Source organism: Rhodopirellula islandica (assembly GCF_001027925.1).
Classification (GTDB): Bacteria; Planctomycetota; Planctomycetia; order Pirellulales; family Pirellulaceae; genus Rhodopirellula; species Rhodopirellula islandica.
On the sequence record NZ_LECT01000042.1, the window covers coordinates 1 to 115,343 of the forward strand.

The 115,343-nt window shown below is 57.0% G+C and carries 67 protein-coding genes and 1 tRNA gene (1 of these 68 running past the window's edge); 37 read left to right on the top strand and 31 right to left on the bottom strand.

The annotated features are described in order from the left end of the window. Positions 1 to 317: 317 nt before the first annotated feature. From RISK_RS28375 to RISK_RS19830, 3 genes are all read left to right on the top strand, one after another. Positions 318 to 1,226, top strand: a complete 909-nt coding sequence (locus RISK_RS28375; protein WP_053061242.1) for a hypothetical protein — start codon at positions 318 to 320, stop codon at positions 1,224 to 1,226. A 745-nt stretch (positions 1,227 to 1,971) separates the two neighbouring features. Then, positions 1,972 to 4,212, top strand: coding sequence for a serine/threonine protein kinase (locus tag RISK_RS19825; RefSeq protein ID WP_047816072.1), 2,241 nt, complete (start codon positions 1,972 to 1,974; stop codon positions 4,210 to 4,212). A gap of 727 nt (positions 4,213 to 4,939) precedes the next feature. Continuing rightward, on the top strand, positions 4,940 to 6,712 hold the full coding sequence (locus tag RISK_RS19830) for a S41 family peptidase (RefSeq protein ID WP_047816073.1): 1,773 nt from the start codon (positions 4,940 to 4,942) through the stop codon (positions 6,710 to 6,712). A 195-nt stretch (positions 6,713 to 6,907) separates the two neighbouring features. Here the strand turns inward: RISK_RS19830 and RISK_RS19835 are convergent, their stop codons facing one another. Continuing rightward, positions 6,908 to 7,981: a transaldolase family protein gene (locus RISK_RS19835; RefSeq protein WP_047816074.1), complete on the bottom strand. Its 1,074-nt coding sequence runs from the start codon at positions 7,979 to 7,981 to the stop codon at positions 6,908 to 6,910. Positions 7,982 to 8,588: 607 nt separating this feature from the next. On the opposite strand from RISK_RS19835, the gene RISK_RS19840 reads away from it, so the two are divergent. From RISK_RS19840 to RISK_RS19855, 4 genes are all read left to right on the top strand, one after another. Further along, on the top strand, positions 8,589 to 12,497 hold the full coding sequence (locus tag RISK_RS19840) for an efflux RND transporter permease subunit (protein WP_047816126.1): 3,909 nt from the start codon (positions 8,589 to 8,591) through the stop codon (positions 12,495 to 12,497). 242 nt (positions 12,498 to 12,739) lie between these two features. Next, a complete protein-coding gene (locus tag RISK_RS19845; protein WP_047816075.1) occupies positions 12,740 to 15,112 on the top strand; it encodes an efflux RND transporter permease subunit in 2,373 nt (790 codons plus the stop codon). 73 nt (positions 15,113 to 15,185) lie between these two features. Then, positions 15,186 to 17,108, top strand: coding sequence for a sulfatase family protein (locus RISK_RS19850; RefSeq protein WP_047816076.1), 1,923 nt, complete (start codon positions 15,186 to 15,188; stop codon positions 17,106 to 17,108). A 27-nt stretch (positions 17,109 to 17,135) separates the two neighbouring features. Continuing rightward, positions 17,136 to 18,329 carry an aminotransferase class I/II-fold pyridoxal phosphate-dependent enzyme gene (locus RISK_RS19855; protein ID WP_047816077.1) on the top strand — a complete coding sequence of 398 codons (1,194 nt, stop codon included), beginning with the start codon at positions 17,136 to 17,138 and terminating at the stop codon, positions 18,327 to 18,329. Between the two features lie 385 nt (positions 18,330 to 18,714). Here the strand turns inward: RISK_RS19855 and RISK_RS19860 are convergent, their stop codons facing one another. The 13 genes from RISK_RS19860 to RISK_RS19920 form a co-directional block, all read right to left on the bottom strand. Next, positions 18,715 to 19,098 carry a MerR family transcriptional regulator gene (locus RISK_RS19860; protein ID WP_047816078.1) on the bottom strand — a complete coding sequence of 128 codons (384 nt, stop codon included), beginning with the start codon at positions 19,096 to 19,098 and terminating at the stop codon, positions 18,715 to 18,717. 545 nt (positions 19,099 to 19,643) lie between these two features. Next, complete coding sequence (locus RISK_RS32285; protein WP_160311466.1) at positions 19,644 to 19,805, bottom strand: hypothetical protein; 162 nt, start codon at positions 19,803 to 19,805, stop codon at positions 19,644 to 19,646. 121 nt (positions 19,806 to 19,926) lie between these two features. After that, positions 19,927 to 22,554 (bottom strand): phage tail tape measure protein, encoded by a 2,628-nt coding sequence (locus RISK_RS19875; RefSeq protein WP_047816081.1) that lies wholly within the window; start codon positions 22,552 to 22,554, stop codon positions 19,927 to 19,929. Further along, complete coding sequence (locus RISK_RS19880; RefSeq protein ID WP_047816082.1) at positions 22,551 to 22,823, bottom strand: hypothetical protein; 273 nt, start codon at positions 22,821 to 22,823, stop codon at positions 22,551 to 22,553. The genes RISK_RS19875 and RISK_RS19880 overlap by 4 nt, the downstream gene beginning before the upstream one ends. After that, positions 22,820 to 23,077 carry a hypothetical protein gene (locus tag RISK_RS19885; RefSeq protein WP_047816083.1) on the bottom strand — a complete coding sequence of 86 codons (258 nt, stop codon included), beginning with the start codon at positions 23,075 to 23,077 and terminating at the stop codon, positions 22,820 to 22,822. The genes RISK_RS19880 and RISK_RS19885 overlap by 4 nt, the downstream gene beginning before the upstream one ends. A 182-nt stretch (positions 23,078 to 23,259) precedes the next feature. Then, positions 23,260 to 23,964 (bottom strand): hypothetical protein, encoded by a 705-nt coding sequence (locus RISK_RS19890; protein ID WP_047816084.1) that lies wholly within the window; start codon positions 23,962 to 23,964, stop codon positions 23,260 to 23,262. Then, positions 23,961 to 24,500, bottom strand: coding sequence for a hypothetical protein (locus RISK_RS19895; RefSeq protein WP_150122638.1), 540 nt, complete (start codon positions 24,498 to 24,500; stop codon positions 23,961 to 23,963). The genes RISK_RS19890 and RISK_RS19895 overlap by 4 nt, the downstream gene beginning before the upstream one ends. Beyond that, a complete protein-coding gene (locus tag RISK_RS32290; RefSeq protein ID WP_160311467.1) occupies positions 24,490 to 24,654 on the bottom strand; it encodes a hypothetical protein in 165 nt (54 codons plus the stop codon). Before RISK_RS32290 ends, RISK_RS19895 begins: the two co-directional genes overlap by 11 nt. A 663-nt stretch (positions 24,655 to 25,317) precedes the next feature. Then, positions 25,318 to 26,106 (bottom strand): hypothetical protein, encoded by a 789-nt coding sequence (locus RISK_RS19905; RefSeq protein WP_047816087.1) that lies wholly within the window; start codon positions 26,104 to 26,106, stop codon positions 25,318 to 25,320. Then, positions 26,103 to 26,414 (bottom strand): hypothetical protein, encoded by a 312-nt coding sequence (locus tag RISK_RS19910; RefSeq protein WP_150122639.1) that lies wholly within the window; start codon positions 26,412 to 26,414, stop codon positions 26,103 to 26,105. The genes RISK_RS19905 and RISK_RS19910 overlap by 4 nt, the downstream gene beginning before the upstream one ends. A gap of 145 nt (positions 26,415 to 26,559) precedes the next feature. Next, a complete protein-coding gene (locus RISK_RS33670) occupies positions 26,560 to 26,799 on the bottom strand; it encodes a helix-turn-helix domain-containing protein (RefSeq protein ID WP_083435068.1) in 240 nt (79 codons plus the stop codon). A gap of 134 nt (positions 26,800 to 26,933) precedes the next feature. Continuing rightward, the gene (locus RISK_RS19915; RefSeq protein WP_150122640.1) at positions 26,934 to 27,467 is read right to left on the bottom strand and encodes a hypothetical protein; all 534 of its coding nucleotides are present in this window, start codon (positions 27,465 to 27,467) and stop codon (positions 26,934 to 26,936) included. 71 nt (positions 27,468 to 27,538) lie between these two features. Then, positions 27,539 to 28,720: a tyrosine-type recombinase/integrase gene (locus RISK_RS19920; RefSeq protein WP_047816090.1), complete on the bottom strand. Its 1,182-nt coding sequence runs from the start codon at positions 28,718 to 28,720 to the stop codon at positions 27,539 to 27,541. Positions 28,721 to 28,873: 153 nt separating this feature from the next. On the opposite strand from RISK_RS19920, the gene RISK_RS19925 reads away from it, so the two are divergent. Then, positions 28,874 to 28,947 (top strand) — tRNA-Ile (locus tag RISK_RS19925). A 23-nt stretch (positions 28,948 to 28,970) separates the two neighbouring features. Then, positions 28,971 to 30,161 (top strand): pseudouridine synthase, encoded by a 1,191-nt coding sequence (locus RISK_RS19930; protein WP_047816091.1) that lies wholly within the window; start codon positions 28,971 to 28,973, stop codon positions 30,159 to 30,161. Between the two features lie 497 nt (positions 30,162 to 30,658). Here the strand turns inward: RISK_RS19930 and RISK_RS19940 are convergent, their stop codons facing one another. Next, positions 30,659 to 30,991: a tetratricopeptide repeat protein gene (locus RISK_RS19940; protein ID WP_047816093.1), complete on the bottom strand. Its 333-nt coding sequence runs from the start codon at positions 30,989 to 30,991 to the stop codon at positions 30,659 to 30,661. A gap of 211 nt (positions 30,992 to 31,202) precedes the next feature. On the opposite strand from RISK_RS19940, the gene RISK_RS19945 reads away from it, so the two are divergent. Next, a complete protein-coding gene (locus RISK_RS19945) occupies positions 31,203 to 34,280 on the top strand; it encodes a COG1361 family protein (RefSeq protein ID WP_047816094.1) in 3,078 nt (1,025 codons plus the stop codon). A 254-nt stretch (positions 34,281 to 34,534) separates the two neighbouring features. After that, entirely contained in the window at positions 34,535 to 35,530 is a 996-nt protein-coding gene (locus RISK_RS19950; RefSeq protein WP_236696491.1) for a DUF1559 family PulG-like putative transporter, read from the top strand. Positions 35,531 to 35,709: 179 nt separating this feature from the next. Here the strand turns inward: RISK_RS19950 and RISK_RS19955 are convergent, their stop codons facing one another. Both RISK_RS19955 and RISK_RS19960 read right to left on the bottom strand, forming a co-directional pair. After that, positions 35,710 to 36,675 (bottom strand): hypothetical protein, encoded by a 966-nt coding sequence (locus RISK_RS19955; RefSeq protein ID WP_236696492.1) that lies wholly within the window; start codon positions 36,673 to 36,675, stop codon positions 35,710 to 35,712. A 411-nt stretch (positions 36,676 to 37,086) separates the two neighbouring features. Then, a complete protein-coding gene (locus RISK_RS19960; RefSeq protein ID WP_236696493.1) occupies positions 37,087 to 38,268 on the bottom strand; it encodes a cytochrome-c peroxidase in 1,182 nt (393 codons plus the stop codon). Positions 38,269 to 38,686: 418 nt separating this feature from the next. On the opposite strand from RISK_RS19960, the gene dnaE reads away from it, so the two are divergent. Next, positions 38,687 to 42,286 (top strand): DNA polymerase III subunit alpha, encoded by a 3,600-nt coding sequence (gene dnaE, locus RISK_RS19970; protein WP_047816096.1) that lies wholly within the window; start codon positions 38,687 to 38,689, stop codon positions 42,284 to 42,286. Positions 42,287 to 42,373: 87 nt separating this feature from the next. On the opposite strand, the gene RISK_RS19975 is transcribed toward dnaE, so the two are convergent. Continuing rightward, entirely contained in the window at positions 42,374 to 42,907 is a 534-nt protein-coding gene (locus RISK_RS19975; RefSeq protein WP_047816097.1) for a Spy/CpxP family protein refolding chaperone, read from the bottom strand. Positions 42,908 to 43,363: 456 nt separating this feature from the next. Between RISK_RS19975 and RISK_RS19980 the strand changes: the two genes are divergently transcribed. Continuing rightward, positions 43,364 to 61,102, top strand: a complete 17,739-nt coding sequence (locus tag RISK_RS19980; protein WP_047816098.1) for a GEVED domain-containing protein — start codon at positions 43,364 to 43,366, stop codon at positions 61,100 to 61,102. On the opposite strand, the gene RISK_RS32685 is transcribed toward RISK_RS19980, so the two are convergent. After that, entirely contained in the window at positions 61,099 to 61,398 is a 300-nt protein-coding gene (locus RISK_RS32685) for a hypothetical protein (protein ID WP_173442710.1), read from the bottom strand. The genes RISK_RS19980 and RISK_RS32685 overlap by 4 nt on opposite strands. A 475-nt stretch (positions 61,399 to 61,873) precedes the next feature. Here RISK_RS32685 and RISK_RS19990 point away from each other — a divergent pair, with 475 nt between their 5' ends. Next, on the top strand, positions 61,874 to 63,916 hold the full coding sequence (locus RISK_RS19990; RefSeq protein WP_449314170.1) for a dockerin type I domain-containing protein: 2,043 nt from the start codon (positions 61,874 to 61,876) through the stop codon (positions 63,914 to 63,916). 434 nt (positions 63,917 to 64,350) lie between these two features. Here the strand turns inward: RISK_RS19990 and RISK_RS19995 are convergent, their stop codons facing one another. Beyond that, positions 64,351 to 65,094: a response regulator transcription factor gene (locus tag RISK_RS19995; RefSeq protein ID WP_053061243.1), complete on the bottom strand. Its 744-nt coding sequence runs from the start codon at positions 65,092 to 65,094 to the stop codon at positions 64,351 to 64,353. A gap of 301 nt (positions 65,095 to 65,395) precedes the next feature. On the opposite strand from RISK_RS19995, the gene RISK_RS20000 reads away from it, so the two are divergent. Together RISK_RS20000 and RISK_RS28380 are read left to right on the top strand one after the other, a co-directional pair. Beyond that, positions 65,396 to 66,445: a glycoside hydrolase family 5 protein gene (locus RISK_RS20000; RefSeq protein ID WP_160311469.1), complete on the top strand. Its 1,050-nt coding sequence runs from the start codon at positions 65,396 to 65,398 to the stop codon at positions 66,443 to 66,445. A 66-nt stretch (positions 66,446 to 66,511) separates the two neighbouring features. Continuing rightward, positions 66,512 to 70,033 carry a glycosyltransferase gene (locus RISK_RS28380; RefSeq protein WP_053061244.1) on the top strand — a complete coding sequence of 1,174 codons (3,522 nt, stop codon included), beginning with the start codon at positions 66,512 to 66,514 and terminating at the stop codon, positions 70,031 to 70,033. A gap of 177 nt (positions 70,034 to 70,210) precedes the next feature. Here the strand turns inward: RISK_RS28380 and RISK_RS20010 are convergent, their stop codons facing one another. Further along, positions 70,211 to 73,567: a tetratricopeptide repeat protein gene (locus RISK_RS20010; protein WP_047816101.1), complete on the bottom strand. Its 3,357-nt coding sequence runs from the start codon at positions 73,565 to 73,567 to the stop codon at positions 70,211 to 70,213. 434 nt (positions 73,568 to 74,001) lie between these two features. Here RISK_RS20010 and RISK_RS20020 point away from each other — a divergent pair, with 434 nt between their 5' ends. The 5 genes from RISK_RS20020 to RISK_RS20040 all read left to right on the top strand — a co-directional run bounded on the left by RISK_RS20020 (position 74,002) and on the right by RISK_RS20040 (position 80,020). Beyond that, on the top strand, positions 74,002 to 75,471 hold the full coding sequence (locus RISK_RS20020; protein ID WP_047816103.1) for a Gfo/Idh/MocA family protein: 1,470 nt from the start codon (positions 74,002 to 74,004) through the stop codon (positions 75,469 to 75,471). Between the two features lie 727 nt (positions 75,472 to 76,198). Continuing rightward, entirely contained in the window at positions 76,199 to 76,828 is a 630-nt protein-coding gene (locus tag RISK_RS20025; protein WP_047816104.1) for a hypothetical protein, read from the top strand. A gap of 195 nt (positions 76,829 to 77,023) precedes the next feature. Further along, entirely contained in the window at positions 77,024 to 77,821 is a 798-nt protein-coding gene (locus tag RISK_RS20030) for a class I SAM-dependent methyltransferase (RefSeq protein WP_047816105.1), read from the top strand. Between the two features lie 449 nt (positions 77,822 to 78,270). Beyond that, entirely contained in the window at positions 78,271 to 79,056 is a 786-nt protein-coding gene (locus RISK_RS20035) for a hypothetical protein (RefSeq protein WP_236696495.1), read from the top strand. Between the two features lie 493 nt (positions 79,057 to 79,549). After that, the gene (locus tag RISK_RS20040) at positions 79,550 to 80,020 is read left to right on the top strand and encodes a hypothetical protein (RefSeq protein WP_047816106.1); all 471 of its coding nucleotides are present in this window, start codon (positions 79,550 to 79,552) and stop codon (positions 80,018 to 80,020) included. Between the two features lie 474 nt (positions 80,021 to 80,494). Here the strand turns inward: RISK_RS20040 and RISK_RS32295 are convergent, their stop codons facing one another. Beyond that, positions 80,495 to 80,815 (bottom strand): hypothetical protein, encoded by a 321-nt coding sequence (locus RISK_RS32295; protein ID WP_160311470.1) that lies wholly within the window; start codon positions 80,813 to 80,815, stop codon positions 80,495 to 80,497. Positions 80,816 to 80,876: 61 nt separating this feature from the next. Here RISK_RS32295 and RISK_RS20050 point away from each other — a divergent pair, with 61 nt between their 5' ends. Together RISK_RS20050 and RISK_RS20055 are read left to right on the top strand one after the other, a co-directional pair. Further along, on the top strand, positions 80,877 to 81,500 hold the full coding sequence (locus tag RISK_RS20050; protein WP_160311471.1) for a GNAT family N-acetyltransferase: 624 nt from the start codon (positions 80,877 to 80,879) through the stop codon (positions 81,498 to 81,500). A gap of 99 nt (positions 81,501 to 81,599) precedes the next feature. Beyond that, complete coding sequence (locus RISK_RS20055; protein WP_047816107.1) at positions 81,600 to 81,950, top strand: hypothetical protein; 351 nt, start codon at positions 81,600 to 81,602, stop codon at positions 81,948 to 81,950. 287 nt (positions 81,951 to 82,237) lie between these two features. Here the strand turns inward: RISK_RS20055 and RISK_RS20060 are convergent, their stop codons facing one another. Then, complete coding sequence (locus RISK_RS20060) at positions 82,238 to 83,545, bottom strand: di-heme oxidoredictase family protein (protein ID WP_236696496.1); 1,308 nt, start codon at positions 83,543 to 83,545, stop codon at positions 82,238 to 82,240. Positions 83,546 to 84,140: 595 nt separating this feature from the next. On the opposite strand from RISK_RS20060, the gene RISK_RS33155 reads away from it, so the two are divergent. From RISK_RS33155 to RISK_RS20075, 3 genes are all read left to right on the top strand, one after another. Then, positions 84,141 to 85,016: a hypothetical protein gene (locus RISK_RS33155; protein WP_236696497.1), complete on the top strand. Its 876-nt coding sequence runs from the start codon at positions 84,141 to 84,143 to the stop codon at positions 85,014 to 85,016. Positions 85,017 to 85,448: 432 nt separating this feature from the next. Next, complete coding sequence (locus RISK_RS20070; protein WP_047816136.1) at positions 85,449 to 86,768, top strand: DUF1552 domain-containing protein; 1,320 nt, start codon at positions 85,449 to 85,451, stop codon at positions 86,766 to 86,768. Between the two features lie 2 nt (positions 86,769 to 86,770). Next, complete coding sequence (locus RISK_RS20075; RefSeq protein WP_083435076.1) at positions 86,771 to 89,299, top strand: DUF1588 domain-containing protein; 2,529 nt, start codon at positions 86,771 to 86,773, stop codon at positions 89,297 to 89,299. 438 nt (positions 89,300 to 89,737) lie between these two features. On the opposite strand, the gene RISK_RS20085 is transcribed toward RISK_RS20075, so the two are convergent. Continuing rightward, positions 89,738 to 91,081 (bottom strand): MFS transporter, encoded by a 1,344-nt coding sequence (locus tag RISK_RS20085; RefSeq protein WP_053061247.1) that lies wholly within the window; start codon positions 91,079 to 91,081, stop codon positions 89,738 to 89,740. 56 nt (positions 91,082 to 91,137) lie between these two features. Here RISK_RS20085 and RISK_RS33675 point away from each other — a divergent pair, with 56 nt between their 5' ends. Together RISK_RS33675 and RISK_RS20100 are read left to right on the top strand one after the other, a co-directional pair. Continuing rightward, the gene (locus RISK_RS33675; protein WP_390173956.1) at positions 91,138 to 91,368 is read left to right on the top strand and encodes a DUF1589 domain-containing protein; all 231 of its coding nucleotides are present in this window, start codon (positions 91,138 to 91,140) and stop codon (positions 91,366 to 91,368) included. Positions 91,369 to 91,934: 566 nt separating this feature from the next. After that, a complete protein-coding gene (locus RISK_RS20100) occupies positions 91,935 to 92,183 on the top strand; it encodes a hypothetical protein (protein ID WP_047816140.1) in 249 nt (82 codons plus the stop codon). A gap of 315 nt (positions 92,184 to 92,498) precedes the next feature. Here the strand turns inward: RISK_RS20100 and katG are convergent, their stop codons facing one another. Continuing rightward, positions 92,499 to 94,937 carry a catalase/peroxidase HPI gene (gene katG, locus RISK_RS20105; protein WP_047816141.1) on the bottom strand — a complete coding sequence of 813 codons (2,439 nt, stop codon included), beginning with the start codon at positions 94,935 to 94,937 and terminating at the stop codon, positions 92,499 to 92,501. Between the two features lie 382 nt (positions 94,938 to 95,319). On the opposite strand from katG, the gene RISK_RS20110 reads away from it, so the two are divergent. The 4 genes from RISK_RS20110 (at position 95,320) to RISK_RS20130 (ending at position 102,545) form a co-directional block, all read left to right on the top strand. Then, entirely contained in the window at positions 95,320 to 98,805 is a 3,486-nt protein-coding gene (locus tag RISK_RS20110) for an exo-alpha-sialidase (RefSeq protein WP_236696498.1), read from the top strand. Positions 98,806 to 98,926: 121 nt separating this feature from the next. Next, complete coding sequence (locus tag RISK_RS20115) at positions 98,927 to 99,967, top strand: extracellular catalytic domain type 1 short-chain-length polyhydroxyalkanoate depolymerase (protein ID WP_150122642.1); 1,041 nt, start codon at positions 98,927 to 98,929, stop codon at positions 99,965 to 99,967. Positions 99,968 to 100,219: 252 nt separating this feature from the next. Next, positions 100,220 to 100,723, top strand: a complete 504-nt coding sequence (locus RISK_RS20120) for a zf-TFIIB domain-containing protein (RefSeq protein ID WP_236696499.1) — start codon at positions 100,220 to 100,222, stop codon at positions 100,721 to 100,723. Positions 100,724 to 101,474: 751 nt separating this feature from the next. Beyond that, positions 101,475 to 102,545 (top strand): aldo/keto reductase, encoded by a 1,071-nt coding sequence (locus RISK_RS20130; RefSeq protein WP_201778958.1) that lies wholly within the window; start codon positions 101,475 to 101,477, stop codon positions 102,543 to 102,545. Between the two features lie 9 nt (positions 102,546 to 102,554). Here the strand turns inward: RISK_RS20130 and RISK_RS20135 are convergent, their stop codons facing one another. Continuing rightward, a complete protein-coding gene (locus tag RISK_RS20135) occupies positions 102,555 to 103,847 on the bottom strand; it encodes a PQQ-like beta-propeller repeat protein (protein ID WP_047816113.1) in 1,293 nt (430 codons plus the stop codon). A 132-nt stretch (positions 103,848 to 103,979) separates the two neighbouring features. On the opposite strand from RISK_RS20135, the gene RISK_RS20140 reads away from it, so the two are divergent. Both RISK_RS20140 and RISK_RS20145 read left to right on the top strand, forming a co-directional pair. Next, a complete protein-coding gene (locus tag RISK_RS20140; RefSeq protein ID WP_047816145.1) occupies positions 103,980 to 105,275 on the top strand; it encodes a beta propeller repeat protein in 1,296 nt (431 codons plus the stop codon). Positions 105,276 to 105,356: 81 nt separating this feature from the next. Next, the gene (locus RISK_RS20145; RefSeq protein ID WP_390173955.1) at positions 105,357 to 106,457 is read left to right on the top strand and encodes a prenyltransferase/squalene oxidase repeat-containing protein; all 1,101 of its coding nucleotides are present in this window, start codon (positions 105,357 to 105,359) and stop codon (positions 106,455 to 106,457) included. A 63-nt stretch (positions 106,458 to 106,520) separates the two neighbouring features. On the opposite strand, the gene RISK_RS20150 is transcribed toward RISK_RS20145, so the two are convergent. Beyond that, complete coding sequence (locus RISK_RS20150; protein WP_150122643.1) at positions 106,521 to 109,187, bottom strand: M56 family metallopeptidase; 2,667 nt, start codon at positions 109,185 to 109,187, stop codon at positions 106,521 to 106,523. Positions 109,188 to 109,207: 20 nt separating this feature from the next. Next, positions 109,208 to 109,627: a BlaI/MecI/CopY family transcriptional regulator gene (locus RISK_RS20155; RefSeq protein ID WP_150122644.1), complete on the bottom strand. Its 420-nt coding sequence runs from the start codon at positions 109,625 to 109,627 to the stop codon at positions 109,208 to 109,210. Between the two features lie 262 nt (positions 109,628 to 109,889). Between RISK_RS20155 and RISK_RS20160 the strand changes: the two genes are divergently transcribed. After that, positions 109,890 to 110,771: a LysR family transcriptional regulator gene (locus RISK_RS20160; protein WP_047816117.1), complete on the top strand. Its 882-nt coding sequence runs from the start codon at positions 109,890 to 109,892 to the stop codon at positions 110,769 to 110,771. Positions 110,772 to 110,868: 97 nt separating this feature from the next. On the opposite strand, the gene RISK_RS20165 is transcribed toward RISK_RS20160, so the two are convergent. From RISK_RS20165 to RISK_RS20175, 3 genes are all read right to left on the bottom strand, one after another. Further along, the gene (locus tag RISK_RS20165) at positions 110,869 to 112,713 is read right to left on the bottom strand and encodes a chloride channel protein (protein WP_047816146.1); all 1,845 of its coding nucleotides are present in this window, start codon (positions 112,711 to 112,713) and stop codon (positions 110,869 to 110,871) included. A 239-nt stretch (positions 112,714 to 112,952) separates the two neighbouring features. After that, positions 112,953 to 113,909, bottom strand: a complete 957-nt coding sequence (locus tag RISK_RS20170) for a cytochrome c (protein ID WP_047816118.1) — start codon at positions 113,907 to 113,909, stop codon at positions 112,953 to 112,955. Between the two features lie 67 nt (positions 113,910 to 113,976). After that, the gene (locus RISK_RS20175; protein WP_047816119.1) at positions 113,977 to 114,435 is read right to left on the bottom strand and encodes a bis(5'-nucleosyl)-tetraphosphatase; all 459 of its coding nucleotides are present in this window, start codon (positions 114,433 to 114,435) and stop codon (positions 113,977 to 113,979) included. A gap of 125 nt (positions 114,436 to 114,560) precedes the next feature. On the opposite strand from RISK_RS20175, the gene RISK_RS20180 reads away from it, so the two are divergent. Both RISK_RS20180 and RISK_RS20185 read left to right on the top strand, forming a co-directional pair. Beyond that, complete coding sequence (locus RISK_RS20180; protein ID WP_047816120.1) at positions 114,561 to 115,151, top strand: cob(I)yrinic acid a,c-diamide adenosyltransferase; 591 nt, start codon at positions 114,561 to 114,563, stop codon at positions 115,149 to 115,151. A gap of 75 nt (positions 115,152 to 115,226) precedes the next feature. Beyond that, a protein-coding gene (locus RISK_RS20185) for a P-II family nitrogen regulator (RefSeq protein WP_007325418.1) crosses the window boundary here: on the top strand, positions 115,227 to 115,343 show its 5' portion. 243 nt of this gene lie beyond the right edge of the window; only the first 117 of its 360 coding nucleotides appear in the window; it begins with the start codon at positions 115,227 to 115,229; the stop codon falls past the right edge of the window.

A 115,343-nucleotide genomic window follows, 5' to 3' on the forward strand; every position in this document is an offset into this window, starting at 1 on the left:
CCGCCTCCCGCCGTGGCCATCGGCCACGGCGGGAGGCGGAGTGCTTGGGGGGTGCGCTCGTTTTCCGGTGGTACGCTGCGTTGCAGCGACCACCGGCTACCGTCTGAAATCCCTCCCGGGATGAAGACAGATCGAAGCCGGAGAGGAGACCTCGGGTTGAAACCCGAGGCTGACAACTGTCACCGCTCCGCGGTTGTTCGATCACCCCGACACATAAGAGACCCTAGTCGCGACGCGACGACAACTGCTTGCCGGCCGGTCGCCGAACGATCCCCCCGACTCGCGTCCCCGTACGATGGGCTTCCAAGCCCGCCGAAATGAAAACCCGACGCGTCAGCGAGGAGGGCGGGCCGATTGGTGGTTGGTACCATCCGGATTCAATTTGGAAGTTTTGGAGACGATCGGTTTTCCGCTTGCTGACCTCTGACGTGCATCCGCGTTTCGGTTCCCAAACGCACGCAATCGATGACGTCCGTCGAGTGCTGCTTGCGTTCACACGAATGTGTTGTTTGCTGGTTATAGTGACGTCTCCCAAGCTGCATTCGCACGACGATGAAGAATTCATGAATACTCCGAGAGCCAACCGTCAAATGATGCCCTCATACTTGGTCGCCACTCTCCCACTGAGATTCTTCCAGGCTTCCGCTGTTGTTGCCTGCGTGCTCTTTGCGCGAAACATCCAAGCTGACCAACCTGGTGCGGCCAGCCCCCCAGTGCCCCATGAACAAGTTTCCAAAGGAGAATTGGAAAGGAAGCAGAATTCAGATCAACTGATTCCTGGGAAAGAGCCCGTCGCTCCGAGTTTTTCCGGAAAGGTCGAGAAACAAGCGAAACGAAGTGACGGAGGAGGGGAGACCAAGGGCGATGCAACGATCGACCTTGGCATCATTCGTCTGAAATTCCAGGGTTCCTTCGAGGTGAGCAGGGATGGTGTTGGCGTGGCACGCGGCGAAGGCACCACGACACTCGAATTCGACGGAGAACTTTTGGATCGGTTTGCTCATGAATCGGGAGAATCGAGCCTTGGAAGGCAAGACTTCCTTGATGGCATCCTTTCACTGCCGTCGACAATCCGCTCGACGAACGAAACCCTTCGAATGCTGTCGGCCCCCAAAACACAAGAAGCACTTCGGCAAGTTGAAACTTTGCTTCGCCTGTTGCCCCAAGCCTCGACCATGCCGCCGGTGCAAATCGATGCTGAGTCAAACCAGGAACAGAGTGACTGAATCAATGGCAAACGATGCCATCCACCGTTCAGTTACTCTCAGGTTTTGAAGCGTTTTTGCATCCGGTTTTGTTGGCCAACGGCCAACATCAACCCACTCGTTTTGAATTGAACGAGGCCGTTGGCCATTCGAGCAAAAAGCGCAACTTCGAAAAGCGTCAGCGAGGCACTCCCCAACCTCCCCGCGCAAGCAAGGCCACCACAACTTGATCCAGCGAGAGAATCCTGCACCATTCTCTCCGAGCCCGCCCCCATTTCGCATTTTGCACTTCGCCACCTGTCGCCGCTCCGCGGCTTGTCGATCAAGAGGGGTGAGCTCGAGACCTCGGGTTGAAACCCGAGGCTGACAACTGTCACCGCTCCGCGGTTGTTCGATCGCCTGCACACAACCAGTCGCGGAGCGACGGCAGCCGACAGCCTTGGGTTTCAACCCAAGGTCATCCACCGGCGATACCCAAGACTCAAAGTCGCGGAGCGACGACAGTTGCTTGCTTGCTCGTCGCCGAACGATCCCCCGGTTCAAATTCCGTACGATGGGCTTCCAAGCTCGTCGAAATGAAATCACGCCGGGCAGCAAACCACTGCTCGACCGTCGTCCTTTGAGTGGGGCCACGTGACGGATTCCCTGCTCCTCACCAGCGGGCGAACGAGGGATTTCCTGGGTGAAACCAGAATTCTACGATTCGTTGCGATTTCAACTAGGCTACGGTTCGCGAATTGCGAAGTTCCCTCCCTAGCTTTCCAGCATGAATCCACTGAAACGGTTGAACCGGTCCCGAAATTCCCGGGTGCATCCCGATGCCCACATGACGTGGGCCTCACGGAGCATTTCCACGACGGTCACCCGAACCGGCCTGTACCTCCAAAAGCAGCTTTGGATCTGGCCGATCGTGGCTGTTGTGGTGTTGTCGACGATCGGCTATTTCATGGGCGGTGCGATTGAAACGACGATCAAAGGCAACGTCAGCTCAGGGATGCAAACGCTGGTCGATCTGGAAGCCGAAATGCTGACCAAGTGGTTCAGCGTTCAAGAGTCCGCAGCCGAGGCGTTGGCCAACGACGCCACCGTGCGACGAACGGTGTACCAATTGTTTCAGCCGGATCCGCCTGCTTCGCCCCCCGCATCGCCCGGCGACCCACACAAAGAACTGGCGGCCGAGTTGGGCCCCGCGATGTCGGCACACGACTTCGACAGCTATCTCTTGGTGGACAAATCCAAACGAATCGTCTCGGCAACCCACGCCGCTTTGGTGGGAGAGCAAGGGATTTCCGAGTACGAATCCTTCCTTGACCGGGCACTGGCGGGGGAAGCATTCGTCTCCCCACCGTTCCCCAGCGTGGTGATGATGAAGGACACCGATGGGCAATCTCGAATGGGCGTCCCGACCATGTATGTCTGCGCTCCCGTTCGCGACCCTTCCTTTCAAGTCGTGGGAGTGCTTGCGCTTCAGATTCGGCCTGAGCGTGAGTTCATTCCGATCCTTCAGCTTGGTCGGACAGGTGCATCGGGCGAAACGTATGCCTTCAACGAAGACGGCATCATGATCAGCAACAGTCGCTTCGACGAAGAGCTCATCCTGCTGGGGCTGTTGCCGGACCAACCTCATTCGCGTTCCATCCTGCAGATGTCTTTGCGAGACCCCGGCGCTGATATGACGGAAGGTTTTCGCCCCAACCGCCGCCGGTCTCAGTTGCCACTGACAACCATGGCAGCCGATGCGATCGCGGGCAATTCGGGGCTGAACGTGGACGGCTATCGGGACTACCGCGGGGTGAACGTGATCGGCGCTTGGCGGTGGTTGCCAAAGTACAAAGTTGGCGTTGCGATTGAAGTCGATGCTGATCAAGCGTTTCGCCCGATTGTGATTTTACAGCGCACGTTCTTGACGATCTTCGTTCTGTTGCTGTTGTGCGCGATCGTGATTTTTGTGTTCACCCTGATCGTCGCTCGGCTGCAGCGTCAATCGCGCGAAGCGGTGATCGAAGCCCAGCAACTCGGCCAATACACACTGGATCACAAGTTGGGCGAGGGCGCGATGGGGGTTGTGTACAAAGGCCACCATTCGATGCTGCGGCGTCCCACTGCGATCAAGCTGTTGCATGCCGACAAAGTGAATGACACTTCGATCGCTCGTTTTGAACGGGAGGTGCAGATCACCTGCCAATTGAACCACGCCAATACGATCGCGATCTACGACTACGGCCGCACGCCCGAGGGAGTGTTCTACTATGCCATGGAATACCTCGACGGCATTGACCTTCAGGACCTCGTGGACAAGTACGGAACTCAATCCGAGGCCCGAGTGATTCACATTCTGTTGCAAATCTGTGGGTCCCTGTTCGAAGCACATTCGCAGGGCTTGGTGCATCGCGACATCAAACCCGCCAATGTGATGTTGAATCGGCGGGGTTGTGAACCCGATGTGGTGAAGGTCTTGGACTTTGGTTTGGTCAAGGCGGTCGACCGCACCGAAGGATCGCCTGTGACCGACGGAAGTTCGATGTCAGGAACGCCGTTGTACATGTCGCCTGAATCCATCCAGGCACCAATGACCGTTGACGCTTGCAGCGACATCTACGCTGTCGGCGCCGTCGGCTACTTCCTGCTGACGGGCAAACCTGTTTTCGAAGCGGCCAATTTGGTCGACCTGTGTCAAAAGCACATTGAAGAATCCCCGGTCCCGCCGACCAAACGCAGCAACGTCAAAGTATCCAGCCAACTCGAAGACGCAATCATGGGATGCTTGGAAAAGTCACGTGCGAAGCGTCCGCAAACCGCGCGTGATCTCGGAATCCTGATCTCGAAATGTGCTGCAGCGAGCCAATGGACGATCGAGGAGGCCGATCGATGGTGGGGGCGGCACGAACGCGGATCAGAGAGCAATGTCACCGCCTCTCCGACACCTGAATCATCCCCCACGGAGTCGTCCGCGATGGATGCCACGATGGACCAATCGTTCCAAGAGCCGCCGAACGACGCCGTTTAGCAACCAGGATCGCACGGGCGCAACGTTGCACGGCCCCCGAATCATCCTCCAATGCCCGAGCAGATCCACCTTCATGCCTGAACCTGATCGCATCCGTTGAGGACCATGGGCTGACGCCCAATGGCGACAACTTGTCGCCACTTTGTGGCTGAGCCGGGTGCCCTGTCGTCCCCTTGGGATTGACCGATCGCATCCGTTGGGGACCATGGGCTGACGCCCAATGGCCACAACCTGTCGCCACTTCGTGGCTGAGCCAACGGCGGAGCCCTTTGCTTGCCTGCGTGTGGGACACTGCGTATTCTTACCGCGACGCCAAGAGACAGCGAGCGACGGAAACGTCGCGCACGTTTCACACGTTTGCTTTTCACGAGCGTGCTTGTGAATCCATGAGATCACCCACCTGTGATCACATTGAGTGAAGTTGTCTTTTTCTGCGCACTGGAGGCGCACTGAGCGATGAAAGTCGTGCCTGATCGGCACGATTCACCTCAGCGACAAAGTTGCCTTGACCGGCAAACCTTTTGTCGCCGCGACAACCGACGGCTTGTTCAACGGGTCGTACGGTTTGGAGCAAACAGGGTGATATTTCATCGGCATGGTTTTTTGACCGGGCACGTTTTGTGACCTAAGTTTGCTCAGCCCCACGGTTCGGAGTGTCTTCCGCGGGGCTTGGACTCACCCCGGTCCAGCATTCCCCCTCCAACGACACTCGCGATGGAATCGGCGCATGGACCTGTTAACGACGATCAACCGATGCTTTGCTTTCAACCAGCAAACGCTCCAACTGAACGACGGCAAAGCGATTGCCAAGCATGCTCGCCAGCGGCGAGTTGCTGGACGCTTGCGGACGTTCGCGTTGGTCTTCGGTGCCTTCGCCGTCGGTGGTTCCTCGATGCCGGCCTTCGCCCAAGGCTATGTGCCTTCACGCGGCCCGGCTGTTTCCGCTCCAACCAACGACGCGGAACGCAAGCTCGAAGAACAGGAACGTGCCCGTGCGTTGGCCGATGGGATTGAACTGGAAGATGCGGGCCAGTGGAGCGATGCGATCGACCACTACGAAGCCGCCACTCGCCGCTTCCCACAAGACCGCATCTTGTATCAGCGGTTGCTGATCAGCCGCTTGCGGTTTGACGTCAATCGTCGCTACCAAGATCAAACCTATCAACGGTCGCTGAGGGACATGACGACCTCTCAGTCGCTGGATCTGTACAGCGAGATCTTGGCCAACCTGCAAACGCACTACGTGGACACGATCGAGTGGTCCCGAGTGTTGCTGCACGGGACCGCCGCCTTGGAAACGGCACTCGACGACGAAACCTTCGTCCAAACGATGTTGCCCAACACATCGCCGGAGCAGATTGAAAAGTTCCGGATGGAGATCCATCATCGAATCAGTCAGCGATCAACACAAAGTCGCTTTGACTTGCGGGCCACCGTTTCGCAGGTCGCCTCCATGGCGCAACAAGAACTCGGATTGAGTGGCACCGCGACGGTGTTGGAATTCGTTTCCGGTGCCGTGTCGACCCTGGACACCTACACACGATTGCTGTCACCCGGACAACTGGACGACATGTTCAGCACCATCGATGGCAACTTTGTGGGCTTGGGCGTGGAACTGAAGCCTGGCGAAGATTGTTTGAAGATCCTGTCAGTGATCCCAGGTGGTCCCGCGGATGAAGCGGGCATTGTGGCGGGCGATCGAATCATGGGCGTCGACGCGACTTCCGCGGCTGATCGCGATCCAGACTACGTGGCGGATTTGCTGCGTGGTCCCGAGGGATCCACGGTTGCGTTGCAGATCGTTTCTGTCGACCAATCACCACGTTCCATTCATGTGGCTCGTCGCCGAGTCGATGTGCCCTGTGTCGAAAACGTGCACATGGTCGACGCCGAGGCGAAAACAGGCTACTTCCGCCTGACCAACTTTCAGAAGTCGACCCCCGCAGAAGTGGAACAAGCCCTGTGGACACTCAGTCGGCAAGGGATGCGTTCGCTGATCATTGACCTGCGAGACAACCCAGGCGGATTGCTGCCCGCTTCGGTGGAGGTTGCGGACCGATTCATCGAGTCAGGTCGAATCTTGACGACCCGCGGACGCAACGCTCGCGAAAACTTCGACTACTCGGCTCACCGGGCCAACACCTGGAATGTGCCGTTGGCGGTATTGATTGACCGGAACAGTGCCAGTGCCAGCGAAATCTTTTCAGGAGCGATCCGCGATTCCAATCGCGGCACGATCGTCGGCGAAAAAAGCTATGGCAAAGGCAGCGTGCAAGGAATCTTTCGGATGCAAGCGGCTCAGTTTGGATTGTGCCTGACGACCGCCAAGTTTTACTCGCCCAGCGGTCGAGCGATCAGCGAGAACGGTGTCGAACCACACTTGTCGGTGCCACCGACCTACATCGCCGCTCGTCCCGATGAGAATGGCCGCTTGGTCACGGAACTCGAAGACGACGTGCTTCAACACGCGATCGAACACTTGGCACAATCAGCCAACTGATTGGGAAGGCAGTCAAGACGTCCCCCGTCCAAGCCGCGGAGCGGCGACAGGGGGGTTCACGCTCGCTGCCAACTGTCGTCGCTCCGCGACTTGGACGCGTGCTTGGTCGCGGATCAACCTTGGGTTGAAACCCAAGGCTGGTCAAATGTCGTCGCGCAGCGACTTGCTGGCATGGGATGCGAACACGGCCAGACGCTAGGCTTGCTTGGTCAACTCGTCGCGTTTGGCAGAGATGATCGCTAGCAGTTCGCGTTGTGGCTTGACGAATTTGTCGACGCCTTCGTCCATCAAGAACTTGTGCATCGCCTTGATGTCCAGAGCAGCGTCGATTTCGTCTTGGACCGCTTGCGGTGGCATGTCATCGACTTCTCGAGTGAACAATTTGCCGCTGGCGTCGACTGCTTCATTGGTCGATGGCGGGTTGGTTTGGATGTCACTGCCCGCCAAAGCTGCGACGTACTTCCATGGAGGATCGTCTTTGCTCTTGGTTCCCGTGCTGGCGAAGATCAGCTCTTGTTCCAGCTTCAGGTTTTTGTCCGCCCAGAACAGTTGGTTTTCTTTCCAAATGCGTTTTGCGTTCAGGATGCCAACATTGCCTTGCGCTTCTGGCGACAGGTTCGGCAATTCCTTTTGGGTGTACACATCAATTCGCGAGATGAAGATGCTGTAGACCGATTTGAATTGGTCGAGTGAACGGGTGCCGGATTCAGCCGCCCGTTGAGCACCTTTCCAAACCGCTTCGCGTGCGGCGTGGTACTGATCGCCAGTGAACATCAACGTCACGTTCAGGGTGATCCCGGCAGCAGCCAATTCTTCCAGAGCCAACAGTCCCGCTTCGGTGGCGGGAACCTTGATCATGCGGTTGGTGTGGCCCGCCGCCCATTGCTTGCCCAGCTCGATGTAGCGGGTGGCGATGTCGGAAGGCGAGAGATTTTGGTCGGGATCTTCCAAGATCGGATCGAGCTCGAAGCTGACCCAGCCGGCATTTCCAGCGGTCGATTGATGGATCGCTGCGAATTTCTTTTCTGCGTCGGTGACCAACTCGTCGGTCAGCGCCCAGGCGATGGCTTCGTCGTCGAGACCTTCACTGAGCAGCGCGTCGATTCGATCATCGAATCCGCCGGCCTTCACGATGCCAGAGATGATGGCAGGGTTGCTGGTCGCACCAACCGCCCCCCACTTGAGGTTCTGGTCAATTTCGGAGGGCTCGACCGAATCCAAATACAGCTTGGTTCCGGAATCAATCAGGGACTGGAGGGATGCAGACATCAGTTCACTTCGTGGGTTTCGGTTAGACAAGTGTGAATCGCGAAGACGCAAACAAACGGCTTTCACGAGCGAAACAGGAGCCAAACGCGATCGAATCGCTGGTGTCGCTGGCAAGCTCCGCCAGGTTGCGTTCCCCGCAGCTCCCCATTCGACGACAACTTCGCGGGTGGGGAGAGAATGAAAACGCAATTCCGACGGTCTGGTTCGCTGTGTTCCGCCGATTAGGCTGTTTCAACAATTAGAATGCATCCGGCCCGTTTTGTGGGGGTGGGGCAAAGCGTCGCTGACGCATTTCGAGTGGATCTGCAGGAGACCGCCAAGCGTTTTGGGTTAGAAACTCCCCAGTTTTTCTAACCCTCTCAATTGTCTTGCAACAATTGAAACGTTTGCGTGGGACAATCGCATTGACGTGGACCTTCTGCCGATCGCTCGATAGCTTATTCAGATGACCGACCTTGGCGGCAGATGCGTCGTTGACAGCGACGGATGCTGGCGGCAAAACGAGATTGAGACGAGTTTCAATCTCACGAAAAACTCGCTCCTTCAACTTGTCCAATCGAAGCTGTCCCGACGGGACCACTCTTCTTTCTCACTTTCGGAATCCTCGATGACCGCAGACTCAACCAAGCCGTCGTTCCTGGAGCGGCCTGGCCCGTGGGGACTGAGTGTGGCTTTGTTGATCCTCATGGGTTTCTTCTTTTTCATGCCATCGGCGTTCCGCGCTGCTCGCATGGGGCTGAAGAACAAAGAGAACGATGTCAAAGACTGGTTGCCCAGTGACTTTCCCGAGACCGCCGAACTGGATTGGTTCGCGGATCACTTTGCTGGCGAAAGTTTTGTTCTCTTGACCTGGGAAGGATGCAACGTCGGCGACCAACGGTTGCGACTGTTCGAAGACAAACTGCTGCACGAGTCAGCGAACTATCGCGAGCAACTGGCGGCGGAAGAGGCCTGGGGCGAAAACGCGTTGTCACTCGCTGAAGTCCAAGCCCGTGTCCGGGCCCGGGAACTGGGCGAGGAATTGGAATTGTTGCCGCCTGGCCAAGACCTGACCGACTGGGGCGGTGAAGGCGAGAAGTGGTTGGCTTCCGCCGATGGCACGTGGTACTACATCACGCCGGAAGGCAAGCTGTTCCGCTGGGAAGAGTCACTGAACGGCCCAGCGGCGTTGATCCGGAAAGTCAAAAAGTCACTCGGCAGTTACGAACTGCAGGGACAATTCGTGACCGCGTTTGGCGATCCGTCCACCGCCGAACGAATCAATCCGTTTTACAACGACCCGATGTTGTTGTGCGCTCCGTTGTTTCAAACGGTTCAAACGGGAGCCACCATCGCGGAAGAGCTCGCTGCCGAAGGCGGCCCCCTTTGGCCGATCGATCTGACAGATGTGACCAAGAAACCCATCGTGGCCAAACGCCTTGCGATGGAACGTTTGACCGGAACGTTGTTCGCTCCCGCAGTCCCGCATGAGTTTGGTTGGACGGCGGAATCGTTCGTCGAAGCCTTGCCCGAAGCACAGCGTGGCAAATTGCCGGCGAACGCCCTCGAGGTCGCTGAACAAACACTGCAAACCTTTGTGGCCGAACGCTTGGATGGCGAGCGAGAGAAGCTTCCCACTTCACTCACTCAGACCCAAACCGACGCATGGTACGCCGTGTACGATTCGTTGGGCGTCGAACCTCCACCACGCTTGACGTGTTTGCTGGTCACGTTGACGGACTTGGCCAAGGACAATCTCGCGTTTGCGGTTGGTCGCGGCACGCTAGGAATGCCTCAGGGTCGATTGCTGCAACTGGCGCATCAATCCGGAATCCAGCCACCGCTTCCGCCCAGCAGTGCACCGCCACCGTTCAATCGCGAGCCACCTGAGTCCATTGGCGGAATGCCTCCGTTGCGAATGGGCGGTCCTCCGATCGACAACATTGCGATTGACGAAGAGGGCACGATCACGCTGGTTCGCTTGGTCGGTTACTGCATCCTGGTGGGCGTGTTGCTTTCGTACTTCTGCTTTCGCAGTGTCAAAGTCACGATCATGCTGTTTGTCGTCGGCGGTTCTGCCGCGATGCTCAGCATGTCGATGGTGGGTTGGACTGGCGGTCGCGTCGACGCGATTCTGATGTCGATGCCATCTCTGGTCTACGTGCTGGGGTTGTCGGGGTCGATTCACGTCATCAACTACTACCGCGACGAAGTCCGTTTCCGCGGGCGACGTGGAGCGGCCACACGCGCCTTGATGCATGCGGCATTGCCGTGCTCGTTGGCGGCACTGACCACTGCGATCGGTTTGGCGTCGCTCTTCACCAGCAACCTGAAACCAATCAGCAACTTCGGGTTGTATTCCGCGATCGGTGTGATTTCGACGCTGGGCATTCTGTTCAGTTACCTTCCCGCGGCACTGGAAACGTTTTCGCCGCAATTTGGCCAAGACAAATCCGAAGAACGCAAACGCTTGGCCGCTGCAAAACGCAAGGATGGGTCAACCGGCAATGCCTCGGCAGGCGATTCCCAACCATCTCAAGGTGCGGTTTCCGGTGAGTTGGAATTGGCGGCATGGTGGGCAGGCGTTGGCCGCTGGATCACCAGCCATCATGCGGTCGTCAGTGTCGGTTGCATCGCCGGTCTGGCGATTGCATCGTTGGGATTGTTCAAGATCACAACCTCGGTGCAGTTGCTGAAGCTGTTCGATCCTCAGGCTCGTATCCTTCGCGATTACGCTTGGTTGGAGGATCACTTTGGCAACTTGGTGCCGATGGAAATCGTGGTTCGCATGCCTCCCGAAATCCAACGCCCGGAGCGTTTGGCGGCGACGAGCGAAGAGGAAATCGAGGATCAGGATCGGTTGTCCGACCCGATTTCGCTGAGTTTGTTGGAACGCATTGAGGCGGTCGCACGAATCCGCAAAGTGGTCACCCGCTCGCTCGGGGAAGAAGGCATCGCCAAGGTTGGCCAAGCGTCCAGCATGGACACCTTCATCGCGCCGCTTCCGGATGTCAGCAATGGATGGAGCAACACGCGATCACAATTCAACAGTCGCCTGAACGATTCTCGTGACGAGCTTCTTCGTAGCGATTACGTCAAAGTGGAAAAGAACGGTCCGCTCAAGGACAGCGAACTGTGGCGTTTGAGTTTACGCGTCAGTGCCCTGTCGGATGTTGATTACGGGTTATTCATCAACGAACTGAAAGACGCGGTTGATCCGGTGGTGCAAGCCTACCGTGTGCGAGCAAAATTGCTGCGTGAGCTGCAACAACCCGACGGCACGCAGATTCCAAAGGCGAAGGTTCTGGTGCTCGGTGCCCAAAACATCTTGGATTTGGACAGTGCGACCCTGGTGACCACCGATGAAGCCAGTGGCGAACGCGTGGTGGATCAGCAAGCTGTGTTCCTGGCCACATTGCGTGAACTGTTGGGCAACGAACGCATCCGACAAAGCTGGATTGATCCTGAAGCCGCTGACGCGATTGCAAAACCCTCGGACGAGAACTGGGATCGGAGAATCGCGGCCGCAGACGTGGTCATCGATCTGGCGGGACTGAGGTTCCAATCCTCGACGGCCACCCCAGCCGCGGCCGAGAAACCCACTCCGTCGATCGCCGCCGGAGCGCCCCGATTGATCTCCGCCATGGAAGTGATTTCGCGGCCGATTCCGAAGCACATTTTGACACTCGAGAAAGTCGCGGACGGGCTACCAGATCGCTTGCCGGTTTTTGAGCTCGACGAACCTGCCACGCCTCAGGTGATCTACACGGGGGTCGTTCCGGTGGTCTACAAAGCCCAGCGGACTCTGTTGGGCAGCTTGGTTGAATCGATCTTGCTCGCGTTTGTGCTGATCGGCTTCGTGATGATCGTGTTGCTGAACCCAGGTTCCTTCCCCGCCAATTGGCTGGCTCCTGCCAATCTGCGTGCGGGCTTCGCGGCCGGTGCCGTGTCGATGATTCCCAACGTGTTCCCTGTGCTACTGGTCTTTGGCATCATGGGACACTTGCGAACGGCAGTCGACATCGGAACGATGATGACCGCCAGCGTCGCGATGGGTGTCGCGGTGGACGACACGATCCACTTCCTGACTTGGTTCCGACAGTTCCTCGAAGAAGGCAAGTCGCGAAAAGAGGCGGTCATTGAAACCTACCGCCGGGTTGGCCCTGCCATGACTCAAACGACCATCGTGGGTGGACTGGGATTGTTCATCTTTGCGATGTCGACCTTCACCCCCACGCAGCGTTTTGGAACGTTGATGTTGGTGATGTTGGCAGCCGCGTTGATCGGCGACTTGATCTTGTTGCCCGCTTTGTTGGCTGGGCCACTTGGAAAGGTCTTCAAACCAAGGCACGACCACCTGGGAAAGCCCGCGTTTGACCCTGGTCAATCCGCGCCAGGTGAACCAGTGATGGGAGACGACCAGGTCACAACGCAGAGCCCACCCGAGGGGATTGTGGTGACCGAGGACACTCCCGTGTTGAAGGTCCACAAACCGCCGACACGGGCGGAGTCCAAGCATCCCTCCCCCAAGGGCTGATGCTTCGGTCAGGTTCGTCAGCTCACTGTGTCGGTTGACCTCTCGATTGGCAACGTTCCCCCATGGTGGATGTTGCCAATGGGTGAGGTGGCGAAAGTTTGACGAACGATCCGATTGAAATGCTCTTTCGCCTTCGTTCTGTCTCGGGATGCGGCGCTCGCGACCGATTACGAGTCGCCAGCGGAGGTCGATTTCGATAGGCTCGGTTCTCATTCTGTTTCGAACTGATCGACCATCTCAACATGCCTTTGAAATCCCTGGGTGACCAAGCGACAACCTATCGCGTGCGATTCTGCATCGGCCTCTTGGCAGTTTGCATTCTCGGACCGCTAGCGGCGCGCGATTCGACGCGAGCGTTGTCGACGATGTACAACGCACCGGCGCTGTGGTTGCCCGAGGACATGCCGGTCCGCAAACAGTACGACGACTTCTCGAAGCTGTTTCAGGGCCAAGACGTCCTGATGATTGGTTGGGACGACGCAAAAATTGGCTCCGAAGAAGTCGACGCCGCCGCAGAAGCGTTGCTGCCACTGACCCAAGCGACCCCGGATCGCCCCGCCCATCTGGCTGGCGTCAGTTCTGGGCAACGAGTCTACGATGTCCTGACCAGTCCGCCGACCAGCTTTTCGGATCGCGCCACGCGAGCGAGACTGAAAGGGTCGCTGATTGGCGAAGACGGTGAACAAACCATCGTTTTGGCCACCTTCACCGAACACGGGAATCTCAATCGCCAAGACGTCTTGGCCGAAGTTCGGCAAATTGTTTCGGACAGCATCGGTGTCCCCGAAGACGAGATCTACACCGCGGGTCCACCGACCGATGGTGCGTTGGTGGATGCGGAAGCCCAGGGCTCGATCGATCGTTTCACGTTGCCCTCGGTCATCGTGGGGGCTCTGATTTGTGTGTTCTGCCTAAGGTCGATCGTGTTGACGGCGATCATCATCGTCGTCGCGGTGATCGGGCAAGGCATGTCGCTGGCGATGGTGCTGTATTCCGGCATCGAAATGAATGCGATTCTGATCGTGTTGCCGCCACTGGTGTTTGTATTGACCGCCAGTGCAGGGATTCACCTGTGCAATTACTACCGCGACGCGATGTGCAGCGATCCAAACATCGATCCGACCGCGGCGACCCGCCAAGCCATGCAGGCGGGAATCTTGCCGTGTTGGTTGGCCGCGACCACCACCATCATTGGCCTGGGTTCATTGGGGTTGGTTCGTTTGGTTCCCGTCAGCGCTTTCGGATTCATCGCAGCGGGATCAGTGTTTGGAACCTTGTTGCTGTTGTTGCTGCTGCTGCCCGGTGCCATGCAGTGGCACGGCAAGCGACACCGCGCCAAACACCGCGCGGCCTTGGCCAAAGCCAGGAAATCGGAAACCAGCGAAACCGAAGACGATCCGTTGCCGGTCGAAAAGTGGCGTTCTCAAATTGGGCACGCATGGGAAGCCTTCGCGGCTCAGTTCATGCGATACCCGATCATCGTTGTCACTTTCTTCACCATCATCACTGCCATTGCTGCGTCAGGTTTGCCTCAGCTGACCACGTCAGTCAACATCCCGCGAATGTTCCCCGAGAACAGTCGCATCCGGACCGACTACGCTTGGTTTGAAGAGCACATCGGGCCAACCATCAATGCGGAAGTGGTCGTTCAGTTCCCTCCCGATTCGATGCCGGACTCCATTGACCGGTTTCGTTTGGTCCGAGACGTCGATGACCATCTTCGATCCACCGATTTGGTCGGTGGTGTGTTTTCGGCGCGATCGTTTTTGCCCAGCCCACCGTCCAAGAAGAGCCGCTCGATTCGTTCCACGGTTTTGGAAGCGAACATCCGCAAGCAGTTGGAAGATCCCGATTCCCCGTTGCAGGACGCCGGTTACATCGCGATTGACAACCAGGGCAATCAGCTTTGGCGAATCAGTTTTCGGTTCCCGTTTGACGAAGCGATTGATTACCGCACCGAGTTCCAACGTGTGCAGGCAGAAGTGATTCCGATTTTGGAGGAAGCTGGCGAAGGCATCTCGCCACAGTTCACCGGTGGCGTGCCGATGACCACCGAATCGCAAGACGTGTTGTTGCAGGATTTGTTCCGCAGTTTCCTGGCGGCGTTTGGAATCGTTGCGATCATCATGATGCTGTTGCTACGAAGCTTCTTGGGTGGATTGGTCGCCATGTTCCCCAACCTGTTCCCAACGATCACTTTGTTCGGAACGATGGGGTTGCTCGAAACACCACTCGACATCGGATCGGTGATGACCGCCAGCGTTGCGTTGGGGATCGCGGTGGATGGGACCATCCACTTTTTGACCAAGTTCCAAAATCAATCTCGCAAGGGAAAGGGACGAACCGAAGCGTCCCTCGCGGCCCTTCACAAGTGCGGGCCGGCGATGTGGCAAACGACGGCGGTGTGCGCCATTTCGCCTCTCGTTTATGGGTTGTCGGATTTTCAGCCGACCCAGCGTTTCGCCTTCATGATGTTCGGCTTGCTGCTGGCCGCTTTGATCGGCGATGTGTTGCTGTTGCCCGCCCTGTTGGCATCACCCCTGGGACGTTTTTTGACTCCGAAAACGGCCCAGTCAAAAGCCAATGCGGACAACATTTCAAGCGTAACACGCTGATTCGCGTTCGGTTAGGATGTGAGGCCACGGGTTGTTCCCCCACAATCTCCCGCCTCCTTCAAAGATCCCCCTCATGCTGAAATCTTGGATTGCCGCCGCTTGGGTTGGCTGTTGGTTCCTCTCTCCTGCGTTGCTCGCAGGCGTTTCCGCCGCCGATTCGGACTCCTTGCCACCGCCGAACATTCTGTGGCTGACCAGTGAAGACAATGGGCCGCAACTGGGGTGCTACGGCGACGAATATGCCGACACACCGAACCTGGACAAGCTCGCAACTCACTCACTTCGCTACACCAAATGTTGGTCCAACGCCCCTGTGTGTGCTCCAGCACGCACCACTTTGATCTCGGGCATGTACGCGACCAGCCTGGGCGGCGAACACATGCGCAGCGGCGTCCAAATGCCCAGCGACTTCCAGTACTACCCCACCGCTCTGCGGAAAGCCGGGTACTACTGCACCAACAACTCCAAGACCGATTACAACTTCGCCGGTCAGGCGGCAGTCAAAAGCTGGAATGAATCCAGTGGCAAAGCCCACTTCCGCAACCGCGAGAAAAAGGACCAACCCTTTTTCGCGGTCTTCAATTTCACAATCAGCCACGAAAGCAAGATCCGCAACGCGCACAAATTGGTTCATGATCCCGACCAAGCCCCTGTGCCCACGTATCAACCGAACGTTCCCAAAGTCCGTCGCGACTGGGCTCAGTACTACGATCGTTTGACCGAGATGGACGCACAGTGCGGCAAAATTCTCACGCAACTCGAGGAAGATGGATTGTCCGATTCGACGATCGTCTTCTATTACGGCGACCACGGCAGCGGCATGCCACGCAGCAAACGCTGGCCATACAACTCCGGTTTGCATGTGCCGTTCCTGTTGCATGTCCCCGAGAAATACAAACAGCTCGCGCCCGCCGACTACCAGTCCGGTGGAATCACCGACCGGTTGGTGAGTTTCGTTGACATGGGTCCCACCGCAATCAGTTTGGCCGGTGCGGATCTGCCGACCACGATGCAAGGCGTTCCCTTCGCTGGTCCGCTCAATGGTGACTCAAAGGAATACCTGTTTGGCTATCGCGGACGCATGGACGAACGAGTCGACATGGTGCGAAGTTGCACCGATGGCCGGTACGTCTACATCCGCCACTTTCATCCGGAACGAATTTACTTTGCCTACATCGATTACATGTTCCAAACGCCGACCACGATGGTTTGGAAGAAGATGTTTGACGCCGGGGAACTGAACGCAATCCAATCCAAGGTTTGGCAGGTCAAACCACTGGAAGAGCTGTTCGATCTGCAAGCGGATCCCGACGAGGTCAACAACTTGGTCTCCGATCCAGCACACGCCGACAAACTCAACACGATGCGATCCGAACTTCGCAACTGGATGGAGTCGACAACCGATCTGGGTGTCATTCCGGAAGCAGAAATGCATCGACTGGCTGGGAAGCAACCTCCTTTTCAATGGGCTCAATCCAGCGGTTTGGATTGGAACCACCTGGTCGACATGGCCTGGGACGCCACCACATCCTGGAATGAACTGGACCGTGACAAGCTGCAGGACCTGCAAACGCTTTGCGCCAGCGAATCCAGCTTGGATCGCTACTGGGGTGCCCGCGGATTGACGCTTGCGATCCTCTCGCCGAACCAGAAACTCGACGCAGACAAGCTGGCCGTCGCGTTGAAGCTGCTCGAGCCGCTCGCATTGAAAGACGAATCCCCCATCGTTCGAGCAGCGGCCAGCGAAGGGTTGTTGGTTGCCGGGAGCAATTCGCAACGAACGCAGGCGAAGCAGATCTTGGTTGAGCTTGCCAACGTCAACCAGGAAGGGCACTTTGTGGCGATGACGGCACTCAACCTGATCGACAACCACCGCCAAGTCCTCGACTGGAACGTTCAGCCGCTGCTAAAAAATCTGCCAACAAATGGCAACGATCCGCCAGTGCGAGCTGAAAAGTACGTCAGCAATCTGCTCCAATATCTGTTGGCGCAATAGGACGTATCTTCCGACAGGAATCCACCGATGTCACTCCAACCGCTTCACGATCGTTTGAAATCGTTCGCCCAAGAGGGTCGCACGCGAAAGCTGCACAGCCGAAAGGTCGAAGGCGTTCATGTGGTCGAAGCGGATGGGCGTCGGCTGATGAACTTCGGCGGCAACGATTACCTCGGTGTGATTGCCGACGAAACACGCGGCTGCGATTTGCAAGCCGCCTATGCAACCCATGGTGCTTCCGCCAGTGCGCTCGTTTGTGGCTGGACGCCGCGGCACGAAGCGCTCGCTCGCAGCCTCGCTGAACTGGAACAAACCGAAGCCGCGGTGGTCTTCCCCTCTGGCTACGCGGCCTGCTCGGGAACGTTGGCAACCTTGCCAAGTGAAGGCGACTTGATTCTCAGCGATGAGCTCAATCACGCCTCCTTGATCGATGGCTGTCGCCTGTCCAAGGCCGAACGGGTGATCTATCCCCACCGTGATCTCGACTTCGTCGAACACGTGTTGAGCGACCGCGCCGGCAAAGGCGGTTTGATTTGGATCGTCACCGACGGTGTCTTCAGCATGGATGGCGACGTGGCACCGTTGCCTCAATTGGTGGATTTGGCTGAGCGTTTTGGTGCTCACATGATCGTGGACGAGGCCCATGGCACCGGCGTGCTGGGATCACGTGGCGGCGGTCTCTGCGACGCGTTTGGTGTTTCCGACCGTGTGACCGTTCGAATTGGAACGCTCAGCAAAGCGGTCGGCCACCAAGGTGGCTTCGTCGCGGGCCCTCAAGTCGTGATTGACACGTTGGTCAACGCCTGTCGATCGTTGATCTTCAGCACCTCGCTGTCGCCGGTCGTTGCTGAGGGCGCTCATCGCGTGATTCAGCGGTTGTCGCTGTGGCAAGATCGTCGTGACCGGCTCGCCCACATGTCGCGACTGTTTCGCCGCCGCATGAATCGAGAAACCAGTGGCGTGGAAGCAGGGATCCCAATTGTCCCCTTGGTCATCGGCGACGAAGCCGAAACCATCCGGTGCAGCGAAGCGATGCGTGAGAACGGGTTCTTTGTCCCCGCGATCCGGCCCCCCACGGTCCCGGCGGGAAAATCACGGTTGCGAGTTTCGATCACTTCCGCCCACCGAGACCACGACATCGAATTGCTCGCCGACGTGCTGCATCGGGTCTGTCCCCAACTGCAATCTGCCGAACTGGCTTCGGTGAGTGAGCAAGCCTGAACGGACGGTTTCGGATCTGAAAGCCCAATCGGGACAGGAAATGGGGCTCGCTGGCCGCGGGAAACACCGCGACTTCGTGCCCCGACTCGGAACTTCATCACTGTCACAAACCCGGGTGGGCAGCTATCATTTGCCCCTGCGAATCTCGCATTTCGGGGCTGTAGCTCAGTTGGTTAGAGCTGGGAACTCATAATTGCTCCTCGCTATCCCTTCCCGCTAGTGTTTTCCCGTGTTTTGCGGTCTCAAACGAGTTTCACGAAGTCGATAGAAACGCAAAAAACGACCCAACGGGTGTACCGGGGTGTACCGCAAGAAATCGTGTCAGCGCACGAAAAAAGGCTGGTGGACAACGCCACCAGCCCCAAGTTTTCATAGTAGGCAACTGCTACCGATCGCCTTCTATCAAGTGCCGGACCACCGATAACGTCCGGTAGCGACGATGCCCCGCATCCGTGTGTCGCACCTCGAGCTTTCCAGTGTCAGCCATGCGTTTGAGAGTTGACTCCGAGATTTCCGAATAGCGGGCCACCTCTTTGGCTCCGCGGTGTCTCTCCGACAGGAACTCAATGTCATCGGGCTCCAGCTTGTCGCGATGGTCATCGATAAACTGCTCGGTGCTCGACTTGGACGGCGTGTCGGATGCCAGCATGCCCAACTCGCTCTCTTTATCGATGATCGCCAAACGAGCGCGGCAATCAATCAACGCCTTTTCGGCCTCGGCTATTTGCTCGATGGCTTCCCGGTAGAGGTCAAGAGTTCCACGGGTCATCGCGACCCCTCGCTTCCCGTCGTGGCGTTGTCCCTGAAATGCTGAACCAAGTCTTTCTCGTGGTACCAACGCCCAGACGGCTTCGTCGTTCCTGGGACCTTCAATCGGTGATCACGCTCCCAGGTGCTCCAAGCGTATCCCCATGTTTTGCAGACAACGTTCTCGTGGACGAAACCCATTGCCACCATCTGGGGATCGGTTTTCGGGGTCGGGTGTTGCTTTGCCATTGGAAAGCCTTTCGCAAACTCAGCGTTTGCTAAATGACCAAGGGCAGCATCCCGGTTAGAAAGCACGGGTATCACGCCGCGCCGAACTTCTCGTCACTCCCTGCCTGCGCAGATCAACGCTTCGATGGTTCCCGAAATACTGCCCTTGGTCATTCTCTTGGATTAAGACGTGATACTTGCTTTTCGTCGCCACGGATCTGAGAAACACCGCGGCCAAAGTCGATCTTGCTTCTACCCTCAATCGACAAGCACAATTTCCTGGTTCTGGATCGTCGTGTCAAGCTCGCTTTTTGTTCTGGCAAATTTACCGGAACAGATTCACTCCAGCGACGACGGTTCGAACTCGAACGGAACCGGGGCTCCGCGGCGGGATAGATCATCAACCACTACCGGCCCCTCGTGCTTCGTCAGGCGGGTTTCCAGCTTGGCCAACGCACCGCGGCGGACTTGTTCAAAGTCGCAAGCATCGAGCAACTTCACATTGCAATCCATCCGACGAATGCGTTCATCGTCAGACCACCCCGCCCGAATCATCGCGGTCTGTTCCGCGATGATTCGGGCGTCGGAAGGTAGATGGGAACGCTTACAGTCTCGACCTCGATCATTTCGCCAGGACCCTCCGCCTGTTGGCAATCTTGGCGAGGTGCCCGGTCATCTCTTGCTGTAACTCGACTTGTTTTTCATTGAACTTAACGAGCTCTTGATCAGCGTTGAACGCTGGACCGAACGCACCAATCTGCGACGCGAACGACGCACTGGTCGATGCCACTGATCGCGACAAGTCGATGTCGGGACGATCGCCGACAGCTTCCTCGATCAGATTGCCGCGAAACTTGGCCAGCTCGCCTTTGCTGAGCAAACCCTTTGATACCAGCTTGCTTGCTTCTAACATCTTTTCCGCGATCTGAGCCCCGTCTGTCTTCAATGAGTCTTTGATTCGCGTTGCGTTTTGGATGTCGGGATCATTGCGGCGGAAATCGCTGAACGCTTGGGACCTTGCCCGCTTGCCAACCGAGTCACGAAGCTCCGGTGCGATGTCTTGCAAGACGTTGTTGATTTCACTCAACCGATCTTGCAGTTGCTCGGCAGGGCTTCGGATTTGCATCCGAAGTTGTTCGGCGGGGCTGCTTGCCCGGAAACGATCGGCCGCGGCGTCCATCGCTCGGCTGAGCAGTTCCGGCGAATTGGCGAACACTTCCTTGGCTTCTGCAATCGCCGCTTGGTACTGCTCGAGCGGTGTTTGCAGCTGGGCTGCCAGTTGCGTTGCCCGGTCGTTTGCTTTGAATTGAGCAATCGCGGATTCACGCGCCCGGCGGAACATCTCGGGACTGCCTTTGAACAATCGTGCAGCGTCAGAAAGCGCTTTCTGCAAAAGCTCGGTGGGGTTCATCAACGATTTCGCAAGTGCCTTTTGAGCTTGCACGAACGGGCTCGAGTCACGCACGGCTTGCGTCTCTTTGGCTGCAAACTTGCCAAATTGATCTTGGGTGATGTCACCCTTTGCCAACAACTCACGAGCAAGATCGATGCGTTCACGATAGCGTTCCAGTGAAGATTGGATCCCCTCAATCTCGGCCTTGAGCTTCAACCCTCGGGACGCTTCCTCTGCGGCGCGGGCTTGCTTCTCAAACGCTTCCGCATCACGTCGCATTGCTGCCTTCTTCTTGGCAACTGCATCGGCCGCATCGATGTCCAGGGTCTTGCCAAGGTCGGACGGAACATCTTGCCCGGCGGCTCGGAAGGATTCACCGACGATTTCTTGCCGCTGCCTTTCGAGCTTGTCCGCTTTGTCCTGCCCCTTCCTCAGATCGGAGTCGGCTTTGAACTTGGCCAGCAGAAGCGGAATCCCAACAACCGCGGCGGTGATCAATGCAATCGGTGAAAGCAGCAATGCGGCCAAACGTGTGATCCCTGAGACCATCACTCCCATCAGTGATTTGAACGCAGTCGCTGAGACCGCTACGAACGTCTTGAAACCATTGGTCAGCGACGCGAACGCGGTCTTGATTGCAGCACCCCGGAAGACGCCTGCGAGAGATGCCCCAAGCTCGACAACCGACTTGGCAATTCCTTTGAGCATTCCACGGAATCCGCCACCGGCTGTCACTGCCCTCTTGCTGTTCGCGGCAAACAATCCAGCGGCTCCGGCTGCCTCCGTAACTGCAACCCGCGCCGTCACTGCATTGCCAGCAAGAACGGCGAAGCCTCGCCCACCTGCGAGCGGTGTGAGTGAAAGCAGACTCAACGTCGCCAGTGATCCCGCAAGGGTCGCGACGCCTGAGCCCACGACGGTTGCCGCGGCTCCCACTCCCGTCAACGCAATTGCCAATCCGGCGGCAAACTGCGAGAGCTTCGGGAAACGTTCAATCAACTTGTTCACCCCTCCAACGATGTCGGCAAACTTGCTGACCAAAGCGGCGGCGGCTTCGCGAAGTGGCTCACCGATGGAGATTTTGAGCTGGGCCAATTCGGCCCTGAGTCGCTTCATCGAGTTGGCGAACCCATCACTGGTCCGGAGGGCATCGCCTTGGGCATCACGGGTGCCCTCGAGTGTGATCTCGAGAATGGCGAGCGCCTTCTCGTAACTGGTGAGGTTGTTCGGGTCGAATCCAAGCGTCAACGCCTTGGCCTTCACCGCGGCGGCGGTTGCTTGCACCCCAAAGGCTTTGAGGTTCTCGGTGTTGCCCACCAATCCGCCAATCAAGCGGCGGAACGCGTCGTCGTCGTCCATGACACCGAACGAAGCCAAGTCAATCGCCAGCTTGGTGACCGTCTTGGAAAGCTCCGCTGCCTCTTGCCGATCGAAACCCAGCGGAACAAACGTGTTTTGCGACTGAGCGAGTAAGTCGAGCATTTGCGACTGAGCGCGGCCAACAGCTTTGCCGTAGTCTTTGCTCCATGTTCGCACTGCTGCCGACTGGTCTTTGAACACGGCTTCAAACATGCTGACCGTCTCGGCAAAATTGCCCGCGGCAACCACGGCTTTTCCGAAACCGAATGCGGAGGCACCGCCGAATGCGGTCACGCCGACGCCCACCCTGGCAATCGATTTGCCAACCCCTGCGATGCTGTCAGAAACTTGCCGCATCTCGGCTTGAATCTGCGTGTTGACCGTTTTGACCGAATCAACCACGCCATTGAGAACCGATTTGATGTCGGTTGTGAGGCTGTCTTTCAGCGTCAGCGAAAACTCTGCTCCGCCTGCGTCAATTTGTGCTCGTGTGCTCATTTGGGATCTCTTCGTAATCGTCGGTGGGCTGGGAAATCATGTTTGCGGCGGAGTGGCTCGGGGGTGGACTCACCGAGTTTTCGAAGCTCTTGTTTGACTGTTGCCACCCAATGTGAAAGCGCGAACTCGGCTTTGAGGTAGGTGTTTCGGATCTCGCCAGGGTCGTCCGCCTTGCTCGCGATCGACCGGCTGGTTTCTTCCATGTGCAGCAACAGTGACACCAGGTTGTCGGTCAGCTTCTCGGCGGCTTGCTGTGCTTCGTTTTTCATTTGGATTCCAACGATCGAGAGATTGATTTTTCAATGAGTGCTTCGCGGTATCGCTCGGACTTCCAAGGACCGACGCTGAGAAGCCATCGGGTGATGTGGTGATAGAAGTAGGCCCCATCGGTGCCTGGCATGCCCTTCTGAATCCACGTGTGGACTGTGCTGCGTTCCACCTCAAATGCCCTCGCAACATCGGCCTGAGTGCCGAGTCGAAAGTCCTCATCGGTCTGGACGTCCTGTTGTTGTTTTCTGGCCATTTCAACCCTTGTGCATGCGAGAACGACGAACTGACGAGGCGATTACCTCCACGTTTCGAACCAGGAAGGACCCGTGAAGGGGCCCCGGTGAGCCCCGTCGCCAAACTCCACAGAAAAGCGACGGGGCTCGTTGTGGGCCGGATGCTGGCGACAGTTTCAACGCCAGCCTCCCACTCGGTGCATCACTCAGCAATCATTTTTGCTCGCAGTTCGTCAACCAGCTGTTCGCATTGTGCGACGGCGTTTTTGGCCTCCGACATCTCGAATTCCCAACGAGCAATGCGATCCCGGTAAACCTGCTTGTTGCCGTAGTCATTGGTTCGCTCGGCGGTGCTTAAGAATCCCTGATTCTTCTCAACCGACGCCTTCGCTGATTTCAGACGTGCGTGTGCCCACTGGAGATCCTGTTTCGCGGCAAATGATTGCAACTGCAACTTAGAACTGGCAAGTCTCACCAGGTTCTCGCGGTCAGCCGGGCGCGAAGTTGACTGTTCTTCCGACTCGAAAACTTGCATCCTCACCTTCTTTCGAGATCGCTTGTTGCTGGCAATCACATCCTCGAGGCTTCCGTTCACTTCTTGCAATTGCCGCAGCAGAACACCCCGACGGTCTGCGTCAGCCCCAGACAACTGCTTGCCTGCCAATAGCTGTTCGATGTGCTTTTCATCGAGCGACGTCAATTCTGCCTGAATCGGTGCAGTTGCTGCTTGGTGCTCTTCGGTCGCTCGTTCGTCGTCGGCGTCCAAGGTAGCGATGATCCCTCGCAACTCCTTGGCGCGGGCCGATGCAACATCCGCCTCGGCAATCCGGCGTTTCAGTGCATGCCGCTGCGACAGGCGGGAACGCTCGGCTTCTGCCTTGTCTTCCTGGTCGATCGCTTCACTCATCTTTCGATTGCCTCCCTTGTTTGGAAAATTGCTTCCAGTACTTCCGCTTGGTCCAACTGGCCAGCGAGATACAAACGGCTCGCAAGCGTTAAAATTTCGTCGCGATGGTCTTCAATAATTTTGTGGGCAATGTGTCGTGCGAAATACACACGGCTGGCCCAACGCTCTGGTTCTTTCTCACAGCCTTCTATTGCCCATCTCGCGACCTTGACATCATCAGGCGGCGAGAACCAAGACGGCTCTTTGGCGGGCGTTTCAGGCGACGTATGGGGCTCTGGCAAGTGACCGAGATCGACCGAGCCCTGCCCCATCTCACCCATCGGTCGTGGAGGCGGCTCGTGGAGACCGGCGAGGAACTCCGCGGCCGGTCCGGCAGAGACCGCGAACGCGCGGTCGTCAGGCGAAAGTTCATCCAGTAGCACGTGCCCTGAATCCAACGTCAGTTCGGCATGGGTGCACTTGCCACCCAGGACGATGGCGGCAACAGCATGCCCCGCCTCGTGAATTGCGGTTTCCCATCGGTGGTCAGTTGTCATCTTGGTCGCCCCCTTCATCTTCCTCGACCAAGACAAAGCCGTGCACGCCGTGTTGCCCATAGTCTGCATTGACACCTTGAAGCATGCTGACCGACTTCAACCATTGCTGGCCATTTGCATCAACTCGCCACGGTTGCACCAAACCACTATCCATGGCATTGATCAGGCCACGGGTCGGATGGCTTGGCTTTGGAAAAAACTTTGGTTGCACCTGGATGTCCTTAGGGCTTGGCGTTTGTTCGGCTCCAAGCAGTCGCCGGAGGAAGTTCATCATTGGTCGGTCTCCATGTCGTGAATCTTACGGGTCAGATCTTCGAATTTTCCAGTCACTGGAATCGGGGGTTCAAAAACTACAAGAAAAATTCCCGAGCACGATCGACACACGCACCTCCGCGACTTGCTTCCGTCACCCGGCCTGTCTGTCTTCACGATGATCGGGTCCACGTCCTGGCATCGTGGACATGCTGGGATGTCAACGAACACCATCGGTGCGGCTTTCCAATTACGGCTCATGAGTCTTCGCTCCTCTGGTTGGAAAACCTTTTCCCAAGAGAGCAAGCCCACTCTAAGAAGGTTTTTATGAGAGGGGTTCTATGAGGGAGGTTTCTATAAGAAGGGTTTCTATAGTAGTGGACACGCCTATGGACATGCCTATGGACACGGGTATGGACATACCTATGGACATTGCTTGGACATTCGATGGACAGGAAACGCACCGACAAGCCTGATTTCACCCCTCTACTTGCAGGGGCAGGCCCCCTTTGGATGGACATTGCTTGGACAATGCTTGGACATTCCTTGGACAACGCTTGGACATTCACCGGGAAGCACCTCCCAGTCGTTGCTCGATTGCACGCTGCATCGCGAGCGTAATCTCCCTCTGGCCTTTGCGTGCCTCGGTCTGCTGAACCTTTTCTTCGACAAGTGACTCCATCAGTTCCGGCTGGCTCATCCGATTCGAATACCACATTCGGCGACCATCGAGACTGGCCCGAACATAGAGCTTCCGGCTGTCGAGTGATTCAATCGTTGAACGAACTTGCCGGCGGGTCAGCAATAGGTCGCTGTGCACTCCCCTGGCCAGTTCACCGGCGTTCGAACAGCCATTCGCCATGGTGTTGATGAAATCGAACGAAAGCCGATGACGGTCGCGATCGCCGACGCCTGCATAGATCGCACACAAGATCGCAAAGTCACGCCAGCACCATCGTTTGCTGTCCCTGGCATCCCATAACAGGTCAGCACGAACTCGCACCATGCGGCGACCACCTGGCACGTTGTCGATTTTTTGCTGGATGGCTCGCATCGCCGGGCGATTGATCGGCGATTGAATAGCCACACCGAGAACTTCCGCTGCCCAGAAGATCCGCTGAACCTCCCGCGACTTGGGTTTCTCTGTTCCTGGATGCTCTTCGTGGTAGGCCTCCGCAACATCCTCCACCTCATCGGGGTCTCGGTCGTGTGCGTTGTCCGCCGTCACCTGCAAGCAGTAGTCCACGATCTGCGCAATGGTGAATTGGCGTAAATCGTCGTCAACATCGTTCAGGTTCTTGTTGAGGCGAATCGCGGCAAGCGGGAATTGGAAATACTTATCGCTTACGCTCACTGGTCATCGCTCCCAGCAAACTCAGCGGCGACGATCACCGCGGCCGATGAACCCGATGAAGTCTTTCGACGTCCCCCGTTCTCGACTGCGAGGCCGTCGCGGAGTAATTCCAATGCAATGGAACAGATCGACTGAACTTTAAGATTCAAGACCTCCGCCCATTGCTCGCGGGTTAATCCGCGGCGTCCTGCCTTACGCAACAGGATCAAAGCAAGCTGTTTTCGTGCTTGCTGCTTCGGCTTGACCACGATGAACGCTTGGGCTTTCGTCGCCCTTGCGTGTTGGCCGTGGTCGAAAAGTGGCGTCATCTCACTGGACGTGGTCGGAGAGTCCGACATAATGTGTTCATCCTTGGTTGATGTTGGTTGTGCCGCGCGTCCTGGTCAGACTTAACAGCGGCATGAATCGAATCAGAAACGGCTCGAGCTTCGGCTTGGGCCGTTTCGCATTGGCTCAAACCCATTGCTTCCGGGGCATCGGAACATCTGTGCGACGATGCTTTGCTCGGGCTGGTTGACTGGCTCGCCTCGCCTTAAAGGCGTCCAAGTCTTCACGACTGACGCTCCATCTGGCTCGTTGCTTACCGAGCCCGATGTTGACAGCTGGCAACTCTCCAGCCGCGATCAGGTTTCTCACTTGGTCGAATCCACAACCAAGCTCTGCTGCCACCTTTGGAACACTCAATCCCATCATTCAACCTCGCTTGCGAAACAAAAAAAAACCGTGCCACCAAATTGGCGACACGGCAATGTTTAACGGGGTCTAAGCGACAGAGAAGACTTAAGCCCCGCTGTCTTTAAGCGTTTTAAGTTTCTTAGGTTTTGGCTTTAAATCTGATCGTTCTCCCAGCATTTCTTCTTCACGCGAGAGTGAAATTCATCACGGTGAACGAAGTATCGGTATTGCGTACTGCCTGGCTTCTGGAACCTCCAAATGCCGGCATGAGCGGGGTCAGTGCTGTCTGCTTCTTTGTTTCGCGTTGGTGCAGACCCGCTAAGATCCCCCGAACGCACCTCGATCCAGCTGTTGCTTCTGAGGACCTCTGACAATTTTGGCTTACCGCTTCCAGTTGGCACCGATGGTGGTTCAACCGTTGGAAGGGAGGCCGCCCACCGGGCGAGATTGTCCGCCTCGGCTCTTGCAAATTTGTGCCGTTGAATGGCCCCAGGGTCCATTAGGCACAAGTCCCCAATTTCTTCCATGCTTTGCAGTATCAACGCAGCGATTGCTGGGTACACCTCGGGACAGTCCAGCACGGGCTGTTCCATGAATGCGGTCGCATTGCGGATCATGATCGGGATCGACCGCTTTGCTGCTTCACGCTTGTAGATTTCAGGGGACTCCAAATCAGGCGTGCTCATCGACAGTGTCGTCAGCATAGACCTCAACTCTTTGGTGAAGCCTTCGAAGCGTTTCAGGTTGCAATTATCATTCATTTCACACAGCCTTTTTCTGGTTTGCCATCCAAGAACCACTGGCGAACGTGTTCACACACAGCCTTCACTCGCTCTTGTTCGATCCCTTCCCGGTAGCCGCCCCTCATGCTGCTGTCTTTGTGCCCCATGACATAATCGACCGCCTCGGGATCCCTAGCACCGCTGGCGACCGTCGCGAAAGTGTGCCTCAGGCTGTAGTGGCCCACGTGAGCCTTGTTGATCCCAATGGCAGTTTTGAGCTTGCCAAACGCCTGGGTGAGCGGCCGCGTTGTGCTTCCATCGACTGACCACGGTTGTCGACGCTTCGTCAGGAACGCCAACGGCTTCAATCGTTCCGATGTCGTGAATGGCTTTTGCTCAATCGCGAGACGCAGCTCGGCAACGGTTTCTGGCCACAACCAGCAACCTCGAGCTACCCCGGTTTTGCCCCTCGGCTCGCCCAACCAATTATTGGCGAAGTCAATGTGGTCGATTCGCAGCCTGCCGATGTCGGCGGTGCCGTAGGCCGCATTGATTCCAAGCAGGATGAAGGATCGCATTGGTTGTGACGCTGCGTTGAACAGCGTCCATACCTCCTCAACCGTGAACTCCTTTGCGTGCTGCTTGGCTTCGTGCTTCAGCAACGCTGACTTGGCGACTGCCTTCAATCCGACCTTGTAACGAATGTCCCGCTTGGTCGCCTCGATGTCGTTGGCGTAATTGAACAGCACACGCACCAAACGCAGGTTGTTGTTGATGGTGATCGGGCTCCACGTGCTCGGCAGTGATCGCCGGTATCGCTCGAAATCACCAGGGCGAAGCGAATCGAGTCGGCGACCCTTCCCAAAGAACGCGGCCACGTCCTTGACCATGCCGTGATACTCATTGAGCGTCACCTTCGTCAATTCGTCGCGCTCGTGCATCAACTCTTTCGAATCCATGAACGCATTGCAAAGCCAGCCAACCGATACACCCGCGAGTGCAACGTCAGGGTCGCGGCCTTCCAGCAGCGCTAGCTTGGTCCGCTCCCATTCATTTTCAGCGGCAACAGGATCGGCCCACACGCCGAAGTAGTGGAGTTTGCCGCGGACCTTCTTGGCCCACTGACCGGAAGAATGCGCGAAGAGGGGAAAATCCTTTCGCGGCTTGGCGGGTTTGCTGGCTCTTTTTCCCGCTTCTGTTACATTGCGTCTTGTCATGATTGCTCCTCACAAGCAGTCTTGATTGCCTCGTCAGTGTTGACGCACTGGCGGGGCGTTTTGCTATCACCAGACTCGTTCTGGTGCGTGCATCATACGAATTTTCGCTTCCAGGTGTACCGCCTGGTGTACCAACGCGAAAAAGTTTCACTAGGGGCTGTAGCTCAGTTGGTTAGAGCTGGGAACTCATAATTCCTAGGTCGCGGGTTCAAGTCCTGCCAGCCCTACCTTTTCTTTTGCTCGCCCTTTCATGCCACGCCAACCCTCGTCCTCCAAATCAAAACGTCCCTCGTCTTCGTCCAAAGACCAGTCGACGTCCTCGGCAAAACGAATCAACCAATTGCTCGCATCCGCTGGCTTTGGCAGCCGGAGGCAATGCGAAGAATTGATTCGTGAAGGACGCGTGGATGTGGACGACGAAACGATCACGGAATTGGGAACCACCGTCGACCCGAACGTCCAAAAAGTTCGCGTCGATGGGAATTACCTGCGTCCCCAAAAGCTGGTTTATTACGTCGTCAACAAACCCGTTGGCATCGTGACGACCAACCGAGACCCCCGCGGTCGCCCTCGCGTGATCGACTTGGTTCCTCCGACCGAACGTGTCTTTCCCGTCGGCCGCTTGGATTTGTCCAGTGAAGGTCTGATCTTGCTGACCAACGACGGTGACCTGGCTCAAAAATTGGCTCACCCCAAATTCGGCATTCAGAAGATCTACCGGGTCATCGTTGCGGGCGAAGTCCGCGGTGAAACGATGAAGAAGATGCGGGAAGGCATGTACATCGCTGAAGGCTTTGTCCAAGTCGACGGTGCGAAGATCATCAAGGCACGCTCCAAAGCCACCGAGATGGAAATTCGGCTGAAGGAAGGCAAGAACCGCGAAATTCGTCGGATCCTAGCTCGGCTTGGCCACAAAGTTCAACAACTCCGACGTGTCGCGATCGGACCATTGAAATTGGGCGACGTGCCGCGGGGCGCCTATCGCAAACTCACGCGAGACGAAGTCGATAAGTTGCGCCGCAGCATTGACGCGGCTGAGAAAGCGGAACAAGCGGCCGCACCAGCCCGCCCGAATTCGAAACAGTCCATCAAACGACGCCCCGGTGGCGCCAACCGCAATGTTGCGTCCAAAGGAACCGGCGCTCGCCCGGCAACCAAGGGCGTTCGGAAGGCCGTCAAGAAGAGTCGTTCAACCGACACGCGTGTCAAAGCGACCTCGCCAAAGACATCCAAGGCTGTCAAAAAGCGAACGGTCTCGAGTGCCGGTTCGACCGGAACCATCATCGGTGCCGATCCCCCCAAAGCGTCCCGCAGCAAAGCCGAACGCGGGTCCAACCCGGACATCATCCGCAAACGTACCGCTGGCAAGAAACCAAGCACCAGGCCTGGCGGTGTGAAGAAAGGCCGCGGCAAAGCATCTCGCCGCGACGGTCGTTCGTGACCACGGTGAATGCTTGGGTTGGGTGACCGCAGGGCGGACTTCCCAGTCCGTTCTCCCCACGAGGCCATGCTGCGACTGGATGCCGTTGGTTCGCGGGTTTCCACCTGGTGCAGCTCTCCCAAGACGAAGTTTGAGGGGACGTCCAGCAACGCCATTCAGGTGAGGGCTGGGCATGGGGAAGCGGCGTGGATTGCCCTCCCCCGGTAATCTCGCTCAACGCTCGCTTTCCGACCCCTCCCGCTGCACGGGCGGGGTTCTTAAGGCATTGCAAGCACAGCGTTTAAAAACTGCACGACCGCGTCTCGCGGGCGGGATTCAAAGGGCATTGGGAGCACGACACTTGTTCCCAGGCTCTGCCTGGGAACACACTGTCTTGGAGGCTCCGCCTCCCGATTCTGTCTCAGCAGGCGGAGCCTGCCGTGCATTGCGTCCCCACGCAGAGCCTGGGAACGAGCAAAAGCCTCACGACCTCTTCCCGTCGGAGGAAACACACGATCTCAAAGGTCGTCGTCTTCGCCCAGCATTCCAATCGAGGAGAGCAGCTCGCTCATTTCGGCGGCGGCGTGAGAATCGTTCTGCGACCGCGCCTGTTCGATCCCGTCGCGCAGAATCGCGCGAGCCTCGTCCACCCGCCCCAGGTCCACCAACTGCTGCGCGGCCATGAAGAAGGCGGGAACGTACGGCGGGTTGTCGGTGAACAGACCCCGAAGTTTCGCCAAACTGGTTTCGTGATCGCCTTCCGATCGAAATTCCATCGCCAAGGAGTATCGCAGGAATGTGTCGCTGGGATCGTCCGCCAACATGGCTTCAATTTTTTCGCGTCGAGACATGAAACTCCATCGCTCGAAAGGGTGGCAAAGCTGAAAACACCGCCCGTGACCGGTGCTTCTTTGGGGGGACCAAACCGCCCGTCGTCATAAATGACACAGGCCGAATTTTTGTCCAAACCGTCATCGTCGTTCAAATTCATTCAGCACGGAATACCCAAACAGCCGATACCACGATCGAATCACCCTTTCGTGTCACGAGACGAGTACAAAAATGTCGCGCGGTCTTTGTCAACTCATCACGCAATTGGCGTCACCACGCCGTCGCCTGCCGGTCATCATGGCCGCAGCGATGTTCGCGACGTCCTTCAACGTCGGCCCCACGCCATGGACCTCCTCGGAGGCAAATCGCGTTGCTGCCCAAGAAACCACCGAGAACTCTGAAATCCAACAGGTTGTCGGGAAACAGCTCAGCGGCCGCGGGACGTCCCGCGGCGGTCTGTTCAGTGCCTTTGGCTCTGGGTCCCAGACGACCACCCGTTCGTCCAGCAACGGATTGCTTGGCAATTTGTTCGGCGGCAGCGACTCGTCCTCTTCCAGTGCCAGCAACAGCGGTCGCACCGCCACCGCCGTCAACAGTGACCGCACCGTGGATTGGAGCGGCGTTCCGACCCACCGCAGTCAGGCCAGCAGCACCGCTCAAAACAACAGCAGCGGACCGGCTCCTTTGCGTGATCCCAACGCGAGTTCACGTGTGGCCCAGCGACCGACTTCCCAGTCAACCTCGCGAGTGCCGCAACCACCCAAAATGGAAACGTCGATTGCGCGAACCGCTCCCTCGACACCGATCCGCGTTGAAAGCAAATCGACTCCCGTTCCAGTCGTCCGCAGCACGCCCATCGCGATTTCACCTGTCAGGACCGAACCGGTTGAAATCATTCCGAAGGTTTCACGCCGAATTCTGAAAGTCGAAACCGAGCCAACGATTGAAGAATTGTCTTCGACCGAATCCTCACGACGTCAAAAGCCGACGGTTGTTGCAAAGACCGAACCCAAACCCGTTCCGGCCAAGACCCCTTCGGTCGATGTCGCCAAGGCGGAACCCAAGCCACAGCCAAAAGCAGCCGTGAAACCACCGGCACCGGTTGAGAAAGCAGCACCCAAGGTGGCCTCGAAACCGGCCCCTGCTCCTGCCCCAACTGCCGTCGCCCAAACAGCACCGGTTGCCAAGCCAACCCCTGCCGCACCGGCAATGCCCGTGCAAGCGCCGGCACCGGCCAAAGCACCTGCAACCGTCGCTCAAAGCCAACCTGTGGCCAAGCCCGCACCGGCTCCACAACGGATCAGCCAACTGGTACCACCTAAGAGTGTTGCCATGGCACCGATCCAGGCTCCCGCCCCGGCCGTGCCGGCACCGCTGGCGACACCTGCCAAGACAGCGTCGTCCTCGATCACGCTGGGCGAAGCTCGCCAGGCACCTTCGACAACGCAACCCAACGATTCCTTCGTGGCTGCCAACTCTCGTCCAGCGACTCCACGCCAGCCCGTGGCAGTGCCCAACGAAGCACCTACTAAGATGCAAACGTTTGGTGGAGGCCGCGCTGACAGTCGCCCATCAGGCTCGCTTTCGGCCAGCGGAGCAACCGACATTGCCTTGCGTCCCATCAGCGATCGATTGCCAGTTGGTGCCGCAGATCAAACTGCTGAATCCGCCTTGGGTCAACCACAGTCGGCATGGCACAACTCCAACGGTGTTTCCCACGATCAGTTCCAAACGCGTGATCCCTTCCAGGCTCAATCGTCGGTGCCAGCTCGATCGATTTCCGGCCCAGCCGCCAACGCTGGTCCGAACCAATCGGATTATCCCAACACAATGCGGGGAACAACGCCAGCTCCTGCTGTCGAAACGGTCAAGGCCATGCCTTCCTCGTCGACATCCAGTGAACTGCCCGGGATCCGAGTCATCACGGCTGGCCCGAAGAAGGTCATGATCCGCCAAACGCACCCCTACGAAATTCGAGTCGAGAATCGTGGGAACGTCGACGCGGAAGGCTTGGTCATTCGCGCCTACATCCCTGATTGGGCCGATGTGGTTGGCCAACAAGCCAGTCGCGGCGACGTGGCAGGTTCGACCGAAAACAGTGTCCGTCAACTCAACTGGCGAATCGAACACCTGAAGGCCGGCCAAACCGAACGCATGCTTGTTCGCCTGAAAGCCGCTCGCAGCGGAACCCATGACTTGAACGTCGACTGGACCATCGCTCCCCAACAGGAACGGATGCAAGTCGAAGTTCAAGAACCAGAACTCGCTCTCACGATCGATGGTCCCGATGAAGTCATCTATGGCCAATCGAAGACGTATACCATCCGCGTGTTGAATCCGGGCGACGGAGTGGCACCCAACGTGGTGTTCACGTTGTCACCTGAATCCAGCACGCCACAAAGCCAACGCATCGGTGACATCCCATCGGGCAAGGAAGCTCAATTCGAAGTTGAGTTGACCGCACAAGATCTGGGTGACTTGAAGATTCACGGCTTGGCCAGCGGAGACTTGGAGTTGAAGGCTGAAGCGGACAAAAACGTTCGCGTTTTGGCTGCGGATCTGGAAGCCGTTTTGACAGGCCCGGAACTCAAGTATCAAAACACGGATGCGATGTACCAATTGGAACTGACCAACCATGGCACCACCGCCAGTGACGATGTCTTGGCAACCTTGACCTTGCCGATGGGCGTCACCTACATCGGTGGCATGGAAGGCGCTTCGTTGATCGACAATCAACTGCGTTGGAAAATCGCTTCGTTGACCCCAGGTGCCCGGCGCAACTATCAATTCCAGTGCCGTCTCGACTCCACCGGGCAACATGAATTCACGTTCAAGTGCAAAGGCAGTGCTGCTGGGCAAACCGGCGTCGCCTTGACCACCAACGTGGAAGCGATCGCTGACTTGGTTCTTTCGATTGAAGACCCCTCGGCACCTGCTCCGGTTGGGCAAGACGTGACCTATCAAATTGTCATCCGCAACCGCGGCAGCAAACCAGCCACGGACGTTCGAGCGATCGCTCAGTTCAGCAACGGCATCGAACCTCAGCAATTGCTGGGCAACGATGGCAAGGTCATCACCGGTCAGGTTCTGATCAATCCCATTGCTCGGATCGACGCCGGAGAAGAAGTCCGCATGAAAATCGTTGCCAAGGCAGCCGAGGGTGGGCATCATCGCTTCCGCACCGAAGTTCGCAGCGGCGACACGATTTTGGTGGCCGAAGAAGCAACGCACTACATGAACGCACGCAACGAACGGATCAGCCGTCGCAGCGGGCCGGGTGGCAACGAGTTCTCCTTGCCACTGCGTTGATGGGAACCTGACTGCACGATTTGCGACTTGCCCTCCGGTCACTCCAGGGTGATTCCGAGACTGAAGGAGCGGGACGTAGGAAGCAGTCCAATCGGCGGGAACGTCTGATAATCAATCCAAAGGCGGCGTGATGGGAAACCAACACGCCGCCTTTTTTTTGATAATTCATCCTTTTCCCAGCGAGGGGTTTCAGTGAAAATGGCGGCATGCCCTGCCCTGCCCCAATCCCCGCCCGTCGCCTCCACGCGAGAAAATTGCGTCTGCGAACAGAGCGTGAACGCAGTGTGAGCGGCGATCGGCCCGTTCGGGAGGCATTCACCTTGGTGGAATTGCTGGTCGTGATCGCGATCATTGCGATTCTGGTCGGGCTGCTTTTACCCGCCGTGCAGGCCGCCCGTGAAGCGGCACGCAAGGTTCAGTGCAGCAACAACCTCAAAAACATTGGGCTGGCGCTTCACAATTACGAATCGGTTTATCGGACATTGCCATGGGGTGCCAAAGGCGGTTGGGGCCCAAGTTGGACCACTGACATCCTCGCCTTTCTCGAACAAACTCAGCTGGCCGAGATTGTTCCCTACGGCGAACCCGGGGGTCCCACAGGTGGATTGCCCGAAAGTGTCCGGTTCAGGCAACTCGCCACGGCGCCCGTGATGGTGTTTCGTTGCCCGTCTCAACTCGGACCGACAGCCCTGAGTCAACCGACGGACAAGATCGATGGTCGAGTTCGCAACACTTACCTTGGCAACGGGGGCAGCGATGTGAACTGGAACGATCATTCGATCTTCGGAACCACCGGTTTTGATCGTGGCAACGGTGTGTTCCGAGCCACTGACTTCTGCCACATCACGTCGGCAGGAGATGTATGCGACAACCGCCCGGATCAGAAACCGATCAATTTTGCCGGCATCCTGGATGGACTCAGCAACACCCTGATGATTGGCGAAACGAGATACATCGACGATCACGAATGCGGTGTCTGTGACCACTTCATGCTCTACCACGAAGACTTCGACACACAGAACGGTCAGGATTTCTCAGAGGCACTGTGCTCACTCCGCCAAGGGTTCAACTTGCGAGATGTCTCCAAAGATGACTTGCAGATGTCACTTGGAAGTTACCATCCAGGCGGGTTGCATTTGTTGATGTGCGACGGATCGGTTCGATTCACATCCGATTCGCTGAACGAAGAAGTCCGACACGCCATCGGCAGCCGCAACAACAAAGAAGTCTTCGACGCCGGCGAGTTTTGAGTTCGCAGTCTCAGCTGGATTCACTAGCCCCGTTGTAAGCAGGTACGCAGACGTCGTCGGATATGTGAGCCGTTTGGCGTTAGCCACGGTTCCCGCGCACAACCGGGGCTGACGCCCAAACGGCTCACGGGATTCAACCCAATCATTCCTGCTTAGCTGTCCAACGTCGCGCCGTCGAACTAACGAAACCAGTGCGCCATCGCGGTCGCGTGCATTTGCTCGTACGCGTTGACCGTGGTGGATTCGTTGACATCGGGACGCAAGAATTCCGCGATCATCTGATCGGTCTGCTCCACTTTGCTTTCGATTCGGTGCATCCACAACGACTTCAAAACGCCGACGCTGTCGAATAGATCGGCGCGCATCATCATCATCACGCTGTCCGCGACTGCCTGATTCGCCGCCGGGAGCGACGGTTGCTCAGCCACATGCTTTTGAAAACCTTCCTTCATCGCCGCTCGGGTCAACCAAGCGACCGTTTCATGGGTCGGTGCCGTGCTGCATTCGCGAGCCGCGTTGGCGTGTGACTGGGTCCGTGTGAGATCCATTCCGTAGCGGGTCAATTCCGAATCATGGGCCGCGATGCTGCCCACCAAGACATCGATCCAACGTTCCGTGACTCGCCTCAGACGATTCAGCCGCACCGCATCGGTGACACTGCAGCCACGACGATCCAGGATCGCCCACTGAACTCGGTTGCGAGCTTCCAAGTGCGACAGATGAATGGCTTGGGTGATCGGCGAACACTCATCGGTGCCGTTTCGACGATCGATCCCGTCCCCGATCGCTGCCACCACGCGTGTCAATGCTTCGCTCGCCAAGATCTCTTCCAACACGCCCATGTGCTCGGTCCACCAACATCGCATGCGGTAGAAGTCGCCGGTCGCTTTCACACGATTGAATCTCGCCATGACTTGATGCCACAGATCCAAACGGTTTCGCGAAGCAGTCCAGTATCCCGCGATTGCCTCAGGGGAAATGGGACTGCGTTGCAGCAGCATCGCTGGCCCATGGTAGGACAGGACGGAAGCAAGTTCGGTGAGCTGAACAACGTGCATGCAGAAACACTGGGAAACAAGTCGAAAGACATCCGTGGTCGAACCGGACACGGAATGCAGGGTTCGGGCCACGAATGGCACGCCCATCCGATATTGCACCGCAAGTCACCTTCTGCAGGGCACTTACAAAAACGAAGAGACCGGAGCGTGAACGTCGCCAAGGTGAAGATGTTGTAAAAACTCCACCTCCAGTGGAAAGCTTGCAACATCCTTTGTTGTCGATCCGAGGACGCCGGGGGGTGCAGAACCTGCTGTCGCCATCCGCGACCGCCCTGCCCCGGACAGCTCGCTGAACGCTCGTTTTCCGACCGCTCCCGCTGCGGCGAGTCGATTGAGTTGTCAACGAGGTTTGAACGCGTGTGGAATGGGCACTCTTGCCCGTCCAAGTTGCGGATGTCGGCCAAGAGTGGCCAACCGACAGCGAAATCGACAATCCCATCGCCAACGGGCGGGGTGGGCAAGACGTTACGAGCACGGCACTTCAAAACCGCACAACCTCTACTCGGCAGCAGCCTGCCCAAAGGGATCGCTCCATTTCTCCTCCGTCAAAATCGTACGGTCAGTCAGCGTTTTCAAGAACGCGACCAGCGCGACCTTGGGAACTTCCGGCAACGCCATCCCGTTGGCGGCGAAGTCATCCAGACGTCCGTCGAGGTTGGGGTGCGGCTTGATGCTCCAGTTGTAGTGCTCGACGACCTCATCCAGAGTTCGGAATCGCCCGTCATGCATGAACGGCCCGGTCAGCTCAACGTTCCTTAGCGACGGCGACTTGAAACGTCCTCGATCAATTTCCGCCTTGCTGATCGTCCCCACGCCCAAGTCCACGTCGTCCGTGTCCGCGTCCACTCCATTGACGGCGGGGGTGGTCATCGTGAAGAACGCCATTTGTCGAGCCGGTCGTTGGGAAGAGTCGTACGGTTCGTCTGGACGGTGCGGATTGAACGGCAACGCGTTGCTCATGTGACACGACGCGCAGTTCCCTCGGAACAAGAACACCTGCTTGCCCAAGTTCTCCTGCTCGGTGAAGTTTGGAAACGGCCGGCGGTAGGATCCGGCTTGCGAAACCCCGAGGTCATAGCGAGATTGAAACGAGACGATTGAACGCACGAACTGGGCCAATGCCTTGGCGACCCGATCCACGGTGACCTCTGTTGATCCAAACGCTTTGGCGAACAGCGGTGGGTAGATCGGATCCGCTGCCAATTGCGGGATCAAGACGTCGAGGTCATGCCCCATCTCGATTGGGTTTTCGATCGGCATCAAGACCTGTTGTTCCAATGTGCGAGCTCGTTCGTCCCAGAAAAATCGCCCGCGTTGGTAGAAGCGAGCATTGACCAGGCTCATTGAATTGCGAGTCACCTTCTCGCCGTCGAACCCAACGCTCAGCGGTTCATCATCGGTAAAAGACAACTCTTGTTTGTGGCACGAGGCGCACGAGACCGTGCCATTGGCCGACAGCGTCTTGTCGTAGAACAGGACTCGCCCCAGCGTCGCCCCGTCGTCCGTCATCGGATTGTCGGGCGGGGTGTTGTCGAACCGTTCCACCGCAGACCGAAAATGTTCCGGCCAATCGATGTCGCTGTAGTTGAAAGGGGTCTCCGGCAGATTCAACGCTCGCATCTCTGCCGCGCTGCCCTGCCCTGCCAACTTTGTCTTGCTCGAGACGGGCTCCGCTGCCACGCCGATCTTGCAGCCGGAACCTAACGAACCCAGCCAACAAACGGCGACAAAAAAGCACACCGCCCTGCCCCGATCCATTCGCGAAACAGTCCCTACGAATTGCGGATTCGTCATGGTTGGCATCGTGGCGTTTTCTTTGGGAAGGAAAAATTCGATCCCGCGAGTCTAGCATTTTCACCGAACACTTTCTCGGGTCTTCCCAACTGGAGTGACCACCGCACCGCCCTGCCCCGCCGCGGATTCCGATGGCAGGCCGGCGAGTGGCAGGGACCAACTCCTGCGCAAAAGCGTGAAAATCGGTGGCCAAAACGTCGGCAAAACGGGGAGAAACTTGCAATCGAAAAACGCGAGTTTCTCTCTCGTGGCTGAACGGGTACAAACATGAGCTGACGCGCCCCCTCGAAAAGGATTTTGCTGAATGTCGGATACGATCATCGCCCCGGAAATGAAAATTGAAGCGGCGACGGAAATGCCGGACGCCAAACCGTTTGTTCACCTGCATTGCCACAGCCACTACAGCTTGCTCGATGGGGCTGGCGACATCGGCAAATTGGTCAACCGCGCCGTTGAACACGGGATGAATGCGATGGCGTTGACCGACCACGGCAACTTGCACGGGGCGCTTGAGTTCTATCGCAAGGCGAAGGACGCGGGCATCAATCCGATCATCGGTTACGAAGCCTACATCGCACCGGGGAGTCGGTTTGACAAAGGCGGTGCCCGCAGCAGCAAAGCGGCCAGCTATCACTTGACTCTGTTGGCACAAAACCGAACCGGTTTCAAAAACCTGATCAAGCTCGCCTCGGCCGCCTCGCTGGAAGGCTTCTACTTCAAGCCTCGAATCGACAAAGAAATCCTCGAGAAGCACAGCGAAGGCATCGTTTGCTTGTCCGGTTGCGTCAGCAGCGAATTCAGCCGCGCGATTCTGAAGGGAATCGAAACCAAAGAACACGAAGAAGAAGCCAAGAAAATCGCGGGGTGGTTTCACAAAGTCTTCGGCGATCGTTACTTCATCGAGATCATGAACAATGATGTCGACATCCAGCGCACCCAACTCGAAGGTGCGGTGGACATCGCCAACAAGATGGGTCTGCCTTTGGTCGCGACCAGTGATTGCCACTACGTCAATCAAGAAGACGCGGAAGCCCAGGACATCATGTTGTGCATCAACACCGGGCGATTCCGCACGGACAACACGCGAATGAAGATGGAGAACGACCAGTTCTTTCTTCGCAGTCCACAACAGATGTACGAGAAGTTTCCGGGATTGGAAGATGCGGTCGGTCGCAGCCAGCAAATCGCTGACACGGTTGACATTGAACTCGAATTCAACAAGTACTTTTTCCCCAGCTTCCCCTGCCCTGATGAACTGACGCCGCTGGATTACCTGCGAAGGTTGTGCGAACAGGGATTGATGGAACGCTACGAGGGCGATGACGAGCGCATCGTCGACGGCAAACTTTCCGACGAGGTCATGGCCCGCCTCGATCGCGAATTGGGCGTGATCGAAAAGCTCAACTACCCAACGTACTTCTTGATCGTGTGGGACTTCGTCAACCACGCTCGCGACGTCGGCATCAGCGCGACCGCTCGGGGTTCCGGGGTGGGTGCGATCGTGTGCTACGCGCTGTACATGTCTCACGTTTGTCCGCTGCGTTATGACTTGTTGTTCGAAAGATTCCTCGATGAATCTCGAACCGAGCCACCCGATATCGACATCGACTTCGAAAAGGAACGTCGACTCGAAGTCATTGACTATGTGAAAGAGCGTTACGGCAGCGAAATGGTCTGCCAGATTGGAACGTTCGGTACGCTGGCGGCCAAAGCAGCCATCAAGGACACCGGTCGAGCGCTTGGAATCCCGCTGTCTCGCGTCAACCAAATCACCGAGTTGGTCCCGGACGAGCTGAAGATCACCATCGCGAAGTCGCTCGACAAGAGCGCTGACCTGAAGATGATCTACGACGGCGACCCGGAGATCCGCGAGTTGCTCGACCTGGCGATGAAGATCGAGGGACTGGCTCGCAACGTCGGCACGCACGCCGCGGCGGTGGTCATCGCCGACCAACCGCTGACGGAGTATGTCCCACTGGGGCGGGTGCCTGGAAAGCAGGATGTGATCACCCAATGGGCGATGGTGGATGTTGAAGCATCCGGGTTGCTCAAGATGGATTTCCTCGGACTTCGCAACCTGACCATCATGTCGCGAACGGTGAAGTTGGTCGAGCAAACGACCGGCAAAACCATCGACCCTTTGAAATTCCCCTTGGACGACAAACCGTCTTATGCGCTGCTGCAACGCGGGGAAACCAAGGGTGTCTTCCAACTCGAATCAGGCGGCATTCGCGATCTGCTTCAGCGAATGAAGCCCGACACGTTCAACGACATCATCGCGACCGCCGCGCTGTACCGTCCTGGTCCGCTGGAAGGCGGGATGGTCGACGATTACGTCAACATCAAACACGGTCGGCAACAACCGGAGTACAAACACCCGGTCTTGAAAGAGATCTTGGAAGAGACCAACTCGATCATGGTCTACCAAGAACAGGTGATGCGGATTCTCAACCGCCTCGGGGACGTGCCGCTGGCCAAAGCGTACACGTGCATCAAGGCGATCAGTAAAAAGAAGCAGTCTTTGATCGATGCCAACCACGATGTCTTCATCGCGGGTTCGATCCGCAATGGGCTGGCTGAAAAAGACGCGGAAGACATTTGGAATCTGATCGTCAAGTTCGCCGGCTACGGGTTCAATAAGTCGCACTCCACTGCGTACGCGTTGATTGCCTACCAAACCGCGTATTTGAAAGCCCACTACCCCGTCGAGTTCATGGCGGCGTTGTTGTCCAGCGACATCTCGGGCCGAAACTTCAAACGCAAAGACGCTCTGATCGAGCACATGGAGGACTGCGATCGGATGGGCATCGAGGTGTTGCCACCCAATGTCAATCTGTCGGACGCGGACTTTGGAGTGTTTGAGGGCAAGATCCCGTTCGCTCTGTCTGCGATCAAGGCCTGTGGTGGCTCCACCGCAATCAGTATCGAAGCCGAACGCAAAAAGAATGGTCCCTTCAAAGACATCTTTGATTTTTGTGAACGAGTCGACCCGCACGACTGCAATCGCAGCGCGATCGAAACGTTGATCAAAGCCGGTGCCTTTGATTGCTTCGGTGCGAAACGCAGTCAATTGGCCTCCGTCCTCGAGCGGGCCATGCAGGCCGGCGCGAAAGTTCAAGCTGACAAGAAAACCGGGCAAGCCAGCTTCTTCGACGCCTTCGATGAAGAAGAAGAGGAGGGCTCCGACGGCGACTCGAGTGCGGCAACACCGTTGCCGGACATCGAAGAATGGCCTGATCGCGAAAAACTGTTGGCTGAAAAAGAAGTTCTGGGCTACTACTTGGACAGCCACCCGTTGGCCGAGTTTGAAAACAAGCTGGCCACGTTCCGCACCCACACCACCGAATCCATGGCGGATTGCAAGGATCGCGACGAAGTCATTGTCGGTGGGATGATCAGCAGCATCAAAATTGCTCACACGAAGAACCCCAAACCGGGGGCGCCCAGCAAGTACGCGAACTTTGATTTGGAAGACATGGCCGGCAGTGTGCGCTGCATTTGCTGGCCCAAGGGTTTCGCCGTTTGCGGCGAACGAATCCAACCCGACGCCGTCGTGTTGGCCAAAGCCAAGGTCGACCGCCGCGGCGGTGGCGATGAAATCAACCTGATCATCGACGAATTGACACCACTGGACGAACTGGATTCCCGCTACACGCACGGCATCCGCATTCGCCTGGACGAGGCCGAACACGATGAAAAAACGGTTTCCAACGTTCGCGAAATCGTCCGCGGCTACCCAGGCAACAAGGATCTGTTGTTGGCCATGCATTTGTGCGAAGGCGAGACGGTGCACTTCAAGGCCGACAAGTTTCGCGTCGACATCACCCCGCAACTCCGTGAACGACTGGATGACTTGCTCGGGACCGGCCACTACAAGTTGCTGATGAGCAAACCGCAACGCTGAGTACAAAGGTCCTGAGGCTAAAAAAACGCGGGAACCGATGGTTCGGTTCCCGCGTTCGGAAATCATGGCTGGGCGAATCACCCCTGCTCAAGCGTCGTCTTTCTGTTTCCCTTTTCCCTTCCCCTTTCCTTTGCCCTTGCGGCCTTTTTTGGCAGAGGTCATTTGCTTGCGGGCTTGTTCGGGCAAAGCGGCCAACTGCTCGGGGGTTAGCATCCCCGCCACTGCAACTCGCAGTGCTTTCGCCGCTTTCTGCTGCTTGGCGATCAGAGCCTGTTCTTCTTCGCTGAAGCCTTCCTTCAACTTGGCGGCCATTTCTTTCCCCTTCAGGCCAGCCTCACGCGCCGCTTTTTGGGCCTCGGTGCGCTTCTTCATCAACTCGGGGGTCAGTCCCTCGTCCTTCAGTTCCTTCATTTGGGCGACGAAGCTCGTTTTGGCCTCGTTCCACTTCGCTTTTTGCTCGTCAGTCAACTCGACTGTTTCGAGCGTCTTGCTGAGGTTCTGGGCCATCCAAGCGCCAGCCGCTCGGTTTCCAGCTCGCTTTTTCTTTGCTTCGGGTTTGTCATCCGCCGTCGCCGAAGCAGCCAAACAAGCAATCAAGGCCAACGCAATCAGGTGTTTCATCCGAGTGTCTCCGAGTGGGGAAGGGTTGTTGGGGAGGATTTTACCCTCACCGGGCCTCAGAGGGGCCCACTATTCCTCAAAACCGTTTTAAGCGGATGCGAATTTCTGCTTGGAGTGCGCTCGGAGACGCCTGAAAAGCATTCGGGAACTTTTCTGTCTCATTTTGCATCCAACGCCAGGTGAAAGTCACTGAAACCGGATGACCGTCACGACCGTCACGCAGCGACATAAACCCTGCCATAACAGCGTTTTTCGTTGCTTTGCGAGGCACCCCAAGTAAACTCGACCCCCGCGGTAAAGCCCTCCTTACGCAGCCGCTTCACCTTATCCAAACTGCCAAAAACCAGAAATTCCTCTGACTTTGGCATCCATTTTTGCAACTTCCCCCGCATCCTGCTCCGCCGCCGACCAGCCCCAAATTGGTCTGCCACGAGCGGCACGACGAGGCCAACACTGATGACGATCGGTACCCCGGGCAACTCTTCCAACATGCACAACGCCAACGAATCGGCCGCTAAGCGGCGTGATGATCGTCGCCGCCGCAGCGGATCCTCCTTGTTTGGAGGGCAAACGCGACGCGGCAAGACCCAACGAGCCAAGTTGGAGCGACGCCTGCAGTCACAATCGCTCGAGGCCCGTCAATTGCTGGCTGGCCCAGAATTGGTCGCGATTCAGCCCAACGCGTCTGAGCTGATTGACAACAGCAGCACGATTCGCAACGTCAATGGTGTGGAGCTGCTCAACGTTTCGCCCAACGAGTTGACCTTCCGATTCGATGACGACTCATCGATCGATCCCTCCACACTCGGAACGGCCAACAATCCGCTGGCGATCAGCGTGACCCGTGCCGGCGACGATGGTGGGTTCGAAGCGGCGACGGCCGTGACGGACTTCAGCACCAGCGGCAGTGTTCTGCTGGAATTCCGCTCCGCAGCGGCAGGTGTCAGCGGCAACGGAACAACGATCAATGTGACAGGATCCGTCCGTTCGTTGGTCACCGCTCCCGTGATCATCACACAAGATCCCGAGAACAAAACCCTGAACATCGACCTGAATGCGAACCCCAGCCGTCAAGCAACGGTTCGCGATCTGACGTTGGCTCTGGAAAACTACAACGCTACCCAGCGCAACCTGAACCGTGACACGGTCGCCGATGCGTTCCAAATCAGCGGACCTTCGTCGACTCCGATCGGGCAATCGGTCGCCAACAACCCAGTCTCGCTCACGCTGTCGGGCGCCAACGCCGCACAAACGGTCACCGACCTGGGTCTTGGAAATGCTTTCAGCACCAAGCTCGTCGCCAATCAATCTGGCGTCGGTGGCCAAGGCATCTCGGTCGTGATTCAGTCGCGTGACTTTGGAGGCCCCACTGATCCGTTGGTTTCCGTCAGTGGCAAAACCATCACGGTTCAAATCAACCGCAATGCGAGCAGCCCCACGACTGTGGGCGAGTTCATTGACGCGATCAATGAGACACCCACCGCTTCGGAATTGATCACTGCAACGCAGGAACGTGGCAGCACGACCCAATCGATCGGCAACTTCGCTGCCACCTTGCCACTCGCTGGTGCCACCGACACTCCCGTCAACGCGGGCTACATCGGCATTGGCAGCAACCCCAATGAAGTCGTCTTCCGCTTCGCTGAACCGCTTCCCGATGACGCCTATCAAATCGAAATCTTCGGTGCTGGCGATCGGGCTTTGCGAAACCTCGCAGGCGAAGCGTTCAACGACGGAGTCGACTTCGCTGTTCCATTCACGTTGAACAAACCACCGCAAGTTTTGGCCGTGGTCCCCGAACCAATCGACATCGACAACCAAGGCCAACGCACGCCACGGTTGAACATGATCGATGTTTACTTCACCGATGATGTCAGCGTCGCGAATTTGGCGTCCCAGCCTGAATTGTTCCAGTTGATTTTCACCCGTGACACTGCCACGGGCGAAGACGACGTGGTCTTCATGCCCAACGACATCTCGGCCATCGCAGGCAAACCCAACGCGGTTCGTTTGACGTTCGATGACTTCTTGAATGACGGCAACAGTAACTTCAGCTTCTCAGAAGTCCCGGATCTGTCGCAGCAAACCAACCCACCGATGCCGGTTGACCAATTGCCCAAGATCTCGGGTGCGATTCGCCTGAAGGTCGGCAACGACAGTGCTTTGCCAATGACGCCCGGCAACGTCTCGGTCGCGTCCGATGCAGGCGACAGTTTCGACACCGCGTCGATCATCAACAACTTGACGGGAATCGGCCAAGGCCAAACCGCGAGTGTGCGTTTGACCGGCGGTGAAGTCGACAATCCCAATCCAAACGATCCGCTTTACACGCTCGACTTCCCCGGTGGCACGGATTACCAAGGCGTTCGCGACATTCGAGAGGATGACCCGAGCCGTCTGGAACGCACCGTCCCGTTGGATGTCTGGCGTCAAGGCGCGGACACTTATGACGGCATCACGACCGCTTACTACAACTTCCCATCCAGTTGGTTGGGTGACGATCCCAGCAACAGTGGATTGGATCTCGACAAGACTTACGTCAACCTGATCACCGAAGAACAAAAGCAACGTGTTCGCGAAGTGATGTCGCTGTTCAGCGAATACCTTGGCGTTCAATTCGTTGAAATCGGTGACACCGCGTCCGGCGCCGTCACAAGCATCCCTTCCGGCAGCCCGCTGCTGAGCATCACGTTGGGCGAACTGTACGGCAGCGTGGATGACGACTTGATCGTCAACAGTGCCGTCGGTGGTGTGACCTTGGACACCCGCCCGCTCGATATCAACGGGCAAACTTACTTGGGCGTTGACCCCAACGCGGATTCCATCGGCGACCGCCAGTTGTTGGTGATGGACGCGCAAGACTTTGACGCCAGCGTGGACGATCAAACCGGAGGTGAATTCTTCCGGGGTGCGTTCTTGGGTGTCGGTCAATTGCTCGGCTACGGGTATTCCGATTACCTGCCGCAACCGGTGACCCAGTCCACGGGATCGGTTCTGGACAGCGATACCCCCGACGTCATCACGACTTCCTCGCAATTGAACGACGACAACGAATCGTTGTTCCCGAGTCCCTCGGACATTGTCAACGGACAGTACTTGTTCCGTCCGGAAGCCAACGACATCGATCTGTACCGATTCGAATTGACCGAACCGGGAACGTTGTCCATCTCGACCGTGGCGGAACGACTGAGCCTGTCCAGCACGTTGGACACGGCCCTGCGTTTGTACAAGCAAATCGGCCCTGACGAATACATCGAGATCGCTGCCAACGATGACTACTTCAGCAACGACTCTCTGATTGAAATCGACATTCTCGAAGCGGGCGACTATGTCGTCGGCGTCAGTGCGTCTGGAAACACCTCTTACAACCCGGTCATCACCGGCACCGGCATCGGTGGTGTGACCGAGGGCACGTACGAATTGGTGATGTCGTTTGAAACCGCCGCTGCTAGCAGTTTGCTGGACACTCCCGTCGGCAACACCGCCGCTCAACCGCTCGATGGCGATGCGGATGGTCAGCCTGGTGGAGAATTCAATTTCTGGTTCAACCCAACCGATCCCGATGCCGTCATTTACGTTGACAGCGTCACGGGCACCAACCTGCCCGACCGCAACTTCACCACCAACGACGTCAATCAATTTGACTTGTTCGTCACGATGGGCACACCGACCAAACCGGTTGCTGAAATCGACGACGCCATTCGATTGGCTGAATTCCGCCTGAACAACGGCGGCACCCCGGTTACCAAAATTCGCGTGATCGGTGGCGGCAGCTACGAAATTGGTCGTTCGGACCTTGGAAACGCACTCAAAGACGGCACCAGCCTGGATGTCCCACAAGACATCGCGTTGGTGATCGATGGCGGTTCCGAATTTAAAATGTCTCGCAGTCGCATCGGTGTTGGCAGCACGACCGAATCGGTCGATCGCAGCAACTCATCGATCCAGATCTTGGGCACCCCATATGACGCGGTCTCGTTCGCAGGGCTGAACGGACAAGTCGGTTCCTGGGGCGGTATCGATCTGCGTGGGGACATCGACTACGCCGACGACAGCAAGATCAACATGGAAGACAACGCCGTCTTCCTCAACCACATCCAATACGCCGACATTCAACACGGTGGTGGTCAAGTTTCGGTCGATGGACAGACCGTGACGATCTCGCCCATTGAGCTGGCCGATGTTCGTGCAACGATCCTGAACAACCAGATCAGAAATTCGGCTCAAGCTGCCATCGCAGCGACGCCAAACACATTCGAAGAGACTCGTTTCGACGAATCGCAGTACCAAAATCAAGTGGCCCCTGGTGCCTCGACTCCTTCGTACTTCACCAGCGATGTCACCCGCGTCGGGCCTCACATCCGCGGCAACGTGCTGACGAACAACTCCATCAACGGGTTGCAAATTCGTTTGCTGACGCCAACCGGTGGCGACTTGCAATCGTTGGATGTCAACGCACGCTTTGACGACACGGACATCGTTCACGTCCTGACCGAAAACCTGCTCATCGAAGGCAACCCGGGCGGTGTCAACGCGGCCAACGAAGCCCCCAGCATCCTGCTGGTTCGGACCGCCACGACCACCACACCCGCGACCGCCGATGGTTTGGCCGCAGGCGACTATGTCTATCGCATGACATTTGTGGACCAAAACGGATTCGAATCCACCCCGAGCGAAGCGACATCGTCCCTCACCGTCGGTGCCAACGGTTCGGTCCAATTGTCGGGTCTGCCAACTGTGACCGCCGACAGCGAATTCGCTGGCCGTCGTTTGTACCGGGCCACCGTTGACGCCAACGGCAACCCAGGTGAATTCCGCTTGGTCGCTCGCCTGAACACCGACGACACGTCCTACCGCGATTCCGTCGCGGAAGGCAGCGACATCATGAACCCCAGCATCATCGCTGGAACCTTGCTGTCGGGTGCCAGTGCCTCCATCCAAACCAATTCCGTTCCGAACCCCGTTGGCGGTGGAACGGGAATGGTTGAACCTGGCCAATACGTTTACCGCTTCACCTATGCAACGGCCGATGGAACAGAAGTCGGACCAAGCAGTGAATCCCAGGTCATTGAAACCATCGACGAAGGTTCGATCAGTGTCTCCGGGATCCCAGCCGCACCAGAAGGCAGCGGTTTTGCTTCCCGAATCGTTTATCGAGCGACCGTTGCCAGCGATGGAACGGTTGGCGAATACCGCCAAGTCGCGGTTCTGAATGCGTCTCAAACATCCTTCACCGATGCTGCTTCCGTCGGCACCGACCGTTTGGATTTGTTGACCATCACGGCACCGTTGCAAGCCCGAGCTGGTCGACTCGATCCAAGCTTGGTGATTGATCCGGGCATGATCGTCAAAATGGATGGTGCCCGCATCGACGTGACCTTCGGTGCTCATCTGTACGCGGAAGGCACTGCGAAAGAGCCGATCATCCTGACCAGTCTGAATGACAACCGGTACGGAACCGGCGGTGCATTCAACACCAACAACATTGCCGAAGGCACCAACGACGGTCAAAACGATCTGACAGCCGGCGATTGGTCGGGCATCTACTTGGCGTTCGGTGCGGACGCATCGTTCGACCACGCGGTCCTGGCCGGTGGCGGTGGGACGTCACGGATTGAAGGTGGTTTTGCCAGCTTCAACGTGCTGGAAGTTCACCAAAGTGACTTGCGTGTCGCCAACACCCGTTTCGAAACCAACGCGGATGGCCGCGGTTTCTTGAACGACAGCGACAGCAGCCAGAGTGACCCACGCGAAGAACGTGTGGGACGCGTCAACAACGCCAGCGGAACGATCTTCGTCCGCGGGGCGCAACCTGTTTTGGTCGACAACGAATTCATCGACGGCAGTGGCCCGGCGATGACCTTCGACGTCAACAGTTTCTCATGGCAAGAAGTCACTGACCCAGGTCGTTCGACGGCCAGTCGTGACTTTGGCAACGGAACCGTGGTCGAAGACAGCCTCGATCAATACGAAATCTCGGGCAACAGCGGTCCTTTGATCGCTGGCAACTTGATCGACGCAGCCACGGTGTCCGACGAAGACGTCGCCGCCGGCATCGTCACCGCTGGGCTGAACGGTTTGGAAGTTCGCGGCGGAACCGTCGCCACGGAAGTGGTTTGGGACGACACGGACATCGTCCACATCGTCCGCGACATGATCGAGATCCCCAACCAGCACATCTATGGTGGATTGCGACTGGAAAGCGACGCTCGCGGATCGCTGGTCGTTAAATTCCAAAACCAAGACCTCGACGTCGAGGACGTCTTGCTGCGTCGCCAAGCCGGCATCGTTGCTGGTGGCACGCTGCTGACCGCAGAAGACGAAATGCTGGACATCGCTGACCGCATCGGCGGCAGCCTGCAGATCGTTGGTCAACCTGACTTCCCAGTTGTCTTGACCAGCCTGCTGGACGACACCATCGGCGCCGGATTCACCCCCGACGGCATGGCCAACGTCGACACGGACAACAATGGCGTTCGCGTGGATGCCGACGGCAATCCAATCACGACCCTGACCAGCGATTCCAGCGGTGGCGAGTCCACCCCGGCGTTGTTGCCACTGGGCCAAGAGTACGATCGGGCGGACAACGCGGAAGTCGACAATGGCACCACCATTGACAACGACATCGATCCAAACTCGGCCGGTTACCTCAGCACCACGGTCTTGGGCGGCGGTGAACTGCAAAACGTCGTCGTGACTGGCATCGACCAGAACAACGGCGGCGCACTGCTGGCACAGCAGAACTACGCGTTCCTGTACACGACCTACATCGAAGTCACCAACGACGTCGGAACACGCACGCGAATCCCGTTGATCAACGCGTTCAGCCCAACGGACAATCCCAACCCGATCTTGGTCGGTCCCGACCGTGTTCGCAGCAGCGGCGTGTTCACCGCGTTCGGACGTGAAATTCGCTTCACCGCGGAAACGTTCATCGTCGACAACCGCGCGGTTGCCTACACCACGCTTGATTTCGAAACCGTTGACGGAGCGGACTTCTCTGCCGGCAACATCGGCGACATCCGCGTGATCAGCTACTTGGATCAAGGCGTCACCGCCGACGACGCGGACGTGTTGTATCAGATCGGCACCCCCGGCCAGAGCGATTTCCGCTTGATGACCTTGAACGAAACCGCACGTGTCGGCTTCACTCACGGCGGTGTTTACGAAAACGACTCGATCAACCAGTTCAACGCCTCGTACAGCGGTTGGGTCACCGACGACGCTGGCGATCTGCTCAACCGATTGAACACCGTTCAGAACGGACTCACGTTCGACATCGCCGCCAGCATCAATGGCGACATCCCTGCCGCCTTCGGTCCTGTCGCTGGCTCAGCGAACTTCGACGGTGTGACGAGCGGAACCACGGCGATCAGCCAAAACAGCCTCCCCGCTGACATCGAAACCGCTCACGTTTGGGAACTCACTGGCGGAAGTGACGCTGCTCGCGTGACCACGTTCGTCGAATGGATCCCGTTTGATCCTGCCAACCCTGCCAGCATCTCGCTGCCACAAAGCGTTGACGGTGCGGGATCCTGGGACGGCATCACGATTCGCGAAGCCGCTTCGGATTCGAACGTTTCTATCACTGGTGAAAACGAACCGGGCAATGTCGGCAACAGCGACACCAACGCCACGCCAGCCACGTCGCAGTACTTGGGCGAATTGGCTCCTTCGATCGAAGCCGGTGACGAATCCCGTCGCATTGGTTTGATCGTCGAAGGCGAAATCAGCAGCCGTGGCGATGAAGACGTGTACGCCTTCGTCGCAGAAGCTGGCACTCAAATCTGGCTCGACATCGACCGCACAAATTCCAATCTGGACACGGTCATTGAATTGATCGATGCCAACGGAAACACGCTGATCTTGTCGGACGACTCCATCGAAGAAGCCCGACAGATCGAAGAATTGTTGTCCGTTGACCCGACCGATCCAAACGCCGCGGCACGTCGTGCTGCTCTGACGGAAGAAATCGCACGTCGCAGTGGTGGCGGACTGAATGGTTACAACATCGATCAGGTGCTCGGTTTGGGAACCACGTTGGTGGATGCCACCGCCGACGACTCGATGTTCCAAGACAACTACTCGACCAACGCTCGCGATGCCGGCATGCGGATCACGCTGCCGGGAACCGTGGGACAAACGTTGCTGTACCACGTTCGTGTTCGCAGCGGTCTGAGCGATGTCGCTGAGGACGTGACCCTCGCCAACGGTGGCGGGTTCTTGACCAGTGCCGAGTCGCTGGGCAAAGGCCGCACGACCGGCAGTTACCAGTTGCAAATTCGTCTCGGCGAAGATGACGTGTTCGCGGGAACCCAGGTTCGCTACAGCGACGTGCGTTACGCCACCAACGGCGTTCAAGTCATCGGCGGCCCGATGCACAGCCCACTGACCGGCACGGACTATGAAACCGAATCGGCCAATGAAACACTCGCGGACGCTCAACGCCTCGGTCTGTACGACAACCAGTACACCTCCGATGGAACGATCACGACGTTGGCCGACGGCAGTATCGTCATCAACCGTGACTCCGGCGGCATCGACCGTGTCGACATCGATTTGGACAACCCTGCCGGTCCGTTGTCCAGCGACAATCTGGCCACCAACATCTCGGGCATGCTGACCGACGTCGATGACGTCGATTGGTTCGAGTTTGACATTGAATATCAACAACTCACTCGCGACGACGCAGCCCTGTACCTGGCAACCGTGTTCGACCTCGATTACTCCGACGGTTTGGCACGTGCGGACACCGCTCTGTACGTCTTCAACTCGCTGGGTGAATTGGTTCTCATCGGCGGTGACAGCAACATCGCCGACGACCAAACTTCGCCTGGCACCGGTTACGATCCATCCGATCTTTCGCGTGGTTCGTTTGGCAACGCCGACCCCTACATCGGTTCCGCTGAACTTCCCGAAGGCACGTACTACGTCGCGATTTCGAACCAATCGCGTCAGCCAGCCGTGCTGGACCAATTCACCAACCGCGACACCGCTAATCCATTGTTGCGTTTGGAACCTGTCGATTCGATTCAACGCATCGCGGAAGAAAACTTCGAAGTCTTTGACTTCTATCCTGGAACCGCGTCCGCGCCCGTCCAACCGGTGTTGTTTGACGACAACTCGATCCTGGACTACTCGCTCGACGACGTCGTCTTGTACGTCAACACGGGCTCGACGCTGTTTGTCGTCAACCCATTCACGGGTGAAACTTACGGCACGATCGGAAGCTTCGGCGATGAAGTTCGCGACATTGCCTTCACGGCCAATGGTGAGTTGTTCGCTTACACCGGCTACGACGATCGCCCTGCGGGTGACACGACGTGGACTTACAACCGCATCGACACAGCAACGGGGCAACTGAGTGCGCCGCTCAGCGTTGGTGCTGGAATCGAAACGTTCCACAACTTGGACGCGGAAACCCCACCTGCCCAGCAGATTCTCGATGAAGCCAGCGACGATGGCCTCGAGGTCGAAGCCATCACGATTCGAGCACGATTTGGTTCGGAAACAGGCTTCTTCATCGGCAACCGTCCCACCGCCCAAGACGGTTTGGACTACATCGACAACATCTTGTATTCCTTCAACGAGGAAACGGGTGAAGCGACCGGTCCCGTCTTCGACCTCGCTCTGTTCAATGCGGGTGCCGGTACTGACCGCCGCGAAGTGGGTGCGATCGACACTGCCATCCCAACTGGCAACCAAGACACTCAACTGGGTATCTCCGATGCCACCACGAACGACGCCAACGGGTTGCCTGTGGCGAGGTTGTTCGACGGTGACACGTTCAGCCTGACCAACGGCACCGAGACCGAAACGTTCGAACTGAACCAAGGTTTCACGATCCTGGCTGCATCGCCTGCGGATTCGTTGACCGGAGCGACGCTTGCCAACGCCGCGATTCCAATCGCGACAGACACCACACTCGATCCTGCCAGCATTCTCAATGGCACATTGTTGACAGTTGAAACGCCTGGCAACGCTCCCGTGACTTTCCAAATCACGGACTCCACCGCCGCGATTCCTCCGGGCAACATCCGTGTGCCTTTGGATCGCAGCTCCGACGCCGTGGTCTTCATTGACACTCTGGCATCGGTCATTCGCGACCAAGGCATTCCAGTTTCCGCCAAGGGAACCCAATTGGCTCTGCCGACCGCGACCAACGTGCAGTTGACCGGTCCCGGTGCAGTGGCTGCTGACGGCATTGCCTTGGTGGGCGACAACAACGTCACCGCGGGCAACATCGCTGTGACCCTGCTGCCAACCGACACTGCCGAAACAATTGCGTTCCGCATTTCGCAAGCCGTCCAAGCTGCGAACACCGGCGGTTCCTTGCCAACTGTCACCGCGACGCCTCAGGGCAACTCGCTGTCCATCACCGGTGCGATCGCCAACGTCAGCAGCGTGACCGGAGCCGTCCGGGCTGGTGGTTCACCCAACGGCGGAACGATCACGGGCATCGAGATGGTCGGCAACGATCTGTACGGTGTCAGCGACAACGGTGGTCTGTACTTCGTGCCGAGTACACAGCTCAACGGAACGGGTGCCCGCTTCGTTGGCAACTACGTCTCCACCGCCACCGACTTGATCGGGTTGAACTTCACCGGTCTGCGTGCCGGCCCGAACAGTGTCGAAGACGGTGCCTACAGTGACATCCTGTTCGGAACGACCAGCAACGGTCGCATCTATGCCTTCAACACCCTCGGCGAACTGCAGCCCATCTTTGCGGGTGGTCGCAGCTTCATCGACACGGGCATCTTCGGTGCATTGGGGCTGGACTTCAGCACGCTGGATTACAACCTCTGGCACGTTGCCGGGGCTCGAGCAGACGATGCTGGACACGGTTACACCGAGACCTTCAGCGATACCCGCCCCGAAGTTTCGGGTGGCAACTCGCTGCAGTTCAATTACACCGCCGGAGCGTTCAACAGCAACTACGGCTTTGGCGAAGCTCCTGTCCAGAACTTTGGCACGGCCAACGAAAACGTCCGTCAAGATGGACAAGACGTCCAAAGCACTTACAACCTTCCCGGTGGTGCCAAAGGGATCGTCCAGTCCAATTCGTTCAGCCTGGAAGGCTACTCGTCGGCTGACCTGCCAACGATGTACTTCAACTACTTCCTGGAAACGGATGGTGTTGACGACGACTCAGCAACCGACAACGACGATGACTTGTTCGCCGAAGATCGCGACACGCTGCGGATCTATGTGATCGATGCTTTCGGCGTGGAACACTTGGTCGCCACCAACAACGAAACGCGTGGCACCGGCGACTTCGACGACGAGTTCGACGACCCAGCAGAAGTCGGAATTTACGACGACGACATCGACGTGGACGTCCAACAATTGTTCGACAACACCGGAACATGGCGTCAAGCTCGTGTGCCGCTCAACGAATTCGCTGGTCAAGACGGCCTGTCCCTGAGAATTGAATTCTCGACCGCCGGCACGACCGCCACCAACACCGCTGAAATCCGCACCGTCGCGGCCAGCGGCCTGACCGATGGTGAAACCTTCACCATCGGCGGACAACTGTTCTCGGTGGATCTCTCACCAACGATTGCCTTCCCATCGGGAGCACAACTGGCTGACTTGTTCAGCAGTGGTGCGACCGCGGAAGCCACTTTCACCGTGGACGGCCAAGAGTACATCTTGACCGATGGAACACGCACCGTCACGGCCGATCAAATCGAGATCGATGTGACCAACGGTCAACCGACCGCCTTGGCCACGTTGACCGCTGCCGATATCGCCTCCGCGGTTACCAGCACGTTTGACACCAGCGTCAGCGTCGAACGTTTGGTTCCTTCGGGAGCTGAACTGGCGGTCTTCTATCAGAACAACCCAGACGAATTCCGCACGGTGTTCCTCAACGGAAACGAATACTTGTTGGACGACGGCTTCCGTGACACCGCCGATGCAACGGCTCAGATCACAGGCACTGCCCTGATCCCAGTGGACGTCCTCGCGGTTTACCAAAGCCTGGAAGACGCCGATCCTGATGTCGAACAAGTGGTCGACCTGACCCAAGAAGACATTGCACTGGTTCTGTCCACTGTGATTGGCGAAGCCGATGGTGCGGTTGACTACGACCAATTGGTTCCGACCGGCAACCAACTGTCGACCTTGTACTCGGACGTCTCCGAATCGTTCGTCATTGAAATCGACGGCGTCGAATATGTCCTCAACGATGGAACCCGTTCGATTCAAACCGGCCAAGTCACGGTCGCGATCGCGGACTTCGCACGATCGGACATCGGAGCGGAACTGCAAGCCGTTGTGGAACAGAACACGGGTGTTCAATCAGCCCAATTCACCACCGTCGACAACTTCGACTTCAGTGACGCGTCCGACCCCGTCGATCCATTCGGCAACCCCAACCCAGTGGGTGCAGTTGGTCGCAATGACCTGTTGTTCCAAGCAACGCCGCTTCCTTACACCGATGGCAATGCCCAAGTTACCGGTCGCGGAACACTCGGCACGGTCACCGGCGGTGGCGTCACGAACCTTGGCGACGTGGACCTGTCCAGCGTCGAAGTGGCTGCTGGCACCACGATCACCGTCAGCACGCTAGCGGACAACCCTGGGATTGAACTGAACGTTCGCTTCTTTGATTCCACCGGAGTCGAACTTCGCAGCCCCACGGGAGGTTTGCTGGCGATCGAAAACACCGCCAACGGAACCGTTTCTGTCACGGCTTCATCTGACGGTGTGATCTACATCGGAATCAGCGGCCCTGAAAACGGCGACTACGATCCTCGCGTCTCGGGAACCACCAACGCGGCTCAAGTCGGCGGATACGAAGCGACTGTGTCCATCAACCCAGAATTGGACGTGCAAGCCAACTCGTCCGTGGTTGAATTCAACGGTGTCGGATCCGTCTCCGTCTCAACCGGCAGTGGATTGCGAGTCGGTTCACAAAATGCCTTGCCTGGCATCCCGGTCCAAATCAGCCACTCCGACACGGCTCAAGAAGTCGCTGAAGCAGTTCGCCAAGCTCTGGCCAACCGATTCACGGACGGCAACGAGACCTTGATTCCTCAAGTTGGCTCCGCAGTCCGTCTGCCTAACTTGACGATCAATGATTCCGGTCCATTCGCATCGACGGCACAACGTTACGGTGACCAGTTTGGTGCCAACGGCCAACCCGCTGCCTCCGACAACGAGAACAACGGTGCGTTCATCGATGACATCATCATCGGATTCGCGGAACGTGGTGAAATGGTCTCCTCGGCCAATCCAATTGGCACCGACGAAGCCTTCATCGTCAACGATTCGGTCAACTTGACCACCCCAGCCCAACCGACTCAGCCGACCGTCTCGGGTTCCTATCAATTGGAAATCCGCGATGCATCGGAATACGTCAGCAGTGGCCTGGATGGCGATTCTCGCTTCCGCACGTTCGACACCAACGAACGACTCACCAGCGGCATCACCTTGACCGCGTTGCCGGCTTCGGAAATCGAAGACGGTGCGACGTTCACCTTGGCCGATGCGAACACGCGTCTGACATTCGAATTCGACATCCTGAACGACTTCGGTGCCAGCGACGGATTTGTCAGCGATGACAACCGAGTGGTGATTCGTCTGCCACGAACGGCGACGGCCGAGGAAGTCGCCAATGAGATCATCCGCTTGATCAACTCCAATCAAGTTCAAGCGGTGATTGATGGCAGTGCGGCTCGTTCCAACGGAACCGTGCCACCAGCCAGTGCCAGTTCGCCAAAAGCCTTGGTCAACGCGGACACTCGGATCAACCTGTACGGGGACCTCAGCCTTCGTCCTGACACAGCCGGACGCCCCTCGTTCGAGAACATCGAGATCTCTGAACTGCGTGGTGACTCCAACCGTGCCACCGCCGAGCAAGGCGTGATCATGATCGAGAACAACCGGTTCTTGTTCAGTTCCAACGCTGGTGTCGACATCAATCGCGACGCGTCCGCTGGGGTTGTTTCGGACGACCTGCGTGATGCAACGCCATCGATCCTGACCTATGCTCGCAACTTGATCGAACTGAACACCGAGAACTTGATTCCTGGTGTGGTGGTTCAGAACAACGTCATCGCGTTCAACTCGGACGCCGGCATTCGCATCACCGGCTTGGATGGTGACGGCGGAGCATCGGAAGACCCAGTCGGCTTCGACCGAATTGTCAACAACACTCTGGTCGGTGGCCCCATCGCCAGCGGTGCTGAACTCGGACCTCAGGTGTTCGAATCCATCCTGTTCGACCAAGGCGGCATCTCGTTCGCCGACGCGGTTGTGCAAGACACCTTGGATCTCGGCCCCGACGTCAGCTCGGAATTCACTGACACAGAAGCCGCGTTGGGATCACCTGATTGCCACGGCATCGGGCCTGAACCAACCACCGGTCAGTTCACCTTCTCGCTGGGGTCTGGCGGACAAGCCACCTTCCTGTTCCAAGACAACCTGTTGGTCGGTGACGGAACCTCCGCCGCTGACTTGGTGATCTTCGAATCGGGGACTCCGGAACGCGTCGCGGTCGAAATCAGCCGCGATGGTGTGACGTTCTTCTCCGTCGGTCAAATCTTTGGCACGGACAACACGATCGATCTGGACTCCTTCGGCTTCGGACCGAATGATCAATTCGGATTTGTCCGGCTGACCGATTTGTCCACCTCTGGCACGTTCGACTTCGGTGCTGCGGGTGCGGACATCGACGGCATCGGTGCGATCTCCACGATTGCTCGTGAGATCTACACACCGGGCAGTCAAGGCATCGTGGTTCAACAGAACTCGGCCCCAACGATCCTGAACAACATCGTCGCGAACTTCCAGAATGGAATCGTGGTCGCATCGCCGCAAAGCAATGTGGCCGGTGACGTGGACGTCTCGGGTGACTTGACTGTCATCGGCGGCAACACGTTCTATCGCAACGCAAACGACGCGACCTCGGGTGACACGGGACTGTTCTCTCAGTTCATCAGCCCGTTCCAACAGATCTTCGTCAATCCAGTCAACTTGGTGTTCACACCGCAAGCTGGCACATCCACGATCGACAGCGGCATCAGCTCGCTGGAAGATCGCTCGTCGCTTGAAACCGTTCGCGGTGCGATCGGATTGCCACCGAGCCCGATCATCGCTCCGATTTACGATCTCAACGGACAACTTCGCAGCGACGATCCAAACGTTGCCTCGCCAAACGGCCTTGGTTTCAACGTCTTCGTTGACCGCGGAGCCGAGGAACGCGGCGACAGCGACGGACCACGATTTGTTGTCACCTCCCCTCGCGGAGACGACCTGTTCAACTTGGCTGGTCAAGCCTTCAGTTCGGGAACGATCCACGATGCGTTTGAAATTCAACTCATCGATGGAATCGCTCCCGCCGACGCGGCTCCTGGAGTTGGCATCGATGACTCGACCGTTCTGTCCGAGCTGGTTCGGATCACACGATTCTTCTACGACAGCAACGAAGTCGAACTGCTGTCCGAAGGTGTCGACTATCGATTCAGCTATGAGCCTGGCGACAACACGATCCGCCTGACTCCAATCGGAGGCGTGTGGCCCGACAACGCGACTTACACCGTCGAATTGCTCGGCAGCACTCTGTCCGGCGACAACGTCGGTGTCTTGAAAGCCGAAGAAGGACGCGTCTACGCCGATGGTGCGACCACCCAAGTCGGCGACAAGATCTTCGAAGCCGACACCGGCATCGGGCTGTCGATCCTGCCGAGCGAGTTGACCACCGTCAATCCACTCACCAACCTCGTCGAATCCAACATCGACGGGCAACTGGTGACGATTTACGACGGAGTCAACGAAGTCACGTTCGAATTCGACACCGAGTCCATCGCCAACGTCGCCGATGGAAACATCGCCGTTCGTTTGCCTGAAGCGGCCACTGCCGAACAAATCAGTGACATCTTCGCTCGTGCGATCAATGGTTCGGAGTTGCAACTCGTTGCCATTCACATGCAGGTCGACGACGACGCCACGATTGAAACCGGCCGTCTGCAACTGCTCGGAGCCACCGAAGCGAGCGAGAACAGTTACGTCTCGTTCGAATCCGATAGCTTCCTGCGTCAGACCAACCACGTGCTCGATGTCACGATGTTGATCACCACCACGGATGGCATCAACGACTTCGACGGCCAGCAAGTCACGATCTTCGACGGGCAACAAGAACTCACCTTCGAATTCGATTCCAACGGTGCGGCCGCGGCCAACGCCGATGTGGTCGTCGCGATCCGAACCGATTCGACTGCCCGTCAAATCACGGCAGAATTGCTTTCCGCAATCAGCACCGCGGGACTGAATGTCGAAACCTCTGGAGCAACGGGCAACTTCCGTATCTCCGGAACCAACGGACCGATCTCCGTCACCTCGTTGACCGATTCGGTCATCGTGGAAGGCAACAGCGAAATCGGCGTGTCCTTCGGCTTCGGACTGATTGTCCCAACCGAAGAAGGCAGCGTTTCGCCAAACCTGAGCGACGGTCAAACCTTCACGATCTCTCGTGGCACCACAGAATCGGTCACCTTCGAACTGGACTTCGACGGATTCCTCAACGATTCGTCCGCGGTTGCGGTATCGATCGCCGGTGGTGGATTCGGTGGTTCGACACCGGACCAAGTCGCCGACGCTTTGGTCGCTGCGATCTCGGCCAATGTCACTGGTTTGACCCCGGTCAACATCGGCGGCGGACGTGTGACCTTGGGCGGTGACGACCAATACAGTTTGAACTTGGCCAACACAGCGCTCTCACAATCCGGATTCGCCGGCCAACCCGCTTCGATCCCAGTCATCGTGCCACTGGACGATGTTCGCAGTGCAGTTGTCACCGGACTGGAACAATCCAGTGCAACCAAGCTGAACGCGATTCAGCCGATCATCGACATCCTGTCGCTGTCGCAAACTGGCATCAAACGCATCGCTCACCTGTACGGCGAAGCCATCTCGGATGCCTTTGCAACTGAGATTGCGGCCGGTGACCTCATCGTCCAACAACCTGATTCACGAATCTTGATCGAAGGAGCCTCCTTGGTTCGCGGTCAGTCCGTGATCAGCGATCGGATCACCGATGATGTCGGCAACCAATTGCTGACGGGCGAAGCGGTCATCTTCGTTGGCGAATTGCTCGACTTCGGTGACGCGGCTGACCCACGCATCCCTGTGGACGTCAGTGACAACGGTCCTCGCCACGTCATCAACGAAGGCTTCCAGCTCGGCGATCAAATCACCGCCGACTCAGGTGGCGTCGACAACGGTTCCGGAACCGCCGACTCCAACGCAGACGGTGACGATGGCGTCGCAATCTTGGGTGCCATGCGTCCTGGGTTCTCGACTCAGTTCGTCATCGATGTTCAATCGCCAACGGTTGGCGGCGTCACACCAGCGTTCTACTTGGACGCCTGGTTTGATTGGAACGGTGACGGAACCTTCGACGAAACCGAAGTGGAACGCTTCGGCAGCATCGGCTCGGGCGTGGCCCGCGTCATCGGAACGGGCGGCACAACCGTCAACATCAATGTTCCGTCCAACGCAGTCGTGGGTGAAATCCAAACTCGCTTCCGCCTCTCCAACGAAGCCGGTTTGGGTTCGGACGGATTGGCTCAATCGGGCGAGGTCGAGGACTACACGTTCACGATCAACAACAATCCCTACCAAAACCCCTCGTTGATCCAAGACGTCAACGCCAGTGGAGCGGTCACGCCACTCGACGCTCTGTTGATCATCAATGCGATCAACGCTGCCGACGGCGACATCAACCTGGCAAACATTCCTGCGGGAATCACCTTGCCTCAGTACCCCGATGTCAACGGCAACGGTGTTGTCTCGGCGTTGGACGCTCTGATGGTCATCAACCGACTGAACGAGTTGACCAGTCCTGGCCAAGACCCCACTGGTGCCGGAGAACCTCTCCTCGCATCGACGTCTTCGACCACGGTCGCCTACTCCCGTGTTTCGGACGGTGTCCTGGCGTCCACCGCCACGATCGCCTTCGACCCAACGTCCCGCAGCGATGACGATTCCCGATCGTCCGAAGCCGCCGGCGAACCCATCGTCGAAGCAGCCTCCAAATTGGTGGCGGATTCCGCCAGTGTGTTCGATTCCGCAGCCGTGATCAGCTTGGACGACGTGGTGGAAACCCTGGCAAATGATCGCGATCAGGCCGACCAATCCGAGGAATCGGAAATTTCGGCATTGGACTCAATCTTCGCGTCGATGAACTAATCGTCGCGAAGAAAACCTTCGGTCAGAAATCCATTTTCGTGAGCGTGACGTAGAGTTCGAATGGACGGTTCCCCCGTTTCATTCGAACCATACGTCACGCTCGCTTTTTTGGGTGCTGGGGTGTGATCCAGCTCACCGGAACCGGTAATTCCAGCCCCTCGAATCGGCCCCAAACCGGTGAATTCGTTGAGTTTTAGAATGAAGTTGGGAACCAAACGGACGTTCGCCAACTCCAAGGACTGAGGAAACGGCGGCCAAACACCCTTTTCAACGCTTTCCCTGCGATCGGCCGACATGCGAAAACGGGCTTCCAGCAACAAATCCAATCAACGAATTGCCGCCTTCCGTCGCCTCGCGACCAGGCGACCGCTGACGCTCCAGACATTGGAAACACGGCGAGTGATGACGGCGGGCATTCCAGTCGGTGCCACCACCAGCGACACCGCCGAGTTCTTTCTCGGTCGCGTTGCGGTCACGCCCATCTTTCTGGACTCCACCGGCCAAACCGACACCAAAACCCAAAATTGGACCGCTGGCGAGATTGACGAGGTCATGTCCAAGATCACCACCGGACTGAACTGGTGGACCGAAGCCCTGGATCGACTCGACACCGTCCATTCGCTGGAATTCGTGATCGACGACACCTACGCTGAAAATCCATTGCAAATCCCGATCGAACCGATCGATCGCACCAGCAACAGCTACAGCACCTACGTCGGACAATTCCTGGATGACACCGGGATCGATGCGTCCCTGTCTTTGGACGAAGGCATGTTTGCATTCAACGCATCGCAACGCGAAGCGTTTGATACCGACTGGGCGTTCTCCCTGTTCATCAGTGACGCCTCCGACGACGCCGATGGCTACTACGCCTCAGGCGGATCGTTCTCGGGCGCCTTCGCATTCCCGGGTGGATTGTACGTCGTTGCCCCCTCCACCCGGCCCGCTCAAACCTTCGCCCATGAGATCTCCCACATCTTCTGGGGGTTGGACGAATACAGCGGCGGTGGGTCGTACGACCAAAGCCGTGGCTACTACAACACTCCCAACGACAACGCCGAAGACAACCCGGCCCCCGGATTCACTCAGCAACCCAGCATCATGGCGGGCGGCAACAACCTGGTGAACGGGTACCAAAACTTCGTCTCGCCTGAGACCACCTTCGCGATGATCGGATGGCAAGACTCCGACGGAGACGGCATCTTCGATGTGCTCGACGTCCCGCTGAACTTCGACGGCAGCGGTCACTACGATTCCCAAACCAACGAATTCCATTTCCGCGGGGAAGCGTCCTCCGCGACACTGATCAACCAAAACTCATCGGGACCACAAAGCGACATCACGCTCAATGTCGTGTCGGAATTGCAAGTCTCGATTGATGGTGGTGAATGGACGACGCTGCAGTCCCCCGACAGTCCCACTGCAACATTCGACTTTTCGATCGATGTCCCACCGACCATGACCTCGGTCTCCCTGCGAGTCATCGACGCCGCAACAGGAGTCACCAGCCAAACGTTGACGGGTTCAAGAACCACCCCCTTGGTTTCTGAGTCCCCCGTCGCGGGCTTCGTCTACTTTGATGAAAACGGTGACTCCAACCGCAGCGAATTCGAATCCCTGCTGGCGGGGATCCAGTTGGATGTGCTCGCCGCCAACGGGACCGAACTGTCCAGCGGCAGTTTTGACGTCGCCGATGTCAGCCTGGACACCGACCTGTTGCCCACCGGCGGAATGACTTTCGCTGCCATCGGTGACAATGTTCGCACGGAACTCCAAGTCCAACAGGACACCCGGTTCGTCGACGAACCATTGATCCACGTGATGGACCAAAACTTCAGCCGCTGGTGGCCCGGCCTGGATTCCCGTCTGGGAATGGAAGTCACCTTTGATCAACCGGTTGGCCACGTCGAAGTCGATCTTGTCGGACTGCAAGACGACAGTTACGGACGAGTCGAGGCCTATGACGCGGCTGGTAATTTGATCATGCGAGTCACCACGGACATCCGCAACACGGCCAACGGGAGTCTCAGCGAAGGTCAAAACCAAACGTTGACGCTGGTCGATCCCGAATCCCGGATCGCACGCATTGAAATTGCCGGGCATGCCTCCACCCAAATCGGAGTCACCGGGGTCCGGCATGGCGTCGAACCTCAAATTGTGACGGACGCGTCCGGTGCCTTCACCCAAACCAACTTGGCCGACGGACAATATCAACTGCATTGGCAGCCCACGCAGGTCATTCACGCGATTGCCGATGCGACGATCACCGTCGTGGGCGGACAAATCACTTCGGGCGTCACCACAGCGGGAGACCTGGTCTCCGTTGCTGCGACCCGAGTCGACAGCCCTCGCTACAACACCGACCTCGGCGAAGACGTCAACGGCGACGGGGTCGTCACCGCCTTGGATGCACTGCAAGTCATCAACGACTTGAATGCCAACGGCGACCGCACCCTGACCTTCGCTGAAACCACCGGCTCCAAGATCGACGTCACCAACGACGGCAACGTCTCTGCCTTGGATGCGTTGCGAGTCATCAACAAACTCAACGAACTCGACGGTGGATCAGAACCTTCCGGCGAATACATCGCGGATGCTCAATCAAGCGGCACCGGCGGAGACAACTCATCGGACTCGAATTCTTCCGATTCAAGTGGTTTCGCGGCCTTCTCCCATGCGACGAACGATTCCCTCGCGTCGCATGACGTGCCCCAGCCAACATTCGATCAACAGGGTTCCAACGACGCCATCTTCCGCGATGACGAAACCCTGGGCGAAATCCTCGGTCTGGAAGCCAAATTCATCGCTTCCTAAGCAGGTCGGCAGGAATGACCCGGCTTAACCATGTGAACCGTTTGGGCGTTCGCCCCGGTGCACGTGGGAAGAAGAACGCTTGCCAAAACAGCTCCCATGCCGAACGACAACAACCGGTCGGCTAAGGCCTGATCTCTCGCGTTTCCCAACAGATCCCCGGAAGCTTTTCGAGAATCCTCTGGAAGCACTGACAATTTGGGCATTGCTCTGCGCCTGTTGTCGGTTGCCTTGAAAATGCCGAAGGTCGGTTCGTTCCCTGAGGCTCGGGCTCTTCAAGAAAGCGTTCCCTGAGTCCCCACCTTGGAACCACACAAACCATCAAAGTGGCTGTGTCGCTCCAGCGGGACCCCGGACCGTTGCGATCCAAAACGGTGTTTGAATCGCGACGTTTCAGATTGGCTGCGCGTGGGACACGCGTCTGACACCGTGGCTCATCACCTGACAGGCGAGAGCTGGCTCTTCGCCAGGCTCTTGGGATGGAGCACTCGCTCGGAACGATCGCTGCGGAAGGTGAATTCCAATGCCGAATCCGCGGAGGCCAACGATGGATCCAACTCCACCAGCAAGCCGGCCTTTTGAAATCGCTTGAGCAGTTGCAGCGGATTGCAACAACTGAACTTCTCTAGAACGCTGCTTTGGCATCGGGCCGCTTCCGTGAACGTCAGCTCGCGTTGCGCGGCAATGGCTTTGATGGACAAACCGTCGCAAACCGAGGGAAGAACCAGGCGTTCTTGTTCGGTCAACGTCGCCAACTCCTCTTTCAATTGCAGAGCCAAGTTCATTCGCATTTCACGATCTTCACCAATGGAAAGAGCCGTTTTCACCAGCGAAACAAATCTCTCTGGATCCACTGGTTTTTCAAGCAGATCCAAGGCGCCCAGACGCATCGCTGCCGTGGCAATCGGAACCGTCGCGACTCCCGAAACCAAGATGATTGGAATGTCCAAGCAACGTTCCAGCAGTTCTCGCTGAAGCGAAGGGCCATCCAGACCCGGCATCCGAACATCCACGACCAGACACGCGATCTGGCTCTGGCCGAGTTCCGCCAAGAAGGCATCTGAATCGGCGTACTCTCTCACAGCGATCCCGACTGACGCCAGAATTCGCCCAATTGCAATGCGATCAACCTCGTTATCGTCGACCAGGTGTATCGTCGGCGATTTGGTTTCATCACTCATGTCTAAATCCTTTTCGAATAACCAACGAACTTTGCATGCCCGCAAAGTCAAACATCGCCCCGTTCAAAGGTACGACATGGAAGACTGTGGGGAGACGCAATGTCCACGTAATGAACACAGGAACACCCCCCCTCGGTTGGTTATAACGATCGAATGGCGCATCCGCGCTTCAAACGTAACCTATTGTTCTGAAAGGGCAGACGCGAAGACAAAAACAACACAGACCAAGACTTCTTTGGGGCAAAAGACAATGAGACCGATCTACTGGGGGCCGTGCCTGTTCGTCGTTGTGATCAGTTTGATGCGTGTGCACGAATCATCCCAAGCGGACCACGTTCTCAAGCAAGACTTTCCAACTTCGATCGGAGTCTCGATCGCTGGACCTGAATTCGGAACTCATCATTCCGATTTTTCAAACGCCAATCCAGGCGTCTTTGAAGTCGACTACACCTATCCGGGCGCTTCGACGATCGAGCCATTGGCACAGCGTGGGATTCGCTTGATGCGATTGCCGGTCCGATGGGAGCGTTTGCAGCCGGCACTCGGCGAAGAACTGGATCCACAAGAACTTGACCGCTTGGTCCGAACCATCGCCCAGGTGAGAGCCTCCGAAGCTCGAGTGATCATCGATCTGCACAACTACGGGCGGTACCGAACCCTCACTGCCCGGGGACCTCGGGATTGCATCATCGATCAAAGGATCGACGGGCAAACCCCGGTTTCAAGCGAGCACTTGGCTGATCTTTGGACCCGGTTGGCAATCCATTTCCACGATAATTCAACTGTGATTGCTTACGGGTTGATGAATGAACCCCATGACATGGGGCGTTCCAAATGGGACGAAATTTCTCAGCGTTCAGTCGATGCGATTCGAGCTGTTGACCAACAAACATGGCTCCTGGTTGCCGGTGATGCCTGGTCCTCCACCGAGAAATTTTCCCGCGTCAACGGCCCAGACGCTTGGATCAACGATGCGACAGGACGCGTGCTCTACGAAGGGCACTGCTACTTGGACCACGATTCCAGCGGTCAATACAAACTGTCCTTCGCTGAAGAAGCATTCAATGACCCCAGCATCAGGCAACGCCCCGCCAAGCGACTGCAGCCCTTCGTGGAATGGTGCCAACAGAATCGCGTGCGAGGATTTGTGGGTGAATTTGGCGTGCCCGTTGACGACGCCAATTGGAACGACCTCTTTTCGGAAATGCTGGTGCAAATGGACCAAGCCGATCTTGGCGGGTGCGTCTGGGCAGCTGGGCCCTGGTGGGCGGACTACCCGCTTTCAGTGGAGGTGGGCCATTCCAAAGAACTGGATCCATTGTCGTTGCGGAAAATTGTGGAACGGAATTGACGCCGTGTCACAAAGTCAGAGCTAGGCTTTCAGACTTGCCCCCCACTCTCGTCTGACAAGTCATCCATGTTCGGAAGCTCCAATCGTTTCATCCGTCGCACTTCCATCATTGCCGCCATGCTGGTGTCCGTGGTCTACCTCGGATTTCGCGGCGCGTTCACGCTGAACTTCGACAGTGTGTATGCAACGAGTGCATCGCTCTCGCTGTATGTCGCCGAGCTCTACGGTTGCTTGCTGATGCACCTGTACTTTTTCCAAATTTGGGAAATTGTGGAGCCCGAACCGGTTGCTCCGCTCAAAAACCGAACCGTCGACGTCTACATTCCAACCTACAACGAAGACCCCAGTCTTCTGCGCGGCACCATTTCCGCTGCGCTCGCGTTGCACTACGAACACGAAACCTACGTGTTGGATGATGGCAACCGTCCCGCCGTGGCAGAGTTGTGCGATGAACTGGGCGCGACCTACATCAACCGCGACACCAATTTGCATGCCAAGGCAGGCAATTTGAACCATGCGATGGGAATCACGGCGGGTGAATTCGTGGTCATCTTCGATGCCGATCACATCTCCCGCCAAGACTTCATCACCCGACTGTTGGGCTACTTCGAAGACGACCGATTGGGATTCGTCCAGACGCCCCACTCGTTTTACAACTTCGACAATTTCCACGGGACTCTGGACTACGGTCGGCAAACCTACTGGGAAGAAGGCGAGATCTTCTACAATGTGATCCAGCCCGGCAAGAACTACTGGAACGGTGTCTCGTTCTGCGGCAGTGCCGCGATGTTCCGCCGGACCGCCCTGGAAGACGTCGGTTGCGTGGCCACTGAAACTATCACCGAAGACATGCACACCGGTCTTCGACTGCATGCCAAAGGCTGGAACTCGCTCTTCGTGAATGAGCGCTTGGTCAGCGGCCAAGCGGCCACCGATGTCACGACCTTCAACACACAACGTCTGCGTTGGGGAGAAGGCAATCTGGGAATCTTCGCCCATGACAATCCCTTCACAATGCCAGGCCTGACGTTTGCGCAGCGTCTTTGCTACTTGGGATCGATGCTCAGTTGGACGACTGGAATTCAGAAGCTGCAGTTGTACCTGGCTCCGATGTTGATGCTGTTGACCGGCGTCGCACCGGTTGCGGAACTGTCTTGGACGTTGGGGATCATCACGTTGATCTACATGCTCACGATCTGGACCGCCGTGACCGTGACGAGCAATGGACACGGCAATTTGATTGGGACCGAATTGACACACATGGCATCGTTCTGGACTCAAATCCAATCCTGCTACCGAGCCGTGTTCAAACGCAAAAAGACCACCTTCGTTGTGACGTCCAAACGAGGCCGGCAAACCAACAGCATTCGCCGCTTCATCATGCCTCAATGCTTGTACATCGTCGGCAGTGCCTTGGCCATTGCCTGGGCATCGACCAAGTATTCGATCGGGTTGACGCATGACTTGACGGGGGTCCTGGTAGGTTCGTTTTTGCTGCTGAGCCAGTGTTGGTTTGCTTGGCAGGTGATCCAGCGATCGCTTCGGGCCTCAGACGAAACAGAAGAAATCTGGCGTCACCCCTGTGCTCTGCACATGACCTATCAAATCGGCGAGGAAGATGACCGTCGCGTTGGAACAGCTGTCACGTGCGACCTGAACGAAGTGGGGGTGGGCTTCCACGCCTTCGAGGATCTGCCAATCGATCAAGACATCGACTTGACCATCTCAGCGATGGGATTGACCGCGACCTGTCGAGCACGACTGTGCCAAAAATCGCAGGGTTTGCAGTCGCAATCCTCCCGTGACGGCAACGCAACCAGCTATCGCTACGGGTGTGAGTTTGTGGAGCCGTCGACTGAAGCCCTTGGCGTGATCTGGCGGCTGTGCTCGGACTACGCCACAACGCGGATGTACGACCAGTTCGAATCGCGAAAGAAGCATCGTGACGACTCGATCGAAGTCCAGTTAGCAACCAGTGAGATGGATGATGAACGCATCAATTTGCCCATCTCCCTGTCGGACGGGTCAACCAAGTATGAACCCACCGTCACGGAAGGGATCACGGCCCACGGGTGCATGGTCCTCGCCACCAATTGCCCCGACATCGGAACGGAAACTCGTTTCGTTCTGACCACACCGCTAGGACGAATCGCGGGCACAACGGTGGTCACCGAAATCCATCAGGTGAAACTCGGATGCGTGCCGCTGCAACTCGCCAAATTGGACTTCGTGGGCTTCACGGGCGAGGGCCGAAGCCTGCTGCTCTCGCTGTGCAATGCCAGTGACCAGAATCGCGTCAGCGCCGTGGTGAAACTTCAACCACCCGAACGCCAGTTGCCTCGCGTACGCCCAGCCATCTTGACCGGCACACTGTCCATTGCGGCGTCTCTGATCGCAATCTTCGGAACCTTGGTTTGGAACCAGGATGATATCCTGTTGAACTTCAATCAGCAGGCAACTGTCGTCCCACAAGAAACCCGCGTCAAACTGGCATCCCTGTTGGCCAAAACCGTCGCAGATCCAGATGCAGACGAACAACGAATCGTTCGCTTGCGCGAAATCTTCCAGAACTTGGGGGATCGCCAGAGCATCGGCAAGCTGGATCAACTGATCATGGATCGAGATGTCACCACGTTCACCGCGAAATTCTGTCGAGCACAGACCTTCGATGGCGCCGAAATGTACGACCGCGCCCTGCCCATCTACGCTGACTTGCTGGAGCATGTCGAGGAAGCCAGCGATGATCAAGAACGCAACGAACTGTTCATCTCAGCCGGACGCAACCACGCCAACCGAGGTGACGTGGCGAGAGCTGTGGCTTTGTTCTCTCGAGTTGACCCGCTGGTTGTCAAAGACGATCCCAAGTTACGCCGTGAACACGCAGGCTTGTTAGCCAAGGTCGGCCGAATCGAAGAAGCCATCTCATTCTTGACCGAAGACGATGATTCAGAACCCAGCTATGAAGATCGCCTTCACCGGGCACACCTCTACGCGTCCGCTCGGCATTTTGATCAGGTGATTGAACATTGTCATGCGTTGCTAACGATTGATTCCGAGGATCCCGCTGTCCTGAAATTGCTTGCCAACGCAGCCTTGGGGCGAGACGATTTCGAATTGGCAATGTCGACCATGGATCGTTTGGTGCAACTCCGTCCCGATGACTCAGAGGCCCGCCGACTGCATGCTTTGACTTGTTTGTGGAATCACGATGGCGAGCGGGCGATGAGATTGATCGAACCCATTTTGGTGGCCAATCCCAACGACGCGGAGTTGCAACGCTCCTTTGTCGAAGCGAGTCTGTTGGTGGACCAGTTGTCGCCCTCCCAGTCAGCCCAACTGCAACGGGTTGCTTTGGCCATCTCAGAGGGCCCCAATGCAGGCGTCGCCGGACAGACGATGGTGGCGGCAATGGCGCGGCACAATCAAACCGAGTCATTGATCCCTTTCTTGACTCAAATGGTTGAAGAACGTCCCCACGAGATCAAACTGCGATTGCAATTGGTGGACCTCTTGGAATCGGCAGGCGATTTCCGCTCCGCTGAAAAGCATCTGAATTGGCTGCTCACGGCGACCACTGCGTCGTTGTAAACGAGCCAGCGGTTGTGAACCTTGGCCGAACCATCGCGTGAACATCATGCAATCGTACGGCAGGCCCTGAACCCTCCGATTCCTCCCCGGGCGGCTTCTGAAACACCGCAACGCCAATTGACTGTTTGCCGAAATGCGACGTGGCGGGCAGCACTTGCGGGCAACACCGTCATCCAATCACGGGAACCGGATCGTGAACAAACCGCCCACGCCAACGCTGTTGTAGACTTCCGAGAGGATGACCGAGGTTTTCACCTCCGCACTCAACCATCCCTGGTGATCTCGATGCGCGGCTGCTTCGAACAGTCCGTAGCCAACGCTGTCAGAGTCGATCCGCACTCCACCGTAGGCCGACACCCAATGGGCATCCGCACCATGAAAGTTGTGAGGACTCAGCCACTTGCGGACTTCCATGCCACTGGACGCAAACGTGAATGCAGACGGACTGAAATACGGATGAAGTATCCCAGTCAAATCATCAGGGTCGGCGTTGAATCGAGTTGATTCGTTGAACGCGATCAAATTCCAATCCGTCTTCCATCGCAATTGTGTGCGTCCAGGAATCAGCAAGTAGTTGTTCTGAACCAACACTTCTTGTGAAAGATTGTCATCGGAATAGCCCGCCAAACGGTACATCGCGGCCGCATCCCAACGCCAGGAAAAGTTCGTTGCTGCGGTCAGTTCCAAACCACCACGAAAGGTGTCTTGACGGATTGATTCACCGTTTGCAGCGATGTTCTCCAAGAATCCCGCCAGCCCGAGATGAACGTCCGCCGGCGTTCGCCAGTTCAATCCCGCGCGAAACGGGACTCGTGTTGAGAAACCTTGATCGTATTGTTCCAACTCCGCCAACGCGAATAAACGCAGGTGGTCCCATGGTTTGGTTTGGAAACCAAGAATCGCCACGTTCCCATCCGCATCCTCGCCTTGTTTGGGCCGCAAAAAACGATGGGCATAGCCAGCGATGAGGTATTCGTCCTGATCTCCAATTGGTTTGACCACCCGAGTGTCCAAACGCAACGAGGTGAGATCGGTCAACCCTTGCCGGCCGGACCGGAATTCAAACTGAAAGGAGTTCAGAATCTGTGGTCGTGTTTCCAATTGCATCCGCCGCTTGGCAATCAAGGCCTCCGTATGGCACGGATCGAGACGGAGCAAGCAGTCGTACCGGGCGATGGCCTTCCGAGTTTGGTTCAAAGCAGAATGGACCTGGCCCAGATCAAACTGAGCTTCCTGGTTGGTTGGGTCCAACTGAAGCAAGGATTGATAGTTTGCCTGCGCGGTTCGCGGCTTCCAGTCCTTGTAGTACTTGGCCTTCCGTTCCGCTTCGATGAGTTGCAAGCGGTTGCTAGCCTGTTCGTATTCGACCTGCAACGCGTTCAGGTCACTGTGCATCAAGCTCGCACCAGGCAAAAACTCCTGTGGACGGTGGCGTGCTTTCGCTTCCGCATACGCACGGTTCGCCGCATCCACGCCCTTCCACGCGTATTGCATGCGAGCGTATTCGATCCGTGCCGTTTCGTGTTGGGGGAACGCCGTCAGAATCATGTCGAACGACTTGTTTGCCAAGCTGAAATCATTCGTGCGGGTGTAGGAACGCGCCAGCCCCAAGCGGGCACGGGTGTTCATCGGCGATGCCGCCAGTGCCGAAACGAAACTCGATCGATCGTCACAATCGCCAGAGCATCGATTGCACATCGATCGGGATTCCCCCAGCAAGCACATCAGGTACACATTGCTCGGGTCGAACATCAAGGCTTGCTGCAACAATCGCTCTGCCAACTTGCACTCGCAGTCGGCCATGGCCAATTGAGCGATCGTGACTCGATCTTTCGTCATGGGGGCGAACGAATTTCGCTCGTCCGACAACACTTGCTCGGCCTCCGCTTCACGGTCCAGTGCGATCAAACAGCGATACAGGCCGTATCGAAGCTTGGCCGAATCGCCCCCCTGCATTCGCCGTGTTTCTTGGAGCGTGTCCTCGGCTTCCGCAAAGCGTCCCTGCTTGAGCTGTGACAGTCCGAGGGTCGTGCGAATCTGGATTTTCGTGGCGACATCCAGTGCAATCCCTTGGGCACCCGCCAAGGCTGCCACGCAGACTGATTCCGCGGCGGCATAATCTCGTCCACGCAGCAAGATGTCAGCGACCGCTGCTTCCTGTGCCAACGTCGCCGGATGCGATGAATGACGCAGCGTTTGAATCGCCTCACTGACTCGGTTTTGTTTCAACAACGACTCAGCCAGCATTTGGACCGAGTGTGATTGCTTCGTCCCCAAATTGCGGAAAACGGTTTCAGCAGCGCGATCATCTCCAATCGCATGGTAGAGCGTTCCTAAACCAACCTGCGCCAACTCATCGCCTTCGTTGTTGACCAACAGCGATCGATAGATTGCAAACGCTTTGGCATGTTCGCCAAACGCGGTTTGATAGTTGGCGGTTTCCAGTCTCACCAAACGATGGTCGGGAGATCCGGCGTTCGTCTCTTCAATCGAATCCAAAACCGCTTTCGCACCGTTCATGTCGAACAGACGCACCAGAACACGAACAATCTTGGTCTGTGTGCTGACATGATTGGGTCGCAGCACGGAAGCGGACTGGTACACCATCAATGCCAACCGATCGGCACCGTCTCGATACAACGTGTCGGCCAATTCAATCCGACTGTCAAACGTGAACTCCGGATTCGATTGCAGCTCCTCGAGATAGCGATGGATGACCACGTTCTCGCCCATTCGCGAATTCGCGAGCACCAGCATCACGAGGACTTGCGGGTTGCCGGGATCGGATTCGTACAAGCGGAGCAGCACTGCAACGGCATCTCCGGGGTGCTGAATCTCAATCAGAAGTTCGGCGATCGCCAATTCGTTCTGCAACGGCAAACCAGGCAAATCTCGCAGGTGTCGCTCGTAGACCTCCACTGCCTCGGCAAGGTTGCCTTGCCAGGCAAGCACGCGGGCAAAGGAGATCAGAACATCCACATTCGCTTCACCGCTTTCGACGATCTTGCGAAACGAACGTTCTGCATTGAGATGTTTTCCCTGCTGAATCAACAACTCGGCATGCAAGATGTGAAACGGAATGGAATCGGGAAACTGCTCCACCAGCACCTTCAACGATTGCTCCGCCTTCGTGAGGTTGCCGGATTGAATGAGCAACCCGATGTACTCAATTTTCAGATCCGTTTGGCCGGGAAACTCTTGAAAGAGATCTTCAAAGCGCTCGATAGCGAGTGGGATGTCCCCCAAGCTCACGGCATTGCGGACCGCGCGAAGCAAAATCCCGCGACGGATTTCTTGATCCGAATCCGGGGCTGGCAATTCCTCCGGTGACCGGGATGGGGCGGGGAGTGTCTCCAGTTCGACCGTGTTGTTTTTCGCAGTCTTAACTCTTTCTTTGTGCTGAACCCATCGAGCAGAGACCCTTTCGCGATCGCGATCGGATTGCGATTGGGAGGCCGAAGGCAAACGAAACGGGGTGGAGAATCCATCCTCGCCGACCGTGGGGGCTCCCCACGACGCAGCCAACAAAAACACAGCTGTGCAGACCCGTGACCATCGCACGCAATGGCGCGATCGCAAATGGAGTTCGGCAGCGGTGTTCCGACGACGGTGCAAATCAAGTTTCACGACAGAGAGAGCGGCCGCGCATCCAACATGGGTGCGGAGCAGACACCTTCGTATCGGTTGTTTCGAATGTGCCGATTAGGCAAAACGACCCCGCCACCTTCGCCTGTTCACAAATACACGCTGTGAGTCCAGGTTGGGAACGAAAAAATCGCCCAAAATTGCCCCCGCGTTCTCGGCCGGTTAGTCTATCAGACTGTTGATTCAATACGTTTCGTAGATGGAACGATCAGCCGACGGGCGCTCGCCCACGGTTACCGGACGCGATCGCGTTCCGGCTGACGAAATCAACAGGCTGCTATCCCCTTTCATTCATCCCCGCTTCCACCCCTGAAGAGCCCGCCATGAGCGACCGACGCGAATTCCTCAAAACCTCCGCTGCTGCCGCGACGATCTCGGCCGCGACCTTCACCGCCGCCACCACCACCCAACCTGCCTCGGCGGCCCCCGCTGGCAGCAACGAACGCATGCGAATCGGGTTCATCGGCCCCGGTGGCCGTGGCTTTGGCGCTCACGTCAAATCGCTCTGCAAACACCACCAAGCTGGCCGCAAGATCGAACTCGTCGCCGTCGCTGAAGTCTTCGAGTCTCAGCGTGACACCGTTGCCGACTACATTGAAAAAGCGACCAAGACCAAACCGGCCAAGTACGTCGACTACCGCGACATGATCGAGAAGGAAAATCTCGACGCCGTCTGCATCGGAACCCCGGACCACTGGCACCACCGCCAAACCATCGACGCGCTGGAGGCCGGACTGAACGTCTACTGCGAAAAGCCGATGACCAAAACGGTCCAAGAAGCCTTCGACGTGGAAGACAAATGGCGGGCCAGCGGCAAAGTCATGCAGGTCGGTGTGCAATCGACGAGCCTCCCGGTTTGGAACGAAGTCAACGCGTTGCTTCGCGAAGGCAAGCTCGGCAAGGTCCTGGGATTCCAAACCGAGTACTTCCGAAACTCGGACGTCGGCCAGTGGCGCTACTACAAACTCACCCCTGACATGACTCCCAAAACCATCGATTGGAAACGTTGGCTGGGCACCGAGCACGATCTCGCCGAAGACATCCCCTTCGACCGCGAAGTCTACAAGCAATGGCGTCGCTTCTGGCCCTTTGGTAGCGGCATGTTCACGGATTTGTTCGTGCACCGCACCACTTCGATGTTGAAAGCCACCGGCCTTCGCGTGCCCGGCCGAGTTGTCGGTGCCGGTGGCATCTACCTCGAATACGATGGCCGCGATGTGCCTGATGTTGCCACCGTGGTTGCCGACTTCAACGAAGGTGTCCAAGGCTTGGTCACCGCGACCATGTGCAACGAAGAATCACGCGTCAATCAATTGATCCGTGGCCACTACGGCACCTTTGCCTTCGGCAATGGCGAATCGTTCGATGGGTTTGACTTCATTCCCGAACGCGGACCCGTGACCCACGTGCGACAAGAAGCCGAACGGATCACCACCAACCCCATCGACAACACCACCATGGCGCACTTCGCCAACTGGTTGGACGCTTGCGAAGCTGGTGATCCATCGCTCTGCAACAATCAACCTGACCTTGGTGCCGCCGCCATGTCGGTCGTCAACCTCGGTGCCCAAAGTTACCGCCAAGGCAAAGTCTTCTTCGTCGACGAAGACCACCAGATCTCGGACCAGGACCCCGGTTGGGCCGCCAAGTGGGAACAACGATCTGCCAACGGCGGCCCTGTCGCCCACATCCCAGGCTGGAACGCCGGCGAATACGGCAGCGAACAACGTGACCCTGATTACATGCAATACGGCGGCCCTTGGATCGACGGCAAAGACCCGTCCCAAGGCTAAGCAGGTCGGCAGGAGTGATCAAGCACAACCATGTGAGCCGTTTGGGCGTTAGCCCCGGTTGTGCGTGAAAACCGTGGCTAACGCCAGCGGCTCACATACCCGATGACACCTGCGTACCTGCTTAAACGGCTCGCCTGCGACGGCAGTCAATGAGCTTCCCCAACACGTGAGCGAGAAACACGATCCGTTCTCTCGCTCACGTGTTGGACAACGCAATCACGCTTGCCTGGCAACCTGAAGCGTAAACGCTTGTGGATTTCGTCGTAGGTTGGCCACTCTTGGCCGACATCCGCCACCCCGACGGGCAAGAGTGCCCATCCTACATGCGTTGAAACGTCGTTGACGACGAACTCGACAAGCTGTGACGCGTCAAGATTCCTAAGATCGCCCCGGAGGGGCCGTCGCGCGTAGCTCGGGGCGGAAGTCCCGAGATTGGTGACGGGAACAAACCAGACACTGCTTTGGAAACCCGAAACGTAAACGAGGAACGATTCAGTCCGATCCCCCCGAAGCCCCTGCAGGGTGTATCCTGGTAACCCGATGCATGATTGTTGAAGTTGCGATCTTTCGTTGATTGACCCACGAAAACGCAACACAACTCCCAAATGCGTGAGCGAGAACTGAACCCAAAACACTCGCTTGCCTGAGACCTTCGCTACGCCTCCAGCGGACATTCGCACCGATCGGATCCTTTCCTGGGTCCTTCCTTTTTTTCGAAAGAGCCAAGATGAACTTCCGTTTGTTCGCTGTCGCTGCCGCGTTTGCTTTGCCATTGTCGCTGGCAACGGGCGAAGAAGACATTTCGAAATTGAAATCCTCGGAAGCTCGTACGGCGGCCGAATTGGATCAACATGGAACCGATGTCCGATCGCTGGATCGAAGGTTCCAAGAGGATCTGGCTCGCTTGGAAGAAGCCTACCTTTCTGAACGAGAACGGATGCAACAAACGCTTGTCGAATCGCTGGCCAAGGAGCAAAAATCCCTGACCAAGAAAGGGAAGCTCGATCAAGCGATTCAGGTCCGGGAGCAAATCGAAGAGATCGCAGCAACGGAGATCGTTCCACCTCATCCGGCGACCTCGCAATCGACCGCCCACAACGCAAGCAGTTCTACGCTGGCCAAAGGAATCCAAGGGACTTGGCGTTGGAGCAATGGTGTCGACATCCGCAATCTCGAGAACGGTCGAACGAATGGAAACGGAAGCTGGCGATTGCTCAACCCGCGTGAACAAGTCTACGAATTCCAATGGAAGCGATTGTCACCGGATCACGTCAAGCTCTCTCCCAATGGCCGCGTCTTGGAAGGCACCAAAGCCAACAACCCGACCGTCCGCGTGTGGGCCGTTCGCGTCGACTGAAAGACGGGCTGACTCTCTCGCCTTTCTCTGCCGTCCAAATCTCAACCTGCTGGGATGATGTGTTTGAAACAGGTCGGCAGGAATGGTTGGGCATAACCACGTTCGCCGCGTGAGCGACCCGTTCTTCAGGCGTTCAAGCCATTCACCCATGCCGGGTTATCACGCCGGTCTGACAAAACGCTCAACGCTCGCAATATGATTCCAAACATTGATCCTGCAGAGGACATCGTCGCCTACAACCGGGCGGCGTGGGACAGCCAGGTGCGAAAAGGAAATCGCTGGACGATTCCTGTTTCGCCCGAGGAAATCCAGCGAGCTCGCCAGGGTGACTGGAGCATCGTTCTGACACCTGAAAAGCCCGTTCCGCACGAGTGGTTCCCTGATTTCAAAGGCACCCCTGTTGAAGTGCTTTGCCTGGCGGGCAGTGGAGGGCAACAAGCTCCCATTCTCGCCGCGGCAGGTGCCAAGGTGACTGTGTTTGACAACTCACCCGCCCAACTGTCCCAGGATCAATTGGTCGCCGAACGGGAAGGCTTGGAAATCAACCTCGTCCAAGGCGACATGGCAGACCTTTCCGAATTGGCCGACGAGTCGTTTGACCTCATCGTTCACCCCTGTTCCAACTGCTTTGTGCCCAACGTCCTCCCGGTTTGGAAAGAAGCCTCGCGGGTCATGAAGCCTGGCGGGAATCTGCTTTCGGGATTCGTCAATCCACTCCTCTATGTCTTCGACGATCAATTGATGGAGCAGGGCGAATTCAAGGTTTGTCACAAAATCCCCTACTCGGATCTCACAAGTCTTTCTGCTGAGCAACGGCAAGCCTACCTCGACGACGATGAGACCTTCTGCTTTGGTCATACCCTGGCGGACCAACTGGGCGGCCAAATCGAAGCGGGACTGGTCCTCACGGGACTCTTCGAAGACCGCTGGTCCGACTGGCCCATCTCGGATCACATCCCCACCTTCCTCGCCACCAAAGCGACCAAGCTGTAAACGGTTCGCCCCCCCAATCTACTAATATCGGCCTCACTCAGAACGAATTCGCCTGCATGGCTCCGGAGGAGTCCACGTTGATAAGCAGGTCGGCTGGAATGATCGGGCACAACCATGTGAGCCGTTTGGGCGTTAGCCCCGGTTGCGAGTGAAAACCGTGGCTAACGCCAACGGCTCACATACCCGATGACACCTGCGTACCTGCTTAGCTCGAGGTAGTAGCCCCGAGAACACTCCAATCCCACGCGACTTCACAAAGTCGTTCGAGGTTGTCAGTCCTTGCGTACTTGGATTGTCCAAGTTGCCGCGATCTTGCGAAGAAATTGTCCTCTCACGAACAGGCCACCGTCATGCCGGACATACGAATTTTCGTGTTGCTGATCTCTGTTGTTGTTTCACAGACCTTTTGCCATGCAGAATCGTCAGGTTATGACCACAACCGAATTGCAATGAGCTTTGACGGCAACAGCGCACCTGACAACGAATACAAATGGCCCACCGGAGACCCAGATGACTGGGGCGCCCTTCCTGCATCCTGTGCGATCATTGCGAAACTGGGACTGCAGGACAAACTGGTTCACTGTTCGTACAACAATTTCATCGATGCCCCAGCAGGTCCCGACGACAAAAACCAGCTCAAGATCAGTGCGGATGGCGTGGTCAAGCATTGGGGTTTTGACCGCGGGGTGTTTTTCGATGTGACCAAGCAACAACGGCAGGCAATCCAAAACTTGGCGACTGAAATGTCCAAGTCGACGGCAGAGGATCCGCTGTACTTCATTCACGCTGGCTTGTCGGAGTTTGTTTATCTCGCAGTCGAAGAAGTCGTTCAAAGTGGCAAGGCGGATTCACTGACGCACGTTCATTTGGTGTCGCACAGTGCGTTCAACGAAAACGAACAACGTCGTCCTCATCATCGAACCTGGAACGACATCCAGAAGCTCAGTGGGAATCGAATCAAGTACACAAAGATCAAAGACCAAAACGACAAGGGAAATGCAAATCACTTGTGGCATTCGGACAATGACTTCTCCGTTTGGTACTGGATGCGAGACCACTCCCAAGAGGACATCCGCTGGATGTACTCCAGGCTCAAAGCGCACCGCGGGAATGTGGCTGACATCTCGGATTGTGGGATGCTGTTCTACTTGCTCGTCGGCGACGCGGATGGTGGACCGGAAAAATTCCGTGAGTTCATTGGCGACGGAATCGACTCTACCCTGCACTCAAAATGACGCGATCTCGAGGAGACACGAGAATCGTGCTGAATCGGGAGTAGTGTGACCGAACCAATGCCCCCTGCATCCGAAGCAACAATGGGGAGAAGTCTCTCTATCAGTTGAGTACCCGACAAAGAAGCCTGCTCGGTCCTTTCCTCTGTCGTGAGATCGCCACCTTGGCCGAGGTGACACGCGGATTTTCAGCGAGCGTCGCGTCGCGAGTTCTGGACGAGTCCTCTGGTGAGGCACTTTACCACCGGGACATTGAAACTCCGTTCGGAAGTGCAAAGGAAACTGGCCACGACTAACCTCGCCGAGTTCAACTGCAGATCCCCGGCTTCCCGCTGCAAATTGTCTGCAAGAATCCGTTTCAGATAGACTTTTGCTGACGAATCAGACTGCCTGATTCCTCCGTCAGACCACACTTCCTGAGTCCGGTGCCAATTGATTCCGACCAACATCCATTTGCCGTCGTCCGATCTCAAACTCCCAACTGAACCGCAATCCAGTGACGCAACCATCCAACGAAAAGCGAAAGCTCACCGTCGAGAGACTTGCCTCTCCGGCGATCGCTCATTCCCTGGAGCGTTCCCAGATAGCGAAGTACCACACCAAAGGCGGACACGGATTCACGGCTGAAGACGCCAATCATCTCGCAGACGTCTTCCGCGGAAAACGTGCTGAAATCATCGGGATGAACAACGAAGCGAATGGTGCCGATCGAATCGTGAACGGATTGAGGATTCAATCGAAGTACTACCAGACCGCTGCCAAGACAGTTGCTTCGGCGTTTGCATCCGATTCCGGCCTGTACAGATACGCCCAGCAGGTGCTCGAAGTCCCAAAAGATCAGTATGACGCTTGCGTTGAACTCATGCGAAAACGGATCGCCACCGATTCAGAAATCTCCTTGTTTCTCTCCGACATTGCGCACGCGGCAAACGCCACGCACCCCGAATCCTCCAGCAATGATGGTTGATCTCCACCTGACCTGAGGTTGCATTCCCCCCCGGAGTTTTGATATCGCGAACGAGGGACCGTCCGAATTCGTGCTGCCACTTCGCTGTCACTTTGAATCACCAGCCAAAAACGAACGTTTTTCTGATTGGCGTGCTTTTGCTTGCCGGCTGCAGATCCGCACCCAAAGACACCTCGGAGATGGATGCCATCCTGAAAACGGTTGTCTACGACACCTCGGTTCCGGTCATCCCCGCTTCTTTCCGCGACCCCAATACGCTTCCCACACCGTCCCCCACGGAAGCGCCGTCGCCCGAAGAGAAACCGAGCGTCACCACCACGCTCACTGATCGAGCCCGCTCCGCCGGCAGTTTTGTTGGGCATGGGCTGAGGGCGACCGTTGGGCTCGTCGTGCTAGGCGTGTTCAAAATCGTTGAATCGTCCCTCGGTTTGGACGACAATAACTCAACGTCAACCGGAACCAAAGACAGAGCTTTCAATCAGTGGCTTGATGACCGAGATCAATGGCGAGCGGCGGACCGAAAGGCAAACTGAGTTGTGCGAGAGCCTCTGCCGACCAAGCCTTTGGAATAACGCAATCCTTCGAACGCGCATCGACATCTCGAATGATTGAGAGATCGCCAAAGACGTGGCATGCGTCACGGCTGGATAATGAATGGCTTTCGGACGCTTGCTTGCCAATTGTCGGCCCGTGCCGCGTCACAGCCAATTTGTCTGGTTGGCCTTTTGTGTCCTGAGCAAAGTTGCACACAATCGCCGGGCGATCACCGAAACGGCTAAAATCATCAATCTTCACTCCAAGATGAGATCCAGCGCGACGACGATCTTCCGTGCTGACTGCGAGTCATTCGCCCTTCTTGTCTGATTCAAATCCATTCGGCTCCCTTGGACGCTTCATTCTTGTGATCATCCCCGAAACGCCCGAGCACTTGGACGCGGTCCGACAACTGACGATCGAGGCGTTCGCTGCCTCACCCTTCGGACACAATGGCGAGGCTGATCTCATCGACGCCATTCGCGAACAATGTGCACACACACTTTCGTTGGTGGCGATCGAGGAGGATCGCATCGTCGGGCACATTCTGTTTTCACCCGCTGAGATCCACACCCTGGATGCCAATGGTGTTGGCCCCACCGTTTCGGGTCCCGATGTCCTGGGCCCCAATATGCTGGGCATGGGACTGGCTCCGATGTCGGTGCATCCATCGCACCAACGCCGCGGCATTGGTGCGATGCTGGTCAAGGAAGGACTCCGGCGCCTCGATGAACTTGGCAACCGATTCACGATCGTTGCCGGGCATCCGGAATACTACCCTCGATTCGGTTTTCGCCCGGCCCAAGAGTTCTCCGTTTCGCACGGTTTTCAGGGGATGCCACAGGATGTGTTCTTCCTCCGCCCAGGGCCGTCCCAAGACGATGAGTTCTCCGGCGGTCGAGCCCACTACCATTCCGTCTTCGGACCACAACACGAAGGATCATGAGGCCGCTTGTTCGGTTACAGTGTGTTCAAGAGCCAATTCGCGGGGCGATCTGCCGCATGAATGAACACAATCGCACGGCCTCTGATTTCGGAGCTTTGCATGCCCGATCAGCAAAAAATTCACCGCCGCACATCCTCTTCGCGAGAAGTCGGCTTTGCTATCGCGATGCTTGGATTCGGCCTGGTTTTGATCATCGCCCTGTTTTATTTCGGGAGACGCGCACCTGGACAATCCTTTGACCTCGAAGGCCCCGAACTGTTCGCAGAGGAAATTGGTCACGGATTCCAAAGCATCGGATTGATTTTCATGGGGCTCGCCATCGCAATCGTCTTGGGAGGCATTGCCACACGACTGGGCAGCAACGCCGGTAGGGCGTTGATGACTCTTGGCAGTCTTTCCGCACTCTCGCTGATCGGCTTGTTTGTGGCCCACGTTGTTTTCACGCGGTGATGCAACTCCTGTGTGTTTGTCAGCGCCGCCATTCCCCAACGCTCGTCGCCGTCCGGCCCGTTTCTGCAGATCTCTTTCGGAAGCAGATCCGGATGCCCCCAACCGCGGAGCGGTGACATTTGATAGCCTCGGATTTCAATCCGAGGTCCAGGTTGTATGCCGCCACTGACCTTGGGTTGAAACCCAAGGCTGATAACTTTCGTCGCTCCGCGACTGGTGGTGTGCCCCCGCAGGACGACTGTCTGGTTGACACATCATCCGCTTGAATCCCTTCAATCGAATGGAGTTCACTCGACGGGTGCCTTCAAGCTTTCCAAGAACGTTTCCAGCAACTGCTTTTGGCCTTCGCTCAGCCTCACGTAATTGCGTTTGGATTGATTCGCTTCTCCGCCATGCCACAGGATCGCCTCTGCCAAGGTTTCGGCTCGGCCGTCGTGAAGATAGGGTGCTGAATCAGCAACTCCCCACAGTGGCGGCGTCTTCCACTCTCGTTGCAATGCGTCCCAGGAAAGTGGGTACCGCACCTTCACGTCCACTTCTTTGACTTTCCCGCGGGGAAACTGCGGTTGCTCGGGATAGTCCATCGGGATCGCAATGGGCGTCCCGGTTGCAACCACCGCCTCGTTGGACCGCGAATTGGAACGGCCGCGATCGCCTCGCGGGCCCCTGCGATCCCGTTCGGTCCCAGGTCCCGAAACCGTTCCCCCACCACGGCCATAGCGATTGGAGTACGCCCCCACAGGATTCGCTGAAGAGGAGCTGGTCAAATGATACGCCGGAGCCGGAAAAGGATCTTGCAATTCGGGCCCCATATCGTGCAACAACAGGTCGCTATAAATGCCGTTCGCCGGAACCACATTTTCAATGTGACAGGTTGCACATCCAATCGAATGAAACACCCTTTTTCCACGACGCACCTGCTTGCGTTCATCTCCCGACAACATTTGCATGTTGGGAGCGGGAAGACCGGCGACGTAACTCGTCAGATCCGCGACCTGGTTCGTGGTGATATCGGGTGCGAGACTGACATAGCGAGGATCCGCTGGATCAGCAGATTGTCGGATCGTATCGCCAACATTCAGCCCCAACTCCGTCGCGCAGGCGCCCGCAACAAATCCGGACAACGTATCGACTTGGCCCCGCCAGCCATATTTGCCTGCCACTCGCCCGGAGATGATTCCTCCCGAGGAACGGGTCTGGGACAAAGCGATCGCATTCAATCGATCCAGCGAGATCATCTCGACCAACCCCATGCCATGCAGCGGCGTTGTATTCCGTTGACTGAGGTAGTAGTCGAGTGACTCGTACCGTCCTGCGATCACCGGTTGTTCCGCTATCGCCTCCACGGTTCTCTGCTGCGGATCGAACCACTCGGAAGAGAGCCCGTTGGGAACGCCGACAGTCAAACGTTGACGGATAACGTCGTATCCGGGACGAGTGGAGGCGTCATGGACAATGGTGTTGAAAGACAACGTGTTGCCCGAAACCAGACCGGGAAAGAATTCCATGGCTGAGTGGCGGAATGCACCACGTTCCTGGCGGTCATCCGCATCATCAAAGAACGGGGACCGCGGATCCACTGTGATATGAGTCACGTTGTGGATCACTCCTGATGCCCCACCGCCGGGATGACACGCGGCACATGAAACAGCGTTGTGCATCGGGCCCAACCCATCTGCAGGGAAACTCTGCGCATCGACTTGGCGTGCGGACGTCCAATGCCGCCCCTCTTCATGGTGCGGCGGACGACGCCCGTGTCTCATCCGATGTTCGCCTCCACTCCTTCTCGGCAAAGACATCGGTCCGACAGTGTCAAATTCAGCGAACGTTGGTTCTCGTTCGACAAACACCCATTCCTGCTCAAACAACTCTCGTCCGGCGACCGGATCCTCCGCCATTCCCAGAGGGGTGATGAGCAGAACCAAGACCAGCCCCCCAGCCCATTCAGTCCGATGGTTGACGGCCATATCACGCTCCCTCGGCGGCGTTTGAAAAGCAAGTTTAAAAAGGCGGCGAAACAATCCCCACTTACAAGAAGGACAAATGCCAACCCGAATTGTCACACAGCCAATCGCTTCGTCGTCCGTCGGTTGCATTCTCGTGATAACACGGAAACAGACGGTCCCCTTCATGATGGCGAACGTTTTGGTTCGCACCATTTTCCATTTGACTCCACCGAGGAACACAGTCATGAAACGTCGCGTCCCCAACCGTCGTCGCTTGTTCGTCCAAAACCTTGAAAATCGTCGTGTCCTCGCTGGATGCATGGGCGTGGATGCTGCGACCGACGACCTGGCAACCGAAGAGGTCGCCGAAATCGCCTCCGCCGTCGCCGGCAGCACGATCGAAGACATCGATTCGGCCGCGATCGAATCCGCAACCGAGGCGAACGACGAACTTGAAGACAGCGTCGACAGCATCGTAGAAGAACAAGACACTGCAAGCGATGAAACAAGTGAGGACGCCAGCCTCGAACAAGAACTCGATCAAGACAACGCCTCAACCGAAACGGAGGGCGATCCTGGCCATCGGCCTCACCCACGACGGGGACCTCATCATCCCGGCATGACGTCCGACGCTCTGAACGCCGACACGATGGGTGAAGAGGGCGTCTGTGTCGATGAAGACACCGAAGCGGACACAACCGAAACCATCGACGAGACCGATTCACTCTCGGACGAATCGACCGACGACCTGGCCACCGACGAAACAGACGAAACCGATGTGGACTCTGAACTGGTCGATGACACGGAAGCGGATGAGATCGTCGAAGAGGAGGACACCACCCTCGTAACCGATTTGGATTCAGAAGCAAGTGACGAGTCAGAAGTGACCGACGAGTCAGATTCTACCGACGAAATTGATTTCACCGACGAAATCGATGACCTCGATGAATCAACCGAGACGGCTAGCGAGACCACGGTCATCGATCTCGATTCGGTGGTCACAGAAGAAACCGAGGACGAAGATTCCTCACTTTGCCTGATCCACGAAGAACTCGACAGCATCTTCGCTGAACTGGGAAGCCGCGATTTGGCCGACGCTCAGATCTACATTCTGATCTGATGGTCGCTTCCGCTGGGTTTCCGTCTGAATACGTTTTGCCGGGCCGAAAGGCCTTGAAAGGCTCCTAAATGCCGCCCTAGCACAAAACCTGTCAAACCTCGCTCAATAGTGGTAAAATGGTCTCCGGTAGCTTGGCGATACCCCGTCATCAAGGCCCCAATGTTTTCGCACACGAAAACTCTGTTGTGGCAACCGGCGAGACAGCTAGGCTATAGAAATTGACTCCAGCAGCGCTCCGTCGCTCTCACCATCGTCCTGCCTTGCCCCCTCCACCGTTTGCCAACCCACGCTTGCGTGTCGTTGTCGCCTTCATGCCCGAGACGCTTGCGCTCGGAGCAATGAAACTTGGATGCACCGTCGGACGATCGTTTGAATTCGGTCAGACCTGTTGATTCAAAACAATCGACCGTGAACCAAGTTGAAAGTTCGATCATGCTCAGTCGTAGAAACTTGTTGCAAGGATTCGCAGCAGGCGCCGGTGTAGCCATGGGTGCCCCGCTTCTTTCCGAGCGTCTTCTGGCATCCCCCATCGGAAACACGACTCCCAAGCGGGTCATCTTCTTCATGCAGAACCAGGGCTTCGATCCCAAGACCTGCATCCCGGCTGGGATGAAGCACAGTGGGTCCCTGGCGAAAGCCAAATTGCCTGAACCCATCAGCGCTCTGGAGCCCTACAAAGAACGACTGCACATCATCAACGGTCTGCACGGACTTCACACCAGCCCCTCGCACAGTGCGTTCTTTGGCGCACTGGGTGGGTACCGTGGCAGTGACGGGGTGCCGCCGAGTGGCTCGACGATCGATTATGAACTGAGCAAAGTTCTACCGGAAACACTGCTGCCACATTTGTGCATCGGCATGGACTCGATCGAGAACATGAAGACCAAACCGACGATCGCGACTCTGTCCGCCAGCGGTGCGGGCCAACCGATTTTCATGCATTCGAATCCGAATCATCTCTATCAGATGCTTTACGGCGGCATCTCATCCGGCGAGATTCGGCTGCAGCACGAAGCCCGTTCGAGCGTGCTGAGCCAAATCGAATTGTTGGCCGCGGCCAAGGGCCAATCGCTGCCAGCCTCCGATCAACAACGCTACGGGCAATACGTCCAAGGCTTCCAAGAAGTCAACGGTTTGCGTGATCGTCTCGACACCGTTTCGGATCACTTGCGCGAATTCGCTCCGAAGGTGGATGATCGATACACCAACCCGGAATTTGAAACCGACTGGCACGATTGCTTGCTCGACCTGGGCATCTCAGCTCTCACATCGGGAATCACCAACACGCTGACCATCGGGTCGGGCCGTGGCGAAATCTTCGGTGCCTGGAAGGGCCTCGGGATCGATCAACAAGGGCACAACTTGGGCCACATGGACCAACCTGACAATCCGATCTGGATCAAGATTCGCCAATACAACAGTCGCATGCTGGTCCGGATCATGGAAAAACTGGACAGCGTGCCAGAGGGAAGCGGCACGATGATGGACAACACCGTGATCGTGTACACCAGCAACAACGCCGACAAACAGCACACCAACGGAGCCAATTGGCCCGTCATGTTGCTGGGCAACTTCGACGGCGCCTTCAAGAGCGGATGCTTCACACAGGTCGAAGGCAAACGTCCGATCAACGCGCTCTACACCTCGCTGTTGCGAGCCGCCGGCCAAAACGTGGACCGCTTCAACATGGACGACAAAATGGCGAAGAAGTTTGACGACAGCACCGGACCACTCAAGGAAGTGTTGGCGTAAGCATGTGGAAGTCCTCCCGAAGTGATTGCGGACGCCTGCTTGCGATCGCGTGCCTGCTGTTTGGCATCCGCCCCCTGGCCATTGCCGAAACATACACACCTGGTGAATCAGTTGACCAAGATTACGCTGCGTTTGCTGAACCGTTTCTTGTCAATCACTGCATCGACTGTCATGGCGAGTCCGATCCGGAAGGCGATCTTTCGCTAGAGAACTTGGGGCCGGTCGACGAGATCAACGCCAGTGTTTGGACCAGCGTCTGGGCACAGGTCAGCTTGAAGGAGATGCCGCCGCCGGACATGACGCAGCCCGAAGTGATCGAGCGATTGAAGTTCTCCGATTGGATCGTCGACGAACTCTCACGAGCGATGCAGGACAAGGGTGGTTTCCACGCTCACCGTGATCCCAACAAAGGCAACTTCCTCGATCACGAATTGCTCTTTGGTTCTTTGCCCGATGGCATTCAGCTGAAGCCCACCTCTTCACCGGCTCGAATCTGGCGTGTCACCCCTCAAGAGCACATCACGCGGCTGAACGAGTTGATCAACTCAGAACCGCAATACGATCCATCCAAACCGGGACTTCGCACGCACGGGGACGTCGTCCCCACCAACCACGGCGGCGAACTGAAGCTGTACTTCGGTGTCGATCGCATCATCAAGTGGCAGGGAGGCACAGTCGCCTACGCCACGTCTGTCAAGAGCGTGCCCGCGGTCCTCTCATCGGCTCGTGATCATGGATTGGAAAACTATCCCGACTTCACGACCGTCAACAGCGCCGAAGCGACCCAGATCATGGGAATCGCCAGCGAGATCATTCGATACATGGCCGACGGGCCACTCAGCATCGCGGAACCGTATCAAATCACCGACGATCCCCAGTCGATCGCCGACAAAATGAAGGGCGACCTTCGCGGCCTGCCCACCAGTTTGGTCTACAGCACCGAAGTCCTGCGTCCACTCACGCCGGTCTATGATCTCATGCAAGCGGACGAGATCACCGAGGAACGGATGCGTGCCGCGGTGGACTTCCTGTTCGAAGCCTTGACCTTCCGTCCGCCCACCCCGATCGAATCGGACGCCTACTTGGCGATCCTCGAGCAAGCGATTGACAAGCTGGGCACAAACGACGGCGCGGTCCTTGGATTGTCATCGATCTTTCTCGATCGTGACGCTCTGTTCCGGCCCGAGTTGGTAAAGAACGGCCAAGCCGACCGCCACGGACGCGTCATGCTGCAAGACTGGGAATTGGGTTTGGCGATGAACCATGCCCTGCGTTACCTGCAACCCGACGACGTGCTACGGCAAGCCATCGTGGACGGACGCATGCGAACGCGTGAGGACGTGAAGCGGGAAGTCGTGCGGATGCTCGAAGATGACAGCATTCGCAAACCTCGCATCCTCCGATTCTTCCGCGAGTACTTTGACTACGACCTTGGCGGCTACATCTGCAAAGACACCAGGGCGTTGGGCGAGACCGGTGTGAACAACAAGGGCGTCGTCCACTACAACGCAATGTTCGACGCGACCGCGAGCACCGATCGTTTGATCGAATTGATCCTGGAAGAGGACACCGATGTACTGAAACAACTGCTGACCACGGACAAAGTGGTGGCAGGCAAATATGACAACGTCTACTTCGGCAAGCAACGTTCGCGAGAAGAGATCGCTGCCTCGGTCGCGGCCCAGAAAGCGGCCGCGAAGGAAGCAGCCAAAGCAGCAGCGATCCAGTTGGCGGAGTGGAAAAAGGCTAACCCCGGCAAAGAACCACCGGAGGAGAAACCAGCCGCCAAGAAACCCAACATCAACCACGCCGTCACGGAAGCCAAGCTCACGGGCCCCGCCATTTTCGCTCGCGTGAGTCGTCGCAGCTTTGGACGCGGATCCATGAAGCCCGAACGCACTTTGGCGACGGTCCCCGGAGGTCAACGTCTCGGTATCCTGACGCATCCGAGTTGGTTGGTGTCGCACTCCGACGCGATGGACAATCACGCGATTCGTCGCGGTCGTTGGATTCAAGAACGACTGATTGGAGGCTGCATTCCCGATGTTCCGATCACGGTCGATGCGATGTTGCCGGACGAACCACGCACATCGCTTCGCGAACGCATGCGAGTGACACGCGAAGACTACTGCTGGACCTGCCACCGCAAAATGGACCCGCTCGGGTTTCCGTTTGAAATGTACAACCACGCGGGACTGTATCGAGAACTGGAACATCGCCAGCCCGTCGACACGACGGGCGAGATCATCGATTCGGGAGATCCGGAACTGGACGGCAAAGTCGCGAACGCCTTCGAGCTGATTCAAAGGCTGGCCGAAAGCGAACGTGCCGAACAAGTGTTCGTCCGCCACGCGTTTCGGTTCTGGATGGGTCGCAACGAGACGCTCAACGACGCTCCCGTTTTGCAAGCCGCCCATCAAGCGTACCGGGACAACAACGGCAGCATGAAAGCCCTGCTGGTATCATTGCTGACCTCCGACGCGTTTCTGTATCGCACACGAAGCGAAGCAAAGTTAGTCGCCGCGCACTGATCCAATTAGGTCAACAAGAACGCGAGCATTGCCTTGTGGCTTGGAGTTCCGCGTGCCGGAAGCGGGCCGTTGCGAGCGTCAATCAGGACACAACGATTCCACTCGACGGCCCCTCCGGGGCGATGTACTGGCTCATGCCCCAAGGCCAACGGCCTTGTTCAACGTAGCCTGGGACAACGTCCCAGGACTGATGCATACACGCTCGCCCCTTTGGCCAACGGCCAAACTCATGGCTGCCCGCCCTCCCCGCTTGTGATGCCTCTGCATCTCTGCATCTCTGCATCTCTGCATCTCTGCATCTCTGCATCTCTGCATCTCTGCATCTCTGCATCTCTGCATCTCTGCATCTCTGCATCTCTGCGTCAAAATCATTGCGACACTCTGCGTTGCCCAACGGGCTAGCACCAAGGCCAACTGCCAAACCGATGCGTTTCAATTTCACACCGGGCGATCGGCTCGCCAGGACGCCGCGATCAGAAACACGGCCGCGACGGCACACAGCAACGTTGCCGGTCGATACACGCCGACTTGATCGTGCGCAACACTGAACAGGTAAGGACCAATCGCGGTCCCCGCGACGACGATCGACGTCGAGAACCCCGAGATCGCACCCAGGTGCATGCGACCGAAAAAACGAGGCCAGGTGACACCCGAAATGATGCCGAACATGCCTTGCATCAACCCCATCCCCAACACGACGAACACAACGGAGATGTTCGCGTCCAAGAACGAGAGGCTCAACGCGAGGATCAAACTGCCAAGCGATTGCACCATCGCGAGGTATTTCAATTTGACAAAGTCGCTGAGCCAACTGCCGACGAATTCGACCACCACGCTGACGAATGCCGCGGGAACAAAGATCGAAACCGCCCGGGCACGTGACATCCCCGCGTCCGCAAAAATCGACACGACGTGGAACGAGAACGCTGTCAGCAACAATCCCGACAACACCACACTGAAAGTGAACACCCAAAAGCTGTACGTTCGTCGGGCTTCCGACAGTGTAAAATCCCGTCCACTCAACGTTTCCGCGTGTGCTTTGCGATTCTCCTTCGCAAACGGTCCGTCGGGCAGCATGCCGTGTTCCTCGGGACGCGATCGGGCAAAGACCACCGCGAGCAGCGAAAACACAGCCACGATGATCGCGATCGTCTGCCATGCCCAGGCCCATCCGCCCCGCTGAATCAACCACTCGAAAAACGCGGGCGTGATTGAAAAGCCGAATGCAATCGAAATACCGATGAACGCCAGCGCCATCCCACGCCGCTGTTCAAACCACTCCAAAACCATGTTGCGAGACGACAACGTCAGCATGCCTTGCCCGAAAAATCGCATCGCAAAGAAACCAAGGGTCAAAACAGCAAACGACACACCATTTCGATAGGAACCGGGCAAGACGGATGCGGCGGCCCCCGCGATCACGTCCGAGAAGCTCATGGCCATCAGCACCAGAGCCAACATCGCGGCCGAACCGGCGGACACCCATCTTCCGCCAAACCGATCGTAGTAACGTCCCGCTCGACTGATCAACACCGCGCTGCCGATTGTTCCAGCCAAATAAGCGAAACTGATCCAACTTCGCGACAACTCATGTGCCTCGATCAGAAAATCCGTGAAAACCGAAACACCAACGGTTTGTCCCGGCGCACTCGCCAAAACGCCCAGCGTTCCACACACCAACACCACCGTTCCGTAAAAGAATGGCACCGCAGATGGATCGAAGGGAAAATTCGCGAACCTTGAACGCGGGGAGCGTTCGACATCGTGTTGGTCAGATTTCATACACTTGATCAATGCATCGAATTCGAAGCGTTGCATTGGATCTTCCCTCTGCGATCATGTCAGCGGGGATTGACAGACAGGCCACCCCAACCGATCGAAGCAACCCAAACCATCGCCCCAATGAACCCCCACATGATGCATCCTCCCGTAGGCCATGTTCCACATGGCAACCCAGCCAATGCTTTGGAACCAAGCGAGGCGTGATCACAAACCAACCATCCATCATGATGGCGAACCCACCGGCCAGCCACCATCGCCAGGTACAACCTGGCCTACGTCTTCAATGAAAGAAAACGATGACGGAACCAACACGCGATTTGCGATTTTCATGAACGACAAAAGCAAACCACATTCGAAACCGGATCCGTTCCAACCACCACATACGATTCCAGATGAAGGTGAGCGAAAGTCAGAAAGCCGTTCCCTCGCACATGCCTTTTTCATCGGTTGTCGCAACGGATTTTTCTGGTCGCTCTTGGTCGCACCGCCTGTCGCTTGGTTCGTCGCTCCGGTGATCCCGCGTCATCGAACTCCTGATTCCGAAGGCAACCTCCCAAGTTTGCTTGAAGAGTTCGGCTGGTTCGGAATGATCGAAAGAGCTGCTCCTGGTTTGGTTAGCATTTCCATCATTTGGACCCTCTCGGCGGGCCTGTCTTCCCTGATCGACCGTGCACGCCAACAGCAATCCCAAGCGAGCAATCAGAACCCAACGAAGGAGTGACAATCACAACGACTCCTGCGTCGCACTTTCCTGGGCAACCAGCCCCCTCCGCCGGGGAAGACACATTACAATGCCTGTTTGTCGTCTTTCGACTTGGCGTCCTCCTCATTGTCTTGGCACCTGGAATCGTTCATGGAAATTCTTCTCAACATCTTGGCCATGACCGCGATGGCCGCCAGCGTGATCGGCTGGCTCTGGATCACGGTGATGGCTTTCAGCGAAGGCGAAATTCTCTGGGGCCTTGGGTGCTTGATCATTTCGCCGCTCTGTTTGATCTACGGGTTCCTGAACTACCAAGAACTGAAGATCCCGGTCCTGATGCTCACAATCGGTTTCATCGCCAGACTTGGGGTGGGAGCAATTGCGTTCGCAACGACCTAAGAAGACGTCCCCTACAAGCCTGACGCAGCCAAGCTTCGAGAGCCGCCAGGCACCTGACTACCTGGAACACGAGCGGGTTCCAACCAACGCGCCCTGATTGACGATCGTCCGCTATTAAGTAGGTCGCACGCGTCATTGCTCCCACATACAACCCAGGCGAACGCCCACACGGCTCACAAGGTTGTGTCCGATGATTCCTCCCCACCTGCATATTGACCACCTTGCCTAGCTCAGCGACGCGAGATGCATGCGAGCCAACGGAAGGTGACGAGTCCCCAAGCAGGACTCGCCACCTCAGCCACGAAGGTCGGCGTGCTATTTCGCGGCGACTTGCGTGTCATCCGACGCTGTGTCTTTGACATCGAACCGATCAAGGTTCATGACCTTTGTCCACGCAGCCACGAAGTCCTGAACGAACTTTTCCTTCACATCTTCGCTGGCGTAGACTTCCGCGATCCCTCGCAACTGCGAATTGGATCCGAAGACGAGATCCACTCGGCTGGCCGTCCACTTCACGTTGCCCGTTTCGCGATCACGTCCCTCGAAGAAGTGCTCGCACATCGGTGACTGTTTCCAGACCGTGTTCATGTCCAGCAAGTGGACGAAGAAGTCGTTCGTCAACGCACCGGGACGTTTGGTCAATTTGCCCAAGTCAGCGAGCGGACCGGCACCGGCGTTGGTATCCAGAGCACGCATGCCACCAACCAAGACGGTCATTTCAGGTGCGGTCAACGAGAGCAAGTTGGCTTTGTCGACCAGCATCTCTTCAGCGGGACGGTCTGCGTTGTGACCTTGATAGTTGCGGAATCCATCCGCGATTGGCTTCAGCGGTTCAAAGCTCTCCACGTCGGTCATCGCCTGCGTCGCATCGGTTCGCCCAGGGGTGAACGGGACTTGGATCGCATGTCCCGCCTTCATCGCCGCGGCTTCAATTCCGGCGGAGCCGCCCAAGACGATCAAGTCCGCCATGGAAACCTGTTTCCCGTCTTTCCGCGACCCGTTGAACTCCTTCTGCACGGCTTCCAAAGTTGAAAGCACCTTTGCCAATTCAGCGGGTTCGTTCGCGTCCCAATCCTTCTGCGGAGCCAAGCGAATGCGAGCCCCGTTGGCTCCGCCACGCATGTCGCTGTTGCGGAAAGTCGAGGCCGATGCCCAGGCGGTGGAAACCAATTGCGAGGACGACAATCCGGTCGCCAGAACTTTCTGCTTGAGCTGCTCAATCTCTTTCGTTCCGATCACATCGAAGGTGGCTTCGGGAACCGGGTCCTGCCACAGTTGTGGTTCAGGAACACTGTCCCCGAGCAATCGCGAGACCGGGCCCATGTCACGGTGAGTGAGCTTGTACCACGCTTTCGAAAACGCTTCTTCAAACTGCTCTGGATTGTCATGGAAACGACGGGAGATCTTCCCGTACGCCGGGTCCATGCGGAGAGCCAAGTCAGTCGTGAACATCATCGGTGCGTGTGATTTCGATGCGTCGTGGGCATCCGGCACGGTGCCCTTGGCGTTCTCGTCGGTGGGCGTCCACTGCCAAGCACCGGCGGGACTCTTGACGAGTTTCCATTCGTAGCCAAACAGGTTTTCGAAGTAGCCATGCGACCACTCGGCCGGCGTCGATGTCCACGCACCTTCCAAACCGCTGGTGATCGTGTCGCCTGCGTTCCCGGTTCCGTGCGTGTTGATCCACCCCAAACCTTGCGCGGCCAAGCCTTCGCCTTCCGGTTCGGGCCCGACGTTGCCTTCGGGAGTCGCCGCCCCGTGAGATTTGCCGAACGTATGACCGCCAGCGATCAAGGCAACGGTTTCCTCATCGTTCATTGCCATGCGAGCGAACGTTTCGCGAATGTCCTTGGCCGCCGCGATTGGATCGGGTTTCCCGTTGGGACCTTCCGGGTTGACGTAGATCAATCCCATCTGCACAGCCGCCAAGGGGTTTTGCAGGTCTCGATCATCGCTGTAGCGTTTGTCACCCAGCCAGGTTGTTTCCGGTCCCCAATAGACATCCTTCTGTGGTTCCCAAACGTCTTCTCGACCGCCAGCAAAACCAAACGTTTCGAAGCCCATGTCTTCGAGAGCGCAGTTGCCAGTCAACACCATCAAATCCGCCCACGAAATCTTGCTGCCGTATTTCTGCTTGATTGGCCAGAGCAATCGGCGGGCTTTGTCCAGGTTCGCATTGTCAGGCCAACTGTTCAGCGGTGCGAAGCGTTGCGTGCCATCGGATGCTCCGCCCCGGCCATCCGAAACACGGTAGGTCCCGGCGCTGTGCCAGGCCATGCGGATGAACAAGGGCCCGTAGTGACCGTAGTCAGATGGCCACCAATCTTGCGAGGTGTTCATCAATTCCTTGATGTCCGTTTTGACCGCTTCCAAATCCAATGAACTGAACGCGGCGGCGTAGTCAAAGTCCGCCCCCATCGGATTGCTCTTCATCGAGTTCTGATGCAGCATGTCGAGGTTCAATTGGTTCGGCCACCAATCACCGTTGCCCATCGCTCCGTTGACCGTGTGCCGATTCGGACCAGCCGGGTTGCCCATCACGGGGCACTGACTGATCGCGTCGGCTTGCGAAGTGGAAGGTGCAGCTCCGGTTCCCTGCGCCATCAACCCTGCGGTGCTTGAAGCGGCCAAACATCCAATCGTCAGCGCGAGCGGTCGAATCGACACGGGGCTGCGATACAGTCGTCTCGCGAATTGCCGGCAGACTTCGGCCGTCGTTGGTTGTTGGGTTGTCTTGTTGTCGGTGGAGTTCATGGTCCGCGTCCTCAAAAAAAGTTGCAAACTGGTCCCGAGCTGATTCACTTCGGGAAGGTGGGGCACGTCTCTAGTATCGGGCGGCGAGACGAAACGTCCAATGCATTTACTGCATCTGGGTCATGCACGGAACGCATGACATGTCCATGCCTGTAGGGAGCGGAATGCCGCAACACCGCGTCGGTACAGGAAAACGCCATGCAAAACTGCTTCGGACGCTCAAAATGCACTATCATGCGACCTCCATCGCGAAAGCGATCCCGCCTGTTTGCCACCCGCCCCAACCTCGTTGCGTTTTGACCGATTCAGTGGATCTTTTCCGCTGAACTGGACATCCGCCGGAATGAACGCCGCGACGAATCTCCCACCGAATGGAAGCTGCATGCCACGGCCAACGATGATCTCCCATGCCCGGTCCCTCCTCGCATTCCCAGCCTTCCTGGTGGGCACGCTGATCTGCATCACTGGCGTGGCCCAGCGACCGCCGACCGGGGTGCCCGCAGGAGTGGAAAAGATCCTGCGAATCGAGCCTCGCACTGGAAATGCTCGCAACAGCGAAGGTGACTTTGTCCGGTTGAAAGACGGACGCTTGCTGCTGGTCTACACCAAGTTTGTCGGTGCAGGAGACCATGCTCCAGCGGAATTGGTATCGCGCGTGTCAAACGACAACGGCGTGACCTGGACCAAGGAAGATGTGCCGGTGATCGAACGTGGTGCAGATGACTCGAACCTGATGTCGGTCTCACTATTGCGATTGCAAGATGGCCGAATCGGGTTGTTCTACATCCGCAAGTACGATCCGACGCCCGAAGCCAATCATTTGTTCTTGAATGACATCTTGATGCGGACCAGCTCCGATGAAGGTGAAACTTGGTCCGATCCAACTCGGATTGTTCCGAAGGAAATCCCCTCCTACCAAATTCTGAACAATGACCGTGTGATCCAACTTCGCAGCGGGCGATTGGTCGCTCCACTCGCGGTTCACTATCAAGTCGGTTGGCCCGGTTATCGAAAGTCGGCCGAGATGGTTTGCTACCTATCTGACGACGGAGGCGCAACGTGGCAACGCAGCAAGAGTGCGTTGTCGTCGGAATCCTTGGCACAGGAACCCGGCGTCGTCGAACTCAGCGATGGTCGACTGATGATGTTCTGTCGCAGCGGTGACTGCCAATTGCTCTCCTATTCAAACGATCAAGGAGAGACTTGGTCCGAGCTGACACGATCCTCCTTCACTCAGCCCACGGTTTCCCCCGCCTCAATCGAACGGATTCCATCGACGGGTGACTTGTTGATGCTGTGGAACAACGGCGACGACGACTTGGCCAAGAAGCAACCCGTCGGACGTCGCCCTTTCACCGCCGCGATCTCAAAGGACGATGGCAAAACGTGGCAAAACATTCGCAACGTGGGAACGGATCCGGAAGGTTGGTACTGCTACACCGCAATCGAGTTTGTTGACGATCATGTGCTGCTGGCGCACTGCGAGTACCCAAGATTGAATTCGTTGCAAGTCACGCGAATTCCGGTCTCGTGGTTCTACGAAGGCGACGAGGTCTCGACCACTGACGGACAGAATGCCGAAAACTTGAACACGGACGACCTGGACTATTCGGTGTCACTGGAAGTCGCCGAGGAAGGGTTTGAAGGCAAGGAGTGCTGGGTGCACGCCCGTGTCGGTGTGATTCCCACACAGAACAGCGACCCTACCGCGGTGATGACCACCCAGAAGTTGTTGCTCTCGGGGTCGGATGTCTTCTATCGCTTGCATGAATCTCGCCAGTCTGCGGGTTCTGACACCTGGTCGAAACTTAGCCCCATCGATTCGTTTTCTCGCCAAATGTTTCAGCGTGACATCATCCCTCGCGGTGGTGAAGGCTCCCAAGACTTGCTGCAAGAAGGCGATGAAACAACCGTTTGCGATTTCGTCCCCCAGTGGCATGCGGCAAGCCAGCGTTTGCTTGGGATCGGGCAAACGGTTTGGTACCGAAACAATCGTGTCATGCATGTACGGCCTCGCGGGATCGCCTACGGCGTAGTCAACCCAGAGAATCAAACATGGAACGATTGGAAAGTCGTCGAACTACCCGACGAGCCACGCTTCCGCAACGCTGGTTCCGGCAGTGCCCAGCGAGTTGACTTGCCGGGCGGAGACGTCCTGGTTCCCGTTTACTGCAAAGAGCCCCACCAAAAGCAGTTCTCGTCGATCATTGTTCGCTGTCGTTTCGATGGTGAAACGTTGCACTACATCGACCATGGAAACGCATTGACCATCCCGGTGGACCGAGGTTTGTACGAGCCCTCGTTGACCCACTTTGACGGGCGATTCTACTTGACGCTCCGGAATGACCAACATGGTTATGTCGCCGTCAGCGATGACGGTCTGAATTTCGAAACTGCTCAACGTTGGACGTTTGACGACGGTCAAGAACTGGGCAACTACAACACCCAGCAACACTGGGTGACTCACAGCGACGGGCTGTTCTTGGTCTACACGCGTCGAGGCGCAAACAACGACCATGTGTTTCGACATCGCGCCCCGCTGTTCATCGCTCAGGTGGACCCAGAAACGCTGCAGGTCATTCGATCGACCGAGCGAGTGTTGGTTCCGGAACACGGAGCCCGACTGGGCAACTTTGGCGTCACTCGCTACTCAGAGAATGAGACCTGGGTGACGGTTGCGGAATGGATGCAACCTGCGGGAGTTGAAAAGCACGGCAGCAACAACCGAATCTACATCGCCAAACTGAAATGGAACCAGCCGAATCAGCTTGCATCGCAGAAAAGCCCACCGGGAATCAAAGCAGATCCCACCGCTTACAGCCAGCCGCCGAAGAGCCTGGCGGACGAGTTCGGTGCCTACCGATCCCCGCTGATCTTTGACGACGGGACGCAGGTCACGAAAGCCAACCAGTGGCCTCCAAGGCGAGAAGAGATTCGCTCGCGGTGGGAATCCATGCTGGGCACATGGCCTGCGTTGATCAGCGATCCCCAAGCCAGAATCATCGACACGACACAAGACGATTCACTGACGAAGCACACCGTTGAATTCCATTGGACGCCAAACGAGAAGACAACCGGGTACCTTTTGATCCCCAACACAGAACGGTCCGAAGCGAATGGTTTGCCCGCCGTCCTGACGGTCTACTACGAACCCGAAACAGCGATCGGCGAGGGCAAACCCCATCGGGATTTCGCTCTGCAGTTGGCTCGCCGTGGTTTCGTGACTCTTTCGATTGGCACGACGGAGGCAACGCAAGCCAAAACGTATTCGCTGTACCATCCGTCCCTTGACGATGCCTCGGTGCAGCCGTTGTCGATGCTAGCCTGCGCTGCTGCGAACGCTTGGCAGGTATTGGCAGATCGCCCCGAGGTTGACTCCAATCGGATTGGCGTCGTGGGCCATTCCTTCGGCGGAAAGTGGGCGATGTTCGCGGCCTGTCTTTCCGAACGATTTGCCTGTGGTGCCTGGTCGGATCCCGGCATTGTGTTTGATGAATCGATGTCCGGCGTGAACTACTGGGAACCTTGGTACCTGGGGTATCATTCGCGTCCTTGGCGCAAACGAGGTCTCATCACCGCCGACAATCCAGCCCGCGGTCTGTACCCAAAATTGGTGGCCAAGGGACACGACTTGCACGAACTGCACGCGTTGATGGCACCGCGACCGTTTCTGGTTTCCGGCGGGTCGGCCGATCCCATTCGTCGTTGGGAAGCCCTGAACCATTGCGTTGCCATCAACCAGTTACTAGGTCACGATGACCGCGTGGCCATGACGAATCGCCCGGATCACTCGCCCAACGCGGATTCCAACTCGGTGATCTTCGCCTTCTTCGAAAGACACCTGGCGACGAACAAGCAGCCGCTCTGACGAGTCCGATCACTGAACCCACACAAGCGACTCGTTACCTCGTCCACTACGGTTGCGATCGCACTCCGTAGCCGGATTCGCCAAGAATTCGGACAGCAACACAAATCCCGTGGTGCCCTCGATGTCTCGCAAGAAAACCATGTTCCTTCGATTGACTGTCTCAGCAGTCGTGATGACCGTTGTGTCATTGGGATCGATCATCGGTTTCGCCCAATTCCGTTTGCGATCGGGAGCGACCGGCGAAAGCGTCTCGGTGAAGCACAACGGTTTGGATCGCGAATACCGAATCCATGTCCCTGAGAATCTGTCCGCCGACGCCAAAGTCCCGCTGGTCGTTTGCTTGCACGGCGGAGGCGGCAATTCGCGAACGGCTTCTGTCATGGGGCTGACTCCTGTCGCTGACCGCGAAGGATTCATTGTCCTTTATCCGAACGGGATCGACAAACACTGGAACGATGGCCGCGAATCCCCCATGTTCGCGGAACACGACCAAACCATCGACGATGTCGGCTTCGTGATGGATTTGATCGAACGGGTGTGCAAAGAACATCCCATCGACCGCAACCGAATCTTTGCCACCGGCGTGTCCAACGGTGGCTTCATGACTCAGCGTTTGGCGATCGAACATTCCGAAACTTTCGCTGCCGTCGCGGTGGTCATCGCGACGATGGGAGAACCGCTCAGCAAACAGTTTGAACCGAAATCACCGGTTTCGATCCTCTACATGAACGGCACCGAGGATCGACTGGTTCCCTACGATGGCGGGCCGGTCGCCAAGCCTCTGACGAATCGTTTCAACCAAGTCAAAGGACACGAGGACGCACCGCGAGGAATTGCGATTTCAACGGATGAAGCCGTCTCGTTGTGGGTGAAGCACAACCAAACCAAACCCGATCCGAAGATTGAATTGATACCGGACACCAACAAAGAAGACCACTCTCACATCGAAAGCAAACTTTGGGAGGGCGGCGAACGTGGCACTGCCGTGATGCTGTACAAAGTCATCGGGGGTGGACATGGTCTGCCTGGCGGTTCGCAGTACTTTCCCGCTCGACTGATTGGGTATTCCAACCAAGACGTCAAAGGCTTCGACCTCATTTGGGACTTCTTTCAAGAGCACACACGGCAACCCCAAGCACCTGCGGACAAAGCGGAGCGTTGAATCCGCCCCGACGTCGAATCCGACCAGCATTCGCGGTTCGGATTCATTGCATTGCCGCGTCTCTTGGAAACTCGCGGGCTCGTGACATGCGATTCATCCGTCACAACCAACCGGATCGTTACGTCTTGGCGTCAATGCACCAATCCGCACGTGAATACTCGTTCTCATCCAATCATTCCGTGACCCACGTTTCCAACAGCAAAGCTGTTTGCTGGAACGTCACGCGTCAATTGAATGATGGAAGAAACCCCGATGAATTGCGAATCTTGCGGTGCCCCCGTGTCACGAATGGGTCGTTCAGGACGCTACTACTGTGACTACTGTTCCCGCCTCGCCGTCAAAACGCCGCTCGCGAATTCCAGCGACGGACTCGTTTTGACTGGCACGTTGTCGGACACACCCTGCCTGACCTGTGACGACACACAGTTGGAAATTGGCTCGATCGACACCCACTCCATCGAAGGCTGCCGAAAATGCCAAGGCGTCCTTTTGAATCAAGCCACGTTTGCGACGCTGGTTCGAGAGCGGCGAAAGTCCTACGTGGGTCCCGATCAAACTGGAGAGTTCGCCCCCGCTCTGGATGGTCCCAGAGATCACCACTCGCGATTGGCGTGCCCGAAGTGTTGCCTGTCCATGGACTCCTTTTTCTATGCCGGCCCCGGACGTGTTGCGATTGACTCCTGCAGCCGATGCGAAACCGTCTGGCTGGACTGCGGCGAAGTGACCTCCCTCGCCGAAGCCCCCGGACTGCGCTGAGAACGCCCGCCCATCGGCGTCCTCTCTCGTGCACGCGTGATGGACGTCGACCTCGACCCTAAAAAAGGTCGCGCAGTTTTGAAGTGCTGTGCTCGCTACAAATTGAGAACCTCGCCCGTTGGCAACGGGCTCGTCGATTTTGCTGTCGGTTGGCCACTCTTGGCCGACATCCGCAACTTGGACGGGCAAGACTGCCGATCCTACCGGCGTTCAAACCTCGTGGACGACCCAATCGACAAGCCGCAGCGGTAGGGGTCGGACAACGACGTTCAGTGAGATTTCCCTGGGGAGGGTAACACGCGCCACTTCCCATGTCCGGCCCTCACCCTCGCGTACGCCTGATCGGCGTCGCTCGATGAAGAATGCGTGATTTCTACCATTCGACGGCGTCTTCCATCCGACTGAAATCGCCGCTAGCGAGACATAACGGCAGCGAGGCACCCACCGTTGATGAGGTCACCAATCACGAGGCTCGCCAAACGCTCTCTGCTGTGATTGGTGATGCACTTTGCATGGCGGTCCCCATTGGATCCTCGCCATTGACTCACTGCGCAAACGACCGACAGTCGCTGTCCAAGCACGTCGGATCCACCTCGAACCCAACGCAATCCAGTTTGCGAACTCGCTTCCACACACAATCCTTTCCGGAAACCTTATGTTCTCCCGAAGAAACCTGTTGCACGCCAGCGCGGCACTTGGAGTTGGATCGTTGATCAGCCCGCCCGCATCTGCCCAAGCGTTGAAAATTCAAATGTCCACAGGCGAAGTCATGAAGACCAAGGGACAGGTGGATACCAACGAAGCGCTGCCCACCAATCCCCCAGACGACGACCGACGTTATCGCCCGACATCCCGAATGGGACTGGGCGGACTCGCAGCCGGAAATGGATTCAACACCATTTCGAATGATGAAGAAATCCTCGCCATGCTGAACGCAGCCTGGGATTCTGGGATCCGGTACTTTGACACCGCACCGTTTTACGGTCTGAGTTTGAGTGAACGGCGGTTTGGAGATTTGCTCCACAACAAAAAACGGGAAGACTATGTTCTGTCGTCGAAGGTGGGGCGTCTCCTGACACCCTCGGCAGAACCATTGCCCAAACGATGGCACTGGGCCAACCACTCTCCCTTTCACTACCGATACGACTACACGGCGGCGGGAACGCGTCGATCGGTCGAAGACAGCCTGCAACGCATTGGTGTCTCCTCACTCGACATCGTCTTCATTCACGACCTCTCACCTCAGAACAGTGACTTTGGTGCAGACTGGCTCAAGTACTTTGACGAAGCCGCCAAAGGCGCCATGCCAGAGCTCACCAAAATGCGTGAGGAAGGCATCATCAAGGCCTGGGGATTTGGCATCAACTCTCCCCACGCGATCCACAAAGCGGTGGACATTGCCGCCCCAGACATCTGTTTGTTGGCACTTCAGTATTCGATTCTGGAACATCAAGAAGCGCTGGAGAAAACGTTTCCGCTCCTGGACGAGCATGGCATTTCCGCTGTGGTCGGAGCACCACTCAATGGCGGCTACTTGGCAGGACGAAACCGCTTCAACTATTCCAGCCTGATCCCAGATGCAATGAAGCAAAAATTCGCGGCAATCAACGAGGTCGCGAACAGGCACGGGATCGACATCAAGACCGCAGCTCTGCAATTTGCCGAGGCTCCCTCGACGGTGTCCGCCATCATCCCTGGTGCTCGAACGGCTCAACAGGTGAACGAGAATGTGGCTGCGATGAAAGTCGATATTCCCGGAGCCTTCTGGGACGAACTGAAATCGAAAAAGCTCATCGCCCAGAACGCGCCCACGAAGGCATGAGACCTTGGACTACTCTTCGATCCGGTAGATCGCGTCGGCGGTTCGCATGATCAGCGCGTTGCCATCGACGGCTGCTGAGGCGAGCGTGCGTTCGCCGAGATCGTTTTCCGCCAGGACCTTGTAATCGGGACCTGTCGCCACGACGGTCGTCACGCCAGATTCGTTGGTGTAATAGATCTTGTTGCCCACCAAAATCGGTGACGAGGAAAACCCACCGCCCACGCGTTTCTTGTAGACGATGTCGCCGGTTGCCGCTTCCACACACATCGCGATTCCATCGTCACTGACCGAGTAAATGAACTCGTCGTCGGCGAGCATCGATGGGGTGTGGGGCACATTCTTGTTGAGCGACCATTTCAGATGCGTGTCGGTGACATCACCTGATCCAGTCGGATCGATCGCCAGCATGCTGGGCGTGTCGTAACTGGTCGACAAATAGACCAATCCGTTGTGGTAGATCGGTTTGGGGATCACGGAGTATCCCGAGTAACGCACTTGCCAAATCACATTGCCATTGGCGGGGTCAAGTGCCAACACACAATCACTGCCGGGCGCGATGACTTGTTTCTGCCCATCGACCACAATCGTCAACGGGGTGCAAAACGAAAACTTCCTCTTGGCGTCGATGGGACGTTTGACTTCCCACGCGATCTTGCCCGTTGCGGCATCCAGTGCAACGACCTTGGGATCGCTCGCTCCGTCGCACGTGAAAATCAACTTGTCGTCGACCAACACCGGAGTGCCACCGTTTCCGTGGACCGGTTTGAAGAACAGGTCGCGGTTCTTCCAAATCAGTTTTCCATCGAGATCGACACACGCCGTTCCTTGATATCCAAAGTGCACGAACACGCGGTTGCCTTCCACGATCGGCGTGGGGCTGGCATGGGAGTTCTTCTTGTGAATCCTGGCACTCTTCTCGGCGGTTTGCTGCATGAGTGGAACGGACTTCAACAGCTTGCCACTGTTCGCATCGAGAACGATCAACGTAAGATCAAATTCTGTCTTGCTCGAATCAGATTCTGAATCCGCGGGTATCGCCGCCGAAACGAAGATCCGCCCATTCGCAATCACGGGAGACGACCAACCTTCCCCGGGCAACTCCGTTCGAAAAGCAACGTTCTTCTCAGGTGACCATTCCGTGGGAACGCTGGCGTCCGCGTCTGCAATTCCGTTGCCCGATGGTCCTCGGAAAATGCTCCATTCCTCTGCATGGGCGCGGTTGTGTGACGAATCAAACGCAACAACGCTGGCAGACAACAGAACGATGCAAACGGCAAGGTTGCCGAACCGGGAATGGATCATGGGAAGTGGATGCAAAAGATGGCGGAGGTGTCAAGCAAAACGAATCGCAAGCCATGATAGCCGATGTTGGGTCCGCTAAAATTGAAGACCGTGTTCCATGTGATCCATCTTCCCCCAACGAATGAGTTCGCCATGACGAGACGCCCCGAACGTGAATCCTCCATCTCATTGACTCGGCGGCAATGGCTGATCTCAGCGGCGGCCAGCAGTGGCATGCTGTTGCAAGCCAACGAGCGAATTTGGGCGAATGAGCCGGAAGCTTCCGAAACGCCTCATTTCTGGTACCGCTTGGCTCCCGAAGGCCCCTACATCGATTCCCAACGCGGCAACAAAGCCTTTGGTTTCGGACAGGGGAAAGTGTTTCTGTCCGAAGACAACGGTCAAACCTGGCCTCACAACGCCATTTTTCGCGATGCGGACAACATCACCTTCAGTTGCATTTTGGGAAACGGGAATGTCCTGTTCGCCACACGCACGCGTTTGTTTCTCAGCACCGACAATTTGACGACCTACCAAGAAGTGGTTGTTCAAGACACCGACGGCAGCGACTACGTTCCTCATCAACCGCTCGATCCAGAGAACCCAGGCTGGTACTTTCATCCGCTCGATGGCGTTCACACCTGGGAAGTGAACGGATCGGAAATGTTGGTGTGGGGCAACTATTGCAACGTGCTGGGCGGAGCCGTGCCGGTCAACATCTACTATTCGACCGATCAAGGCGCGACCGTCAAAATCGCGTACGCCTTCGGCCAGAGCCCCACGTTCCAACAACCCGGCGCGGGGCCCAGCGATCTGCTGGGCAATCCTGAAAACTCAGTGGTGTGCCGACACGTTCACTGTGTGACCTACAACCCAAATGAAAACGCTTTCTACGCCTGCACTGGCGACCACGATCGCACCGATGCCGACGGCAACAACCACCAAGAATGCCACTGGCTTCGCGGAATCTACGACGCTGCAAACGACACATGGGATTGGACGGTGTTGGTTTCGGTCAATTCGAACTCCCGATACAAATCGGGGGGAATCAACTTCGTCGACGGGCAACTTCACTGGGCCGCCGATGCCAACGGCAAGAACGGCACGATGCCGCACGACCGCGGCATCTTCCGTTGTGACCCTGCTGATCTGGCGGATCCAACGAAGCACGAATTGTTGTTCAACCCGCACTACGAATCCGCCAACATGATCATCGAAGACAGCGTGATCCTGTCGGCCCACTACGCTCCTGCATCACCCTATGCAACCGGTATCATCTATTCGCCTGACCTGGGCGAGACTTGGGCGCAGTACGACCTGAAGGAGTTTGGTCAACGAAGTGCGATCCGATTTCACCAAAAGAACAGCGACGGCTGGTTTCGCGTCGATTTGCGAAAGGGCTGGATCGAACGCGGCGAAGTCCTGTTCATCAAACCCAAACCCATTTGACGCCGTTCCGGAAAGTCGTCCCTGCATCCGAACCACACAAGCGAAACCGATCACATGGGATTCCAACCTTCCCACCGAACCATGGCAAGAACTGCCTTTGCGTTGCTCCTTTCGTTCGCGTTCGCCTGTCAGAAGGACGCCAACGCGCAAACCGACATCGTCACGTTTGATTCCGTTCCCGCCAAACGTGATTCGATCGATGCCGATGAACCGATCGCGGCAGCGTTCTCTGCCAAACAGGCTGCGATTTACCTCGATCGTGCCTCCCTGACCTGGCAGAAAGAGAAAAAGTGTGTGACCTGCCACACCAACATGCCCTACATGTTTGCGCGTCCGGCCTTGTCGTCCGTGCAGAAGGATTCGGGAGAAGTCCGTGAATTCTTTGAACGGTACCGAACGGAGCGTTGGCAGCAAAAGGCGCCGACGGAGGGCCAAGGCTTCTGGGTGATCGTGGTGGGAGCCGGGTTGACGTTCCACGACATGCAAACGACCGGGCGTCTCAGCCCGATCACGCGCGATGTGTTGGACTTTTTGTGGACCACGCAACGAGCTGATGGCGGTTGGGACTGGCCCGATTGCGACTACGCTCCCATGGAGATCGATGACCACTTTGGAGTCACGCTGGCAGCGCTGGCCGTTGGCATCGCACCGGGCGGCTACGCGGAAACGGAATCCGCTCAAGCTGGCATTGCGAAGTTGCGAACCTACTTCAACAACAACCCGCCGAAGTCTCTGCACCATCGTGCCATGATCGCATGGTGTTCCCTGCGAATCGACGGCCTCATGACCGCGGACGAGCGTCGAAGAACCGTGGAGGAACTGCTCTCGAAACAGTTGTCTGACGGCGGCTGGTCCACCGCAGGTTTCTTGACCGATTGGAAAGGACTGGAACGCAACGACGGTGAGCCACTCGACACGCAAACCAGTGATGGTTATGGCACCGGACTCGTGATCGTGATCAGCCGAGAACTCGGGATTCCCGCCAGCGATCCACGCTTGCAGAAAGGGATTCAGTGGATCCTTTCCAACCAGCGTGAAAGTGGAAAGTGGTTCACACGCTCGCCCGTCAACGACGCCGGCAATCTGATTTCCAACACAGGAACTGCCTACGCGATCCTCGCACTCCAAAGCTGCGGTGAGCTCCCCGACTGGCCGTTTGAATCACCCTCAACTTCGAAGTAGCCCGGTCCCAATTTTGTTTCGTCTTCTTCCAAACGCAAGGATCAAAGCAACTCCCGAAGTTCATCACTTGACAGTGACGATTGCTACTTCCGATTCATCGAAGTCCCTGGACAAATTGACTGCGATCCTTCCCTGCATCCCGTCTTCGGTGGTCGCGGTGATTTCAATGTCAAACATGACCGGCCGGACTGGAACGTTGGCTTCTCCTTGGTCGTCTGTTTGAAAAGTCGGCAGTCCAAACTGTTCCCCCCAGCCCCGGCGAGCGACCTGCAGTTCGGCTGCCGTTGGTGTCCCATCTTTCGTTTGCACAACGACCTTCAATGGTGCAACTGGCTGGACCTCGAACGTGAGTTCGAGATCTTGATCGCCAACAGAAACGGGTCTCACCCATGCAGAGCGTTCCAGTGTCGGCTTGTACTCACTGGTGCTCGTGGTCATTCGGGCATACTGCGTCAAGAAACCAAATCGTCGTCCACCGACAAAGATCTCAACTGGTCGCTGAGGAACATTCAGTGTTGCATTGCCGCCGTCGTCGGTTGCCTGCATGCCTGGACTGATTGGAATCCGGTCAACGTTGGACTCCCAACCGACGCCCACACCCGGCACCCCGCCGCCACCATCCGCATTGAGCACACGAACCGTGACAGTGCGAGTTGAACGAGTGTTGGACGACCTCTCAGTTGCCGGAACGTTCCCTTTTGCAAGATCGTTGGGGGGACTTGCGATGGAAGCTTCAAACGTCGGTTCGAAGTACGGATAGACCAGGCCCGCTCTCGGCGAGTCCCGCTCAATCATCCTGTCGACCTCAAGGCCGGAGGTTGTTGCCACACGAATCACCGCCCCGGCTGATCCCGTCGCGCCAATCGGAAGCAGGCTGACGATTCGCTCTGGTGGCAACCCACCGATCTGGAATCTCCCGCGTTCGTCCGTGCGGACAGTGGAATGAATCTCACTGTGAAGGAATGAGAGATCCAGTTTTGCCTGGTCGTATGGATTGACGATTTCTAGATGCGACAACTCCAGTTGCGCCATTGGTTTTCCATCTGAATCTTGGATCGTTCCATGGATCTGCAATTCAGAAGTCACTGGAATCGTCACGCGTGGCATCTGCGTGTCCATCCCCAAAAAACTTCTCGACTCAACGGCATGACCCGGTGCAAAGACGCAAATTTCCCAAGTGAGTGGATTCCCTGACTCGAACCATGGCGTTGGCTGGTCGTCAAACGCAAATTGTCCAAGTTCATTGGTCCAACCCACCGCGAAAACGTCTTGCACGGGTCCATCCAGTTCTTGCCGCATGTTGGAATTCGCGCTCGGCAGACGGAGGACAACGAAGGCACCTCCAACAGGTTGTTTCTGTTCGTCGATCACATTTCCCCGGACGGTCATGCGAGTCCCATGCAGCTCTGCCTGTCTCGCTTCGATGCTTTTAATGAAGTCTGTATCAACAAAACGCCAATTCGGCGTTTCATGAATTCGGCGAATCTTGTCTTCAAGCGTCAGCGAAGTAGCGTCCTTCTTCGGCGATGCAATCGCTGGATTCGCGTCGCCAACCCGATCCGACTCGGATGTGGCCTGTGTTTGGCCGTTGAAATTCACCTCTTGGGTGGATGCAGAGTCAGTGAGGCCGCAGATCATCAGAACCACTGCGGCAAGCAGCGCTAGTGAGGATCGAACACGACTCGCCTTGGCGGGAATTGCAATTTCATCGATGCGGGAACGCAGGTTGGAACGCTTCGCAGCCATATGAACGATCCCGTGAGTTTGCGATGGGCGTTGGGCAAGCTGAATCAGCAATTCTCCATACGAGCGACGCATGTTCTCGCCAACAGCAGCAATGGTGGATGCATCCACCGCGAGTTCGATTTGGTGACGAAGATTGCGACGAATGACATACGCCACCGGATTGAACCAATGAATGACGGTCAGCAACCGACCGAGCAAAGAATAGATCCCATCCCAACGTCGAATGTGTTCAATCTCATGGACCATGACGGAGCGTAGTTCTGCACTGCTGAGCTCACGGATCAAACTCGACGGCAGCAAAATCCGCGGACGAAACAGACCGCAGACAGCGGGCCCGATGTCGTCGTCCACGACAACGCACTGAATCTTCCGGCGTAGTCGCAATGCCCGGCGCCGCGATTCACAGATCTCAACGAGCTTTGGATCGGTTGATGCACGGCCATTGGCAATGACACGCGATATCAGAACGTGAGAGCGAGCCCAGAGAACCGTTGCGGCGACGCATCCGATGATCCAGACACCGATAAGCACCGATGTGAAAGACCACTCCAGATCGCGTATTTCAAGGTCCATTGCTGAAGCGGTCGGAGGAACCGACGACGTATCCGCGGTGAGTTCATTCAACGCATCGATCGTCGTTGCGGTGGAGACATCCGGCAGAGGTTGTTCCCGTGCAAAGCTCGAATCAGGTTGCTCGGTTGCCGCGACATCCATTTTCAAAGTCGCGTAAGCGTGATCGACTGGAGCGGGTGCAACGTTCGAAAGCTCGAACAAATTGAACAAACTGAATGTGCTGACTGGAACAAGCAGTATCAGCAACCGGCACGCAGGCACGAGCCAAAGGACAGAACGCCACTTGGGCGTGATCCATCGACGCAAGCCTGTCGTGACCGCGAGCACGATCACGGTGAGCACACACGCTTGCCAGGTCGCTCGCCACAACAGCTCTGCCAAGAATTCGGACTCAGCGGTAAGTGACACCATGGTCGTCTCCTGAAACGAGTTCACTTGGACTTTTTGACTGGACGAGACCGCTTGGAAACCTTCTTAGCTTCCCGTGCTGCCAATCGCTCACGCAGATCCTTCGCATCTTCTTCTGACAGCGATTCATGTTCGACGAAATGCATCAGCAAAGATTGCAAGTTGCCATCGAAGAAGCGAGCTGCGAACGATTGAGCGGCCGACCTGACGCACGACTCTCGAGAGACGGCTGCGCTGTAAAGATGCCGCGAACCTTCGACTCGCACTGAGACCGCGCCTTTCTCGACGAGTCTCGCAAGAAGCGTCCGCAACGTCCGGTGGCTGCGATGCCCGGCAACAACACGCGAAAGGACGTCGCCGGCGGTTTGATCGTCCGCTTGCCAGACGCTCTCCATCAGCTCCCACTCCGCATCCGTGATATGAATCTCGCACGGTTCACGCACGACCGACTCCCGTATGACTAATCTTGTAGTAACGACGGGGCTATTATTACCACGCAAGTAGTAACGGTACAAGCAAAATCTTTCACCAATTTTCGTTCGTCAAGAGGTGCCTCTCGTTTCGATGGCAGAATCGACTTGTCAGACTCTGCTAGCCGGGTGGCGGCGGTTGACTTTAGACTGAACCCGCTTTTGATGCCGCGGCATCTCTCAATCGGAGGCAGACTGTGCTGCCACCTATTCCGTTTTTGCTTGCGATGATGCGATGGACATTGACCAACTGAAGTACTTTCAAAGCGTGGCGGAAACCCAAAGCTTCACCGAAGCCGCGGCGCGGATGAACCTATCGCAACCGGCATTGAGCCGTTCGATTCAAAGACTGGAGGAAGAGTTTGGTCAACCGTTTTTCGAACGGAAACCTCGGACGGTCGAACTGACTGACGCGGGACTGCGTTTCCAACGCAGCGCCACGCAAATCCTTCGAATCATCGAAGACACTCGAGCGGAGATCACCGACGACGGTGAAACCGGCAAGCTTCGCATCGGGGCAATTCCAACGATCGCACCGTACTTCCTGCCGAACTTGCTGAAGCAGTTTTCCAATGCGTTCCCACGCTCGCGGCTGATCGTGCACGAAAACACCACGGACGAATTGCTGAAGGGGATCAAGCAGGGCGAAATTGACCTGGCGATCTTGGCCGAACCGATCACGGAGAAGTATGTGGAAGTGAAACCGCTGATGGAAGAGGAACTGTGCTTGGTGCTTCCACCAGATCATCCGCTGTGTGAGAAGGACGCCATCACCCTGGAAGATGTGGAAGAAGAACCCTTTGTGATGCTGGGTGAAGCTCACTGCCTGTCCGAGAACATCCACTCGTTTTGCCGTCAGCGTTCGATTTTGCCGGTTGCCGTGGAACGTGCCAATCAATTGGCGACGGTCCAAGAACTGGTCTCTCTGTCACACGGGATCTCGATGATTCCCGAAATGGCCCGGCGTTTGGACCGCAGCAAACGACGCGTGTACCGGTCGTTTGCCAGCCCCGTGCCCACGCGAACCATCGTTTGCGTGACCAACCCGTATCGTTTTCAAAGCCGGTTGTTCGCCGAGTTTCGCGAGCGACTGTGCGAGTACTCGAAGCAGTTCTGACGGCCTGAGGGGGATGCAATGAACCAGCCGAAGGTTGCTGCGCCGATCGATCGCCGCGACAGCGGTTGTCAACTCGCATGAGTCGACTCGATGGAACCTACGCCTCTTCGGCGGTTTGTTTGTGTTCCACCAATCGGCGGTTGTAGGCTGCGATGGTTTCTTTCCGCCGCAACATCCCCAGCAGTTTGCCGGGCTCGTCAACATCCACCACTGGCAACTCTTCCAAATTCAAAGACGTGAAACGTTTGAGCGCTGTGTTCAAGTCGTCGTTCGGCGTGACACTGACCAATTCAGTGGTCATCACATCGTTGGCCACCGCCAGTCGCCAGATGGAATCGTTGTAGAGGTAGGTTCGCACGTCGTCGTCGCTGAAGATTCCCACAATGCGTTTGCGGTCATCCACGACTGGGAAATAGTGCTGTTGGTTGTCAGCAAGACAGTGGACGATCTCGTCGAGGGTGGTGGCTTCTGGGATCAACAAGACTTTTCGGTTGGGGTCGAAGACGTCGCCCACCTTCAGGCCTTCCAGCACATCCACGATGAAATCACCCCGGTGGGCTTTCGAGTCCATCCGCGTGGGAACTTGCCATTGGTACAAACGCCAGCGACTGCACATTACAAAACTGAGCGTCGTGACCAGCATCGTGGGAACCAGCAATCCAAAGTCGCCCGTCAGCGCACGCACCATGATGATGGTTGAAATCGGCGCCCGCCCAACCCCTGCGAAAAAGCCCGCTGTGCCGACGACCGCGTAGGCTTCGGGTTGAGTGACAACACTTGGAAACAGGGCTTGAAAACCGAGGCCAATCGCCGCGCCGAGACAGCCACCAATGACCATCGATGGACCGAACACACCACCGGATCCCCCTGAACCGATGGTGAGCGCCGTGGTCACGATCTTTGCGAACACGATGATCAACAACATCGGGATGCCGAGTTCCGCAGCATGTGTCAGGGCCATCTGCAGGGTTCCATAGCCGGTGCCAAGAACACCCAACGCATGCATGTTGTTGCCCGCCATTCGGAACAGACCGACTCCCACCAATCCGGCCAGCACCGCGCCGACGGCGGGTTTGATGTGCGGCCACATCGGCAATTCCAGAAAACGCTGGCGGGTTCCGGCGAACAATTTGACGTAGATCACGCCAACGATCGTGACCGCGATTGCCAAGAATGCATACGGCAACAATTCCAATGGCGAGGTCAGCGTGTGGTGCAGGTCGTCACCAAACAAGGGCAGGTACCGGTACTCAATCGGCAAGGCCTGCGTGAACAGGCTGTAGGCGACAATCGAAGCGGTTGCCGAGGGAACGATCACATCCGCTTCCATGTCGGAATCGCTGTAAAGGATCTCAGCAGCAAAAACAGCGCCCGCCAAGGGAGCCCGGAAGATCGCGCCCACGCCCGCGCCCATCCCGGCAGCCATCAAGATCCTGCGATCTCGCGGCGACAGTTTCATTCGGTCAGCCAAGACCGACCCCAGGCCGGCACCAATCTGGGAAATCGGACCCTCCCGACCGCACGAACCACCGGTGCCCAGTGTGATTGCCGAGGCAATCGTTTTCACCAAAGGGACCCGAGCTCGCATTTTTCCGCGGCGGTTGTGGAACGCGTCGATGACTGCGTCGGCCCCGGAACCTTCTGCCTCGGGAGCGAACCAGTGAACGATCGAACCGGAAACCAAACCGCCCAGAGTCATGACCAGGACCAGCATCCAGGGCGAGAACACCGAGTCAGGTGGCATCATCACGGCCTCTTCGCCAGCGGCCTCCATTGGCGCGTAGCCAGTGAACTCGGCCATCGCGAATCGAACAACGACTCGGCCCAAGCGATCGAACACGATCGCGCCAACGCCCACCAACACACCCACCATGGACGCCAGAACGATCCACTTTCCAGACGATTGCCCGAAGACTTCTAGAAACTCGCGGATCTTTTTCACAAGGCAGTCGGGGCGTTCGTCTCGCGGGGGGAAGGACACAAAGTGCAGGCTCGGTGCGTTCCCATCCATGACAAATCAAGGCTCGTCCCAAGCGGCCGTCATTAAACGGTCCCCCGTCGTTTTTTTCCAGGGACTCCTTGGGAATCTTGTAAAATCATTTGCCAGGACCGGATCGACCGACGCAGAGACCCGACGACGGGCTCAATGACCGCAGAGCGGCCCAGCAACGCGGCAAAGTCTCAGCGATACTGTTCGTGGCAAGCCGCACAGCTTTGCGTCACATCACCCACCGAGGCACGGACGCCGTCCCAGTCTTGTCGTTCGATCGCACTGACCACGCTGCTCGAATTGGTCGTCATCGCGCGGCTCAGTTCGGCGTAGTCGGGGTCATCGAAGTCATCCATGCCCTCTTGGATCAGAACCTCGCCGAGCATCGCCAGCAGCTCCGATTCCCGTTTCACCGCGTCGAGGTTCTCTTGCGTGGTGGCGGCATCGCGTGTGTGATCGCCCAGTGTATCCAACAGTTGTTCGGCGTATTCCATCAACGGTGATCGATCCGCGATCATGTGCCACTCGTTGACCTTTTCGGACGTTTGCGTCGCCGTGATGCTGGCACCGCTGACCAGATCTTGCAGGTCAGCCTTGCGAAGTTTGGCCTCGTTGTAGACCTGGGTCGATCCTGCCGCACTGTTGCGAGCCGTTCGCGCCATCACATCGCGAGCGGTGTGTGCATCGGACTTCCAACGCACATCTTCTTTGTGATCGGCAACGACCGCGAACAAAGTTGCCAACACAGAGAGGTTCAATCGAGCGTCTTGATACCCACCGCCGTTGAAGGCTCCCGGAGTCGTGATGACCGAGTCGTAGCGAAGCTTGATGCGTTTGATCTCATCCTCCAACGAGAGTGGCGAGACCAAACTCGCCCACTTGGATCCACCGGCCGAACTTTCTTCCGCAGCGGCTTCCGCTTGAGCCATTGCCTTTTCAGCTCCCGCGTCGCGGAGGTTTGCAAGCGATGGTCGCTCGCCACGAAACGCGGTCGCCGGATCCGCGAAGAACACGCGAGAAACCTCGTCCGCGTCAAATTTGGGCGGGCGAGCTCGTTGTTCCTGCGCGTCAACATTCGATGCCGTGCACGTCAACATCCCGACAGCAATCAGGAAGAATGACAGGCGAGGAAGGGCGAGCAATCGCATGGAGTCACAGTTCGAAGAGAATGGTAAGAGCAGAAGCGATGCAATGAAACCGTTAGCGCAACTCGATTCAGTCCGACCGTTTCGCTGCCAAATGTTCGGCAACCGCAGTCAGCAGCGGATCGATCGTTTGCGACTGAATTTGATGCGGCGGCGACCAAGGCCACCAACGTGACATCTCGTGTTCCGTCAGTTCAATTTTAACGACTTGCGGCAAGAACACCAAAAAATATCGCACGTGCTTTTGAAACGTTTGTCCCGGGCGATCGCGGTAGGTGACCGGGTATTGCAGGTCAAACTGAAAATCCGGATCAAATTCGCAGTCCTCTGCGGCAATGCCGGTCTCCTCTTCCAGTTCCCGCTTGGCAGCCATCAAGAAATCTTCGCCCTCATCGCAGTGCCCCTTGGGCAAATCCCAGCGATCGGGATGTCGCATCAAAAGGAAATGCGGGGACGGTTCCCGAGTCATCACCAACACACCGGCAGCACACACCGACGGGAATGCCGGTTCTTTCTTCTCACTTGTCATCTTGCTCCAATGCCACACCGGTTGAGACCGCGAATCGAGCTCCGCAACAACGCAGCCTGGTTTTCAATCACCGAGTTTCAGCCGTCGCATGCTTCCGCTTTCGAAACACTTCCATTGAACGAATCATGAAAATCTACACTCGCACGGGCGATTCCGGGACCACAGGTTTGTTTGGCGGGCCACGGGTTGCGAAGGACGACACGCGAATCGAAGCGTATGGGACAGTCGATGAATTGAACGCGACCCTGGGACAAGTTCGCTTTGCGTTGGGACAATCCACCAGCCACTCGTCCGAAGCCCAAGGAGCTTTGAGCCAGCTGGATGGCCGCCTGGTCAAAGTGCAGCACGAACTGTTTTCAATCGGCGCGGAATTGGCGTCACCACACCCCGACCAATTCGATTTGCGGGTGATCGGAAAACCCCACATCGAACGCCTGGAAGAATGGATCGATGACGCCGAGCAACACCTTCCTCCCCTGAAGCAGTTCATTCTCCCGGGAGGATCGGTTTTGGCGTCGCATGTCCACCTGTCGCGCGCGGTGTGCCGGCGGGCGGAGCGACGCGTCATTTCGCTGGCCGACGCTGTTCAAACCGAAACCCCGATCAGTGACTCCGTGATCATCTACCTGAATCGGTTGAGCGACTGGTTATTCGTCGTGTCCCGATTGGTGAACCAAATTCTGAATGTTCCGGATCAAATCTGGGAAAAACCGTGAGAATGCTCGCCTTCGGCTTGCCCGTCTGGTTCAATGACGTGGCGAGTGTACAATGATCTCAAATTCTCTGTTCGCATGTTTGTCGGAGCCGCACCTGTGAAAAAAGTTGAAGCCATTGTTCGTCACTTCAAACTCGAAGACGTCAAAAACGCGTTGACCGAGCAGGGGATTCACGGCATGACCGTCAGCGAA

Coding starts and splice junctions, on each gene's coding strand:
- RISK_RS20120 (WP_236696499.1), top strand. CDS start 100,220: ATGAATTGCGAATCTTGCGGTGCCCCCGTGTCACGAATGGGTCGTTCA.
- RISK_RS20100 (WP_047816140.1), top strand. CDS start 91,935: ATGGAAATTCTTCTCAACATCTTGGCCATGACCGCGATGGCCGCCAGC.
- RISK_RS33155 (WP_236696497.1), top strand. CDS start 84,141: ATGAAACGTCGCGTCCCCAACCGTCGTCGCTTGTTCGTCCAAAACCTT.
- RISK_RS19855 (WP_047816077.1), top strand. CDS start 17,136: ATGTCACTCCAACCGCTTCACGATCGTTTGAAATCGTTCGCCCAAGAG.
- RISK_RS19895 (WP_150122638.1), bottom strand. CDS start 24,500: ATGACAACTGACCACCGATGGGAAACCGCAATTCACGAGGCGGGGCAT.
- RISK_RS20150 (WP_150122643.1), bottom strand. CDS start 109,187: ATGGTGTCACTTACCGCTGAGTCCGAATTCTTGGCAGAGCTGTTGTGG.
- dnaE (WP_047816096.1), top strand. CDS start 38,687: ATGTCGGATACGATCATCGCCCCGGAAATGAAAATTGAAGCGGCGACG.
- RISK_RS19825 (WP_047816072.1), top strand. CDS start 1,972: ATGAATCCACTGAAACGGTTGAACCGGTCCCGAAATTCCCGGGTGCAT.
- RISK_RS19880 (WP_047816082.1), bottom strand. CDS start 22,823: ATGAAAAACGAAGCACAGCAAGCCGCCGAGAAGCTGACCGACAACCTG.
- RISK_RS19875 (WP_047816081.1), bottom strand. CDS start 22,554: ATGAGCACACGAGCACAAATTGACGCAGGCGGAGCAGAGTTTTCGCTG.
- RISK_RS20035 (WP_236696495.1), top strand. CDS start 78,271: ATGAGCTTTGACGGCAACAGCGCACCTGACAACGAATACAAATGGCCC.
- RISK_RS19915 (WP_150122640.1), bottom strand. CDS start 27,467: ATGAGCACGCCTGATTTGGAGTCCCCTGAAATCTACAAGCGTGAAGCA.
- RISK_RS20160 (WP_047816117.1), top strand. CDS start 109,890: ATGGACATTGACCAACTGAAGTACTTTCAAAGCGTGGCGGAAACCCAA.
- RISK_RS19920 (WP_047816090.1), bottom strand. CDS start 28,720: ATGACAAGACGCAATGTAACAGAAGCGGGAAAAAGAGCCAGCAAACCC.
- RISK_RS20030 (WP_047816105.1), top strand. CDS start 77,024: ATGATTCCAAACATTGATCCTGCAGAGGACATCGTCGCCTACAACCGG.
- RISK_RS19860 (WP_047816078.1), bottom strand. CDS start 19,098: ATGACCCGTGGAACTCTTGACCTCTACCGGGAAGCCATCGAGCAAATA.
- katG (WP_047816141.1), bottom strand. CDS start 94,937: ATGAACTCCACCGACAACAAGACAACCCAACAACCAACGACGGCCGAA.
- RISK_RS19845 (WP_047816075.1), top strand. CDS start 12,740: ATGCCTTTGAAATCCCTGGGTGACCAAGCGACAACCTATCGCGTGCGA.
- RISK_RS19930 (WP_047816091.1), top strand. CDS start 28,971: ATGCCACGCCAACCCTCGTCCTCCAAATCAAAACGTCCCTCGTCTTCG.
- RISK_RS19840 (WP_047816126.1), top strand. CDS start 8,589: ATGACCGCAGACTCAACCAAGCCGTCGTTCCTGGAGCGGCCTGGCCCG.
- RISK_RS19885 (WP_047816083.1), bottom strand. CDS start 23,077: ATGGCCAGAAAACAACAACAGGACGTCCAGACCGATGAGGACTTTCGA.
- RISK_RS33675 (WP_390173956.1), top strand. CDS start 91,138: ATGTCAGCGGGGATTGACAGACAGGCCACCCCAACCGATCGAAGCAAC.
- RISK_RS20135 (WP_047816113.1), bottom strand. CDS start 103,847: ATGATCCATTCCCGGTTCGGCAACCTTGCCGTTTGCATCGTTCTGTTG.
- RISK_RS19835 (WP_047816074.1), bottom strand. CDS start 7,981: ATGTCTGCATCCCTCCAGTCCCTGATTGATTCCGGAACCAAGCTGTAT.
- RISK_RS20110 (WP_236696498.1), top strand. CDS start 95,320: ATGCCACGGCCAACGATGATCTCCCATGCCCGGTCCCTCCTCGCATTC.
- RISK_RS20000 (WP_160311469.1), top strand. CDS start 65,396: ATGCGTGTGCACGAATCATCCCAAGCGGACCACGTTCTCAAGCAAGAC.
- RISK_RS20180 (WP_047816120.1), top strand. CDS start 114,561: ATGAAAATCTACACTCGCACGGGCGATTCCGGGACCACAGGTTTGTTT.
- RISK_RS20055 (WP_047816107.1), top strand. CDS start 81,600: ATGCCCGATCAGCAAAAAATTCACCGCCGCACATCCTCTTCGCGAGAA.
- RISK_RS19980 (WP_047816098.1), top strand. CDS start 43,364: ATGACGATCGGTACCCCGGGCAACTCTTCCAACATGCACAACGCCAAC.
- RISK_RS20175 (WP_047816119.1), bottom strand. CDS start 114,435: ATGACAAGTGAGAAGAAAGAACCGGCATTCCCGTCGGTGTGTGCTGCC.
- RISK_RS20025 (WP_047816104.1), top strand. CDS start 76,199: ATGAACTTCCGTTTGTTCGCTGTCGCTGCCGCGTTTGCTTTGCCATTG.
- RISK_RS19955 (WP_236696492.1), bottom strand. CDS start 36,675: ATGGGCGTGCCATTCGTGGCCCGAACCCTGCATTCCGTGTCCGGTTCG.
- RISK_RS20115 (WP_150122642.1), top strand. CDS start 98,927: ATGTCTCGCAAGAAAACCATGTTCCTTCGATTGACTGTCTCAGCAGTC.
- RISK_RS19995 (WP_053061243.1), bottom strand. CDS start 65,094: ATGAGTGATGAAACCAAATCGCCGACGATACACCTGGTCGACGATAAC.
- RISK_RS32685 (WP_173442710.1), bottom strand. CDS start 61,398: ATGTCGGCCGATCGCAGGGAAAGCGTTGAAAAGGGTGTTTGGCCGCCG.
- RISK_RS33670 (WP_083435068.1), bottom strand. CDS start 26,799: ATGATGGGATTGAGTGTTCCAAAGGTGGCAGCAGAGCTTGGTTGTGGA.
- RISK_RS20085 (WP_053061247.1), bottom strand. CDS start 91,081: ATGAAATCTGACCAACACGATGTCGAACGCTCCCCGCGTTCAAGGTTC.
- RISK_RS20170 (WP_047816118.1), bottom strand. CDS start 113,909: ATGCGATTGCTCGCCCTTCCTCGCCTGTCATTCTTCCTGATTGCTGTC.
- RISK_RS28380 (WP_053061244.1), top strand. CDS start 66,512: ATGTTCGGAAGCTCCAATCGTTTCATCCGTCGCACTTCCATCATTGCC.
- RISK_RS20140 (WP_047816145.1), top strand. CDS start 103,980: ATGACGAGACGCCCCGAACGTGAATCCTCCATCTCATTGACTCGGCGG.
- RISK_RS20130 (WP_201778958.1), top strand. CDS start 101,475: ATGTCCACAGGCGAAGTCATGAAGACCAAGGGACAGGTGGATACCAAC.
- RISK_RS28375 (WP_053061242.1), top strand. CDS start 318: ATGAAAACCCGACGCGTCAGCGAGGAGGGCGGGCCGATTGGTGGTTGG.
- RISK_RS19940 (WP_047816093.1), bottom strand. CDS start 30,991: ATGTCTCGACGCGAAAAAATTGAAGCCATGTTGGCGGACGATCCCAGC.
- RISK_RS19945 (WP_047816094.1), top strand. CDS start 31,203: ATGTCGCGCGGTCTTTGTCAACTCATCACGCAATTGGCGTCACCACGC.
- RISK_RS20020 (WP_047816103.1), top strand. CDS start 74,002: ATGAGCGACCGACGCGAATTCCTCAAAACCTCCGCTGCTGCCGCGACG.
- RISK_RS19975 (WP_047816097.1), bottom strand. CDS start 42,907: ATGAAACACCTGATTGCGTTGGCCTTGATTGCTTGTTTGGCTGCTTCG.
- RISK_RS20075 (WP_083435076.1), top strand. CDS start 86,771: ATGTGGAAGTCCTCCCGAAGTGATTGCGGACGCCTGCTTGCGATCGCG.
- RISK_RS19890 (WP_047816084.1), bottom strand. CDS start 23,964: ATGAGTGAAGCGATCGACCAGGAAGACAAGGCAGAAGCCGAGCGTTCC.
- RISK_RS32290 (WP_160311467.1), bottom strand. CDS start 24,654: ATGGATAGTGGTTTGGTGCAACCGTGGCGAGTTGATGCAAATGGCCAG.
- RISK_RS19850 (WP_047816076.1), top strand. CDS start 15,186: ATGCTGAAATCTTGGATTGCCGCCGCTTGGGTTGGCTGTTGGTTCCTC.
- RISK_RS20145 (WP_390173955.1), top strand. CDS start 105,357: ATGGCAAGAACTGCCTTTGCGTTGCTCCTTTCGTTCGCGTTCGCCTGT.
- RISK_RS20070 (WP_047816136.1), top strand. CDS start 85,449: ATGCTCAGTCGTAGAAACTTGTTGCAAGGATTCGCAGCAGGCGCCGGT.
- RISK_RS19990 (WP_449314170.1), top strand. CDS start 61,874: ATGTTTGCATTCAACGCATCGCAACGCGAAGCGTTTGATACCGACTGG.
- RISK_RS19910 (WP_150122639.1), bottom strand. CDS start 26,414: ATGACGCCACTTTTCGACCACGGCCAACACGCAAGGGCGACGAAAGCC.
- RISK_RS19830 (WP_047816073.1), top strand. CDS start 4,940: ATGGACCTGTTAACGACGATCAACCGATGCTTTGCTTTCAACCAGCAA.